This window comes from Niallia sp. M35 (assembly GCF_050971705.1).
Taxonomy (GTDB): domain Bacteria; phylum Bacillota; class Bacilli; order Bacillales; family Cytobacillaceae; genus Niallia; species Niallia circulans_A.
This window is the reverse complement of record NZ_JBPCEP010000019.1, coordinates 1-87,222: the sequence shown is the minus strand read 5'-3', so window position 1 is coordinate 87,222 and position 87,222 is coordinate 1. Positions and strand designations below refer to the sequence as shown.

At 34.9% G+C, this 87,222-nt stretch carries 77 protein-coding genes and 2 riboswitches; of the genes, 66 read left to right on the top strand and 11 right to left on the bottom strand.

The window, feature by feature from the left end:
* Nucleotides 1-194: 194 nt before the first annotated feature.
* The 4 genes from NiCM35_RS22855 (at nucleotide 195) to pdxA (ending at nucleotide 5,340) form a co-directional block, all read left to right on the top strand.
* The gene (locus NiCM35_RS22855; protein WP_123257359.1) at nucleotides 195-1,892 is read left to right on the top strand and encodes a sigma-54-dependent transcriptional regulator; all 1,698 of its coding nucleotides are present in this window, start codon (nucleotides 195-197) and stop codon (nucleotides 1,890-1,892) included.
* Nucleotides 1,893-2,038: 146 nt separating this feature from the next.
* Nucleotides 2,039-3,022 (top strand): 2-keto-3-deoxygluconate permease, encoded by a 984-nt coding sequence (locus tag NiCM35_RS22850; RefSeq protein ID WP_095333199.1) that lies wholly within the window; start codon nucleotides 2,039-2,041, stop codon nucleotides 3,020-3,022.
* Between the two features lie 18 nt (nucleotides 3,023-3,040).
* Nucleotides 3,041-4,342, top strand: coding sequence for a four-carbon acid sugar kinase family protein (locus tag NiCM35_RS22845; RefSeq protein WP_095333197.1), 1,302 nt, complete (start codon nucleotides 3,041-3,043; stop codon nucleotides 4,340-4,342).
* Nucleotides 4,339-5,340: a 4-hydroxythreonine-4-phosphate dehydrogenase PdxA gene (pdxA, locus tag NiCM35_RS22840; protein WP_095333195.1), complete on the top strand. Its 1,002-nt coding sequence runs from the start codon at nucleotides 4,339-4,341 to the stop codon at nucleotides 5,338-5,340. Before NiCM35_RS22845 ends, pdxA begins: the two co-directional genes overlap by 4 nt.
* 217 nt (nucleotides 5,341-5,557) lie before the next feature.
* On the opposite strand, the gene NiCM35_RS22835 is transcribed toward pdxA, so the two are convergent.
* Nucleotides 5,558-5,716: a helix-turn-helix domain-containing protein gene (locus tag NiCM35_RS22835; RefSeq protein ID WP_433780797.1), complete on the bottom strand. Its 159-nt coding sequence runs from the start codon at nucleotides 5,714-5,716 to the stop codon at nucleotides 5,558-5,560.
* Between the two features lie 254 nt (nucleotides 5,717-5,970).
* Here NiCM35_RS22835 and NiCM35_RS22830 point away from each other — a divergent pair, with 254 nt between their 5' ends.
* Both NiCM35_RS22830 and NiCM35_RS22825 read left to right on the top strand, forming a co-directional pair.
* The gene (locus NiCM35_RS22830) at nucleotides 5,971-6,153 is read left to right on the top strand and encodes a hypothetical protein (RefSeq protein ID WP_176474249.1); all 183 of its coding nucleotides are present in this window, start codon (nucleotides 5,971-5,973) and stop codon (nucleotides 6,151-6,153) included.
* 109 nt (nucleotides 6,154-6,262) lie between these two features.
* Nucleotides 6,263-7,780, top strand: a complete 1,518-nt coding sequence (locus tag NiCM35_RS22825; RefSeq protein WP_123257361.1) for a glycine betaine uptake BCCT transporter — start codon at nucleotides 6,263-6,265, stop codon at nucleotides 7,778-7,780.
* Nucleotides 7,781-7,799: 19 nt separating this feature from the next.
* Here the strand turns inward: NiCM35_RS22825 and NiCM35_RS22820 are convergent, their stop codons facing one another.
* Nucleotides 7,800-8,186, bottom strand: coding sequence for an SET domain-containing protein (locus tag NiCM35_RS22820; RefSeq protein WP_095333189.1), 387 nt, complete (start codon nucleotides 8,184-8,186; stop codon nucleotides 7,800-7,802).
* 303 nt (nucleotides 8,187-8,489) lie between these two features.
* Between NiCM35_RS22820 and truA the strand changes: the two genes are divergently transcribed.
* The 4 genes from truA (at nucleotide 8,490) to NiCM35_RS22800 (ending at nucleotide 13,113) form a co-directional block, all read left to right on the top strand.
* Nucleotides 8,490-9,227, top strand: a complete 738-nt coding sequence (gene truA / locus NiCM35_RS22815) for a tRNA pseudouridine(38-40) synthase TruA (protein ID WP_095333187.1) — start codon at nucleotides 8,490-8,492, stop codon at nucleotides 9,225-9,227.
* A 315-nt stretch (nucleotides 9,228-9,542) separates the two neighbouring features.
* Nucleotides 9,543-10,994 carry a nicotinate phosphoribosyltransferase gene (locus NiCM35_RS22810; RefSeq protein WP_095333185.1) on the top strand — a complete coding sequence of 484 codons (1,452 nt, stop codon included), beginning with the start codon at nucleotides 9,543-9,545 and terminating at the stop codon, nucleotides 10,992-10,994.
* Between the two features lie 18 nt (nucleotides 10,995-11,012).
* Nucleotides 11,013-11,630, top strand: a complete 618-nt coding sequence (gene nadD / locus NiCM35_RS22805) for a nicotinate-nucleotide adenylyltransferase (RefSeq protein ID WP_217279794.1) — start codon at nucleotides 11,013-11,015, stop codon at nucleotides 11,628-11,630.
* 93 nt (nucleotides 11,631-11,723) lie between these two features.
* A riboswitch (ZMP/ZTP riboswitch) is annotated at nucleotides 11,724-11,803 on the top strand.
* A gap of 110 nt (nucleotides 11,804-11,913) precedes the next feature.
* The gene (locus tag NiCM35_RS22800; protein ID WP_095333183.1) at nucleotides 11,914-13,113 is read left to right on the top strand and encodes a phosphoglycerate dehydrogenase; all 1,200 of its coding nucleotides are present in this window, start codon (nucleotides 11,914-11,916) and stop codon (nucleotides 13,111-13,113) included.
* A gap of 479 nt (nucleotides 13,114-13,592) precedes the next feature.
* On the opposite strand, the gene NiCM35_RS22795 is transcribed toward NiCM35_RS22800, so the two are convergent.
* Nucleotides 13,593-14,549 (bottom strand): ribose-phosphate diphosphokinase, encoded by a 957-nt coding sequence (locus NiCM35_RS22795; protein WP_095333181.1) that lies wholly within the window; start codon nucleotides 14,547-14,549, stop codon nucleotides 13,593-13,595.
* A gap of 354 nt (nucleotides 14,550-14,903) precedes the next feature.
* Between NiCM35_RS22795 and NiCM35_RS22790 the strand changes: the two genes are divergently transcribed.
* The 6 genes from NiCM35_RS22790 (at nucleotide 14,904) to NiCM35_RS22765 (ending at nucleotide 20,082) form a co-directional block, all read left to right on the top strand.
* Nucleotides 14,904-16,256, top strand: a complete 1,353-nt coding sequence (locus NiCM35_RS22790; RefSeq protein ID WP_163186641.1) for an amino acid permease — start codon at nucleotides 14,904-14,906, stop codon at nucleotides 16,254-16,256.
* Between the two features lie 159 nt (nucleotides 16,257-16,415).
* Entirely contained in the window at nucleotides 16,416-17,393 is a 978-nt protein-coding gene (locus NiCM35_RS22785) for an ABC transporter ATP-binding protein (protein ID WP_171509489.1), read from the top strand.
* The gene (locus tag NiCM35_RS22780) at nucleotides 17,390-18,202 is read left to right on the top strand and encodes an ABC transporter permease (protein ID WP_217279807.1); all 813 of its coding nucleotides are present in this window, start codon (nucleotides 17,390-17,392) and stop codon (nucleotides 18,200-18,202) included. The genes NiCM35_RS22785 and NiCM35_RS22780 overlap by 4 nt, the downstream gene beginning before the upstream one ends.
* 5 nt (nucleotides 18,203-18,207) lie before the next feature.
* The gene (locus NiCM35_RS22775) at nucleotides 18,208-18,990 is read left to right on the top strand and encodes an ABC transporter permease (RefSeq protein ID WP_433780795.1); all 783 of its coding nucleotides are present in this window, start codon (nucleotides 18,208-18,210) and stop codon (nucleotides 18,988-18,990) included.
* An 85-nt stretch (nucleotides 18,991-19,075) separates the two neighbouring features.
* Entirely contained in the window at nucleotides 19,076-19,234 is a 159-nt protein-coding gene (locus NiCM35_RS22770; RefSeq protein WP_095333175.1) for a YozQ family protein, read from the top strand.
* 137 nt (nucleotides 19,235-19,371) lie between these two features.
* Nucleotides 19,372-20,082 carry a polysaccharide deacetylase family protein gene (locus tag NiCM35_RS22765; protein ID WP_123257363.1) on the top strand — a complete coding sequence of 237 codons (711 nt, stop codon included), beginning with the start codon at nucleotides 19,372-19,374 and terminating at the stop codon, nucleotides 20,080-20,082.
* Nucleotides 20,083-20,151: 69 nt separating this feature from the next.
* On the opposite strand, the gene NiCM35_RS22760 is transcribed toward NiCM35_RS22765, so the two are convergent.
* Complete coding sequence (locus tag NiCM35_RS22760) at nucleotides 20,152-21,180, bottom strand: DUF3231 family protein (RefSeq protein WP_171509491.1); 1,029 nt, start codon at nucleotides 21,178-21,180, stop codon at nucleotides 20,152-20,154.
* A gap of 183 nt (nucleotides 21,181-21,363) precedes the next feature.
* Here NiCM35_RS22760 and NiCM35_RS22755 point away from each other — a divergent pair, with 183 nt between their 5' ends.
* From NiCM35_RS22755 to NiCM35_RS22610, 30 genes are all read left to right on the top strand, one after another.
* Nucleotides 21,364-22,047 (top strand): response regulator transcription factor, encoded by a 684-nt coding sequence (locus NiCM35_RS22755; RefSeq protein WP_171509492.1) that lies wholly within the window; start codon nucleotides 21,364-21,366, stop codon nucleotides 22,045-22,047.
* A gap of 2 nt (nucleotides 22,048-22,049) precedes the next feature.
* Nucleotides 22,050-23,054 (top strand): sensor histidine kinase, encoded by a 1,005-nt coding sequence (locus NiCM35_RS22750; RefSeq protein WP_123257364.1) that lies wholly within the window; start codon nucleotides 22,050-22,052, stop codon nucleotides 23,052-23,054.
* An 85-nt stretch (nucleotides 23,055-23,139) separates the two neighbouring features.
* Nucleotides 23,140-23,289: a hypothetical protein gene (locus NiCM35_RS22745; protein ID WP_433780794.1), complete on the top strand. Its 150-nt coding sequence runs from the start codon at nucleotides 23,140-23,142 to the stop codon at nucleotides 23,287-23,289.
* A gap of 333 nt (nucleotides 23,290-23,622) precedes the next feature.
* Nucleotides 23,623-24,306, top strand: a complete 684-nt coding sequence (locus tag NiCM35_RS22740) for an ABC transporter ATP-binding protein (RefSeq protein ID WP_047941584.1) — start codon at nucleotides 23,623-23,625, stop codon at nucleotides 24,304-24,306.
* Nucleotides 24,303-26,894 (top strand): ABC transporter permease, encoded by a 2,592-nt coding sequence (locus tag NiCM35_RS22735; protein WP_172859834.1) that lies wholly within the window; start codon nucleotides 24,303-24,305, stop codon nucleotides 26,892-26,894. Before NiCM35_RS22740 ends, NiCM35_RS22735 begins: the two co-directional genes overlap by 4 nt.
* Before the next feature lie 104 nt (nucleotides 26,895-26,998).
* Entirely contained in the window at nucleotides 26,999-27,769 is a 771-nt protein-coding gene (locus tag NiCM35_RS22730) for a class I SAM-dependent methyltransferase (protein WP_286167743.1), read from the top strand.
* A 15-nt stretch (nucleotides 27,770-27,784) separates the two neighbouring features.
* Nucleotides 27,785-27,922, top strand: a complete 138-nt coding sequence (locus tag NiCM35_RS22725; protein ID WP_163186631.1) for a hypothetical protein — start codon at nucleotides 27,785-27,787, stop codon at nucleotides 27,920-27,922.
* 168 nt (nucleotides 27,923-28,090) lie between these two features.
* Entirely contained in the window at nucleotides 28,091-29,584 is a 1,494-nt protein-coding gene (locus tag NiCM35_RS22720; RefSeq protein WP_172859836.1) for an aldehyde dehydrogenase family protein, read from the top strand.
* Nucleotides 29,585-29,742: 158 nt separating this feature from the next.
* Nucleotides 29,743-30,261, top strand: a complete 519-nt coding sequence (locus NiCM35_RS22715) for a sigma-70 family RNA polymerase sigma factor (protein ID WP_172859837.1) — start codon at nucleotides 29,743-29,745, stop codon at nucleotides 30,259-30,261.
* Nucleotides 30,254-31,567: a DUF4179 domain-containing protein gene (locus NiCM35_RS22710; protein ID WP_171509494.1), complete on the top strand. Its 1,314-nt coding sequence runs from the start codon at nucleotides 30,254-30,256 to the stop codon at nucleotides 31,565-31,567. The genes NiCM35_RS22715 and NiCM35_RS22710 overlap by 8 nt, the downstream gene beginning before the upstream one ends.
* Nucleotides 31,568-31,656: 89 nt before the next feature.
* Complete coding sequence (locus NiCM35_RS22705; protein ID WP_095333155.1) at nucleotides 31,657-31,929, top strand: hypothetical protein; 273 nt, start codon at nucleotides 31,657-31,659, stop codon at nucleotides 31,927-31,929.
* A 336-nt stretch (nucleotides 31,930-32,265) separates the two neighbouring features.
* Nucleotides 32,266-33,273: a LacI family DNA-binding transcriptional regulator gene (locus tag NiCM35_RS22700; protein ID WP_433780793.1), complete on the top strand. Its 1,008-nt coding sequence runs from the start codon at nucleotides 32,266-32,268 to the stop codon at nucleotides 33,271-33,273.
* Nucleotides 33,274-33,337: 64 nt separating this feature from the next.
* On the top strand, nucleotides 33,338-34,966 hold the full coding sequence (locus tag NiCM35_RS22695) for a glycoside hydrolase family 13 protein (protein ID WP_095333151.1): 1,629 nt from the start codon (nucleotides 33,338-33,340) through the stop codon (nucleotides 34,964-34,966).
* 283 nt (nucleotides 34,967-35,249) lie between these two features.
* Nucleotides 35,250-36,302 carry an aldose epimerase family protein gene (locus NiCM35_RS22690; protein WP_123259661.1) on the top strand — a complete coding sequence of 351 codons (1,053 nt, stop codon included), beginning with the start codon at nucleotides 35,250-35,252 and terminating at the stop codon, nucleotides 36,300-36,302.
* Nucleotides 36,303-36,558: 256 nt separating this feature from the next.
* Nucleotides 36,559-37,503, top strand: a complete 945-nt coding sequence (locus tag NiCM35_RS22685) for a carbohydrate ABC transporter permease (protein WP_095333147.1) — start codon at nucleotides 36,559-36,561, stop codon at nucleotides 37,501-37,503.
* A 13-nt stretch (nucleotides 37,504-37,516) separates the two neighbouring features.
* Nucleotides 37,517-38,350 carry a carbohydrate ABC transporter permease gene (locus NiCM35_RS22680; protein ID WP_095333145.1) on the top strand — a complete coding sequence of 278 codons (834 nt, stop codon included), beginning with the start codon at nucleotides 37,517-37,519 and terminating at the stop codon, nucleotides 38,348-38,350.
* 15 nt (nucleotides 38,351-38,365) lie between these two features.
* Complete coding sequence (locus NiCM35_RS22675) at nucleotides 38,366-40,207, top strand: heparinase II/III domain-containing protein (RefSeq protein ID WP_095333143.1); 1,842 nt, start codon at nucleotides 38,366-38,368, stop codon at nucleotides 40,205-40,207.
* 11 nt (nucleotides 40,208-40,218) lie between these two features.
* Nucleotides 40,219-40,533 (top strand): L-rhamnose mutarotase, encoded by a 315-nt coding sequence (gene rhaM / locus NiCM35_RS22670; RefSeq protein WP_047941597.1) that lies wholly within the window; start codon nucleotides 40,219-40,221, stop codon nucleotides 40,531-40,533.
* A 30-nt stretch (nucleotides 40,534-40,563) separates the two neighbouring features.
* On the top strand, nucleotides 40,564-41,220 hold the full coding sequence (locus NiCM35_RS22665) for a YesL family protein (protein ID WP_095333141.1): 657 nt from the start codon (nucleotides 40,564-40,566) through the stop codon (nucleotides 41,218-41,220).
* A 160-nt stretch (nucleotides 41,221-41,380) separates the two neighbouring features.
* Nucleotides 41,381-42,724 carry an ABC transporter substrate-binding protein gene (locus NiCM35_RS22660; protein ID WP_095333139.1) on the top strand — a complete coding sequence of 448 codons (1,344 nt, stop codon included), beginning with the start codon at nucleotides 41,381-41,383 and terminating at the stop codon, nucleotides 42,722-42,724.
* Nucleotides 42,725-42,751: 27 nt separating this feature from the next.
* Nucleotides 42,752-44,569 carry a cache domain-containing sensor histidine kinase gene (locus tag NiCM35_RS22655; protein WP_163188241.1) on the top strand — a complete coding sequence of 606 codons (1,818 nt, stop codon included), beginning with the start codon at nucleotides 42,752-42,754 and terminating at the stop codon, nucleotides 44,567-44,569.
* On the top strand, nucleotides 44,562-46,163 hold the full coding sequence (locus NiCM35_RS22650; RefSeq protein ID WP_123259657.1) for a response regulator: 1,602 nt from the start codon (nucleotides 44,562-44,564) through the stop codon (nucleotides 46,161-46,163). Before NiCM35_RS22655 ends, NiCM35_RS22650 begins: the two co-directional genes overlap by 8 nt.
* Nucleotides 46,164-46,370: 207 nt before the next feature.
* Nucleotides 46,371-47,510: a glycoside hydrolase family 88 protein gene (locus NiCM35_RS22645; protein WP_095333133.1), complete on the top strand. Its 1,140-nt coding sequence runs from the start codon at nucleotides 46,371-46,373 to the stop codon at nucleotides 47,508-47,510.
* A 41-nt stretch (nucleotides 47,511-47,551) separates the two neighbouring features.
* A complete protein-coding gene (locus NiCM35_RS22640; protein WP_433780792.1) occupies nucleotides 47,552-49,384 on the top strand; it encodes a DUF2264 domain-containing protein in 1,833 nt (610 codons plus the stop codon).
* 226 nt (nucleotides 49,385-49,610) lie between these two features.
* Nucleotides 49,611-49,693, top strand: a riboswitch (cyclic di-GMP riboswitch).
* A 224-nt stretch (nucleotides 49,694-49,917) separates the two neighbouring features.
* Nucleotides 49,918-50,343, top strand: coding sequence for an ATP-binding protein (locus NiCM35_RS22635; protein WP_095333130.1), 426 nt, complete (start codon nucleotides 49,918-49,920; stop codon nucleotides 50,341-50,343).
* A gap of 154 nt (nucleotides 50,344-50,497) precedes the next feature.
* Nucleotides 50,498-51,268 (top strand): GNAT family N-acetyltransferase, encoded by a 771-nt coding sequence (locus tag NiCM35_RS22630; protein ID WP_235850345.1) that lies wholly within the window; start codon nucleotides 50,498-50,500, stop codon nucleotides 51,266-51,268.
* 65 nt (nucleotides 51,269-51,333) lie between these two features.
* Nucleotides 51,334-52,353, top strand: a complete 1,020-nt coding sequence (locus tag NiCM35_RS22625; RefSeq protein ID WP_433780796.1) for an asparaginase — start codon at nucleotides 51,334-51,336, stop codon at nucleotides 52,351-52,353.
* A gap of 21 nt (nucleotides 52,354-52,374) precedes the next feature.
* A complete protein-coding gene (locus NiCM35_RS22620; protein WP_123259655.1) occupies nucleotides 52,375-53,274 on the top strand; it encodes a CPBP family intramembrane glutamic endopeptidase in 900 nt (299 codons plus the stop codon).
* Between the two features lie 359 nt (nucleotides 53,275-53,633).
* The gene (locus NiCM35_RS22615; protein ID WP_123257372.1) at nucleotides 53,634-54,599 is read left to right on the top strand and encodes a S8 family peptidase; all 966 of its coding nucleotides are present in this window, start codon (nucleotides 53,634-53,636) and stop codon (nucleotides 54,597-54,599) included.
* A 238-nt stretch (nucleotides 54,600-54,837) separates the two neighbouring features.
* Nucleotides 54,838-58,020, top strand: a complete 3,183-nt coding sequence (locus NiCM35_RS22610; RefSeq protein WP_433780791.1) for a DEAD/DEAH box helicase — start codon at nucleotides 54,838-54,840, stop codon at nucleotides 58,018-58,020.
* Between the two features lie 48 nt (nucleotides 58,021-58,068).
* Here NiCM35_RS22610 and NiCM35_RS22605 read toward each other — a convergent pair whose 3' ends face one another.
* From NiCM35_RS22605 to NiCM35_RS22590, 4 genes are all read right to left on the bottom strand, one after another.
* Complete coding sequence (locus NiCM35_RS22605) at nucleotides 58,069-58,233, bottom strand: type II toxin-antitoxin system antitoxin (protein ID WP_047942897.1); 165 nt, start codon at nucleotides 58,231-58,233, stop codon at nucleotides 58,069-58,071.
* 12 nt (nucleotides 58,234-58,245) lie between these two features.
* Entirely contained in the window at nucleotides 58,246-59,088 is an 843-nt protein-coding gene (locus NiCM35_RS22600; RefSeq protein WP_123257374.1) for an SPFH domain-containing protein, read from the bottom strand.
* A gap of 130 nt (nucleotides 59,089-59,218) precedes the next feature.
* On the bottom strand, nucleotides 59,219-60,094 hold the full coding sequence (dpsA, locus tag NiCM35_RS22595) for a dipicolinate synthase subunit DpsA (protein ID WP_433780790.1): 876 nt from the start codon (nucleotides 60,092-60,094) through the stop codon (nucleotides 59,219-59,221).
* A 149-nt stretch (nucleotides 60,095-60,243) separates the two neighbouring features.
* Nucleotides 60,244-61,161 carry a helix-turn-helix domain-containing protein gene (locus NiCM35_RS22590; protein WP_123257376.1) on the bottom strand — a complete coding sequence of 306 codons (918 nt, stop codon included), beginning with the start codon at nucleotides 61,159-61,161 and terminating at the stop codon, nucleotides 60,244-60,246.
* 180 nt (nucleotides 61,162-61,341) lie between these two features.
* On the opposite strand from NiCM35_RS22590, the gene NiCM35_RS22585 reads away from it, so the two are divergent.
* The 11 genes from NiCM35_RS22585 to NiCM35_RS22535 all read left to right on the top strand — a co-directional run bounded on the left by NiCM35_RS22585 (nucleotide 61,342) and on the right by NiCM35_RS22535 (nucleotide 72,098).
* Nucleotides 61,342-62,058 (top strand): ThuA domain-containing protein, encoded by a 717-nt coding sequence (locus tag NiCM35_RS22585; RefSeq protein WP_095333114.1) that lies wholly within the window; start codon nucleotides 61,342-61,344, stop codon nucleotides 62,056-62,058.
* Nucleotides 62,059-62,077: 19 nt separating this feature from the next.
* Nucleotides 62,078-63,103 carry a Gfo/Idh/MocA family protein gene (locus tag NiCM35_RS22580; RefSeq protein ID WP_123259652.1) on the top strand — a complete coding sequence of 342 codons (1,026 nt, stop codon included), beginning with the start codon at nucleotides 62,078-62,080 and terminating at the stop codon, nucleotides 63,101-63,103.
* Between the two features lie 50 nt (nucleotides 63,104-63,153).
* Nucleotides 63,154-64,122: a sugar phosphate isomerase/epimerase family protein gene (locus NiCM35_RS22575; protein WP_163188227.1), complete on the top strand. Its 969-nt coding sequence runs from the start codon at nucleotides 63,154-63,156 to the stop codon at nucleotides 64,120-64,122.
* 73 nt (nucleotides 64,123-64,195) lie between these two features.
* On the top strand, nucleotides 64,196-65,248 hold the full coding sequence (locus NiCM35_RS22570) for a Gfo/Idh/MocA family protein (RefSeq protein ID WP_371472840.1): 1,053 nt from the start codon (nucleotides 64,196-64,198) through the stop codon (nucleotides 65,246-65,248).
* Between the two features lie 601 nt (nucleotides 65,249-65,849).
* Nucleotides 65,850-66,830: a metal ABC transporter substrate-binding protein gene (locus NiCM35_RS22565; protein WP_123257378.1), complete on the top strand. Its 981-nt coding sequence runs from the start codon at nucleotides 65,850-65,852 to the stop codon at nucleotides 66,828-66,830.
* 140 nt (nucleotides 66,831-66,970) lie between these two features.
* A complete protein-coding gene (locus NiCM35_RS22560) occupies nucleotides 66,971-67,615 on the top strand; it encodes an SGNH/GDSL hydrolase family protein (protein ID WP_171509500.1) in 645 nt (214 codons plus the stop codon).
* 177 nt (nucleotides 67,616-67,792) lie between these two features.
* Nucleotides 67,793-69,073 (top strand): MDR family MFS transporter, encoded by a 1,281-nt coding sequence (locus NiCM35_RS22555; RefSeq protein WP_095333205.1) that lies wholly within the window; start codon nucleotides 67,793-67,795, stop codon nucleotides 69,071-69,073.
* A gap of 218 nt (nucleotides 69,074-69,291) precedes the next feature.
* Nucleotides 69,292-69,843 (top strand): sigma-70 family RNA polymerase sigma factor, encoded by a 552-nt coding sequence (locus NiCM35_RS22550; RefSeq protein WP_095333104.1) that lies wholly within the window; start codon nucleotides 69,292-69,294, stop codon nucleotides 69,841-69,843.
* Nucleotides 69,828-70,244: a PadR family transcriptional regulator gene (locus NiCM35_RS22545; protein ID WP_095333102.1), complete on the top strand. Its 417-nt coding sequence runs from the start codon at nucleotides 69,828-69,830 to the stop codon at nucleotides 70,242-70,244. The genes NiCM35_RS22550 and NiCM35_RS22545 overlap by 16 nt, the downstream gene beginning before the upstream one ends.
* Nucleotides 70,237-71,472 carry an FtsW/RodA/SpoVE family cell cycle protein gene (locus tag NiCM35_RS22540; RefSeq protein ID WP_095333100.1) on the top strand — a complete coding sequence of 412 codons (1,236 nt, stop codon included), beginning with the start codon at nucleotides 70,237-70,239 and terminating at the stop codon, nucleotides 71,470-71,472. Before NiCM35_RS22545 ends, NiCM35_RS22540 begins: the two co-directional genes overlap by 8 nt.
* Nucleotides 71,473-71,489: 17 nt before the next feature.
* The gene (locus tag NiCM35_RS22535; RefSeq protein WP_163188221.1) at nucleotides 71,490-72,098 is read left to right on the top strand and encodes a VanZ family protein; all 609 of its coding nucleotides are present in this window, start codon (nucleotides 71,490-71,492) and stop codon (nucleotides 72,096-72,098) included.
* 22 nt (nucleotides 72,099-72,120) lie between these two features.
* On the opposite strand, the gene NiCM35_RS22530 is transcribed toward NiCM35_RS22535, so the two are convergent.
* Entirely contained in the window at nucleotides 72,121-73,008 is an 888-nt protein-coding gene (locus NiCM35_RS22530) for a LysR family transcriptional regulator (RefSeq protein ID WP_095333096.1), read from the bottom strand.
* 204 nt (nucleotides 73,009-73,212) lie between these two features.
* Here NiCM35_RS22530 and NiCM35_RS22525 point away from each other — a divergent pair, with 204 nt between their 5' ends.
* Nucleotides 73,213-74,253 (top strand): 2,3-butanediol dehydrogenase, encoded by a 1,041-nt coding sequence (locus tag NiCM35_RS22525; protein WP_095333203.1) that lies wholly within the window; start codon nucleotides 73,213-73,215, stop codon nucleotides 74,251-74,253.
* Nucleotides 74,254-74,344: 91 nt separating this feature from the next.
* On the opposite strand, the gene NiCM35_RS22520 is transcribed toward NiCM35_RS22525, so the two are convergent.
* A complete protein-coding gene (locus NiCM35_RS22520; RefSeq protein WP_095333094.1) occupies nucleotides 74,345-75,877 on the bottom strand; it encodes a DHA2 family efflux MFS transporter permease subunit in 1,533 nt (510 codons plus the stop codon).
* Nucleotides 75,878-76,152: 275 nt separating this feature from the next.
* Here NiCM35_RS22520 and NiCM35_RS22515 point away from each other — a divergent pair, with 275 nt between their 5' ends.
* Nucleotides 76,153-77,061, top strand: a complete 909-nt coding sequence (locus NiCM35_RS22515) for a TetR/AcrR family transcriptional regulator (protein ID WP_163188219.1) — start codon at nucleotides 76,153-76,155, stop codon at nucleotides 77,059-77,061.
* A 76-nt stretch (nucleotides 77,062-77,137) separates the two neighbouring features.
* On the opposite strand, the gene NiCM35_RS22510 is transcribed toward NiCM35_RS22515, so the two are convergent.
* The gene (locus NiCM35_RS22510) at nucleotides 77,138-78,484 is read right to left on the bottom strand and encodes an amino acid permease (RefSeq protein WP_095333090.1); all 1,347 of its coding nucleotides are present in this window, start codon (nucleotides 78,482-78,484) and stop codon (nucleotides 77,138-77,140) included.
* 223 nt (nucleotides 78,485-78,707) lie between these two features.
* On the opposite strand from NiCM35_RS22510, the gene NiCM35_RS22505 reads away from it, so the two are divergent.
* The 7 genes from NiCM35_RS22505 to NiCM35_RS22475 form a co-directional block, all read left to right on the top strand.
* Nucleotides 78,708-79,952, top strand: coding sequence for an ATP-binding protein (locus tag NiCM35_RS22505; RefSeq protein ID WP_433780789.1), 1,245 nt, complete (start codon nucleotides 78,708-78,710; stop codon nucleotides 79,950-79,952).
* A 577-nt stretch (nucleotides 79,953-80,529) separates the two neighbouring features.
* Nucleotides 80,530-80,955, top strand: coding sequence for a DUF1641 domain-containing protein (locus NiCM35_RS22500; RefSeq protein WP_095333086.1), 426 nt, complete (start codon nucleotides 80,530-80,532; stop codon nucleotides 80,953-80,955).
* 117 nt (nucleotides 80,956-81,072) lie between these two features.
* Complete coding sequence (locus tag NiCM35_RS22495) at nucleotides 81,073-82,257, top strand: NAD(P)/FAD-dependent oxidoreductase (protein WP_095333084.1); 1,185 nt, start codon at nucleotides 81,073-81,075, stop codon at nucleotides 82,255-82,257.
* Nucleotides 82,258-82,546: 289 nt separating this feature from the next.
* On the top strand, nucleotides 82,547-83,731 hold the full coding sequence (locus tag NiCM35_RS22490) for a Ger(x)C family spore germination protein (protein ID WP_095333082.1): 1,185 nt from the start codon (nucleotides 82,547-82,549) through the stop codon (nucleotides 83,729-83,731).
* Nucleotides 83,732-83,929: 198 nt separating this feature from the next.
* On the top strand, nucleotides 83,930-84,415 hold the full coding sequence (locus NiCM35_RS22485; protein WP_163188213.1) for a nitroreductase family protein: 486 nt from the start codon (nucleotides 83,930-83,932) through the stop codon (nucleotides 84,413-84,415).
* Between the two features lie 267 nt (nucleotides 84,416-84,682).
* On the top strand, nucleotides 84,683-85,696 hold the full coding sequence (locus NiCM35_RS22480; RefSeq protein WP_095333076.1) for an asparaginase: 1,014 nt from the start codon (nucleotides 84,683-84,685) through the stop codon (nucleotides 85,694-85,696).
* A 400-nt stretch (nucleotides 85,697-86,096) separates the two neighbouring features.
* Nucleotides 86,097-87,222, top strand: a 1,126-nt coding sequence (locus NiCM35_RS22475; protein ID WP_433780788.1) for an SH3 domain-containing protein, incomplete at its 3' end; no start/stop codon positions are given.

Here is an 87,222-nt window from a genome sequence, read left to right as displayed (position 1 = left end):
TTTCAGTAAAAGACCAGATCATCCATCCATCAGTTTAAAGGCAAGAGCGTCTACTGCAACATGGAAACTTGTCTTTTACTCGATTTCTTTAGTTTCTGTTTGCTTGTCAGTATCTAGTAAATTATTAACGAAACTTGACATCTAGACACAATTCTTTCAATGTATAAAGTAATAAATAATAATAGGTGAAAAAAATGGGAATTAAAACATTGTTAATTGCTCCTTATCCTGCATTGGAGCATGTGATGGAAGAATGCATAAAACTAGAGCCTGACCTTAATATGAAAATTGAATTGGCCAATCTTCAAGAAGCAATTCCAATTGCAAAAGAGGCTGAAAAACATGGTGTTGAGGTTATTATAAGTCGTGGGGGAACCGCGCAATTAATAGAACAGGAAGTGAATATTCCAGTTGTTGACATACATGTTTCTGGTTATGATATGCTCCGTGTTTTGACCCTGGCAAATGATTATCCAGGCAAAAAAGCGATTGTCGGTTTTTCTAACATTACAATTGGAGCGAAGGCGATAACGGACTTGTTAGAAATACCTATTGAGGTATTTACAATCGAAGATGCTATTGAAGTTGATCCATTAGTCAATCAATTGAAAATGGATGGATATCAATTAATTATTGGAGATGTTATAACTCGTGATGCCGCCGCTAAATATAATCTAGAAGGAATACTAATACAGTCAGGCAGAGAGGCAATATTTGAAGCAATTAAAGAAGTGAAGAGCATCTACCGAATGCTGAGAAAGCAGCGTTTTCAAATGAGTATTATGCAAATGATTATAGAAAGACAGTTTTCGGATGTCATTGTAATGACTCGTGATGGAAATATTGTCTATGAAAATTGGAAACGATTTAGGGAGTCCCCGCTATCGGTCAAAAAAATGATAAATATAATTCAACAAAAAAATGATAATAAAGAAGAATTAGATATCATTGAAACGGATCAGCATAAACGAGTAAAACAGATGGTGATTCCTATAAAGGTAGAGGGGGAACTTCATTATTTATTTGCTTTTTCTTTTATGAAAGATTTAGTACCGGATAACTCCTTACATATTATAGATATACAAACTCCGCCCGTTATCCTTTCGAAAAGTGATAGTATGAAAAGGTGCATAGAAAAGATTCAAAATAATCTTAGTAGTTATGGTTGGATACTTATTGGGAAATCGGGTACAGGAAAAAAGTTAATCTCCAAATGGATTCATTTTCAAAAAAATAGAGGGAATGGTTTTTTGGCTGTTATGTCTGCCAATGCATTTATCAATATGAACCAACAGTTGGATCCTGATATAAAAACAATTTATTTGAATGAAATAGAGATGTTAAGCCATGAAGAGTTAAGGATATTTGTTGGAAAAGTTAAGCGTAATTACAATAATGGCATCACAGTTATAATAGCGATAGAGACGTCAGACGTAAATAGGTATACTGCTCTTCCTTATCTTGAATTTATACGAGTTGATTTACCAATTTTGGTTGAACGTAAAGAGGACATCAGACCATTAGCGACCCACTTTTTAACTGCATTTCATGCTGAATTTGGCACTTCAGCGATCAAGATAAAGGAAGATGCATGGAAAGTATTGGAATCCTATTCATGGCCAGGAAATGTCGAAGAATTATATATACTTATTCATGATGCTGTTAAGGAAGAAAAAGGATTTGTAATAGGAAAAGGGCTTATACAACAGCTACTTGGGGATCGGTTGAGTAAAATGGAAATGTTTGATAATGAATATTTACAAGGTACATTAGAAGAAATAGAAAAAAGAATTATTGATGCCGTCATGAAAGAAGAAAATTACAATCAAACAAAAGTTGCTGAAAGACTCGGGATTAATCGAACAACTTTGTGGAGAAAGCTGAAACAATAAAAGTTTCAGCTTTTTTATTTTTTGTTTCATTTTGCAACGTTTTATACTAATTATATTGTGGTAATAGGTGAAAGCAGTTACAATTTTAATTGTAAACGATTACTTGTTGTTTAAAATTGAAACATATAAAAAGGAGTGTTAAAATTATGAAGATTAAAGAAACGTTGGATCGGATTCCTGGAGGGATGATGGTAGTTCCGTTGTTAATTGCAGCATTATTAAATACATTTGCTCCAAATCTTCTGAGAATCGGGAATTTTACAGAGGCTTTATTTGTTAATGGATCATCTACTTTAATTGCATTATTTCTATTGTGTACTGGAGCTCAAATAAATGTAAAATCATTTGGGGTATCTGTTGGGAAAGGGGCAACATTATTAATCACAAAATGGGTTGTTGGTGCAGCCTTTGGATTACTAGCATATCTGTTTGCTGGAGATAATGGTCTTTGGTTAGGTTTAGCTCCTATTGCAGTAATTGCCGCGATGACAAATAGTAATGGAGGCTTATTTGTTGCTTTAGTTGGGCAATACGGAAGTAAGGAAGACAGAGCTGCTTATTCCTTATTAGCTCTTAATGATGGACCATTTTTAACAATGGTTGCTCTATCCATTTTTGGTGCAATGGGATTTGTGGACGGTTTATTTTCTTTTACTTCTTTTATCTCTGTACTTCTTCCAATCATAGTTGGTATGGTATTAGGTAATTTAGATGATAAAATGAGAGATTTTTTAGATAGTGGAAGTTCTATGTTAATTCCATTCTTTGCTTTTTCTCTCGGGATGGGCATCAATTTTTCTGCCATTCTAGAAGGTGGATTGGCTGGTATTATTCTAGGATTATTAACCGTTTTTGTAACCGGAACTGCTGGTTACTATGTGTTTAAGCTTTTAAAATGGAATCCGATTGTTGGGGCTGCTGAGGGCTCCACAGCTGGGAATGCAGTTGCAACACCTGCAGTAATTGCCGCTGCAAATGCTAGTTTTGCATCGGTGGTTGATATTGCAACAGTACAGGTGGCCGCATCAGTGGTGACCACGGCAATACTGCTTCCAATCTATGTAGGTTTCTTAGTGAAAAGATTAGAAAAAAAGGGATATAAGTTTGAGGAACAAGGTATCAAAATGTAAGATAAGGATGTGTTCGACGTGAAAAACAAAATGGGGATTATTGCTGATGATTTAACAGGCGCAAACGATTCTGGTGTGCAGCTGGCGATAAAAAAGTTATCTACTAGTGTTGTATTTGATTATACAAATTCATCTAAAGAGATGGCTTCAGATGTTCTAATAGTAGATACGGACAGTAGAGCGAGAGCAAAAGAGGATGCATATAAGGCAGTAGTAGAGGCAGCAACCTTTCTCAAAAGGAATGGGTATAAACATATTTATAAGAAGGTAGATTCCACATTAAGAGGCAATTTAGAGGCAGAACTTGCAGCGCTAGAATCTGTTTATAATCCAGATATGGTTGTTATTGCGCCGGCCTATCCTAAAATGAGGCGTCAAACCATCAATGGGCACCATTTTGTAGACGGTAAAATCATTACAGAAACCGAATTTTCCAATGATCCGAAGACACCTGTGCAGGAATCATTTTTGCCTAAACTTTTAAATTCGAAGAATAACAGGAAAATTACGTTGTTGAATAAGGAAGTTTGGCATAAGTCTAAAGAGGAGATAAACAACCTTATACAATCAGCCTTAGTGGAAGGGAATAAATGGTTTGTTTGTGATGCTGCAGCTGAAGAAGATCTTATAAATATTGCTAAACTATTTTCTGAGCAAAATAAGTCGATTATTTGGGCAGGGTCTGCTGGCTTGATAGAATACCTGCCGGAAATGCTGCATTTGATACCTTCATCAGTAAACGAACAGGAAGATATGGAAATCCAAACTACTTTGATTGTATCTGGAAGCTTATCTCACGTAACGAAAAAACAATTATTCAAGGTTGATAGATTGCAAGATTCCTATTTTATGCAGGTTGACCCTGTAGATTTAATAAATGGTAGCTATAGGCTGGATGAGTTTATGGAAATAGTCCAGCAGAATAAAGAACATCATCATTTTGTTCTTTATGTGGAAGCGGATGATGACAACAGAAAGCGTGCCATTGAAGCAGGTAAGATGCTTGGATTAAGTAAACATGATGTTAGTGCAGCAATATCAAATGGTTTGGGTACCATTTCAACCCATATAGTAAAAAATGTTCCTTTTATTAAAGGGTTAGTTTTAACAGGAGGAGATACTGCAAAGGCAGTATGTCGTGCGCTGGGAGTAACAGAAATGGATTTATATATGGAAATTGAGCCAGGACTTCCTTTTGGAAAAATTAGAACAGAAACGAATAGCTATTGGGCTGTAACGAAAGCAGGAGGCTTTGGCCAAGAAGATTCCTTAATAAAAGCATTAGAGTTTTTAATTAACAATAGAAGGGTGATAGTATGAGTAATGTAAAACCAATTGTAGGGATAACAATGGGAGATGCAGCAGGGGTAGGTCCAGAGATTATTTTAAAAAGCCTTGGTAAAGAGGAAATGTATACGATTAGCAGACCATTGGTGATTGGCGATAGTAAGATTTTGAATAGAGCCAAACAATTCGTTAATAGTGATTTAGCTATCCAAAATATTTCCGTCGAGGAAATTAACGAAATAACCTATGATTATGGCACTGTTTATTGTTTAGATTTAAATTTATTGGATGAAACACTTCCGGTAGGGAAAGTGGCTCCAGAAGCTGGAAATGCGGCATTTCAATATCTTGCTAAAGCCATTGAGCTTGCAAAAGAAGATAAAATCCATGCAATATGTACAGCGCCACTAAATAAAGAGGCGTTGCATAAAGGGGGGCATAAATATCCAGGCCATACAGAAATTCTAGCTGACCTTACTGGTACTCAAGATTTTTCTATGATGCTGTCTGCTCCGAATTTAAAAGTTATTCATGTTACAACACATGTTGGAATTCTTGATGCGGTTAAGATGATTAATCCCGAACGTGTCTATCATGTTATTAAACTTGCTCATGATACTTTACAAAAGGCAGGTATTTCTAATCCGAAAATTGCTGTTTGCGGCATTAATCCACATGCTGGTGAAAATGGATTATTTGGTTATGGAGAAGAAGAAGAAAAAGTAATTCCTGCTGTAGAAAGAGCACAAAAAGAAGGGATAGAAGCAGTTGGTCCACTTCCGGCAGATACATTATTTTTCCGTACGGTACGTGGGGATTTTGATATTGTAGTAGCAATGTATCATGATCAAGGACACGGTCCAGTGAAAGTATTAGGATTAGATGCCGGAGTAAATATTACCGTTGGTTTGCCGATTATTCGAACAAGTGTAGATCATGGAACGGCATTTGATATCGCAGGAAAAGGAATCGCGGATGAAAAAAGCTTGATGGAAGCAATGCGACAAGCTGTAGAACTAGCTCCTAAATGACATCGAATTTATTCACCCAAGAAGATCCATTTATTAACTTGTTAGTGTATTTGATAGATAAATAAAGCGAAGCTTTATCTTAACTTCATCATTCAGTAATTCTCCGCATCTCAAGCTGCTGAATTTGAGGAAGCTGGATATGGGAGCTCGATATAAAAATGCGAAATTGCAACTAACCATCAGTGGGATAAGCAAAAATACTGATGGTTAGTTTTATTTATAAAGCGGAGGATTTTTCTTTTCGTCTATATTCAAAAGGAGTGTAATTTGTTTCTTTTTTAAAAAGTTTGGTAAAGTAGGAGTAATTTCCATATCCGACTTTATCTGAGATGATATGTACTGGTAATGTAGTTTGAATGAGTAGCTCCTTAGCGATGTCTACTCTTTTTTTTGATGATATAGTTTACAAGAGAGAGTCCTTTTTCTTTCTTAAAAATTCTTGTTATATAATCTGGGCTTAAGTATACAATCTTTGCAATATTATCTCTTGTAATATTCTCATGATAATGTTCATCAATATAGTCACAAATTGTATTTACAACGTTTTTCTGAGAATGAATAAAATCTATGTATTGTAGCGAAATATCAACTAAGTAGGTAATATAAATTATCATATCATTGGGTGAACTTGTGGAGAAAAAAATACATGTTCCAAAATCGGTCTATTTGACAGAATGGGAAGATTTCGCCAAAATGCTATATGGGGAGGTAAGATTAGGTTTCCCTGATTTTATGATGGGAGTAATGAATCAACAAGTATTAGATGCAATTAGGGAGTCCAGTAGAGAACCAGGAAAAAGGATAGCTCCTTAAGAAGCTGAAAGGGCTAGTATTTGTTTAATTCTCCTAATAAAGGATATAATAACCTAGACAGCAATTCTACATAGATTAGTATTCGATTATTAGAAGGAGAATTTATTATATGAAGTTTAAAAATTATCTTGTCTTTAATGTTTCTGTAATTATTTTATTAGTGATTGTGTTAGTAGGAGTATTTGCACCAGAAACGCTTGAACAAACTTCAGCTAGTGCACAATCTTTTATTACAGATTCTTTTGGTTGGTATTATTTAATTGTCGTCACGTTTTTCGTGATAATATGTTTGTACTTATTATTAAGTCCGGTAGGGAGAATTAAATTAGGTAAACCTGAGGATAAGCCTGAATTTTCCCGAATAGTATGGTTAGCGATGCTTTTTAGCGCGGGAATGGGAATCGGACTTGTGTTTTACGGGACTGCGGAACCACTTAGTCATTATGCTATTAGTTCACCTACAAATGAGGTTGGCACAGAACAAGGCATGAAAGATGCAATGAGATTTACTTATTTTCATTGGGGAATTCATGCATGGGCAGTGTATGGAATTGTGGCATTAAGTCTTGCTTATACTACCTTTCGCAAGGGAGGAAAGACGTTAATTAGTTCGACCTTAAAACCATTGCTAGGTAATTCTATGGATGGACGATTAGGAAGAATCATTGATATTATCGCTGTTTTTGCGACAGTTACTGGAATAGCGACAACACTAGGATTCGGTGCTGTGCAAATAAATGGAGGGCTTTCCTTTCTTTATGGGATTCCTTCAAGTTTTTTAACTCAATTCATTATTATCGTAATAGTTACCATCTTATTTTTACTTTCAGCTGTCTCAGGATTAGGGAAAGGAATTAAGATCCTTAGTAATATGAATATGATATTAGCGTTTATCTTGCTTTTATTTGTATTTATTTTGGGAAATACAGTCTTTATCCTCAATTTATTTACAGATACATTGGGGACGTATTTACAGAATTTAGTGCGCATGAGCTTTCGCATTTCTCCTTTAAATGGTGAGAATCGTCAATGGATAAATACTTGGACCATTTTTTACTGGGCTTGGTGGATTGCATGGTCACCGTTTGTCGGAATTTTTATTGCTAGAATTTCCAAAGGAAGAACCATTCGTGAGTTTGTTACCTTTGTCTTATTTATTCCCTCAATAATTGGGTTTTTATGGTTTACAGTATTTGGCGGTAATGCGATGTTTATCGAGCATAAAGGATTAGGTACTATTTCCACTTTTGCAACGGAAGAAACATTATTTGCTCTTTTAGAACATTTTCCTCTTAGTGCGGTACTATCTATTTTAGCTATTGTATTAATTGGTGTGTTCTTTATTACCTCAGCAGATTCAGGTACATTTGTTTTAGGTATGCTTTCTGCCAATGGAATTCAGAATCCGAGCAATAGAATTAAAGTAATTTGGGGACTCTTACTTACCTCTATTTCGCTGGTCTTACTTTATTCAGGGGGATTAGATGGTTTACAAAATATGATGATTATTGCCGCTCTCCCTTTTTCCGTTATTATGATCTTAATGACGGTAAGTTTATTGAAGGAAGTGCATCGGGAGAAAGCAGAATATGAATCGAAGTGGAAAAAGAAAAAAGGCTCGATGTGATATCGAGCCTTTTTTCTTCTTAATCTTCTTTATCTTTATTAAACCATAACGGCTCATAATCATCGACTTCGCCATTATAATTGATTAATATTTCTTCGCCAGCTTTTATATCCTTATAAGCATAATAGTCAAATGTATGCTTATCAAAATTAATTTCATATGTTGCATTTGGTTCATAGGAATGGTTAAAAAGCATGCCGTATCCTAGAACAACAGCACTGTGGTTAATCCCATATTCATAAACATAATCTTCTAGTACTGTTCTTTCGATATATTTGTGCTGCTCATTTGGATATGGAACAACGGGAGCTTCATGGAATAAAGTACCTTTTTTGATATCACATGTAGCAAACACGCCTCTATTGAATTCTCCATCACTTAAGGGAGATGTTTTAATTTCAATCATAATTGATCACCTACAACTCTTTCTAAAGTATACTGCTATATCATACTCTAACATTGTTTCTATTATTTAGGAAATAAATAAAAAAATTTTTTATAAAAAAGAAATATTTCTTGTAATAAATTGACTTTTTAGCTAATAAAGGTTTGAGGATTAATAGTGTATAATGAGATAATATCCATTATGGAGTATTTTCCTTAAATGATTTCAACATAGTAAGGTGATGGCGTGTTAATAAACCTGAAACAAGGATGCTCGTAGTTTCTTATAATAAATAACATAAAAGGGTAAAGAACAGGAGAAAAAATGAAAAATTATAAAATGCTTATTCAATATGATGGCGGCCGTTACAAAGGATGGCAGCGTCTGGGAAATGGAGACCAATCCATTCAAGGAAAAATTGAAAATGTCTTAACAGAAATGGTAGGAGAAAAGATTGAAATTATAGGTTGCAGCAGAACAGATGCAGGGGTGCATGCTTTATCTCAAGTTGCCAATTTTAAAATGAAGAAAGAGATGACGGAAAAAGAAGTAATGAATTATTTAAACCACTACTTGCCGAATGATATTAGTATCTCAAAAGTACAGATCGTTCCTGATCGCTTTCATGCCAGATATAATGCAAAGGATAAAACGTATTTATATAAAATATGGAATAAATCGTATACCCATCCATTTATGCGTAAATATAGCATGCATGTAGAGAAAAGATTAAATCTAAAGAAAATGGAACAAGCAGCTGTCTATTTTGTGGGGAAACATGATTTTACAGCTTTCTCCAATGCTAAATCAAAGAAAAAGTCAATGGTGAAAGAAGTATACTATGTTGATATAAAAGAAGTAGACGGATTTATAGAAATTCGCGTGAGCGGCGATGGCTTCCTTTATAATATGGTCAGAAAAATAGTTGGTACATTGATTGAAGTTGGCCTAGGAAAAGTCGAAGCGGATACTATTCCAGCAATTTTGGAAACAAAAGATCGTAGTCTAACAGGCATGATGGCAGAAGCGAATGGATTATTTTTGGAAAAAGTAAAGTTTTAATAGAAGTGAAGACGAGCAAGTAGTTATTTCTGAACTACTTGCTTTTTTTGTATCGTTTTAATAGTTAGGGAACACTAGTGAGGGACAGAGTGATCGAATTAGTTCAGACTTTAGCGGCAAGAGATATACAAAGAAATTCACTATATGACTTTTAAAAATAAATTTTATACTATATATGTGAAAAGGTTTGCTTAAAAAAGAATGATTTGACGAATAAAAGGATAATTATATAAGATACAGAGATTTGTCACATCCTAAGGAAATAAAATAATTTTTGCATGTTGATATGAATTTATTTGGAGGAGGAAATTTTAGATGAATTATGCTGATGACAGTCTTATGCTTCATACCGATCTCTACCAAATTAACATGATGGAGACCTATTGGAGAGATAGGGTACATGAGCGAAAAGCTGTATTTGAACTTTATTTTCGCAAGCTGCCATTTGGTAATGGCTTTGCTGTTTTTGCTGGTTTAGAACGGATTTTATCTTATATAAAAAATTGCCGATTTACAGATAGTGATATTGATTATTTAAGAAATGAAGTTGGCTATAAGGAGGATTTTTTAGATTACCTAAAAAATGTTACTTTTTCAGGAGACATTTATTGCATGCAAGAAGGAGAGCTAGTATTTGCTAATGAACCTATTCTCCGTGTAGAAGCTTCACTTGCAGAAGCGCAATTAGTGGAGACTGCATTGTTAAATATTGTTAATTATCAAACGCTTATTGCCACGAAAGCTGCGAGAATGAAGCAGGTTATTGGCAGTCAAACGGCGATGGAGTTTGGGACAAGAAGAGCGCAGGAAATGGATGCGGCGATTTGGGGAACAAGGGCTGCCTTTATCGGAGGATTTTCTGCAACTAGTAATGTAAGGGCTGGTAAGATTTTTGGCATTCCTGTATCTGGTACACATGCCCATGCATTAGTTCAAGCGTATCAAGATGAATATGAAGCTTTTAAGAAATATGCGGAGGCGCATACAGACTGCGTTTTTTTAGTGGATACATATGATACACTTCGTTCCGGTATACCAAATGCCATAAAGATTGCAAAGGAATTTGGTGATAAAATTCATTTTAAAGGAATTCGCTTAGACAGTGGAGATTTAGCCTATCTTTCTAAGAAAGCAAGAGCAATGCTCGATGAAGCCGGGTTCTACGATGCGAAAATTATCGCATCGAATGATTTAGATGAGTATACAATTATGAATTTACAGGCAGAAGGAGCAAAGATTGATATTTGGGGAATTGGAACCAAGCTGATAACAGCGTTTGATCAGGCGGCATTAGGAGCTGTGTATAAATTAGTAAGCATTGAAAATGAATCAGGTGAAATGAGGGATACGATAAAATTATCTGGAAATCCGGAAAAGATATCTACACCAGGGCAGAAAAGAGTATATCGAATTATTAACAAGGAAAATGGTCATGCGGAAGGGGATTATATTACCCTCGCATCTGAAGCCATCACACAAGAGCCTTTAAAAATGTTTCATCCTGTTCATCCTTATTTAAATAAGGTGGTAACAAATTACCAGGCAATTGAATTACATCATCCAGTTATAAAGAATGGGCATATTCAAATAACGCCGCCACTATTAACCGATATTCAAAAAAAGGTCGAGGATAACCTAGAGTTGTTATGGAATGAATATAAAAGAACGCTCAATCCGGAAGAGTATCCAGTTGATTTAAGTAAAGCTTGCTGGGAGAACAAGCGCAATTATATAGAGAAAATGAAGGAAAAGACGAACCCAATTTAAAACAGAAGGGAAGAAAATATGGTGAGAAAAATAGGGGTTTATGGATCATCCTTTGATCCCATTACAAATGTTCATCTTTGGACGGCCAGTACAGTTGCTCATCGATGCAAGTTAGATAAAGTCATTTTTCTTCCTTCTTCGAGCAAAAGAAGAGATAAAACAATGGAAACAGCTGATGAACATCGTATAGAGATGGTTAATATGGCAATAGCTGACAATGATAAATTTGCATTCGATGACTATGAAATGAAGCAAGATGGCTGGGAAATCTATACGTATCACACGATGAATTATTTTAAAAAGTTACTTCCAGAAGACGAGGTATATTTCATTATGGGAGCCGATTTACTTGTTGATATTGGTCAAGGTAAATGGACCAAAGGGGAAGAATTAGTAGCGGAAAATCGATTTATCGTTATGGCTCGAAATGGGATTGATATGCTTTCCACGATCAGCCGCTCACCACTTCTTCGCAATCATGATGATGGGAAGACCTTTCACTTGTTAGATAAGGGACTGTCCATGGAAATAAGCTCTACTTATATACGAGAAGAGTTTTCAATGGGGGGAGAACCAAGGTATCTTTTGCCAGAAAAGTGTTATCAATATATAAAGAAAAATAAGTTATATCAATAAACCATTCTAAAAAAAGCATAAAAAAGAACAAAATTAATAAGAAATTAGTAATTGATGAATACTGAATAGTCTGATAGAATGAAGGCAAATCTAAAGGCTATGTGTAACTGGCGAAATACGGATAACCGTAGGGGAGCACATAGTGTCGTATGCCGTTCGCCTGGGCAGAGGTAAGGGAATGAACTCCTTGCCTTTTTCTTTTTTTACTATTGCGGTTGAAAAAGGGATGCAGGATGTTCCAAGCTTACAAAGAATATAATTGATGAAAAAGGGAGCAATGGAGATGAGCACTACGACTGTTAAAGAAGTAAAAACAATTAAAACGTTAAATAATATTGCAGCAAGTGGACTAAACGTATTTAAAAAAGGGAATTTTACAATGGATGATACGTGTGCCAATCCTGATGCGATACTTTTACGCAGCTTTAATATGCATGGGTTGGAATTGGGAGATAATTTAAAGGCAATAGCACGTGCAGGTGCAGGAGTAAATAATATACCAGTTGAACAATGTACTGCAAAAGGAATTGTTGTATTTAATACACCTGGTGCGAATGCAAATGCCGTAAAAGAGATGGTGCTCATGTCATTAATGGCTTCTTCCCGAAATTTATTTGAAGGAGTGTCATGGGCCAAAACCCTTGTTACGGAAGGGGATCAAGTTCCAAAACTTGTGGAAGCAGGTAAAAAACAATTTGTTGGTCATGAAATTAAAGGAAAAACACTAGGTGTAATTGGCTTAGGTGCAATTGGTGCTCTCGTAGCAAACGATGCTCTTGCTCTTGATATGGATGTTATTGGGTATGATCCATTTCTTTCTGTTGATACTGCCTGGAATTTGTCACGTAATGTCAAGCGAGCAATGACATTAGATCAATTATTTGCAGAGTCTGACTACATTACGGTTCATGTTCCATTAACAGAAGACACGAAGGGCATGTTTAATAAAAAGGCATTTTCCTTAATGAAACCAGGGACACAAATTCTAAATTTTTCTCGTGGAGAGCTAGTGAATGAAATAGACATGGCTGTTGCATTGGAAGATGGAAAGATCGGACGCTATATAACAGACTTCCCAAATGAAAATGTTCTCCAAATGAAAAATACGATTGCAATTCCACATCTTGGAGCATCTACAGGAGAATCAGAAGAAAATTGTGCAGTAATGGCAGCGCGTCAAGTAAAGGATTTCTTAGAAACCGGAAATGTTAAAAATGCAGTAAACTTTCCGAATGCATCTATCCCCTATGCGGGGAAACGTCGGGTGACGGCCTTCCATTTAAATGTTCCTAATATGGTTGGTCAAATGACACAAGTCATTTCTACTTATCAGTTAAATATTGCTGATATGATAAATAGAAGTCGAGGCGAGTATGCATACACGATGATAGATATTGATAACCAAGTAGCGGATGAGATTGTTCCTCTTTTATCTAAGCAATTAAAGGAAATCGACGGAATTGTAATGCTGAGAGTTATCTAAATACGTAATATAGGAAATAGACATGATAGGCTCTAAGGTGAAATGAATTTTTTGCCGGAGTCTATTTGTATATAATTGGATCTTGCTAGATTTGAAGTAGAGTGCTAAATGGTTCTCCCTATAGGATGGAAACACGTTTATTAAATTAGAATTTTTATAGTAAAAAGGGCTGTCCTATAAGACAACCCTTCAGTTTGTCGACAAAAGATTTTGGAGAAGTGGAATTGCATTTTCATGCGTTGCTTGGAGTGGAGGGGGTGAGACTCCTGTGGGATTAGCGAGACAGCCTGAGACCCTACAGGCTGAAGGCCGAAGCGGCTCAGCGCGAGCCTCACGGAAAGCGAACCCCCCGGAGCGGAAAGCAATACCTTGATTCAAAGAATAAAGTTTCTTTACTCAAACTTCCATTTCCAAAATACCGGAGTTTGTTTACAGTCAGAAGGGCTGTCCAACAGGACAACCCTTTTGCTTAATACGGTTTATTTAAATAACACACTTACTGACTTATGTTCATAAACGCGGCTGATGGCATCACTTAGTAATTCAGCAATAGATAACTGTGTAATCTTGTCGATTCTTTTTTCTTCCGTAAGTGGAATGCTGTTTGTTACAATCAATTCCTTAATTTGTGATTCTTGAATCATATCAATAGCTGGTTCAGATAAAACAGGATGAATACAGCATGCGTATATGTCTTCAGCGCCATTATCAAGTAAGGCTTTCGCGGCAGTAGTAATTCGATAAGAGGTATCCACTATATCGTCTATAATAATTGCCGTTTTTCCTTCAATATTACCAACAACGTTTACTTCGCGTGGACCGAAATCTTTTGGGCCTCGTTTATCGATAATAGCGATAGGTGCTTTTAAGCGGTCTGCGAGCTCACGTGCACGAGTTACGCTGCCGTGGTCTGGGGCAACTACAACAACATCATGTGAAAATTCTTTCGTATTTAAATAATCGGCAAGGAGCGGGATACCTACTAATTGATCAACTGGGATATTAAAGAAGCCTTGTGTTTGTGGTGCATGTAAATCTAAAGTTATCACACGGTCTGCACCAGATTTTTGAATTAAATTGGCAACTAGCTTAGCGGTAATGGGCTCTCTTGGCTGAGCTTTTCTATCTTGACGTGCATATCCATAATACGGAATAACAACGTTAATAGTGTTAACAGAAGCTCGTTTTAACGCATCTATCATGATAAGCAATTCCATAATACTTTGATTTACTGGATCACATGTAGATTGAATAACAAATACTTCGCAGCCGCGGACACTTTCTTCAATATTGATTTGAATTTCACCATCACTGAATTTTTTGACTGTACATTTTCCTAATTCGGTACCAAGATGATCCACGATTTCTTGAGCTAGTTCTAGCGACGAATTGAGTGCGAAAACTTTTAATTTGGTTCCTTGATATGTATTGGGCATGAATGCTTCCTCCTATAATTTGAACATTCTTAGTGATGATTCATTTTCCTAAAGATACTTCTATCAAATATTGTAGGTTACTGATATTTGCATTGCAACCTAATAATAGTTTTTTTTCTTAATGAAACATCTTTCTCTTGCAAGTGGGAGCAATAGAATAGTATTAATACTTTATAGTCCAATAATCTGCTTTTCCAAACCTAAAATGAAAGATTGTTTTTTAAAAGAAACTTTTGCAATTCGATAAATACAGAGATTCGTGTATCTTGTCTTAGAATGTGCTAAACTATATTTCGTTAACTCTTGTTACATAAAAAAATTTAAATAGTATAACTGAAAAGAGAGTGATTAAACATGCAGCAAGAAACATTGTCTAGAGGATTGAAAAACAGACATGTTCAATTAATTGCAATTGGAGGAGCAATAGGAACAGGGCTTTTTCTAGGGGCTGGTAAATCAATCCACTTAGCGGGCCCATCTATTCTATTTGCCTACATCATAACTGGTATCATTTGTTTTTTGATTATGCGAGCACTAGGAGAGCTGCTTTTATCTAATCTGGAATATCATTCCTTCGTAGATTTTGTAAATGACTATTTTGGCAAAAAAGCTGCCTTTGTAACAGGATGGACGTACTGGTTTTGTTGGATTTCGATTGCAATGGCAGATTTAACTGCTATCGGCTTGTATACAAAGCTTTGGTTTCCTCATGTACCTCAATGGTTACCAGGTTTTATTGCTTTAATTGTCTTACTTATTATGAACTTAGCTACAGTAAAGCTTTTTGGAGAGATGGAATTTTGGTTCGCTTTAGTTAAAGTTATTGCCATTATTGCATTAATTATTATTGGCTTCATTATGATAGTAAAAGGCTTTTCAACAGATGCGGGTCCTTCAAGCTTTACCAATCTGTGGAATCATGGCGGCATGTTTCCTAATGGAATGAATGGGTTTATTCTTTCTTTTCAAATGGTTGTTTTTGCTTTTGTAGGAATTGAATTAGTAGGGCTTACAGCTGGGGAAACTGAGAATCCTGAAAAGGTTATTCCAAAGGCAATTAATAATATTCCGATAAGAATTTTAATTTTTTATGTGGGGGCATTGCTTATTATTATGAGTATTTACCCTTGGAATGCCATTAATCCCGCTGAAAGTCCTTTTGTTCAAGTATTCCTGGCTGTTGGGATAACAGCAGCGGCAGGAATTGTGAACTTTGTCGTGTTAACTTCCGCAGCATCAGCCTGTAACAGTGCGATTTTTAGCACAAGCAGAATGATGTTTGCGTTGGCAAAGGAAAAGAATGCACCAGAATCTCTTGCTAAATTAACAAAAAATCAAGTGCCATCAAATGCGCTATTCTTTTCTGTGATTGTCGTGTTAATTGCTGTTATTTTAAATTACATCATGCCAGAAGGCGTATTTACGTTAATCACAAGCATATCGACCGTTTGCTTTATCTTTATTTGGGCAATTACTGTTCTTTGTCATTTAAAGTATCGTAAATCACGCCCAGTACTAGCGGCAAAAAATAAATTTAAAATGCCACTCTTTCCATTTGCAAATTATCTTATTCTTCTTTTTCTAGCGTTTGTCCTTGTTGTATTAGCGCTTGCTGAAGATACAAGAGTTGCATTATTTGTTACACCAGTCTGGTTTATCTTGTTATTGGTGATTTATCAAATTAAGTGGAAACAATCTGCAAATTAATAGATTTCTTTTAAAAATAGAGCCTGAAATTGATTTACATATCGGTTTCAGGCTTTGTTTTTTTGAGTGGCAAAAGATTTGAAAAAATCAAAAAAATATATTGACAAAATCTTCAATAAAATGCTATTATATTCTTCTTTTGAAAAGGAGGGAGAAGCATTGATTAAGGTTAAGGGAATCAATAAATCCTTTAAGGTTGCGAAGAGGGCAGCAGGTCTTCGAGAAGGACTGAAAGCTCTTGTTTCAAGGGAGCATACGATTGTCCATGCATTAAAGGATGTAAGTTTTACAATAAATCCTGGAGAAATTGTGGGGTATATCGGTCCAAATGGAGCAGGAAAATCAACGACGATTAAAGTAATGAGTGGTATTCTAGTACCAGACAGCGGCGCTTGTGAAATTATGGGCTATACCCCTTGGCAGGATCGTGTAGAATATGTGAAAAATATTGGCGTAGTTTTTGGGCAGCGATCCCAGCTATGGTGGGACGTCCCAGTAATTGATTCATTTGCCCTTTTAAAAGATATTTATCATGTATCAGACAAGGACTATAAGGAAACACTCTCGTTATTAATGGAAACACTCGAGTTAAAAGATATCATACATTCACCAGTAAGACAGCTCAGTTTAGGGCAGCGGATGCGTTGTGAAATTGCTGCTTCTCTTATCCATAATCCACAAATTCTCTTCTTAGATGAACCTACCATTGGTCTTGATGCAGTAAGCAAGATAGCAGTAAGAAATTTTATAAAAAAAATCAATAAACAAAAGAACGTAACGGTTATCCTGACAACACATGATATGTTTGATATCGAAGCACTATGTGACCGCGTTCTTCTAATAGGAAAAGGGAGCCTGTTATATGATGGGAATTTGCAGGAATTAAGAAGCCGTTTTGGCTCCCATCGTACCATTACTGCAGACTATAAATCTAGCAATGCACCAATTGAAATTCCAGGAGCCGATATTCTTTCTTGGACGGAGGAAAGAGCCATTTTAAGTGTAGATACATCGGTAATTTCTGTCTCGGAAGTTATTATGCAATTGTCTCATTCTCTGGATCTTGTCGACGTTTCTGTAACATCACAGCCGATTGAAGATATTATTGTACAGCTTTATAAGGAGTACGAAATATGAGGATAATTAAACCATATGTGGCTGTGTTAAGATTACGATTATTAAATGGGATGCAATACCGGGCAGCCGCTTTAGCGGGAGTGGCTACACAGTTTTTCTGGGGATTTATTTATATTATGATTTTTCAAGCTTTTTATGCACAAACGATGGGAGAACAGCCGATTTCCTTGGAAGAATTAGTTACTTATTTATGGTTGCAGCAATCTTTTTTAGCGTTTATTATGCTATGGTTTCGTGACAATGAATTGTTTGATTTAATAACGACAGGAAATATTGCCTATGAGTTATGCAGACCAATTGGGATTTATGAATACTGGTTTAGTAAGTTATTAGCGCAGCGGTTAGCAAGTGCGCTGCTAAGGTGCTTCCCCATACTATTACTGGCATTTCTCCTTCCGTCTGCTTATCGGCTAATGTTACCGCCAGATTTAAAAACATTTATATTATTTTGTATTTCCCTCTTATTAGGATTGTTCGTATTAGTGTCTATTTCTATGTTTATTTATATTTCCGTTTTTATTACGCTTTCCCCAATGGGATCTCTGTTAGTATTTGGTGTAGTAGGGGAGTTCTTTGCTGGAATGGTAATACCTATTCCGCTTTTGCCAGAGTGGCTTCAGCAAATTGTTTACCTTCTTCCCTTCCGATTAACGGCAGATTTTCCGTTTCGAGTCTATTCTGGTAACATTCCGAACAGCGAAGCAGTTGAAGGAATCATGATTCAATTAATATGGCTGGTAGCACTTGTGTTTCTTGGGAAAATGGCATTACATAAAGCGATGAAAAAAGTCATTGTACAAGGAGGGTAAATATTATGCGCCTTTATTTTCAATACCTTCTGCTATTATTTAAATCACAAATGCAGTATCGAACGTCTTTTTGGCTATTGTCATTAGGGCAGTTTCTTGTTCCCTTTTCTGCCTTTGCTGGATTATATTTCTTGTTTGAAAGGTTTGGGCAAATTAAAGGCTGGGATTTTTATGAGGTTGGTCTTTGTTTTTCTGTCATTCATATGGCTTTTGCATTAAGTGAATGCTTCGCAAGAGGATTTGATAATTTCTCCAGTCTTGTTGCCAGCGGTGATTTTGATAGATTGCTTGTTCGACCAAGGACGACTTTTATACAAGTGTTAGGTTCGAAATTTGAATTTACAAGAGTGGGAAGGTTATTGCAGAGTGTTATGGTTCTAGGGTGGGCTTTATTTAATCTAGCAATTGATTGGAACATAATGAAGTGCATCACCCTATTGTTAATGATTTTAAGTGGTGTTTTTATTTTTACAGGAATATTTATTTTGGCAGCGACTCTTAGCTTTTGGACCATTCAAGGATTGGAGATTGCTAATATTTTTACCGATGGTGGCAGGGAAATGGCTCAGTATCCATTAAATATTTATCAAAAATGGGTGACGCGTTTTTTTACTTTTGTTATTCCTTTTGGCGCTGTCAATTATTTACCTTTGCTTTACCTCCTTGGTAAGGGAGGAGAAGCAGAATGGTTATATATGCTAACACCGCTGGCAGGTATTCTATTTATCCTTCCTTGTATTCTTGTGTGGATAGTTGGTGTGCGTCACTATCGGTCAACCGGTTCGTAATATGGAATGTTTCCTAATCTATTAATGGTGGTATAAATCTAGTAGATAAATATATACATCATGAAATAATGGGAGGCGTTTTAAAATGAATAAAGATTCAAACACAAACCCTGCAGGCAAAACTCATCAGCCTGACGAGAAGAAACAAAAGGATGAAGCTTCAAAAGGATTGAAAGAAACGCATGATCAAGCAAATGATAGTTTAACAGAAGGAACAATTGATAAGAAAAAAAACAAAGAATAACCATTTTAAACTTTAAGAAGATGGAGAAAACGAGGAATCGTTTTCTCCATCTTCTTTATGTCACTAAATAATAGATAAGGGGGCAAGAAGAGGATATAATTATAGCGGCAAAAATAAAGTAAAGAAAGGTTGTTGGAATGAAAAAAAGATGGAAGATATTAATTGGCTTTTTGGTTTTGTTGCTTATCCTATTTGGTGCCTATCAACTAATGAACGCTCGATCTTTTCAATTATTCGGTGGATTAACCGATTATGTAAAGACAAAGGAGAAAGTAGTTGCTTTAACATTTGATGATGGACCTACTAAAAATGTAGATGATATTCTGTCCTTACTAGATGCTTACGATGCAAAAGCAACTTTTTTTCTAATTGGAAATGAAATAGAAAAAAATCCTCTTTTGGCAGAGGAAATTGCGGAAAAAGGACATCAACTTGGAAATCATACATACTCACATGAGCGTATGATATTTAAGTCGCAAGCTTTTATAAGGAATGAAGTAGAAAAAACAAATCAATTAATTGAAAAAGCTGGTTATACAGGTGAAATAGACTTCAGACCGCCTAATGGAAAGAAGCTAGTTGGGCTTCCTTATTTCTTGAAACAAGCAGAAATAGATACGATTCTATGGAACATGGAGCCTGATACGTATTATCAGACAGCAGAAGACAAGATAAACTATGTGAAAGAGTCAGTAAAGCCAGGGTCCATTATTTTGATGCACCCAATGTATGATAAGACAGGGCAAGAACGAAAAGCGCTAAAAGGAATTTTAAAAACACTAACAGAAGCTGGGTATACATTTGTTACGGTTAATGAACTTCAAGAGATGGCAGATAGCAATAATTAATTGTTAAATAGCAAAGAGAAAAAGGTATGTGGATTTTAGCCAGATACCTTTTTTTATGAATGAAATACCTTAGCTTTCACGTTTCACTGCAAAGGGTGGATGCTCCATCCAGCCATTTTTAATCATAATTTTAGCAGCATCTTCTGTAAATAAACCTATCTGTGTTAATGCTCTTGTATACATAAAGGCAATATCATGCCGACCATTTACAGCTATTGAGTTTCCAAAGGATCTGATTTTCAGCGAAAACATATCCATTTTATGAAATAACATTATTTTATCCGAAAAAGGAGAAACGGTTGATGTTGTAATTAAGTGATCAAGAAACGATGGTGTTGGTAAATGATCATTATGTAGTTTTTCCATATACTGTTCAACATGTTTATCGGTAAAGTTCTTTCCTCTTATAAAGAGTTCTCGAATCTCTTCTTGTTGGACAACCTGACTAAATGCCATTATCAATGCTTTACTCGCAACATTGTTCTCGATATTATCGTAAAGATGTGCTATTTCTAAAGCATGTAAAGATCTCACATGTCCAAAATACCCATTTAAAAAATCCTTCTGAACAAACATTTGACTTTCAGGAATGGGAATAATAGGCGGTTTACGGGTGAAGCCCTTTTTCATTAATATTTCCTTAATTTGCTCTATTAAACGTACGGTAGAACTCATACAATATTGGAAAAATTCTTTTACATCCTTTCGAAAAACAAGGGGAATAGCTACGTTATAAATGCTTATTCCAGCCTTAGCGGCATACTTAAGATAATGAACATAGTATTCATCTTCAAACAAACGAGGAGCATGAAGGTTTACATCTTCTTCTAGGGAAAAACCCTTTGGCAATGGAAAATTCTCCTTTGAAAGTATTTCTGCTGATATAGATAAAAATTCTGTGCTCAACTTTAAGGCATTTTTCAATAGCTTTTTAATATCAGAATCCTCGACATGCTGAAGGAAATAATGGAGAAAACATTTTGACATGCTGTTGCCCATATAAGTTGCCCAAAGTTTACCTAATTCCGCTGATGTTAGCTTTTCACTTAGGTCAGTTTGTTTTAAATCTATATTCAATGGTTTTGGTCTCGCGTCCATCTCAAAAAACTCCTTTAGTTGGTTTTGTTTTAGTATTCACAGACATATTTAATCGTATGCTAAATTTACCTATTAATATTGAATCAATTTTTTAGCTTTTTCCTTTTTATAAGGGAAGACCTTTCACTCTATGTACCAATCGTTTAGAATAATTACAGAAAAGAAAACTTATGGGAGTAGAAAATGAAAATACTAATAGTTGAAGATGATAAAACAATTGCTTCTGGTTTAGATTACAGTTTACAAAGTGAAAATTATGAAACAATTATTTGTCATGATGCCAAAGGTGCGAGAAAAACGATAGAGGCAGAGCTTAACCATATCGATCTATGTTTATTTGACTTGTCTCTGCCAGATGGTTCTGGTTATGAATTATGTGAGCTTGTGAAAAGTAAATCAGATAAGCCCGTTATCTTTTTAACGGCATTAGATGATGAAGTTAATGTAGTAATGGGACTTGATATGGGGGCAGATGACTATATTACTAAACCGTTTCGCCTGAGAGAGCTTCTTTCAAGAATAAAATCTGTATTGCGCCGCTACAATGTACAGCCCCAAAATACTACTTTCATCGAAATCGACGATATACGTATTAATACTTTGGAAGGAAAGATCTATAAAAAGGATGAAGAAGTAGTAGTCACGGCCCTGGAATACCGGTTATTTTTGATATTCGCCAATAATTTAGGCCAAGTTTTAACAAGGACACAGCTATTGGAGCGAATCTGGGATGTTGCAGGGGATTTTGTTAATGACAATACCTTAACAGTTTACATTAAAAGGCTCCGCGAGAAATTAGAAGATAATCCCCAAAAGCCAACCATTATAAAAACTGTCCGTGGTCTTGGTTATAAGGTAGGTGACTAGTAATGCTTCGTAATCGGGAATGGAAAGTACTGATACTTATTTTAGCAATCATAAGCATAGTAGCGATTATATATGCGCTTACCGTCTTTTCTTTCGCTGTGGCCGCATATTTGCTTAGCGTTATCAGCATTATTTTTATTAGCTTTTTTTTATTTACAAGATTCCGTTATAAGGAAATAGAAAACCTTTCGAGCTACTTACAGCGAATAAGTAATGGAGATGAAAGTCTGGACATCCGCGACAATGTCGAAGGTGAATTAAGTATTTTAAAAAATAATATCTATAAAGTTACCTTAATGCTTTCTGAACATAGCTCACTTCTTCGTCAGGAAAAATTGAAACTGACAGATGCAATTTCTGATATCTCTCATCAATTGAAAACACCGCTGACTTCCATGGTGGTAATGACTGACTTGTTAAGCAATCCCCATCTAGAGGAATCAAAACGGCGTGAGTTTACGAATAATATCTCGATACAGCTGGAAAGAATGGAGTGGTTAGTTTCTTCTTTGCTGAAATTATCGAAAATGGATGCTGGGACGATTCCTTTTAAAAAGGAAAAAGTAGTTGTGAAAGCACTAATTCATAAGGCGGTTGAACCAGTATTAATTCCGATCGATATAAAAGAACAGACTTTGCAGATTACTGGAGATGATAGTGTTACATACATAGGTGATTTTAACTGGACAGTAGAAGCAATAATAAATATTTTAAAAAATTGTGTAGAACACACCGGAGAAGGTGGACAAATACACATTAGTTTCGCAGAAAATGTTTTGTTTACAGAAATAGTTATTCACGATAACGGCAAAGGCATCGCTAAAAAAGATTTACCTTATATTTTTAAACGATTTTATAAAGGGGAAAATGCTAGTGAAGACAGCATCGGCATAGGCTTAGCAATGGCCTATAGTATTATAAAAAGCCAGCATGGGGATATTGAAGTAAGAAGTAAGATAGGAAAAGGAACTACTTTTCATATTAAATTCTATAAACAAGTGATTTAGTGAAATTGAATTATGGATGATAGCGGAAATTAGAATAGATGAAAAAGAGAATTCGTTTTACTGTGGGGAGGCGTTCATTAAAGGAATGAACGCCATAATTTGTTCGGATGGAAGGGGAAATGGTGTTCATAAAGAGGATGAAAGCCAAAATTGGTTGGGCAGGAAGGAAAATGGTGTTCATAGAGGGAATGAAAGCCAAAATTGGTTCGACCGGAAGGAAAAGTGGTGTTCATAGAGGGAATGAAAGCCAAAATTGGTTCGGCAGGAAGGGAAAATGGTGTTCATAAAGAGGATGAAAGCCAAAATTGGTTTGACCGGAAGGAAAAGTGGTGTTCATAGAGGGAATGAAAGCCAAAACTGGTTGGGCAGCAAGGAAAAATGGTGTTCATAGAGTTAATGAAAGCGGGAATTCGAAAAAGTAGTGTTCAACCAAAGAACCCCCAATATCAATAAATTAACACAAAAGAGCTATAAACCATTTAAAGTGACTAAATTGTCACTTTAAAGTCACTCAATAGTCACTTTAGACAGGTAGACTAAGAGCATCAAGTAATTGGAGGGCGAATAAATGGAAATTTTAAAAATAGAAAATCTGTCTAAAGTATATGGAAAAGGGGAAACAGCTGTTAAAGCATTGGATAACGTATCCTTTTCTGTTAATAAGGGTGAGTTTGTAGCGATAATTGGACCATCTGGGTCAGGGAAATCGACTTTGCTTCATATGCTAGGTGGGGTAGATAGACCAACAAGTGGAAAAGTTTTTGTAGATAATACAGATATTTATCAATTAAATGAAACACAATTAGCTATTTTTAGAAGAAGACAAATTGGTCTTATCTATCAATTTTATAACTTAATCCCCATTTTGTCGGTAGAAGAAAATATTACGCTGCCTCTTCTATTAGATAATCACAAGGTAGATAAAGAACAATTTAATCGCATTGTTTCGATATTAGGTCTGCAGCAAAGATTAGATCACCTGCCTAATCAATTATCTGGGGGACAGCAGCAGCGTGTATCCATTGGACGAGCACTTATCAGTAATCCCGCAATTATGCTGGCAGATGAGCCTACAGGGAATTTAGACAGTAAAAATAGTGAAGAGATTATGGAACTATTAAAAATGTTTAATAAAACCTATAATCAAACACTTATTGTAATTACTCATGATGAACGGATTGCCTTACAAGCGGATCGTGTCATTTCGGTTGAAGATGGAAAAATCGCCAAAAATGAGGTGATTCGTCCATGAATATAATGAATAAACTTACTTTGAGAAATTTAAAGGAGAACAAGCGAAGAACACTAGTGACGATTATTGGCGTCATTATTTCTGTCAGTATGCTGACAGCTGTTGCCACCCTTGGTGTTTCTTTTATTGATTTATTAAAAAGAGATACGATAGCAAGGGGCGGAGAATGGCATGCGCAGTTTATAGGCGTGAATAGCGAGCAAGCTAAAGAGCTAAAAAAAGACAGCAAAATCGAAAAGGTTATCTTATCAAATGATTTGGGTTATGCGGAATGGAAGGATTCAAAAAACGATAATAAACCGTACTTATTTTTTAAACAATATGATGAGCAAGGATTTGAGCAATTTCCAATTCGTTTAAAAGAAGGAACATATCCAAAATCTTCGAATGAAATTATCATATCTGATGAAATGAGGAAGAAAGGGAATAGTTCTTATGCCATCGGTAAGGAAATAAAAGTTAGTATTGGGGAAAGACATGTAAAATCAGATGGAGAAGATACGATATTAACACAAACAGATCCTTTGCAAAGGAATGAAGAAGGAGAAAAAACGGAGGAAATCCAGCAAGCAAAAGCAGCTACATTCAAAATTGTGGGGATTATGGAAACCCCATCATGGGAATCTTCATGGGCACCAGGCTATACAGTTATTAGCTATTTGGACCAAAAGGAGTTAACGACTAACAGCAGCGTCAATGCAAGTGTAGTAATGAAAAAGGTAAAGCAATCTTTATTTGAGGACATGGAATCCTCAGCAAAGAAATTATCTATCGCCAAAGTGAATTTTAATGATGAGCTCCTGCGTTATGAGGGGGTATCTTCACATGATAATGTGCTTGTTACGATGTATTCTCTATTAGGAATTATCATACTTGTAATTGTAATTGGTTCTGTGGCATTGATTTATAATGCTTTTGCCATCAGTGTGTCAGAACGGGCAAGACATTTAGGCATGCTTTCCAGTGTCGGCGCAACGAAGAAACAAAAAAGAAATTCAGTGTTTTTTGAAGGCACAGTTATAGGAGGCATCAGCATCCCGATAGGAATCATTGCGGGACTAGCAGGAATTGGCGCGACATTCTATTTTATAAACAAATATTTTAAAGAAGCTTTAAACACTACAGAAGGTTTAAATGTAGTAGTAACGCCTTATTCTATCTTATTTTCCATTCTGATTTCCATTGTAACAATTTTTATTTCTACCTATCTGCCAGCAAGGAAGGCATCAAAGATTTCAGCAATAGATGCAATTAGACAAACACAAGATATTAAATTATCTGGAAAAAAAGTAAAAACTTCTAAACTTGTGCGCAAGGTATTTGGCTTAGAAGCGGAAATTGGCTTGAAAAATTTAAAACGTAATAAACGAAGATATCAAACCACTGTTTTTTCATTAGTTATAAGTATTTTGCTTTTCTTAACCGTAGCATATTTCACAGATAATATGAAAAAATCAGTTGGGTTATCACAGAAAAATATTGATTATGATATTGCAGTGTCTGGGGATTCTCATACTACAGAGGAAGAGATGCAGATTTTAGCCAATGCACCTAGTGTTACAAAAAGTAATATAATTAAAAGCACCTATGTGAACACTTACCTTCCTGAAGATGTGTTAAGTAAAAATAATAGAGAAAAAGTGAAGAAAGATAAAACTATTCTGGAGAATGGTAAACTATCATTTAATGTGAACTTCTTTGTGCTATCTGATACAGCTATGCAGAAATATGCTAAAACTGCAGGCTTTAATTCCCAAGAATATACAAATCCTAATGTTCCAAAAGGTATTGTAATAGAGAATGTTTCCTATTTGGATCCAAATGAAAAGAAATTTGTGGAAGAAAAGGTGATAAACGCAAAACCTGGTGATTATATGGATCTCTACCGCTACAATATGGACGAGGAAAAGGATGAAAAGTTTAATAAGATTCAAATTGGCGCATTTACTAATGAAACGATAATGGGGATTGATGCTAATAGTTATGGAACGATTACCATGATTATATCCGATGAGGTTGCAAAGGAATTATTTAAAAATGAAAATTTGGTTATGAATTACACACTCTATTTAAACAGCGAAAATCCAGAGAAGGCCCAAGAGGAATTAGAAGATCTGAAAACAAGCTCGGTCTATATTTACAATGTCGAAAAGGATCGTAAGCAATCAGAGCAGATGATTATGATGATGTCTGTCTTTATGTATGGGTTTATTACCCTCATTTCATTAATTAGTATTGCTAATATCTTTAATACCATTTCTACAAGCATTTCTTTGCGGAAAAGAGAGTTTGCTATGCTGCGTTCGGTTGGAATGACGCCAACTGGCTTTAATAAAATGATCTATTTTGAGAGCATTTTTTATGGAATAAAAGCATTGATGTATGGTCTTCCAATTAGTATTGGAGTAATAGCTATCATATACTGGTCGATAAGCAATACATTTGAATATGGTTTTGCGCTTCCATGGATGAGTATTCTCTATGTAGTTATTGCCATATTTATCATTGTCGCTTCAGCTATGCTATATTCAGTCAGCAAAATTAAGAAAGAAAATATTATCGATGGCTTAAAGCAAGAGAATATTTAATAGAAATAAATAAGAATGAGAAAAACTCGTCCATTTTGGCGGGTTTTTTTCATAGGAAAAAGCAAGCAGGTAAGTGCAAGAAGAATGTAGAATCAGTAAGTACGATAGAGGAGGGTAATATGAAGAGAGATATTTTGCAACAAAATAAAGAAAGCTGGGATAAAGTAGCCTATCATTTTAACGGGATTGATGCACTACCAAGTTATGGACCTTTTAGTCAAACAGAAGAGGAATTAAGGCTATTTGAAGAAATAGAAAATAAAAAAGTCCTTGATATCGGCTGTGGCAGCGGACATTCTTTGCTTTATATGGCAGACAAAGGGGCTAGTGAATTATGGGGGATAGACTTATCAGAACAGCAAATTGAAACAGCAAAAGAAACACTTAAAGACTTAACTTCCCATCTATATTGTGCTGCGATGGAAGAAGAAATCGATCTCCCTAAGGTATATTACGACATCGTTTACTCCATCTATGCAATTGGATGGACAACGGATTTAGCTTCTACATTTAAACTTATTTTTTCGTATTTAAAGCCAGGAGGAGTATTTATATTTAGCTGGGACCATCCACTATATGCGTATATGCAAAGTCAAAACGGACAAATCTCTCTTACTGGTTCTTATCAGGAAGAAGGTTTAACATTATACCAAAGATTTAAAGGGGAAGAAGCACCAGTAGTGATACCCAAAAGAAAAATGAGTACATTTATAAATGAATTGATTAAAGCAGGATTTACAATTGAATCTGTTATAGAAAGTGAGGTTTCCAAAAGCTTGGAAACGGTCGAGGCTGAAATCTCTGATCGCTATTATTCCTTATACAAAGCAAGGAAATTTCCAACTACTATGATTATTAAAGCGAGAAGAACATGACATGTGGGAAGCCGCATGTCATGTTTAGTACTTCAAGTCTTTAAAAAAAGAGAGCAAAAACCATTCTTGGCAATTGGGATTGTAACAAAAAGAAGTACAACGTTATTATTAGACATTCCTAATATTGGATTTTATAATTTAACTATCTGCTAGTTTGTTAAAGTAATCACATTGGAGTCAATCTTAAAAAAACTGTATTTGTAAACGTATTCTTAACAGGGTGTTTTGATAATTAGGATAAAAATAAGGTGAGAGCTTTCCATTTGATTTTCTATGTAATCAATACCTTATTTTTAAATATAAGAAAAAGGGGATTTGAAAATGGCAACTTCTTTAAATGCAGCAACTGTATTGGACTCAGAGTATGGCCTTTATATTGATGGACAGTGGCAAAAGGGATCGGAAGGGAAGCTGATGGCAAGCTTCAATCCAAGTAACGGCGAAAAGCTTGCTGACTTTGTTGATGCAACCTATACAGATGTTGATCAAGCAGTGGATGCTGCAACAGAAGCTTTAAAAACCTGGAAAAAAGTAAGCTTATTAGATAGAAGTAATTTACTATTAAAAATTGCCGATTTAATCGATGAAAATGCGGAAAAATTAGCGTTAGTAGAAACATTGGATAATGGAAAACCGTTAAGAGAAACAAGAAATATAGATGTGCCATTAAGTTCAGACCATTTCCGCTATTTTGCAGGGGTCATTCGCTCCGAAGAAGGAACTGCTCAAGCCTTTGATGAAGATACTCTATCTATTTCGATTAAAGAGCCGATCGGAGTTGTTGGACAAATTATCCCTTGGAATTTTCCACTTTTAATGGCCGCGTGGAAAATCGCTCCAGCAATTGCTGCAGGTAATACGGTCGTTATTCATCCATCCTCCTCTACTTCTTTAAGTGTGCTGGAGCTGGCCAAAATTTTAGATCAAGTTTTACCAAAAGGGGTAGTCAATGTAATTACTGGTCGCGGCTCTCATTCCGGGGATTATATGTTAAAGCATGAGGGATTTGCGAAGATTGCCTTTACAGGATCTACAGAAATTGGCCAAGAAGTTGCTGTGGCCGCAGCCAAAAGGCTTATTCCCTCTACACTTGAGCTAGGCGGTAAGTCAGCAAATATCATTTTCAATGATGCACCAATGGAGCGAGCTTTAGAAGGGGTTCAATTAGGCATCCTCTTTAACCAAGGACAAGTATGCTGTGCTGGTTCCCGAATTTTTATCCAAGAAGGAATTTATGATGAGTTTCTTGCGAAAATGAAGCTGGCTTTTGAGGATGTAAAAGTTGGCTTGCCTTGGGAAGAAGATGTCGTGATGGGTTCACAAATAAATGAACGGCAACTAAAGCAAATCTTAGAATATGTAAAAATAGGAGAAGAAGAGGGTGCTAGAGTTGTAACAGGTGGGTGCAGACTCATAAATAACGGATTAGAAAATGGGGCATTTATGGCTCCGACGATTTTAGCTGATGCCACTAATGATATGCGTATTGCCAAAGAAGAGATTTTTGGCCCAGTTGCAACAGTCATTAAATTTAAGACCGAAGAAGAGGTTATTGGGCTTGCTAACCAATCAGAGTTTGGCCTTGGAGGAGCGGTGTTCTCAAGAGATATTAATACAGCATTGCGTGTAGCAAGAAGTGTGGAAACAGGACGAATGTGGGTGAATACGTATAATCAACTGCCAGCGGGAGCGCCATTTGGCGGTTACAAGAAATCAGGCATCGGCAGGGAAACATATAAGAGCATCTTAGATGGCTATACCCAGACAAAAAATATTTATATCGTAACGAAAGAAGAAACAGAGGGATTATATTAAAGAAAGGGAAGCTGTTAGGACATTGTCTTAGCGGCTTTTTTTATACTTTGAATTTCATGTATAATTTGCTCTTAGATAAAAAAATATAATTTTGTTCTTTCGTGAACTTTTTCCAAAGTAGAAAGTCTAATGTATAGGAGCAAAGAGGAGGTGATTAATTGGAAGAGTTAGAGACTAGCAGGAAAGCTATTAAAGGAGGTGATGATGCCTTTTTGGAAGTCATGCAATTACATAAAGAATCACTGCTAAGAGCTGCTTTAGCATTTCTCAAAGACGAGGATGCGGCAATAGAAGCCTTGCAGGAAGTAACCTATCGGGCATATAAAAAGATCCATACCGTTAAGGAACCAGCCTATTTAAAAACATGGCTGACAAGGATTATGATCAATTACTGTCAAGATCAAGTAAAGAGAAAGAATCGGATTATTTCTGATAAACAACTATATGACGTATCTGTCCACCAAAACCAATCATTAATCGAACTAAAGGAAGCCCTTGGAATGTTATCACATGAAGACCAGCAATTAATCTATTTAAAATACTTTCAAAATACGAAAATCAAAGAAATCGCCGCAATAGAGAATATTCCAGAAGGAACGGTAAAGTCTCGATTACATAAAGTACTAAAAACGCTTCGGCTGTATTTTAAAGAGAAAGGAGCGAGTGATCATGTATGAAGAAGAGGAACAAAGATTGTCTAGGTTAAAGGCTGACTTAGAAAAAACAACATTACCGCTCGAAAAAGCTGAAGAAGCCATATTAAGCGGAATCTTGAAAGCTAAACAGGAAAAAAATCGGGCGAAGAAAAAACAAAAGAGATTAATCGGGCTTGCAATTGCATCAATAATCATCATTTCCTTTGTAACATCTATTCGGATTTCTCCAACCTTCGCAAATGCCCTCTCGTCCATCCCTGGAATGGAATGGTTGATTGGTTATATTGAACAAGACAAAGGGTATTCTGCCATTATCGAAAATGATTATTATCAAAAGGTAGATGTTTCTGAGACAAAAGGTGATTTAACGTTAACGATTGATGGAGTGATTATGGATGAATCAGGAATAAATATTTTTTATACATTACAGTCTACTAAGTCTCTAACTGGTGGAAAGATAAAGGATGTTAATCTTTTTAATAAAGAAGAATTTCCTGAGCATGCACAAAGCAATAATGTCTTTTTTCCTGATGATATCGAAAATGAATTTCAAAGTATGGTGGAATACCAATTTGTTAAACCTTTTTCCTTTAAGGACTTAAAGTTTAACTTTGAATTCATTACAGTAATAGACAACAAAGAAATAAAGTTTCTGATTCCTTTTGAGCTAAAGGAAAATATAAAGAAGCAGATTACTTATCCAATAAACCAAGTGGTGGAAGTAGAGAATCAAAAAATGACGATTGAAGAAATGATTGTCTATCCTTTAAGAATTGGTGTAAAGGTAGCGTTCGATCCAGCAAATACAAAGGAAATTTTGGGATTTGAAGATATGCGCTTGGAAAATGAGAACGGCGAAGTATGGTCGGCTATTGCAAATGGTATTGTGAATACAACTTTGAGTAAGTATGAAAAAATGTATTATCTCCAATCAAATTATTTTGAAAAACCAAAGGATCTTTATTTGCGGATCAATAAACTAATGGCGATTGATAAAGAAGAAGCGATGGTTATCGTGAATACAGAAACAAATACATTAATAAACAGCCCGAAAGACGATAGGCTTAAACTAGGGAAAACATCAAAATCACAAGTGGAATTTTCTATGGATTCGAATAGCGAGGAAGATCCAAAAGATCTCTTTAGTACTGCAATTGCTGCAGATGGAAAAGAATTATCCATTTCTAAGATAGAAAGTAGAAGCTCGCACAAAGAAATAAGTTGGATTTTATCTTTTGATAACACAATGTATAAAAATCCTTTAAAGCTCGAATTGGCTGCTTATCCAAACTATATTAAAGGAGATATAAAAGTAAAATTAAAATAAAAGGATAAGCTTCATTTAGTAAGGTAAAAGGAATTCAAAAAAAATGAGAAACAATTTTTATTATATAAATTAGGTATGGAGGTAGAAAAATGAAAAATAGTTCATCCATAATTTTTGGGTTAGCCACTATAATAGGCTTTACCATATTAGGTTTGTTCATATTGTCTGCATTTGGTAAAGAGTCCACAACAGTAGAAAATGATAATGATGATTATAGATATGAATTAGTTCCTGCAAATGAGAATAATATTATCATTTTCGATAAGAAGACTGGTGAATATTGGAGCAAATTTATCCCAAGTGATGAAGGTCCTACTAATTGGGAGAAAGGCGATTTTCCAGCAAATAATAGCAGTAAATAATAGACGAAGTGCATTGACCACCTTTCCTTTTGAGGTGGTTTTTTATAGTGCTTTTCTGTATCTTTATTGTGTTGTTGTTGATTTTATGTAGTTTTGCTCAGTTTATTTCACCTATTTTTCACGAGATATATCGGAGAATAAATTATTAGTCAAGGTTGTATATAGATAGCGTTGTCTTGCATGGAATTTACCGGGTTCTGTTCAAATGACTACATAATAGAAAAGAATAATCCATGCTATCAAACTAATTATTTCTTAATCATTGGGGTGTTGTAAGCAGTATATTTTTATGTTATAGTGAAGGCAACGTAAACGTTTACGTAAAGGGTGGCAAAAATGACGATAACGATAAAAGATATAGCAAATGCTGCAAAGGTGTCTACTGCAACTGTTTCGCGAGTTTTAAATGGCGCAGGTGGCTATAACGAAGAGACAAAGAAGAAAATCCTCCATATCGCAGAAGAACTAGGTTACCGAAGAAATGAAATGGCGAGAAGCTTAGTAAAAAAATCTAGTAATTTAATTGGTATTATTATGCCGAGTGTATCAACCATTTTTTATGCAGATATTGTTAATGGAATAGAGAAGCTGGCACAAAAACATGGTTTTAGTGTTATTTTATCTCATGCAGGAGTTAAAGGTAATCGTTTAATTCATTGCTTGAAGATGCTGGAAGAAAGAAAAGTGGATGGGCTTGTTATTGTATCCATTCCATTAATGGAAGACCAAATTCAAGCTATTGAATCATTGAGTATTCCATATGTGTTATTGTCAACAGATACACCAAATAAACAAATACCATTTATAAAAGTAGATGATTATGAAGCCTCTTATGCTGCTACAGAGTATCTAATAAAACATGGTCATCGGAAAATTGGCTTGGCAGGTGTTGATTTCTCTGATCGAGTAGCTGGGATTCCAAGAATTGAAGGATATAAAAAAGCGTTAAAAGATCATGGATTAAGCTTTTCTGCTAACGACATAAAAGCAGGAGACTATAGTTTTACGGCAGGAAAAGAAGCCCTTTATGCTTTTCATACTGAAAAGGATGGGATAACAGCAATATTTTGTGTAAGTGATGAGGTAGCGCTTGGCATTATTTCAGCTGCTTATGAATTAGGGATAAAAATACCAGAGGACCTTTCCGTCGTAGGCTACGATAATACGAGAGTTGCGGAAATGGCTGTACCACCCTTAACGACGATTGAGCAGCCATTTCGGTTAATGGGAGAAAAGGGCTGTTTCAAAATAATCGAGGCAATTCAGCAAAAGAAAGCAGTAAAAACAGAAATGCTCCCATTCGATATAGTGGAAAGAGCATCAGTAAAACATTGGGAACATTAAATTTTTTTAAATTATACGTAAACGTTTACGCTTAGACGAATAAGAATAGAAAGTGGGTAACGAAATGGAAAAGAAATGGTGGCAAACATCGGTTGTATATCAAATATATCCAAGAAGCTTTCAAGATAGTAATGGGGATGGAATTGGCGATATTAGAGGGATCATTAATCGATTAGATTATTTGCAAAAGCTAGGCATTGATGTAATTTGGCTAAGCCCTGTATATAAATCACCAAATGATGATAATGGCTATGACATTAGTGATTATCAAGATATTATGGATGAGTTTGGTACAATGGCAGACATGGATGAATTAATTGCTGCGGCGAATGAAAAAGGAATTAAAATTGTCATGGATTTAGTAGTCAATCATACATCCGATGAACATAAGTGGTTTATAGAAGCAAAAAAAGGAAAAGACAATCCATACCGTGATTATTATATTTGGCGTGACCCAGTAAATGGCGAAGCTCCAAATGATTTAAAATCCACTTTTAGTGGTTCTGCTTGGGAATATGATGAAGAAAGCGGCCAATATTTCTTACATTTATTTAGTAAAAGACAACCAGATTTAAACTGGGAAAATAAAAAAGTCCGAGAAGAAGTTTGGAAAATGATGAACTATTGGTTAGACAAAGGAATCGGCGGCTTCCGAATGGATGTGATTGATTTAGTAGGAAAACAACCTGATCTTGGTATTACTGGAAATGGTCCAAAGCTTCATGAGTATATCCGAGAAATGAATGAAAAATCGTTTGGCAATTATGATGTTTTAACAGTAGGAGAAACATGGGGAGCAACACCGGAAATTGCTAAATTATATTCCGATCCAGCTAGAAAAGAGCTTTCGATGGTCTTTCAGTTTGAGCATATTGGTTTAGATAAGCAAGAAGGCAAACAAAAATGGGATCTGAAGCCATTAGAAATCAATCAATTAAAAACCATTCTTGCTAAATGGCAGACATCACTTGGAAATGAAGGCTGGAACAGCTTATTCTGGAATAATCATGATTTACCAAGAATCGTTTCACGTTGGGGAAATGATAAAGAATATCGGGTAGAAAGTGCAAAAATGTTTGCCATTCTCTTGCATTTAATGAAAGGAACACCTTACATCTATCAAGGTGAAGAAATCGGTATGACCAATTGCCCGATCACAGATATTAGTCAAGTAAATGATATTGAAAGCATTAATATGTATCATGAGCGATTAGCAAAAGGATATACGAAAGAGGAGATTCTTCATTCTATTAATGTAAAAGGCAGAGACAATGCAAGAACACCTCTTCAATGGGATGATACGGAAAATGGCGGTTTTACCACAGGAACACCTTGGCTTCATGTAAATCCCAACTATACGGAGATAAATGTGAAAAATAATTTAGAAGATCCTAATTCTGTCTTTTATTGCTATCAATCTTTGATTCAATTAAGAAAGGATAACCCAATCATTGTATGGGGAGATTTCGAATTAATCAAAGATACAGAAGAAGAAATTTTTGCCTATACTCGTAAGTTTGAAGGAGAGACATGGATTGTGATTGCAAACTTTAGCGCGCAAGAAAGAAGCCTAATTATGCCTGTGTTTGGCGAGAGTGAGGATATCATCATTAGCAACTATCACCGCCAACATGCTGACTTTTCGAATTTACAGTTAAAGCCATATGAAACATTCGCCGTAAGAGTTCATTAATAGTAGGAGGAAGCTGTTAACAACCTGATAGGAGTGTTGACAGCTTTTTTTATGAAATTCTGTCTTTCTAATAAAAAGATATTACCAAGTTTAATCAAATAAAGTAAAATAGATAAGTAGAATAGTTAATATGTTAAACAAACTATATTAGTTACTACAAATGGCATGGAATTTTTTTTGAAAAGTGAAATGAAGGCGATTTCAAATTTGGGTTTTAGGGTAAAGGTATTCATTTAAGTACTAGGAAAGATGTAGAGAATATTTTTAAAGAGGAGAGGTTCATATGAATTACAGTCAAAGATCAATGGGAGAAATAAACGGAGCAGATGTAACGGAATTTACTTTTACAAACAATAGCGGAATGAGTTTTTCTAGCATGAATTACGGCTGCATTATTACGAAGATAATCGTACCTGATAAAGAAGGAAACAAGGAAAATGTAGTGCTTGGTTTTGAAACATTAGAAGAGTATCGAGAAAATAAAGGACCATATTTAGGTGCCATTGTAGGAAGAGTTGCTGGAAGAATTAAAGAAGGAAAATTTGAACTTAATGGAAAAGAGTACCGCTTGAATACCAATACCCCACCTAATCATTTGCATGGCGGAAATATAGGATGGAGTGAAGTGGTCTTTGCATCTTCAATAGTAGAAAAGGATGATGCAATAGGCATCCGTTATACATACCATAGTCCAGACGGAGAAGAAGGATATCCAGGTAATTTTGACTTAACTGTAGATTATCTATTGACAAATGATAATGAAATAATCTTATCTTATAGCGGGAAAACGGATAAAGAAACACCTGTTACTGTAACTAATCATTCTTATTTTAATTTAAGCGGTAATAACAAAAGAGATATTTTAGAGCATGAGCTGATTGCAGATGTCGACCGCTTTCTAGAGCTTAGGGAAGATTTTATTCCGACCGGAAAAATGATTCCAACAAATAACACTCCATTTGATTTTGCAAAAGGCAAGTTATTGAAAGAAGGAATGGACAATGATTTTGAACAAAATAGAATAGTAGGAAATGGATACGATCATCCGCTTGTGTTTGCAGAAGATGGTTCTCATTCTGCTATTTTGCGAGATCGAGAAAGTGGACGGGAAATGTCTTTAATTACAAACCAGCCTGCAGTCGTTCTTTATACAGGGAATATGTTAGAAGATCAATATCGTTTCAATGGGGTAATTGCTAAAAAATATTTAGGGGTATGTTTGGAGACGCAAGGGCTTCCCGATGCAATCAATCACTCTGCATTCCCATCCGTTGTTTTAAAGCCAGGAGAAATATATCAAGCTGAAACAAAACTGAAATTCCGTGTCATGGAATAGAAAAAGACAAGAAGAGGAAGAAATCAAATGAATGGTTTTTTTCTCTTTTTTGCTGCAAAGGACGAAGACTATTATAATATTGTGACTAACAAATCTTTTCTTTATCACTTCTATCATCCTCATAGATAGTACCTTCCATTGTTACAAGCCAAATGAAAGAAGTAAATTTTGTCTCTGTATTGAGCAAAATAACGTTAATGTAAGTGCTGTCATTTTTACTATAATGAAAGAAAATAAGATGATAGAGGTGAGTAACATGAGTGCTAGTACAGAGGTTAAGACTGCGGATATAGTAAAGCCAACTAAGAAAAAGCGGCAAAGTAAACATGTGAAAAATGAAAATTGGGCAGGGATTGCGTTTGTTTCACCAATGTTAATTGGTGTTTCCATCCTTGTCTTACTGCCAATTGTTGCAACCTTCATTTTAAGTCTTTCTGATTGGAGTTTTATTACTAATATTTCGCAATTGAAATGGGTAGGACTACAAAATTTTATAGATTTATTTCAAGATAAGATATTTATACGCTCTTTAATGAACAATGCTATTTTTATGTTAACGGTACCAATTTGTATGGTTATTTCTTTGTTTCTAGCAATTGCAATCGATCGAAATGTTTATTTTAAGAGTTATTTTAAAGTAGCATTTTTTATGCCGTATATCTCAAGTGTGGTGGCAATTGCAGTAGTATGGCAAGTATTGTTTCACCCATCTTTAGGTCCGATTAATCAATTTCTTATGTCACTCGGCATTGATAATCCTCCCAAATGGATTGCAGATCCAAGCTTTGCATTAGTTTCCATTATGTTTATACAAATTTGGATTTCGATTGGTTTTAATATGATCATTTATTTAGCTGCACTGCAGTCCATCCCACGAGATCTATATGAAGCCGCTGATATTGATGGGGCAAGCGCATGGGTGAAATTTAAAAACATTACGTTACCGATGGTTTCACCGACTACTTTCTTCTTGTTGATTACTGGTATTATTTCAACCTTTAAAGTATTTGATTTAATCTCTGTTTTAACAAAAGGAGGACCAATGCACGCAACAAGCATGATTGTATGGAACCTATACGATACTGCTTTTGTTAATTTAGATATAGGTCACGCTTCTGCAATGGCCGTTATTTTATTCTTTATTGTTTTTGCTATTACGCTTATTCAATGGTTAGGACAGAAAAAATGGGTGAATTATTAAGGAGGGTTTGCGGATGCTTAAATCACTATCCATAAATAAAGCGATAATGACAATCGTCATGTTAATGATAAGTATTATGTTTCTTCTTCCGTTTGTATGGATGCTTTCGACATCCTTTAAGATAGAAGCAGACGTTTTTAAATTTCCTATACAGTGGATTCCAGAAAGATGGAATGGTTTCAACAATTATAAAGAAGTCTGGTTTGGGGAAAATCCATTCTACATTTATTATTGGAATACCATTAAGGTGACAGTATTTACTACTGCTATTTCGGTAACTGTTTCTGCGCTGGCAGCCTATGGATTTTCAAAAGTGAATTTTCGGTTAGGTAATTTCTTGTTTTTAATCGTTTTAGCTACTTATATGGTACCTGCACAGGCAATTTTAGTACCACAATTTATTATTTACCGCAAAATTGGGCTGTTTGATAGTCATTTAGGGTTAATCTTATTAGGAAGCTTTAGTGTGCTAGGTACTTTTATGCTTAGACAATTTTTTATGGGAGTTTCGAATGAGCTTGTTGAAGCTGCAAAAATCGATGGAGCCGGACACTGGAAGATTTTCTGGCGAGTTGTACTTCCAATTGTAAAGCCAGCCATAGCGACCTATGCCATCCTTCGATTTATTTGGACATGGAATGATTATCAAAACCCATTAATCTTCCTTCGTTCTGATCATTTATTGACGATACAGCTTGCAATGCAGAAGTTTACGACAATCAATGGCGAATTTTACTCTCTAATTATGGCTGCGGCAGTCTCAGCTATTTTACCGCTCGTAATCGTATTTATTATTGGGCAAAAACAAGTAATTGAAGGGATAGCATTAGGTGGAGTAAAAGGCTAAAAGGAGGCGTGAATATTGACTTTCGAAGAGTTGCTGGAGAAGCTAGATGGGAAATATTCTCTGTTTTTTCCAAATGCTGAAGCAAAAAAAGCATGGTGGAAATCCATTCAACATAATCCTGATTATGCTGATATCCTAAAACAAGTAAGTGAGACACTAGAGCAGCTTCAACAACAAAAAATAAATAATGACGAACTGCCGTATTCGTTGTTTCAGTTATTTGAAACAACAGGTACTCGAATAGAATATGAAACAGCATATTTTCAGAAAAGAAGAAAATTGAATACCTATGCAATCATGGTACTTCTTGAACCAGAAAAGGAGGAATTTCGTAAAGTACTGCAAGATATTATTTGGTCTATCTGTAATGAATTCTCATGGTGTTTACCTGCCCATCTAATAAATAGTCCCGAAACTGACTGTGGTCAATTATATTCACTTACAGAAAAACAAGATACTACTTATACAATCGACTTATTTTCTGCTGAAACAGCTTTTGCCTTAAGTGAAATATATACGCTCACAAAAGAATACTTAGATCCATTGATAGGGAAAAGAATTTATGAAGAGGTGTATAATCGGACGTTTATTCCCTTTCTCGAAGGAAATTTCAAATGGGAAACAGAAACCCATAATTGGGCCGCTGTTTGTGGGGGTTCTATCGGTTCAGCTGCCATCCATTTAATCCAAGATTCCACAGAACTTGCGCTTATTTTAGAAAAAGTTCTCCCTGTAATGGAAAGTTATTTAAGTGGTTTTGCAGAAGACGGAATATGTATGGAAGGATATTTATATTGGCAATATGGATTTGGTTTTTATTCCTATTTTGCCGACCTATTGAATCAGAGATCGGATGGAACGATTAATTTATTTATGCAGAAAAAAGTTCACCAAGTTGCCCTTTTTCAACAACGATCATTTTTAGAGGGAGATTTAGTGGTGAATTTTTCTGATGCACCCCCTAAAGCAAAAGTACTTATAGGGATGAGTCATTTCTTAGTAAATCAGTATGAGGACGTTATCGTTCCAGAACTTCCATTATATGCGCGATATCAAGATGATCATTGTAGCAGATGGGCACCAGCCATCCGCGCGTTATTATGGTTTGATTCGTCGTTATCACCAAGCAAATGGGAAGAAGGAACGTTTATTTCTGAGGACTCCCAGTGGTTAATCTCTAGAGTTCAATCAAATGCAGGGTCTTTTGCTTTTGCAGCTAAAGGGGGAAGCAATAATGAGCCACATAATCATAATGATATCGGACATTTTATCCTTCAAGCCAATAAGACAACTTTGCTGCAGGATTTGGGAAGTGGCTTATATACGAAGGACTATTTCAATGAGAATAGATACACTTATTTATGTAATAGTTCGAAAGGCCATTCCGTCCCTATTATCAATCATTCTTACCAAGAAGCAGGAAAAGCCAGTTATGCTCGGTTAGTCACTGCCAATTCTGATAGAAAGAGAGATTTGTTTGAATTGGAAATGACAAAAGCTTATAGAGATCCATCTCTATTAAATGTCTCGCGGAAATTCACTTGGATTAAAACAGAGTTTCCAAAATTAATCGTGGAAGACATTTTTAAGTTTTCTGAAGAGCCAAAATCCATCATTGAACGCTTTATATTGCCCAATGTTTCGGTTGAAAGATGTGATGGTGGAATAAGTATCAAAGGAGAATCTTGCATCCATATTTATTTTGATTCCAATTACTATGAGGTAAGTATACAAAGAGATTCGTTTGTTAACCATTTTAATAAAGGAGAAGAAGTGCTATTACTTGATCTCTCTCTTAAGAAATTAAGCAGGAATTTTCGTGTATATCTAGAATTTGAATTTAGTTCTGAAAAATAGGAGGAGATACAATGAAAAGATTAGCATCGATTATGTTTATTAAACCTGGATATGAAAACGAATATAAAAAGAGGCATGACGAGCTTTGGCCAGAAATGGAAGAGGCGCTGAAGCAACATGGCGCTTCCAATTATTCCATTTATCTTCATCATGAATCCCAAGTGTTATTTGCTTATTTAGAAGTAGAGGACGAGGCGGCATATGATGCGATATCCCAAACGGCAATATGCAGAAAATGGTGGAAGTATATGGCGCCAATTATGGAGACGAATGAAGATTATAGTCCTGTGTCACATAAGTTGGAGGAAGTGTTTCATTTAGATTAAGTTATATAGGATGAGATGGGGGATTGATTTATGAAAGCAGAAATTGGGGGATGGTCTGGAAAGGTTTATGATGTCTGTCAATGGATTACGAGATTAGCTTATATTAATTTACTTTGGCTTATTTTCAGTGCAATGGGCCTCTTTATTGGGGGCCTTTTCCCTTCTACTGTAGCAATGGTGACTATTATTCGTAAATGGCTTCAAAAGGAAACAGATATTCCAGTATTGCGTACATATTGGCAGACATTTAAGCAAGAATTCCGTAAAGCAAATAAAGTAGGAGCAGTTGTGTTTGCTTTTATCGCGTTCCTTTATATCGATTGGAGAATTATTGCGTCGATACAAGGATCAATAAATGTTGGGTTAATAGGAATGTTAGTTGGGGGAGTGTTTCTTTTCTTATTGACGTTACTCTATCTGTTTCCTGTATATGTTCATTATGAATTGAAGCTTTTTCAATATTTTAAAGTAGCCTTTCTGCTTGCATGTACTCATCCACTCCATACGTTGTCCATGATCATCGGTGTCTTTACGATGCTGTTTTTAGGCGTAGTATTTTCAGGTGCTGGTTTGCTTTTTATAGGTAGTGGACTTGCTACTATTCTATTATATTTCTCTAATCCGATTTTTATGAAGATGGCTGAAATAAGAATAACTAAATTACAGGAAGGGAAGTTTCAAAGTTAAAAGAGAGAAGCAGACAATTATATTCCTCCTAATACTGTTAAAATTAAAAGTAAAAATTGTTGCAGGATAAGTAAAATTATTTTTATTAGTAAGATGGGAACTTCTGTTAATCTATTCCTGTAAGGGTTTACATGATATAATACGTAGGGGGAATAAACAGATGCAAAGAAAATCTTGGAAGCTATCAATTTTTGTTTTAATTCTTACTTTAGTCATGACGGCATGTAGTAGTGGAGCATCAGAAAAAGCTTCTGGCAATGAAGATGGAAAAGTAACAATTAAATTCCACACTCACGGTAATGAAGCATCTTATAACTGGAAAAAGACAATTGCAGCTTTTGAAGAGGCAAATCCAGATATAAATGTGGATTTAGTCATCTTAAGTGAAAAGGGAGATACACAAGAGGCAATTAAAAAGCTAGATTTAGCTGCTGCTTCTGGTGAACAGCTAGATGTACTAATGTTTAGTGATACAGCAAGCTATGCACAGCGTGTGAGTATGGGAATGGTGGCTCCCATTGATGAATTTATTGAAAAAGAGGGCTACACCGTCACGGATGAATATAAAGTAGATACCAAAATTGGTGATAAATATTATGCTTTACCAGGTAAATTTAATCCATGGTATGTTTTATTAAATAAAGATCATTTAGATAAAGCAGGCTTAGAAGTTCCGACAGATTGGACATGGGATGAATTTCAAACATATGCGAAAGAATTAACAACAGATGATCATTATGGAACATTTTTCTTTGGTCCGCAAAATGGTGGATGGTTAGAGTTTATGAAACTAGCATTAGCTAGTGAAGCAGAAAATACAGAATTTATTAAAGAAGATGGAAGCTCCAATATTGAAAATCCGCTCTTTAAGAAGACGCTGGAAATACGCTATCAAATGGAAAAAGTCGACAAATCCGCTGTCCCTTATACCGATATCATGTCTCAAAAACTTCATTATCGAAATCAATTTTTTAACCAGGATGCTAGTACAGTACTAATTGGCAGCTGGATGAATACAGAATTGGGGGGAACGGACCAATTCCCATTGGAGTTTAACGTCGCAGTTGCTCCTTATCCAAAGAACACGAGTGACGCAGAAGGCGGGTATACTCCGGTAACTACTGACTTTATGGCAGTCGCAAATAACTCAGAACATAAAGAAGAAGCCTATAAATTTATTCGTTGGTATACAACGGAAGGACAAATTTTACAAGGAAAAAATATTCCATCTTGGAATAATGTAAGTAATGATCAATTTGGAGAAATAATTGATAATATATTAACTGGTACGCTAAACCCAGAAAAGGTGGACAAAGAATCTTTAACGAATGTTCTTTCAAATGCGAAATCTTCTAAACTAGTATCACCAGTATCTTATCAGGCTGAAATTTACAAAGTAGTGAATGAAGAATATGAAAAATTAATTTTTGATGAACAAGATGTCGATGAAACGATAAAGGTAACAAATGAAAGGGTACAAGAATTAATCGATAGCAATAAATAAAAAAACAAGATGAGGGGAGGAAACATATTGCTTATTTGGTTAAAAAATATGTGGACTCCCCGTTCTTTTCGTTATAAGGTCATTTTAATTTCTATCATCAGCTTGATTATTCCAGCAGTTATCTCGCTTTTAATTTATAATTATATGACAAAAAATACAGTGAAGGAACAGGCGCTTTCTAATGCGAATAGAGAGCTGAATATTGCAAGTGAATATATAGAAAAGCTATTTAGCGATATGCTTTATGTTGCTAATTTCGTGCAGCTTGATCCGAAAATGAATACGGTTTTAAAAGGACTAGCGAAAAGTGATGCAGACAAGGATGGGTATGATCAATATCTATTGGAAAATGAAATAAACCGCACCATTGAGAATATCACACTAGTTGGAGAGAAATCCTATGTCACCATATTATTAAAAAATGGAAAATACTTCACAAATTATAATGTTGCTGAATTTGATCCAAGAGATTTATTTAAAGAAAAGTGGTATGAAGACATCGAAGAAGCTGTTGGATATGAATCTACTTGGATTGAATCTCAGCCAACGATTTTTGAATTGGAAAAAAAGAATAATCCTTATCAAATTTCAATTGTCCGCACCTTAAGGGATGAGGGCATCCAAATTTACGGATATGTGGTTGTTACCATAATGGAAAATAAACTAAGCGAAGTATTTACTAAAATGGATGGATATAATGATGTCATGATGCTTAATCCATCTGGTAAAATCCTGTCACATAGTGATGACGAGAAAATAGGAACCGTTTTCACCTATCGGTCTAATTTATTCAATCGAGATGGATCAGAAGTTTTGAAAATGAAAGATAAGGAGTACATCGTCACCGAACATACCCTGTCTTTTTCGAATTGGAAATTAGTGTCATTTGTTCCTTATGAACAATCGATAAATAAATTAAATGGGATATTTCAGAAAGTATTTCTTATTCAAGTACTATCATTTATGCTTTTCTTGCTTTTACTTACCTATTCAATGAAAACAATTACGAAACCGCTCGAATATTTAGCAAAACTAGCTGATAAAGTTCAGGCAGGGAATTTGATTGTCCGTTCAAAAATTAAAGGGAAAGATGAAATAGGAAGGCTAAGTAAATCAATTAATCTGATGCTAGATCATATTAATACAAAAATTGAAGAAATAACGGAAACAGAGGCTAGGAAAAGAAAAGCAGAATTTGCCATGCTACAAGCGCAAATAAATCCTCACTTTTTGTTTAATGTATTAAATTCCATTCGCATGAAGGTAATGATAAGAGGAGACAAAGAAAGTGCCAATATGATCACATCTCTTACAAAATTACTGCGCATAACTATTGATAAAAATAAAGAAATAATCACATTTTTAGAGGAGATAGAAATTCTTTTCGATTTTGTTCACATTATGAATATGAGACAAAATCGAAAAGTTTCCTTAGAGATGGATATCGATCCAGATGCTTATCCATTTGAAATTCCAAGGTTTATTCTCCAGCCTATTATTGAAAACTCGATTATTCATGGATTTAATCAGTCTGATGGATTAATCTTAATCCATGCAGTGATAGTAAATGAGATGTTAATCATTACGATTGAAGATAACGGTTTAGGAATGAACAAAGAGGATTTAGAACAATTAAAGAAAAAAACTTTTCAGGCCGCATCACTGGAGAATCCGAAAAGAAAGCAGCAAGTGAAAGGATTCTCGTCGTTAGGCTTAGCCAATGTCTATGAAAGATTATCGATTACCTTTGGACCAGCTTTTAATATGGATATTATAAGCGAACTTGGAAATGGCACAAAAGTCATTTTGAATCTCCCAATGAAAGGTGGAAAAAAGAATGTATAAAGTGATGCTTGTAGATGATGACTATCCTGTATTAGAGCTATTGACGAAAACAATTGACTGGAAAAGCCTCGGCTTTGAAGTGATGAGTACCCATGAAAATGGAGTAAGTGCCTTAAAAAAAGCAGAAGAAACAATGCCTGATGTGCTAATTTCTGATATTGGCATGCCTAAGATGAATGGAATTGAATTAACAAGAAAAATGAAGTCGATCAATGAAAGCTTGCAAGTGGCGTTGTTATCCTGTCATACAGAATTTAATTATGCCCGAGAAGCACTTAAGTTACAGGTCAGCGATTATTTAGTAAAGGATACATTTGAACTAGAAGAGCTATATGAATTACTTGAGAAATTTAAAATACAACTTGACACTATGCTAAATAATAAACAAAAAGAACAAAAATTACAGCATATTCTTCATAAAAACATCGAAAAAGAAAAGACGGCATTCATAAAAAGATTAATAAATAATGGCTATTATAAAAAGGAAGCTGAATGGGAAAGTGACCGAAAAAAATTTGGCTTATTAGCGGACAAAGGATATATTGTAACACTGTTATCAATCCATCATCATCCTTTAGATTTATTTCCAGAAGAAACCTTATATTTTGCAGTTTCTAATATTGTGGGAGAATTATTAGGAAGACTAAATCCTTTAGCCGTTCATTTTCTTAATCATTCCAATAAGGTTTTTATCTTTTTTCCAAGAGACTTAGGATATCAGAGGAACGCTTTATCGAATGCAAAAGAAACGTTGAAAATGATTCAGCTCTCGATTGACAAAGGCTTAAATATGCACAGTTCATCCATTATTGGTGAAACATCTGAAAGCTTATTAGACTATCAAAACACAGTCAACAGATTGTTAAATAATCATCAGCAGCTGTTTTATATGCTCCCAAGAACAGTGTCATCTATAAAGGAGTGTGTAAAGAATACGGAGGAACTATTCGCTAAGTATGATGAAGCAGCGACAGAAATGAGAATGATTGTTCTGAATAAAAAGGTGGAGCGAATAAGTAATTTCATCCATAAATGGACGATATATATAATGGAAAACCAATTTCCACCAGAGATAGTAAAGGATTGGTTTTGGAAATTATTATTGGATTTAAATGTGAAATTACAAGCGCTGCAATACTTTTCAGGCGAATACTCCTTTGAATCCAAACATAAAGAGATTTTTTTGATGGAGTATATGTATCAATTAAAGGACTGGCTTAAGCACTATTTTGAGAAAATCATTCATTATCATGAAACGATTGATCAGACGAAAAGAAGAGAGATTATTGAAGCCTTTAAATTTGTTGCGATGAATCTAGAACGAAAAATCACATTAGATGAAATCTCTAGTTATTTATTCTTAAATCCTAGTTACTTTAGTAGATTGTTTAAAAAGGAAGTAGGAGAAACATTTGTGGAATATGTAACACGGATGAAAATTAATCGTGCAAAGGAGCTGTTAGAACAAACAGATGAATCGGTTGGGAAAATTTGCGAACGATTGGGCTATGATAATCAAAGCTATTTTATAAAATTATTTAAAACATACGCTGGTATAACTCCGATGGAATATAGAAGCGGAAAAGTTGGTTAAGAAGGCATAGCCATATTTCCAAAAAGGCAATACGAGTAAAATTATTTGGAAAAGTAGTAAAAATAATGCCTTGTTGAGGGAATATAGACTCCATATAATGAGAGTATCGTTACTTTTTAGAAAGAAAGGCTGGACATTTTCTAAAAAAATGAAAGCCTTTTCTTTTTTATGCGTGTCAGAAATCAAATAGAAGGGTAGGATGATTATATGAGTAAAAAGGAGCAATGGGTGGCTGAAGCGTGGGAGTTTGTCGTAGAGAAAACGGCACGGAATAATGAAACGATTGGTGCTAATTTTCCCCATGCCAGTATAGATAAGAAGTATGTATTAGAAAGTCCGGAATGGTGGACAGCTGGTTTTTGGCCAGGGGTTTTATGGCAAGTATATCAAGATAATAAAATGGAAGCTCTTAGAAAAACAGCAGAACAGTGTGAAGAAAAACTGGATTATTTATTGTCAGATTCAGAGAAATTAGATCATGACATGGGATTTATGTGGACGTTGACAAGTCTAGCAAACTATAAACTTACGGGCAATAAAGAATCAAGAAGAAGAGGATTATTAGCAGCCAATTTATTATTAGGAAGATTTAATGCCCAAGGTAATTATATTCGTGCTTGGAATGCATGGTCGAAGAAGGATGATAATCGCGGTGTCGCAATCATTGACTGTATGATGAACCTTCCGCTGCTATACTGGGCTTCAGCAGAAACGGGAGATCCACGGTTTAAAATAGCTGCAGAAAAGCATGCAGAAACAGTCTTAAGACATTTTATTAGACCAGATGGTTCCGTACATCATATTGTTGTTTTTAATCCAGAAACTGGAGAAGTAGTAGATAAGCTTGGTGGTCAAGGCTATGCACCAGATAGCGCATGGTCAAGGGGAACTGCTTGGGCTTTGTATGGTCTGACATTATCCTACTTACATACTAATAATAGCGCATTTTTACATGCCGCAAAATCAGTTTCCCACTTTTTTCTATCTAATCTTCGTTCTAATGAATGTCCTGTTTGGGATTTTCGCATACCTGAAGATGGCGAAACCAAATACCATTATCCTGATTCATCAGCAGGTTCCATTGCAGCCTGTGGCTTACTCCTGCTTGGAACACTTGTAGCCGACTTTGAAAAGCCTGTTTATCAGGAAGCAGGCGCAACTTTATTAAAAACCTTATATATAACTTGTGCTACTGATGCAGATAAAGAAGAGGAAGGCTTATTAGGACACGGAACAAGTCATTTTCCAGAGCAAAAAAATGTTGATGTCCCACTAATTTATGGAGATTATTATTTTGTTGAGGGATTAAATATATTGCGACAAAAGGGAGTATTATTCTGGCAGTAAGATGGAAAGGGCAAGAAAATTTCCTTTAGGAGATGGATCGGTTGAATCAATATAATGTGAAAGTAAAAAAGAACCCATTAAGAACAAGAGAGGATTTAGAACGTGCTTTATATGACTTATACGAACCCTTATTTATGTTGGGGAATGAACAGAAGGCAGGTTTATTGAATCTAGGTACAAATGGCTCAGTATATGGGCAAAAAACAAGAGAATTAGAAGCGTTTTTACGTCCATTTTGGGGCTGGGGGCCATTATTTTCTGTAACACCTAATAAATATCCAGCAATAAAACGACAATTAGTAAAAGGAATTATAGAGGGAACAACGCCAACAAGTGATTCTTACTGGGGGATTACCGGAGAGTATGATCAACGGTTTGTTGAAATGGCAGCACTTTCTTGTACGCTTATTCACTGTAAGGCTGATTTCTGGGATATTCTATCAACAGTGCAAAAGGAAAATTTAGCTAATTGGCTATATCAAATCAATGAAAATACAATCCCGAATAATAACTGGTTATTTTTCCGCGTATTAGTAAACGTAGCATTAAAAAAATGCGGTAGAAGTTATAGTTTAGAAAAATTAGAAGCGGATCTTCAACAATTAGATCAGTATTATTTAAAAAATGGTTGGTATTTTGATGGATATAAGAATCAAATTGATTATTATATTCCTTTTGCCATGCATTATTACGGATTAATTTATGCAAAAGTAATGGAGGATGAAGATCCAGAAAGGGCAGCGATTTATAAGGAGAGGGCTATTCAGTTTGCTCAAGATTTTAAAGAATGGTTTTCTTCAGATGGATCTTCTATTCCATTTGGCAGAAGTTTAACCTATCGATTTGCACAATCCTCCTTTTGGGCTGCATTGGCATTTGCAGATGTTGAAGCATTGCCTTGGGGACAAATTAAAAGATTAGTATTAAATAATTTACGGTATTGGTTTAAGCAGTCGATTTTTTCTCCAGAAGGACTTTTAACGATTGGCTATGGTTACCAAAACTTAAATATGGCAGAAGGCTATAATGCTCCAGGTTCTCCTTATTGGTCCTTAAAGACATTCCTGCTGTTAGCTCTTCCAGAGAGTCATCCTTTTTGGCAGGCAGAGGAAGAACCAGTTAAGTTCCTAGAGAAAAGTGTGCAAAAAAGTCCGAGGATGATCATTTGCCATGATTCTGAAGGAAAAGAAGTGCAAGCATTTACTTCTGGACAGCATTCTCATGAACACGCCCATGCAGACGCAAAATATGAAAAATTTGTGTATTCCACCACCTTTGGTTTTAGTGTGCCTAAAGGTAATGTTTTATTAAAGCAAGGAGCATTTGATAATTGCCTGGCACTGTCTGAATGTGATAATCGCTATAGAAGTCGTAGTGGCTGTGAGTCATATGAAATCCATGATGATTATATCGTATCTACATGGAAGCCTTGGCAGGATGTAACAATTGATACGTATCTAATTCCCTTAACCCCTTGGCATGTTCGCATTCATCGCATTCATACAAATAGAGAGATAGAGACAGCGGAAGGTGGATTTTCTGCACCTGCGACTGAAGGGGCTGCCTATGTAATCAAAGATGAAAATAGTCTTTTTTACCCATCAGAGGTAGGAACAACAGGGATTATGGACATCTTTGGAAAACGGAAAACAGAATTAAAAATACCTGAGCCTAATACCAATTTACTCTATTCCAAAACCGTATTGCCGACGTTAACGTCGCGTTTAGCACCTGGAAGGCATTTATTGGTTTCAAGTATTCTCGGAACAGACCGAGGAGTAGAGGAGATTTCTTTTCAGCCTATTGTTAGTCTAGAACAAGAGTCTGTCACCATTCAGTATAGAAATAGAAAATATAAGATAGAGATAAAATAAGAGGTTATGAGCATTCTATTTAAAGTTAAACTCGAACAATTACGCGAAAGGAAATTTTCGTATGGCTGTTCGGGTTTTTTCTTTGCGAGATATTTCTATGAAAATAGAGGAATTTCAAAAGAATTATCGAAAATAAATATGATTTCTAAAAGAATAGGTTTATGCTCTAAAGATATGGGTATATAATACTATATAATTTAAAAATTCTATAAGATAATAAGAATAATGAAAGGTAGAAAGCTATGATTAATCAACTTATTTGGGCGCTTTGTTGATTATGAGCTACTAGCGCAACCGGCTAACCAAACTAACCTTGTTTTGTTAGCTTTTTTTTGTTCAATATAAATGTTTAAATAAATTTTAAAAAATGTATAGCTCCGACAGCGAGCAACCGGCAAATATAAGATTACCGCTTCTGTATAAGTTTAATATATCCATTCTATTCCATTGGTGTTTTATTTATTTCAGTGAAGCGATTTTAGTCTTTTGTCGATTTAATAAGGAGTTTGCTTTTTTAAATTGGGGGGCAACTTATGAGTGGGCTTATTACTTATCAAACAATAGTAATACATGATCATACGGAAAAAGAATGGAAAGAAAAGCTAAATAAAGAATTTAGAGATTTATTGGATAAAGATTTTTTGCTGAGCGTTGGAATAGGAGAAGCGGTTAATAATGCAATAGAACATGGAAATTATCCCGTTATATTAGAGTTACAGTATAATCAGAATATCTTGGATATGCGAATCAAGGATCACGGAAATGGGTTTGATGTGAAGAAGAAATTTCGTGATATCGAAAGGTATGGTACGGAAAAGCTTATGAGTGATATTGTGTTGGAGGAAAGAGGAAGAGGTATCTTAATGATGATGCAAATTTTCCAAAAAGTACAATATAATGAAATGGGAAATGAAGTATTTTTATGGAGAGAAACAAGGGAAGATGCGAAAGCCATTTAAATATGTTCTGTCGGAGATGTAGGACTGTTCTAAATATGGGCAGTCCTATTTTGTTTAGAATTGCTCAATGTCATTTTTTTCTATTAATCTACTGATTTATAGGATTGAATCGTTTATTATAGATATAATATGATAAGAAGTTTTTGGAAAGGGTATGATTAACATCATGGAAAAAGTAACCTATAAGAACATTCATAAAGAAGGAAAACGAGTAAAAGAGACTAGCGATTGGTTCCATGTTCATAATGAGGAAATGCTGCTTCAATATGACAGTAACTATATCCAATTTAAAAAGATGCCCACTATTCAGGAGTTCGAGTTAGTGGAAGATTATTTAAAAACATTTCATCAAAAAACTGGTCAGAAACATCTTAAATTTGTATTTCCAGAAAATGAGAAATTCACGAAGGATTTATTGGAGTACATTGTGCAAAATCTTCATTATGAAGTAGGGATGACAGAGCTTTATGCCATTGCTCCTTGCAATTTTCCGGTTTTATATCCTAGTGAGGACATTCTAATTCAGAAAGTAACAGAAGAGAATTTTGAGGATTATTTGCAATTAGAATATAATCAAGACTTAGAATATGGAGTAGATTATGCAAAAGGGAAAACAGAAATCTATCAGAAAAATTTCAAAAATCCGCTGTTTTTGCAAGTCATTGCTTATTATAAAGGGAAAGCAGCTGGTGCTTTAGAAGTAATTATTGCCGATAAAACGGTTGAAATTGACGGAATTTTTGTAATTGAAGAGTATCAGCGCAAAGGGATTGCTGCTCGCATGCAAAGAAAGATTATGGATTTATTTCCTAATAAGACAATTATTTTGCTGGCAGATGGAGAAGATACTCCGAGAGAGATGTATCAAAGACAGAACTATCAGCAACAAGGATTTCAGTATGAAGCGTTGAAAGAAAATTTCTAGACACGAAGCTCTACTAGTTAAGGGCATCATTAAAGGTAGAACTGGAAAAGGAGTAGATGAAAGTGATGAAGCCTATACAGGTCTACCGTGGACAATATCTTGAAAGCAGCCATTCTATTCATGTAGCTGTTGTAGACAAAGATGGTAGATTACTATATTTCTATGGGGATCCGGAGAGGATGACCTTTCCTAGATCCTCCTTGAAGCCCTTTCAAGCCATTCCACTTATAGAGACAGGAGCGGCAGATTCCTTTTCTTATGACAATGCGGAAATTGCAATTGCGTGTGCTTCTCATGCTGGGGAGTTATTTCATCAGGAGACAATCCTGCGCATATTAGAAAGATTGGGAATACAAGAGGATAACTTGCAATGTGGTACACATACCCCATGGAATTTAGAAAGCTATAAGGAACTGCTGCGAAAGGGCAAAGATGTCACCCCCGTGTTCAGTAATTGTTCTGGTAAGCATGCAGGTATGCTCGCTGCGGCGATTCATATGAAGGAGGATATTGCCACATATCGGGAGGTAGAGCATCCTCATCAACAGCGTATATTGGAAGCAATTGCAACAATATGTGATTTTCCGAAAGAAAAAATAAAGTTGAGTGTAGATGGCTGCGGGGTGCCAGTACATCAATTGCCTCTATATAATGCTGCACTTGGCTATGCTAGATTAGCAAACCCTGATTCTATTAAGTCGGTAAACCGAATAGATATAGTAAAACGAATTAGGGATAGTATGGTGGAGTTTCCAGAAATGGTTGGAGGAACAAATAGGTTTGATACAGACCTAATGAAAGCTTATAAAGGGCGAATTGTATCGAAAGCAGGTGCAGAGGCGGTCCAATGTATGGGACTTATCCAAGAAGGAATCGGAATTGCCATTAAGGTGGAAGATGGAGGAACACGTGCTGTAAATGTCGCTGCAATGGAAGTGTTAAATCAACTAGGATATAAAGAAGTGAACTTATTTACAAATTTAGATAGATATATACATGCACCAGTTCTGAATGCTAGAAAAGAAAAAATCGGTGAAATAAGAGCCAACTTCCATTTGGAAGAGGCACTTTCAACGGAAAAATAATTTATAAAAGGAGAAAATCGCTTGAAACATTATTTAAATGTAAAAGAAGGAAAAAATAACTGGCCGCGTTATTTAGCGTCTATTTTATTAGCTGTTGGTTTTATGATTGCTGGTTCTATCGTCTATTTTATTGTAGAACTCATACGAATAGAGCTGGATGGGAACGATGCTACTTATATTGATTTGGATACCGGCATGGTGATGGGCGGAAACGGCACAGTTAGTTTATTAATGACACATATTGTTTATATTTTTGCTTTAGTAGGCATATGGATTGGAGTAAGATTTATTCACAAACGAAAATTTCGATCATTAATTACGGGCGATGACAGAGTAAATTGGAAGAAAATAATCTGGGGATTTTTAATATTTGCAGGACTTTTCCTACTTACATCAGGCCTTGATTTCCTATTTAATGCTGATGATTATGCTTGGAATAACGTATCTTTCTCCCAATTTTTCTTTTTATTCCTAGTGGTTCTTCTGTTTGTACCCATTCAAACAACAGTAGAAGAACTTTTATTTAGAGGATTATTATTACAATGGGTTGGTAAAAAAATAAAAAATCCCATTTTATTAGCACTGATAGTTGGAGTAATTTTTGGATCATTGCACTTTTCCAATCCTGAAATGAATGATTCGGCCATTTTAGTAGGTTTAGATTATTTACTTGCTGGTTTTGCCTTGACATTTATTGCGGTGAAAACAGGAAGCTTAGAATTATCGATTGGTGCACATGCTGCAAATAATATGATGATTTTCTTGTTTTTTACATATGATGACTCTGTGGCAGGAAATATTCCAAGTCTATTTCAAATCCTTGAAACAAGTCCACAATACTCAATAATTTGGTCATTGCTAATATTCACGGCCTTTTATTTATTAAGTATTAAAAAATATGGTAGGAAGTCTATAAGCTAGTCTATCTAGTAGTTTAGGAATGAGGAAAATTCTACAATAGAAGAAGGATATAAAAGACTAGTGTATAAAGGATTTCAGTTGCTATGAAACCGAACAGTAATACGACGATGCCGATAAAATCGTATAATTGTTTGGTTTTTTGAATTGCATTAGAAAAAGATGGGATAAAGCACAGGCAATCCCTCTTATAGAAAAATTAGAAATTATCCACCACATTTAAAAAAATATAAATAATTTAATAGAACTAGTTAAATAGAACATATGTTTCTAAATTGAGTCTTAAGCCTCTTACTTTAATAATTCAGAATTGTTAAAATTGTTTTAGAGATATCCATTCTATTATATTAGGAGGCTGTTTAATGAAAAAAGAATGCAGAGTAATTCCTTATCAAGTGAAAGAAGTAATGGACGTTTCTGCAGAAATTCCAAAAGGAATTGAGCTAATTCAGGCACCTGAGTTATGGAAAAAAACAAAGGGAAAAGGGATTACAGTTGCCATATTAGATACTGGCTGTGATATCAATCATCCAGATTTACAAGAGCGAATCATTGGTGGAAAAAACTTTACCGATGATGATAACGGCGATCCAGCTATATATATGGATTATAACGGTCATGGAACACATGTAGCTGGAACAATTGGAGCTTCAGGGAAAGAAGATGGATTAACAGGAGTAGCACCGGAAATTTCACTTTTAATTGTAAAAGTATTAAATGGGCAAGGTTCAGGGCAGTATGAATGGATTATAAATGGAATTTATTATGCAATTGAACAGGGAGCAGATATTATCTCTATGAGTCTTGGCGGGCCAGAAGATGTGGAAGAATTGCATGAGGCTGTGAAAAAGGCAGTTGAAGCGCAAATTTTAGTCGTTTGTGCAGCTGGAAATGAAGGGGATGGCTTAGATTCGACAGAAGAATTAGGTTATCCAGCCGCTTATAATGAAGTAATAAGCGTAGGTGCAGTCGATTTACAGAGAAATAGCTCTCGTTTTTCTAATTCTAATCGAGAAGTTGATTTAGTAGCACCTGGTGAGGAAATTTTGTCTACTTTTTTAGATGGAAAATATGCTAAATTAACTGGAACTTCTATGGCAGCCCCTCATGTAAGTGGAGCTTTAGCATTAATTAAAATAATTAGTAATGAAGCTTTTGAAAGAAATTTAACAGAGCCAGAATTGTATGCACAATTAATTAAGAGAACGATTCCATTAGGAAATAAACCGAGTTTAGAAGGGAATGGGATTCTCTATTTAACAGCTCCGGAAGCTTTGATGGAAAAACTTCAATCCACGGTTCAATTACTTGTGGCTAATAGTTTATAAGAAGAATATCCTTATTAATAAAAAAGTGGACAAACTCCTAAAAGGGTGGTTTGTCCACTTTTCTTATAAAAGAGAAGATGTGAGAGGGCTTATGATATAGGGAATAATCAAATTCCATTACTGAGAGGGTGCTACATAATTTTACCGTAACAAGACAATAGAAATGTTTTAAAAAAAGTAGTAAAGTGAAAGAGGATATTTGTGCGTAACTGGATTTTGATAGAAGGAGAATAAATTGTTGAATACTGTCATTACACGAAAAATGATTTTAGAAATGTGTGGTCCTGTATCTTTAAAAAGAGGGGAAGCATTCTCAAAAAATCATAAGGTGATTTTTAAAGAATATAGAGATAATTATTGTGAAGCTTTCGTTCAAGCATCTGAAGATTTTGCGGTAATGGTTGCAATCGACGGGGAAGAAATAAAAGCAACATGTTCTTGTCCGAAACTAGCTTCTTTTCAAAAAGAATGTCAGCATATTGCAGCTGTATTAGTGGAAATAAAGAAATTTCAAATGAACGGAAAAGCTCCTTCCACTACCGATGAAAAAAACATGGATGTATCGGGAGATTTTTTTGCATTATTTAATCAGAGTGAATCTCTATCAACAAAAAAGCAGCGCCATTTTGAAAAGCGAGAAGTGATTCCAGTTGAATTTATGCTAAAAGTCATTCCAATTGACTCGGAAACCAATCTGTTTGGAATAGAAATTCAGCTATTATCCCATCCAATAAAAGATATTCGCTTGTTTTTAAAAAGAATAAAGAGTGGAAAAGCTTATTCATTTAGTTCGGAATTAGAATTTAATCCAAAGCTTCATTGTGTAAAGGAAGAAAGTGAAGCAATCCTACAAGAGTTAGGAAAAGTAATAGAAGATGAAAGGATATTTTTGAATCATCACCAGGGAGTGAGTAATATATGGGGAGACAGTATTTTGTTAATTCCCCCTTCCTCTTGGATTCCTCTTCGTTCTCATTGGAAGGAATTAGGGTATTATGATCCGAATAAAGGGACAATGGTGCCCTTAAATGTTTCAAATGAAGTCCTGCCTTTAAGATTTCATTTATACCAGCGTGAAATTGGAAGCTATCAATTAAATGTACATGGAATGGAATCCATACAGTTCCTGCATCAATATTATGCTGTCCTGATAGAGGGAAATGTGCGGCAATTGGAAGCAGAAGACTTTAAAAGACTTATTGAGATAAAGAAAATGATGGAAAAAGTTGGCGAGAGTTTTATCCCGATTGCACTCAATCAATTGGATTTCTTTTTAGAAAAGGTTGCCCCAAGCTTAAAAAAACTTGGGGAGGTTCAATTAGAGAGAGAGCTTTCCAAAAAAATCGGGAAGACTCCACTCCAAGCTGAACTCTATTTAGATAGAGTAAACAATCGATTGCTGGCAAGCTTAGAATTTCGTTATGATCATATTGTCATCAATCCAGTTCAAGAACGGGACAAAGAAGTAGAAGCAGTGCTACTTCGAGACTGGAAGAAAGAAGAACAAATTAAAGAGTTAATGGATAGCAGTTCATTTGCAAAAACAGATAGTGGTTATATGCTTTATAATGAGGAATTGGAGTTTGACTTTTTATATTATGTGTTACCGAAGCTGCAGAAGCTTGTTAAAGTTTATGCAACAACAGCTATTAGAAATCGAATTTTCAAGAAAAAAACATGGCCAAGATTTTCGGTGAAATTAAAAAAGGACCGCATTAACTGGCTTGAATTTAAATTTGAGATGGAAGGTTTTCCAGAGCGTGAAATCAAAGGCTTGTTAGCTGCTTTGGAAGAAAAGCGGAAATATTATCGTTTGCAAGATGGTTCTCTATTTGCTTTGCAAACAAGGGAGATGGAGGAAGTACAAAGGTATCTTCAATCTCCACAAATAAAAGACAAGGACTTTATAAGTGGGTTTGAGCTGACACTTTTAGAAAGCTTATCTTTTATAGAAGAAGATCGAAAAATCTTTGCTTTAGATGAATCGTATCAGCAGCTGATTGATTCCTTCTTGCATCCAGAAAAGCTAAATATTAAAGTCCCTGCGGATTTAAACAATGTCTTGAAAACGTATCAAAAAGATGGCTATAAATGGCTGAAAACATTAGCGCAATATCAATTTGGCGGGATTTTAGCGGATGATATGGGTTTAGGAAAAACACTGCAAAGTATTGCCTTTATTCAATCTGAATTGCCTGTGATAAGAAAAGCGAAACAACCGGTGTTAGTTGTATGTCCTTCCTCTTTATTATACAACTGGCAAAGAGAAATCATGAAATTTGCTCCGGCAATACAGTGCCTTATACTTGATGGAGTTAAAAAGGAAAGAGCTGCTCTGCAAAAAGATTTAGAAAACATCGATGTAATCATAACGTCATATCCATTAGTTAGACAGGATATTTCATGGTATGAACAGCAAGTTTTCCATACAGTGCTTTTTGATGAGGCCCAATATTTTAAAAACCCATTATCACAAACGGCAAAAGCAGTGAAGAAACTAAAAGCGGTTAATCGCTTTGCTTTAACTGGCACTCCGCTTGAGAATTCGATTGAAGAACTTTGGTCAATTTTCCATATTGTCTTCCCAGAATTATTCAAAGGTTTGAAGGAATTTGCAAATTTAACCAATAAACAAATTGCGAAAAAAATAAGACCATTTATGCTGCGCCGCTTAAAAGAGGATGTATTAGCCGAACTTCCTGAGAAAAGGGAATGGAGCGAAATAGTGGAATTATTACCAGAACAGAAAAGATTGTATGCAGCCTATCTCGCGAAATTAAGACATGATGCCTTAAAGCATTTAAATAAAGAAACCCTTCGAAAAAATAAGATTAGAATTCTTGCTGGATTAACGAGACTGCGGCAAATATGCTGTCATCCAGCCCTATTTGTTGACAATTATCATGGAAAGTCTGCTAAACTAGATCATCTAATGGAACTAATCGAGGAAGCACAGCGATCTAATCGCAGGGTGCTGATTTTTTCTCAATTTACAAGTATGCTTGAAATAATTGGTCAAGAATTAGCAAAAAAGGGATTGGCCTATTTTTATTTAGATGGGAGCACTCCTTCAGATGAGAGAGTGGAATTATGTCATCGCTACAATTTAGGAGAGCGAGATTATTTTTTAATAAGCTTAAAAGCAGGGGGAACAGGTCTTAATTTAATGACTGCAGATACTGTTATTTTGTATGATACGTGGTGGAATCCAGCGGTCGAAGAACAGGCGGCGGATCGTGCTCACCGCATAGGACAGGAGAATGTAGTGGATGTAATTAAGCTCTTCTCTAAAGGCACAATTGAAGAGAAGATATATGAATTGCAAGAAAAGAAAAAGAATTTAGTAGACGAAATTATCGATTCAGATGATAAAGTAATTTCTTCTCTAACAGAAGAGGACTTAAGAGAATTGTTAAGTTAATCCATTAAAAAAGGAGGCCATTATTTGGGCCTCTTTTTTTAATGTAAATCAATTTTCTTTTTGTTTTGGATACCGCTTGGCTTTTTTGGCAGCTTCACGAAGTAAATACTCAATATGACTATTTATACTGCGGAAATCATCCGCAGCCCATTTTTGCAGGACTTCGTATAGCTCTGGATCAATGCGTAATGGAAAGCTTTTTTTCTTCGTCATTTATACCACTCATTAATATAAAGTACCTGTATTAATTACAGGAGTCGTAGGATTTTCAGAAACAATCGCTACTAGTAAATTATTTACTAATTGTACCTTTCTTTCATCATCTAATTCAATGATTTTATCCTGTTCCAGTTGATTAATGGCCATTTGTGCCATTCCAACTGCTCCTTCGACAATTTTCTGACGAGCAGAAATGATAGCGGAGGCTTGCTGACGCTGTAACATCGCTTGGGCAATTTCAGTAGAATAAGCTAAATGAGTTAATCTGGCTTCAATTACTTCGACTCCTGCGAGATCTAGACGAGCTTGTAATTCGGCCGTTAGTTCATTGGAGACTTCCTCTGCATTTCCCCTTAAGGTTAGTTCTACATTTTCAAATGTATCATATGGATATTTTGTTGCAACATGGCGGATAGCTGTTTCACTTTGTATTTCAACAAATTCTTCGTAATTATCTACATCAAAAATGGCTTTTGCAGAATCAATGACTTTAAAAACAATAACGGCAGCAATTTCAATTGGATTTCCATCAACATCATTTACTTTCAAACGTTTACTATTGAAATTACGCACGCGTAAGGAAATAGTTTTTCGTAAAGTAAGAGGGGTGGTTAAAAATAATCCGCTGCTGCGAATCGTACCAAGGTATTTTCCGAAAAAGGTTACAACAACAGCCTGATTAGGTTGAATAATTGTTATCCCGCTGCCTAGAAGAACAGCTATAAGGAAGAAGGGAATGGCAGCTCCTGGAATTTCCTGTACAAGAAAATAAACTCCAAGAAAAAGGGATATGGCAATAAGTAAAACCCCAATAAACCCATTAAAATGAAATGCATTTTTTTCTTTCAACTGAATCACTCCTATAATTTCAATTTGATATAATTATGATATCACTTCTGTATAAAATTGTAAATCGATTAATGCCAAGATCTTCATAAAAAAAGGAGATAGCTATTAACTATCCCCTGAAAGTTGTACTTTAACTTATTTCTAACAATTCCATTAGTGTTTTGCCAATTATTGTACCAGCCGTTTTTGGTGCAACCTTTGCCGGTAAACCAAGTGCCCAAAGTGTTTCCATATTGTGTTCCTTGGCAGCTGCAAAATCGATCCCCCCAGGTTTGCTGGCTAAATCAATAATTAAAGCAGTGCTCGATAATTTCTTTATGAGACTAGAAGTTAGAAGCAGTGCTGGAACAGTATTAATAATAATCTGCTGAAGAGGGATTTCTGATTCTAGTGAAGGTTCAAAAATTGCAACTAACCCCATTTCTATCACTCTTGCTTCATCCTCTTTTTTTCGAACTAGAACAGTTACTTTTGCACCGACAGCAGAAAATAGACGAGCGACAGTTTTACCGACTCTGCCAAAACCGAGTACGAGCACTTGAGAATTATGTATTGTAATATCCGTATGCTTGATGGCGAGCATTAGTGCTCCCTCTGCAGTTGGGATGGAATTATGGATGGCCACATCATTTCTTGCAAAAAGAGCAACCAAGTTTCGATGTGTTTCTGTAGCCAATTGTTTTAAATAAGGAGTGATAATGCCGGAATACATAGTACAATTAGTTTTTGTTTTATTAATCATCTCTTTTGTTAAAAAAATCGCCTCTTTAGAAAATAGTGATTCAGCGATACCATCTTCTTGAATGCCCGGAATGGGCAGTAGAATACTATCCACTTCATGAAGCGGAGCTGTTTGCCAATTTACTTTCCTTACATTTTTATAAGAAACAGAGGCATCTTTAAAACCAATTAAATAAATTTTGTTTAGCTTTGGTGCAAGAAGGCGGATTACTTCGAGCTGTCTAGAGTCACCACCGATGATTAATAATACATGATTTTCGTTCAATTTTTTGCACCCTTTCCTTTGTAAATAGTACACCTCCATATAGTAAATATATGGAGGTGTATAATGGTTCAGAATAATTTTTATTGATAGCTAATAGAAAAAAGTGGTGTACTAGGTGGTATGTTTTATTCATTACTCCTAATGTTATGTTATAAGACGCTTGCATTTAACATCCTATTTTTAAATGCTTTAGGCGAGCATTGATTTTCTCTTTTAAAGAGTTTGTAGAATTGCGCCATATTTGTTATGCCGACTTCATAGCTTATTTCTAATATACTTTTGTCGGTTGTTAAAAGTAATAATTCAGCTTTTTTTATTCGCTTTATATTTATATAATCGACAAACGACAATCCCATTACTTTTTTAAAGTACTTGATAAAATAATGATAGCTAAAATTCAGTAGCTTACTGACATCTTCGACAAGTATTCTTTCTTCTAAATGGCTGTCAATATAATCTAAAACGGGTTTAAGTTTGGCAAGGTCTTGTTCTTCTGAATATTGGAGCATATTTTTAGTATCGTTTCTTACACATAAAAGAAGAAGTCGTTTGATGGAATAATTGATAGCAATCTCATAGCCCTTTTCTTTCGTTTGACTTTCTCTATGAATCTCATTTATTAAGGAATGTACTTCTTGTTTTATTTCCTTATTATCTTCAAATATGTAATTTATCTTATCTAATGGATGTGTTAATTCTGAAAAACAATAGAAATAAGGAAGGATACTTTGATCAAAGTGTTTATGTAGATCGATTTGTAAGACAATATAACGCAATTTGCCTTTCTTCACTTTACTTGTTCTGTGTGGTTGTGACGCTCCCATAATAAGAACATCTCCTGAAGTAATCGATAGATACCTCTCTTTTGTTTGTACCGCCAAATCTCCATCAATCATGGCAAGTAATTCTACTTCTTTATGGTAGTGCCAAGGGTAATCATCAACTGGAGTCATTACATGTTCCCTCTCATCATTTATCTCCCACACTTTTAAAGACAATAGAGGGTTTTGATAAATTACTTTTTCATTTACTGGCTGCTTAAAGGTGTGCTTTGTCTCCATTTCCATTTTATGTTCCCCTCCTATTCGACGAGACTATATGGTAAGGTGCTCTTTTCTATTTTAGCAAAAAGCAAGCAAGCAAATGACATAATTGCATAAAAAAATGACAAGATTAAGCATTTTTTTATACGCTTACATTTCATATAATGGAGCCATCATACTGTAAGGGAGAAGGAGTGTTACATAATGATCACAATTTGGAATGAAAATCGACATGAAAAGAAAAATCCGACCGTAGCAGAAATATATCCAAATGGCATTCATGGTGCGATTGCAGCGTTTTTGGAGAAAGAAGGTTATGAAACACATACTGCAACATTAGATGAACCAGACCATGGATTAACGGAGGAAGTTTTGAATAATACAGACGTATTAGTATGGTGGGGGCATTTAGCACATCACGAGGTAGAAGATGAAATTGTGTTAAAAGTAAAACAGCGTGTTTTAGATGGTATGGGATTAATTGTTTTACATTCTGGTCATTTTTCCAAAATATTTAAAACATTAATGGGTACAACCTGTAATTTAAAATGGCGAGAAGCAGATGATCGCGAACGTTTATGGGTAGTAGCACCTAATCATCCGATTGTGGAAGGAATTAATGAATATATTGAATTAGAAAAGGAAGAAATGTATGGCGAACATTTCGATATACCTGCACCAGATGAATTGATCTTCACAAGCTGGTTTGAAGGTGGAGAAGTATTCCGGAGTGGCTGCACATATGCAAGAGGAAATGGGAAGGTGTTTTATTTTAGACCAGGGCATGAGACATACCCAACCTATCATCATCAAGAAATTCAGCAAGTTATTATTAATGCAGTCAAATGGGCTGCACCAGTGAAAAGAGAAAAGCCTGTTTATGGCAACGCTCAGCCTTTAGAGACAATTTCAGATAAATAATATAGAGGGGGAAAATATAATGGCTTCATTAAAAGTAGGCGTAATTGGATGTGGAAGTATCGCACAACATCGTCATATTCCTGAATATCTATTGAATAAACAAGTGGAATTGGTTGCTGTCTGTGACATCAATGAGGAAAGAGCAACTGAAATTGCGGAAAAATATCAAGCGCAAGCATTTACCGATTATAAAGAATTATTAAAAATGGATGGGATAGATGCGGTTAGTGTGTGTACGCCAAACTATCTTCATGCCCCTATTTCTATTGATGCTTTGAATGCTGGCAAACATGTTCTTTGTGAAAAACCAATGGCAACATCAAAAGAAGAGGCTGAGCAAATGATAAAAGCTGCTAAAAAGAGTGGGAAAAAATTGATGATTGGACATAACCAACGTTTTGTTGCATCCCATCAAAAAGCCCATCAATTAATTAAAAGCGGAGAAATTGGTAAGGTGTACAGTTTCCGCACAACATTTGGTCATGGTGGTCCAGAAGGCTGGAGTGTTGATGGTAAAGAGAGCTGGTTCTTTAAAAAAGAAGAAGCATTTATTGGTGCTATGGGAGATTTAGGTGTTCATAAAGCAGATTTATTAAGATTTGTATTAGGAGAGGAATTTACAGAGGTAGGAGCATTTGTAGAAACGAATGCAAAAGACTTCTCTACTGTAGATGATAATGCTGTTTGTATATTAAAAACAGATAGCGGCATAATTGGAACGTTGACTGCAAGCTGGGCTTATCGTGGAAAAGAAGATAATTCAACTGTTATTTATGCAGAAAAAGCCGTCATTCGTTTAGAAGATGATCCAAACTATTCGTTAATTATCCAATATACCAATGGGGAAAAAGTAAATTATGAATTAGGCAGAATTCAATCAAATAGTGATGGTGGACAAAATAAGACTGGTGTTATAGATCATTTTGTGGAAAGTGTTTTAGAAGATAAAGAGCCACTTATTAGTGGAGAAGAAGGAAAAAAATCTTTGGCGATCATTCTCGCAGCCTTGGAATCACAAGCAACGAAGACTATTACCAAAATATAGTGCATATAGAAAGAATACAGGAAAATTGGAAGGAATGGGGAGGAGTTCACATGAAATTAGGCGTGTTTACCGTATTATTTGCAGACAAATCATTTGAAGAAATGCTTGATGCAGTAAAAGAAGCTGGCATTCAAGCAGTTGAAATAGGTACTGGCGGTTATCCTGGAAACAAACATTGTAATGTAGATGAATTATTAGAATCAGAAGAAAAGAGAAAAGAATATCTAGAAAAGGTGACAGAACGTGATTTAATCATAAGTGCATTCAGTTGTCACGGAAATCCAATCTCACCTGAAGAAGCATTTGCAAAGGAATCGCATGAAACACTGCTTAAAACAATCAAACTAGCATCTTTGATGAATGTTCCGGTTGTAAACTGCTTTTCAGGAACGGCTGGGGATCATGATGGTGCGAAATATCCTAACTGGCCAGTTACGCCATGGCCAAATGAATATTCTGATGTGAAAAAATGGCAATGGCAAGAAAAGTTAATCCCTTATTGGAAAGAAGTAGGGCATATTGCAAAAGAAAGTGGTGTGAAGATTGGTTTAGAGCTCCATGGTGGATTCCTAGTGCATACTCCATACACCTTATTAAAATTACGAGAGGAAACTTGTGATGCGATTGGTGCAAACTTGGATCCAAGTCACTTATGGTGGCAAGGTATTAATCCAGTTGCGGCGATTAAAATTTTGGCAAAGGAAAAAGCTATTCATCACTTTCATGCAAAAGATACGTATATTGACCAGGATAATGTTAACATGTATGGCTTAACAGATATGCAGCCATACGGTGAAGTTCAGACAAGGGCTTGGACATTTCGTTCCGTTGGATGTGGACATAGTGTTAGTGAATGGTCAGATATGATGAGTGCTTTAAGAACATATGGGTACGATTATGTTGTCAGCATTGAACATGAAGATCCAATTATGTCGATTAGGGAAGGATTAACAAGAGCGGTTACTAATTTGAAATCTGTTTTAATTGAAGATGCTCCTTCTCAAATGTGGTGGGTTTAGATTTATTAAGTATATTTAGAAAATACTTGAACAAATAGACATTCGTTAAATAGTGGAAACGGGGGAGAGAAACATGTCCAAATTAAAGGTAGCGATTATTGGTTGTGGTAATATTTTTCCTATGCATGCTCAATCAATTGTCTCAAGAGAGGATGCAGAGTTAGTAGCAGTTTGTGATGTAAAGCCTGAACGAGCAGAAGAAAAAGCCAAAATTTATGGCTGTGCCGCTTATACAGACTATAAGGAAATGTTTGAACAGGAAAGCTTAGATGTGTTGCATATTTGTCTGCCACATCATTTGCATGCACCAGTGACAATTGAAGCTGCGAAAAAACAGATTCATATATTAACAGAAAAACCAATGTCTATTCATTATGATGATGCTGTTGAAATGGTGGAAACAGCGAAGGAGAATAAGGTTACCCTTGGTGTCATTTTTCAAAATCGTTATAATCCTGGCTCCCAGCTCATAAAGAAAATGTTGGATAATGGAGAACTTGGCAAGATCAAATCAGGAAAACTATCTGTTACATGGGACCGTTCTGATGAGTATTATCAAAAAAGTGATTGGAAAGGGACATGGGAGAAAGAAGGCGGCGGAGTTATAATTGATCAAGCAATTCATACAATGGATTTGATGAGATGGTTTGTGAATGCCGACATTAACTATGTAGATGCATCAATAAGCAATCGTGCACATGAAATTATTGAGGTGGAAGATGCAGCTGAAGGAGTTATAGCATATAAGAATGGCATTGTTACTGCTTTTCATGCTATAAATTATTATACGTACGACGCGCCAGTTGAAATTGAGCTGCATTGTGAAAAGGGAATTGCCAAAATGGTTGCTGATCGGGCAACTGTACGATTAATGGATGGAAGAGAATTTATCGCAGATAATAATCCTCAAGAAACTTTTCATTATGAAAATGGAGTCAAAGGGTATTGGGGAGTTAGTCATGTAAAGCAAATCAATAATTTTTACGATTCGTTGGCAACAGGAATTCCTTTAGATGTCACGGGGGAAGAAGCATTAAAAACACAAAAAATGATTTGTGCCGTATATCAATCAGGAAAGAAAAAAGAACGTGTTTACTTTAAATCGACGGTAGAATCCATACAATAGCAGCATTTTGAAAAAGGCTATATGGCTTCCAGCTTTCTGGGGAGGATATAGCCTTTTGCTTTTAAAGTCAATTTACATGCTTTTAAACATTTGTTATAAAAAACACTTTACAAATCGTAATGGTTACGGTTAATATAATAAAGTCGATAGAACAATCTTTTATATGCTCCATCTAATTTTATAAATCGTAACAGTTTCGATCTGATTGTTTTAAAGTTTATATGGTTAAATAAAATTACATTTGCACGAACAGATGATAGGAGTTAAATTGAGGATAAAAAACTGTCGAGAGATTAAGTGACTTTCTAGTTCTTCCGGAGGATAGTGTAAGGCAAACTGAGAATAGAAGTTTTTGAACAATTGCTATATCCATTGTTTTCATACATAATTTTAACTTTGATCTTACAGCACTTCTTATATCTTGGGTATGAATAAATAAAGGTTTGGTCATTATGTGAGTAAAAAAACACTGGTTTGTACAGAAACAGAGATCGCAATTAAAATTAAGGAGAACAGAATAATCCAAATCGAATGGAGTTTATATTGTTTAATATTATAGAGAAATGCATAAAGAAAGTAAATAAAAGGCAGGGGGATAAAAATGGGAAAAAAATTTAAATTAGTAACGATTATGTTACTTGCAATATTGGTGATAGCTGCATGTGGCAAAGGAGAAAATAATGATTCGAACGGGGCAAATAAAGAGAAACTAAAGATCATGACTACCTTTTATCCTATGTATGAGTTTACAAAAAATATAGCTGGTGACAAGGCAGATGTAACATTACTTATTCCTTCGAATCAAGAACCACATGGATGGGAGCCAACACCAAAAGATATCGCCAATGTGCAAACTTCAGATTTATTTGTTTTTAATAGTATATATATGGAAAATTTTGTAGATACAATTAAATCTGCTGTTGATAATAAAGAAACAGTATTTGTTGAAGCAAGCAAAGGTATTACCTTAAAAGAGGGATTAACAGATGAGCATGATCATGAAGGGGAAGAAGCTGACCATGACCATGAAAGTGAAGAGGCGGAAGATGGGCATAGTCATGAGAAAGATCCTCATGTTTGGTTAAGTCCAGCGTTAGCGATTAAAGAAGTAGAAACAATTACGGAGAGCATAATCAAAGTAGATCCTGATAATAAAGAAACATATCAAAAAAATAGTGAAAAATATATTGCAAAATTAACTGCACTTGATCAAAGATATAGTGATGATCTTAGCAAAGTAGCGAAAAAAGAAATGATTACACAACATGCTGCATTTGGATATTTAGCAAGTGAATATGGATTAACTCAAGTACCAATCTCTGGGATATCACCAGACCAAGAACCGAATGCACAAAGATTAGCGGAATTAAAAGATTTTGCAAAAGAACATGATATTAGCGTTATTTATTTTGAAGAAACGGCTTCGCAAAAAGTTGCAGATACGCTTGCCACTGAAATTGGGGCAAGAACAGAAGTACTAAGCACTTTAGAAGCACTAAGCAAGAAAGATGAAGAAAGTGGAATGGATTATATTAAGGTAATGGAACGTAACTTAGAAAAAATTGTCCAGGCACAACAATAATTGACTCTTCTCTTATAGCCTCTCTTGGAGTTTTTTAAATTCCAATTGAGGCTTTTTGTATGGGAGAAATCGATGGTTGCCTTGCGAAAGAACCACATGCTATTGTATAAATGAAAACGTTCTATGGAGGGATGATTGGGATGGAAGCAAATAAACGATTCTTGTTTATAGGAGATAGTATTACACAGGCGGGAAGAATGGAAGATAGGGAAGGCATTGGTTATGGCTATGTTCGTTATATTAAAGACTACTTTACTATTAATCAACCAGAAGTCTTGCCGAATATTGTTAATAAAGGGATAGATGGAAATAGAATCACTGACTTAGAACAACGCTGGGAAGCAGATGTTCTCACCTTACGTCCAGATCTAGTTTCTATATCAATTGGAATTAATGATGTATGGAGACAATTAGACCAACCTCAACTAGAACAGGTTACTCCAGCTAAATTTAGCGCTATTTACGAACGTTTATTAGAAAAAGTAAAAAAACATACAAATGCCAGTATTTTTTTGATGGAGCCAACCATTATTGAGGAAGCGATTGAAGCAAAAGGCAATATTCTTTTAAAAGATTATGTAACAGTCATTCATCATATAGCAGCCAAATATGATGCAGTGGTTGTGCCTACACATCAAGTATTCATGGAGTATTTACAAAAACAAAATAATCAAGTATTAACGACAGATGGAGTACATATGAATTCTGCTGGTAATATGCTAATGGCGCAAACATGGTTACAGGTATACAAAAAGTTTAAGGAAGATAAAAGTAGTTTTAGATAATCGATAAAAAGAGGAAAGGATTGAAAACATGTCTCTTATCCATAGACTAACTAATTTAAAATCTATTTAAAAGGATATAGAGACATCATCATAATAGAAAAGAAAGTCTTTCCTAAACCGAAATATCAAGGTATGATAGGGGAAATAAATAGAAAGAGAGTGACAACTATCATGACGATGCGACTTAGAGATTGGGATCGGAATTTAAAGATTCGTCTTGCTGGTGAATCAACTGTTAATGTAACGTTTTGGATGTTTTTCCCATTTTTAGCGATATACTTTACAGAATCCTTTGGGAAATCAATTGCAGGATTCTTATTAATACTTTCTCAAGCCTTTTCTGTTGTTGCCAATTTGCTTGGCGGCTATTATGCTGATAAATTCGGTAGAAAGAAAATGATGGTAATATCAAGTCTTGCCCAAGGAATTGCCTATTTAATCTTTGCTTTTGCTAGCTCTCCGTGGCTTGATTCCCCAGCTATTAGTTTTATCTGTTTCACTGTTATCAGCTTGTTTACTAGTATTTATTGGCCAGCAAGCCAAGCGATGGTTGCCGATGTAGTAAAAGAAAAAGACAGAAGTAGTGTTTTTGCTATTTTTTATACTTCTACCAATATTGCAGTAGTAATTGGTCCGATTCTTGGCGGTTTCTTTTATAAAGATTACCGTTTTTTCCTCCTTTTAGCAGCTGGACTATTAAATATTATATTGAGTATGGTATTAAAAATTTGGATTGCTGAAACGGCTCCGCCATATAAAGAACTAGATAATAAGAAAAAGAATTGGGCTATGGCGCTTGGGGCACAGTTAAAAGATTATCAGGTGATAGTAAGAGACCGAACTTTCTTACTGTTTATTTTAGCGGGAGTATTAATAGGGCAAACCTTTATGCAACTAGATTTATTATTACCAGTCTATGTAGATGAAATGGTTGCTACACAAAACTTATTTTCTCTTGGCAATTGGTCTCTAGAAATTCAAAGTACACAAGCTTTTGGATTAATACTTGCAGAAAATGGCTTGGTCGTAGCCTTATTTACCATAATTGTTACAAGATGGATGTCTAAATTTAAAGAGAAGAATGTTTTTATTATTTCCTCCTTTATTTATGCGATTGCAGTTATCATGTTTAGCCAAACTAATTTAATTTGGGGGTTAATGTTCGCCATGCTCTTATTTAGTTTTGCAGAGTTGATGACAGCAGGAATTCAACAAAGTTTTATTTCTGAGATTGCTCCCGAGGATCAACGTGGTAAATATTTTGCGGCAGCAAGTCTGCGGTTCACTTTTTCAAAAATGATTGCTCCATTATCCATTCCGATGAGTGCCTGGTTCGGATTTAAATGGACATTCTTCATTATTGCTATATTAGCGATAATAAGTGCGTTCATTTATCAAGTGATGTTCAAACAATTTGAAACAAAAAAAAGAAAGTTAAATATAGTGAAACCACTATGAGGAGTATAAAGGATGGAAATTTCCAGCTTGGACGTGGGCTTTATAATCTGATCATTTTCTAATATAACACTTTCCTAATGGCTATTTTTATAACTAATTAGGAAGGTGTTTTTTCTTTTAAAGGCTTTAATTCTAATAAGGGGATTGATTTACATGATTTTATCCAAACCTTTTTCTCCTGTATGTCGTCTAATTATTAGGTAAGGAGGTTTATTGTTTTGGAAGAATTGTCAGCATGCTGGAAAGAAATAGACAATAAAGAAGAAGTATTTGATGAAATTATGACTACATATGGACAAGAGCTATTACATTTAGTCTTTTCTTATGTCAAAAATGAAGCGATCGCAGAAGAATTAACACAAGATATTTTTGTGAAAGTATATTATTCCATCCATAAATATAAAGGGAAATCTAGTTTTCGAACATGGATTTGGAGAATTGCTATTAACCACTGTAAAGATTATTTGAAAAGCTGGTATACAAAAAATGTTATAAAAGTGGATGACGAATATATTTATGGAGAAGACAGTAAAGAAAATATTGAACAAACCATTGTTCAAAAAGAGGAAGAACAATGGCTTGTGCAGGCTGTGATGAGTTTACCTATTCTGTATCGAGAAATTATCTTCCTCTTTTATTTCGAAGAATTAACGATAAAGGAGATTGCCAGGATAATAGGGGTTAATGAAAATACGATCAAAACCCGATTAAGAAGAGCGAAGCAATTATTAAAAAAGATTGGAGATGAAGAAAAATGGAAAAACGACTAAAAAACCTTCAAGCTGGTTTGAAAAAGACTTATTTTAATCATCTTTCATTTACTGCTGAGCATCGCAAAGAAATTATGAAAAAAATTCAAATAAAGAATAAGGAAGAGGAGATTCTTTTAGCAGCTTTGCAATTACTTCATACTAGAAAAACTGGTTTTGAATTAACAGAGTTGTTACGTGCTCGCGGCTTTCAAAAGTTTGAGAATCAAGAAGGATTTATCTATACTTTTCTGCATCGATTGGAACAGAGAAATATAATTGCATCAGAGTGGGACAATAACAAGGTAAAATATTACCATATAGACCGTAAAGGAAAAAAGCTCGAAAAAAAGTTGGCAGCAGAAGGGGGACGCAGCAAAAATATTAGAGAACTGATAGATTGGGTGTACGTAAATGAATAATAAACATTTATTTTTAGATAAAGTGACGGAGCAAGTGAAATCGAAAGAAGCAAAGGAATCGATTAAATTAGAAATGGAGTATCATATCCAACTTGCAAAAAAGGGATGGATGAAAAAAGGGTGGACAGAAAACGAAGCAGAAGAAAAAGCAATTAATGAAATGGGAAGTCCTTCCCAATTGGGACGAGAGTTAAGTGAAATCTATCGTCCAACGATTGATTGGGCTATCGTTATTTTAACAGTGAGTCTGTTAATGATAGGAATATTGCCAGCATTATCTTCTTCTTTTCATTTTATCACGCTAAAGTTATTAATGACTTTCTTAGGGATTGCAATAGTCATTGGTTTTATGTATGTGGACTATCGTAAATTTGCTGATTTTGGATATTTATTTTATTCAATAGGATCGTTGTTATTGATATCTATTATTTTCTTTGGCAATCTTATGATTAATGGAATGAATTATATAAAAATTGGACCAATTATACTCCAAGGCATAATGGCCATCCCCTTTTTTTTATTAGCCTGGGCTTCCTTTTTTAGTAAGAAAGAATTTACATATGTTTCTTTCTTGTGCTTATTTTTCTTTTCATGTGTTTTATTTCTCTTCGGATTTGATAGTATTTCTACTGTTTTTATTTATATTTTTACAGTCGCAATCATGCTATCTTGGAGCCGCTTTTCTAAAAGGAAAGTCCTTATTACATATGGAATAGGAACAATCCTTCTTTTAGGGCTTCTTTTTCTTACAAGAGGAAGTTATCAATTAAATAGACTAATGGCATTTCTATTTCCTGAAAGATATGCCGAAGAAGCTGGTTATTTTTATTTATATCGCCAAAAAATGTGGGCTGATTTAAAATGGGTTGGTTCACCAGATATGGAAGTATTAACTTTTATTAATAATACAGACACAGTTTTTCTGCAAATCACCTATCAATTTGGATACATGATGGCTGTAATTCTTGTATTGTTATTCGGAGCACTTATTCTAAAGATGATCGCCAATGTCAAAAAAATAAAGCATCCATATGCGAAATTTCTATTAATAGGATCTATTACACTGTATAGTGTTCAAGTTGTTTATAATCTAGGAATGTGTGTAGGACTTCTACCGGTTATTTCATTATCCTTGCCATTCATAAGCTATGGTCTTGTTCCAACCGTTATTAATGCTTTATTAATTGGTCTTATCTTAAGTATTATTCGTAGAAAAAACTTTCAATAATGTGTGGGGGGCACGATATGATTAGAATGTATCTTGAGTCAATGATTATTTACATATTGATTGGATCACCAATTTATCTGTTAAGTCGATATTTATACGTTAAATATAAAACACAACAAATAGTATGGATGAAAGAAACCCTCCTCTTCCTGTTTGTGATGTTCTGCACAGGGGTAGCATCCCAGACCATTATTCCCCATTGGTATTTGATAGTGGAGGATGGTAAGCAGCAGCTTTCTATTCAATGGTCTGAGGGATTAAGAAGTATTAATCTTATCCCTTTTGCCACGATCATTTCCTATTTTGCCCTAGAAAATGATCAAGTAAGTAATTGGAATGAAGTGTCACGGATCAATCTATTAGGGAATATTGTTATTTTTGTCCCTTTTGGTATTTTTCTCCCATTATTATGGAAAGCATTCAGAAAGTTTTCCTCCTTATTTTGGATAGCTATTGGTATTCCTCTTTTAATAGAAATCCTTCAATTATTCATAGGGAGAAGTACGGATATTGATGATGTAATATTAAATGCCTTAGGGATTATGTTTGGGTTTAGTCTTTATAAAATCTTCCAGAATTTTTTTCATAAAGGGAAAGATTCTGGCGTGAGAAAGAATAGTAAATAATGCAGCAGGCAATAGGCTAACTTTATGTCAGCCTATTTAAGAACTCTTTAGCTACCTTAGAAATACCTTTGTCTATTGGATAAATATATCCAAAGTAATAGGTATTTATTATGGTATCAACGAAAGGCAGAGTTACATAGCTATCATTGTTTGCTAACCCAGTTATTGTTTTAAATGCATAATCATAGCCAATGTTAATGGCTGTATTTCTTTCTAAGGCATACCGAATAGTTTCCACATTGTTGGTTGTAAATAGAATTTCCATGTCATTTTCGACAATAGCTAAATTTTGCACGAATTCTAAAATAGAATGATCATTATACAAAATAATTGGCTGGTTTATTAACATTTTCTCTGTAATATATTCATTGTTTGCTAAAGGTGAGTTTTTATTTACTGCTACAACCATGCATCCATCATATAGTTTATGGAAACGCAAGCTACTGTTTTTCTTGATATCCTCCGCTGTATAAATAATGAAACCGATATCTACTTCTTCTTTTTTTACTTTTTCAATAATATGCTGTGAGTTATCTTCCTCAATAGATGCCTTTATGTAAGGGAATTCTTTTTTGTATAAAGTAATCTGATCAGCTAATAAATCCAGAGGTCCAGGGAAAGTTGCAATTTTTAACTCACCTTTGAGGATATGGACAAAGCTTTCAGCTTCATCTAAAAACTCTTGTAATTTCTCTAGTACGCCGTTAGCTTTTTGGATGAGTATTTTTCCTTCCTCAGTTGGATAGGTTCCCTTTCTAGAGCGATGGAAAATTTCAATGTTCAACTCTTTCTCTAGCTTTGTTACGGACTGACTAAGCGCAGGTAAAGAAATATTCAACTTAGTTGCAGCTGTCTTTAAAGAGCTGGAATGAGAGATTTCAACAATATATTTTAATTGTTCTATATTCATATGTAGCTCCTTTCTTAAAAACTAGAATATAGTTAAGTAATCGTTAACTATAGTTAATTATAATATAATTTTAAATTAATCATATAAGTACTATAATTAAATTGTTTCTGAAACTTAAGTTTTTTAAGGCCTTAAATAACAAGTTGCTCAAAATAAAAGATACGGCTATAAACCTATTAAGGTCAAAGGGGATGGATGGTAAAAATGAAAGCATTAAGATGGCATAACCAAAAAGATATTCGCTTAGAGAACATAGAAGAACCGCAAGTAGCGCCAGGAAAGGTAAAACTTAAAGTAAAGTGGTGTGGAATTTGCGGCAGTGATTTACATGAATATTTAGGAGGTCCTATCTTTATACCAGTGGATCAACCACATCCTTTAACAAATGAAGTGGCTCCTGTAACATTAGGACATGAATTTTCTGGAGAAATAGTAGAAATTGGAGAAGGCGTAACTGACTATCAAGTGGGAGATCGTGTGGTGGTCGAACCTATTTTTGCTACACATGGTCATCAAGGTGCTTATAACTTAGATGAGAATATGGGATTTCTTGGTTTAGCAGGTGGCGGAGGAGGTTTCTCTGAATATGTTTCTGTCGATACAGAATTACTGCATAAATTGCCAGATGAATTATCCTACGAACAAGGCGCATTAGTAGAACCTTCTGCTGTTGCTTTATACGCTGTAAGATCAAGTAAAATACAGGCAGGGGATACGGCAGCAGTTTTTGGCTGTGGACCAATTGGACTGTTAGTAATAGAAGCTTTAAAGGCAGCGGGAGCAACAGATATATATGCAGTTGAGCTTTCTCCTGAACGCCAGGCAAAAGCAGAAGAACTTGGTGCAATTGTTGTAAATCCAGCTGATTATGAAGATGTAGTTGCAGAACTTGTTCGCCGTACAAATGGTGGAGTAGATGTCTCTTTTGAAGTAACTGGTGTTCCAGTAGTTTTAAGACAAGCCATTCAATCTACTACAATTTCTGGAGAAACTGTTATAGTAAGTATTTGGGAAAAAGGGGCTGAAATTCTCCCTAATGATATTGTTATTAAAGAACGTACTATTAAGGGGATTATTGGTTATCGAGATGTATTTCCAAGTGTGTTAAATTTAATGAGAAAAGGCTATTTTTCAGCAGATAAATTGGTAACTAAAAAGATTAAATTAGATGAAGTGGTTGAAGAGGGTTTCCAATCGCTGATATCTGAAAAAAATCAAGTGAAGATATTAGTAAGTGCAGAATAAACAAAGTAATGATAGCAAACAAGGATGTCCATTAAAGGAACATCCTTGTTTTTTATACAAAAACAGTCAGCGGTTGACGCTGACTGTTTGTTTATTCTACTGCTTCTTTCATTTTCGCTGGACTAGTTTGCTGCTCTGCATCTTTTGGCGGAACAGCACGCTTTACAAATGCTGCGAGAACAAGTGCAACGATGACAATTCCAACAGAAATAAGGAAAGCATCATTAATTCCTTCAAGCATTGCTTGCATTCCCAGCTGCTCCTTCATAGTAGCAATTGCTTCGGGGGTTGGCTGAGTGGTTGTATTACTCATTTCTTGCATTGCTTTAGCAGCCAGTTCCTCACCATGCGTTTTTGTACGTTGTGACATGAATGTAATCATAACTGCAGAACCAATCGCCCCAGAAACTTGAGACAATGTATTATTTAAAGCAGTCCCATGTGGATTCATTCGAGACGGTAATTCATTTAAACCATTTGTCATAATCGGCATCATAACCATAGACATTCCAAACATACGCAAGGAATAGATAAGAACAAGTGTAGTTATCGTAGTGGTCATGGATAATTGACTAAACATATATGTTGTAATGGCAGTCAATGTTAAACCAACTAAGGCAAGCGTCCTTGCTCCATATTTATCAAAAAGTCTTCCTGTAATAGGAGACATAATCCCCATAATAATCGCACCAGGCAATAATAAGAGACCAGAGTGGAATGGTGAAATGCCTCTTACGGTCTGAATATACATTGGCATTAACAACATGGCAGAGAATAGTGCAATGTTTACCACAACAGTAATTACTGCTGATAAGGAGAATAACGGATACTTAAAGATTCGGAACTCTAGCATTGGAGTAGTCATTTTTAATTGACGCAGAACAAAGAAAATAAGGGCTATCACACCAATAATTAAAGTTCCATAAACATGAATATTACTCCAGCCTTTTGTGCCGGCTGAACTGAATCCGTATAGTAATCCGCCGAAACCTAAGCTAGACAATATGACAGATAAAAGATCGATATGAATATCTACTTTTTCCTTTTTGTCTTTAATTTTAAAAATTGCTGATATTAACACAATGATAGCAATTGGTGAAACAACATAGAACAACATTCTCCATTCATAATGCTCTACAATATACCCTGATAATGTTGGGCCGATTGCTGGAGCAAAAGTCATGATAAGACCAAAAACACCCATAGCACTTCCACGTTTTTCAACTGGAAAGCTGGTAAGTAAGAAGTTCATTAAAACAGGCATCATAATGGATGAACCAGAAGCCTGTATCATTCTTGAAAGCAATAGTACTGGGAAAGAATGAGCCATGCCAGCCATTAATGTACCAATTGTAAAAAGGGACATTGCTATTATAAACAATCTTCTCGTTGAATATTTTTGAATTAAAAAGGCAGATGTTGGAATCATAATTCCATTTACAAGCATATATCCAGTTACCAGCCATTGGCCAACAGAAGGATCAATTTTGAAATCCGCACTAATAGATGGTAAAGCGATATTTAAAAGCGTTGAATTTAAAAATGCGACAAAGGCACCTGCCATTAAAATAACGATAATGCCATATGGCGGTTTTTTTTCATTCGATGTTGCATTTGTGTTCATTAAAACAATTCCTCCCTATGAACTTTACGTTCTTTTTATCCATTGGATCTAAGCTTAAATAATAATATACCTGTAGTATAAATAATGCAATAAAAATGTTTAGAATCCCTAAGTAAAAAATAATTTCTTATTAATTCCACTTTTTTTCTTTAGTAGAAACCTTGCTATCACAATAATCCAACGATTCTTTTTTATTGGGATGATTGTAAATCTGTTCTAAATGACCTACTATATAAATTGAACCGGTAGTCTAATTTTATATTCAAGGTGGTTAAATGAATAAACGTAAAAAGCAAGTAATGGATAAAGCACATGAATTATTTATTGAAAAGGGATTTCAGCAGACATCGATCCAAGACATATTAACTGCAAGTAAAATTTCAAAAGGTACATTTTATAATTACTTTTCCAGTAAAAATGAATTGTTAATTTCAATTTTTAAAAATATTTATACGGAATTGGAATGGCAAAGAAAACAATTACTAATGGGGCAAGACGAAACAGATAGCACCCTGTTTATCAAACAAATTGAAATGTTGATTCGAACAAATAACCAATATAAAATCATTTCTTTATTTGAAGAAATTCTTTTTACAAAGGATGAAGAATTAAAAAATTATATTAAAAATAGAAGAATACATGAGCTCAGCTGGATTTATAATCGGTTAGTTGATGTATGTGGTGCACAAAATAAAACGTATTTATTAGATTGTTCTATTATGTTAATGGGAATGATTCATTCTAGTATTTTTGTGCATTCATTAATCTATCAAGATCACGCAAATATACATCAAATTGTGCAATACTGTGTAAATCGGGTGCTTGATATGGTTAACCATCTATCTAAATCTAATGAAGTCCTTATAAAACCAGATACGCTTTATAATTGGATTGCCCTTCAATCCATGAGTGATGAGGATGTGGGAAAGAAGGAAATTCTTTGTATGATTTATGCGTTTAAAGCAGATTTAAAAAAAGATAAAGAATTGCTTTCTAGTCAAGAGAAAATAGAACAATTGTTAACATTTATCGAAGAAGAGATAGAGATCAAATACCCGAGGTATTTTTTAATGGAAAGTGCATTAATGTCTCTGATGCAAGAGGTAAAAGAGACACCATATGCTAAAAAGGTCCAAAAACTTAGAGATAGTATAAAAAAGGTATATTCCAAACGGAATCAATGACAGGGTAGAAGGAAAAGTCACAGCTTAAACGTTGACTTTTCCTTGGTTTATTCTGTTTTATAAATTGAAATTTTGTTTATTTTGCACAACCCGCCTTGTTTTTCCCCAATTTATGTCGCATGAAAAAAGTTGCTGATGCGATAATTAGGACAAATGCTAAGCTTACAAAAAAACCGATACGGACTTCTTTTTCAATAATGGTACCTGCGATAGCTGTGATAATAAGTAAAATCCCAAAGGAAGACTTTAGTTTATCCCATAGTTTTCCTTTAAGTATTTTAAAGGAAGAAAGAAGGATAAAAGTCCAGTTATATAGTAAAAGAATTCCAGCAGCTGTTGTAATATATTCGAATATTTTCCCGGGTAATAAAAGGGCAGCAACAACAGATGCAAAGAGCCCTATTCCTCCAAGAATAAAAGAAGGGAGAGGCAGCTCGTTAAACTTTTTAAGTTTTTTTTGGAAAATTCTCGGAGCGTCTCCATCCTTTGCTAAAGTTACTAATAAACTGGTTACACCGAATAAAGAAGCTGTCATGGTAGAGAATCCTGCAATAATGATAGCACCATTAAAAACATGTGGGAAAAAGGTTAAGTGATACTCCGATAACGCTGTTACGAAGGGACTTTCTTTTTCGGAAAATTGATCGAGCGGTGCTAATATTGTTGCTAATCCTAATGAAAGAACATAGATTATGACGAGAATGATGAGCATATTTGTACCTGCTTTTGGTGCATCCTTCTTATCTTTCAATTGCATTGCCATTAACCCAATAACCTCAATTCCTCCATATGCATAAAATGCAAATAGTAAAGAAATCCAAAAGCCTTTGTAGCCTTTAGGAAAAAGGTCGTCTATAGATTTAGGGACAGAAACAGCACCATTGCCTCCATGAATCCAACCGAAAACAGCAGCAGCAGCTAAACCAATAAACATTATAATGGCTGCTGTCTTAATAATAGCCAAATAATTTTCTACACGATCGAATCCTTTTGTTCCTAGAAAAACAACAAACAAAGAAAGAACAGCGTAAATACAAGCGAATACCCATAATGGGACTTTAGGAAACCAAAATTGAGATAACAGGGAGAGAGCGGTTAGTTGGCTTCCCATGATTAGAATGTTAGAAAACCAATAATTCCAGCCACAACTAAAGCCTGCCCATGGGCCAAATGCTTTATTTGCATAATAACAAAACGACCCTTCCTGTGGATCCTCCGCCGTCATTTTTGCCAATTGATTAAAAACAATATACGTACCAATCGCTGCTAAAATGAAGGTGAAAACAATGGATGGGCCTGTTTCCATTATTCCAAGGCTGGAACCAAGAAAATACCCTGTTCCAATCGTACAGCCCACACCAATTAATGATAACTGCCACCATTTAAGATTTTCTGATTTTGAATCTGCTTTTTTATTTGTCATTGTGTTCTCCTCTTTAAGTAATAATGAAGGAATTACAAAATAGATAGTGTAGCCTTTATTAGTATGTCAGCTTTTTCGGCAATTATTTGTATAACTAATAAACATTAAAAAATAGATTAAACTATAGCAACTTTGTAATAAAAAAGAATAATATTTACTGATGAAATAATAGTGGAATGATGGTAACTTAGATACAGGGAGATATTATTTTAGAGGAGAAAAAATGATTAGATTTGACAATTATTTATTTGTTTTATTATTGAATGTCGTACCAATTTTTATTTATTTCTATTATTTTCATAAAATGAAAATTAAGAATACTCGTCTGTTTACAGCTTTTTATTGTTCAACGATATTAATTTTAGCCATGGCATTGTCATTAGAAATTGCTCCAGGACATATTTATGATTTAAGGACGATTCCATGGTTGGTCGCCTTTTTTTATGGGGGCTTACCGGCTGGGTTATTAACTACTATGGTTATGGCGATTTACCGATATATGATTGGATGTAATGAAGGGCTAATGATTACTATTATCATTGTTCTATTAACAGTGCCAGTCTTGTGCTATACGATAAAAATGTACAAGCAGGCTAAAACATATGGAAAAAAAATAATGATTGCTTGTTCCACATCATTTATCCCAATAAGTATTGATGTAATTACTACTTCATTTTTTACAAATAAACTAACTATTATGTTTGTGATTTACTTGTATTTATCACATCTTGTTACCCTTAGTATCGCAATTTATTTAATAGAATCACTTTCTTATCAAGAACGAAAGCAAGAGCAAATGCAACAAACTGAACGTATACGACTGATTGGCGAAATGGCTGCATCTGTAGCTCATGAAATACGTAATCCGTTAACAGTAGTAAAAGGGTATACACATTTATTAAAAGAAGATTCTAATATTACTGGGAAACAACAAGAAATGCTTTTACTTATATCTTCAGAATTGGTGAGAGCTGAAAAAATAATAAATGATTATTTATCACTTGCTCGACCAAATCAAGGGAAAAAAGAACAGATCGAGCTAGCGAAGATTATCAAAAAAGTAGAAGAACTGATGTATCCATATGCTCTTTTAAATAATGTGAAAATTTATAATCAAGTTCAAACAACTTGTATAATTGAAGCTGGGCATGATGAAATCTTGCAATTATTTATTAATATGATAAAGAATGCGATTGAAGCAATCGAAGACAAAGGGGAAGTGATTATTTCTGCAAAACTGTCAGAAAATCATTTAAGGATAAATATTAAGGATAATGGCAAAGGAATGTCGGAAGACGAACTTCAGAGACTCGGAACGCCTTTTTACTCAACAAAAACACAAGGAACGGGAGTTGGAATGATGGTATGTTTTAATATTATTCATCATTTGAATGGCAAAATTAAAATCAACAGTAAAATAAATAAGGGAACGACTTGCTCTGTAATTTTTCCACTTAACCATAAATAAGGAAAAAGGAAGGGGCAGAGATTAAGAACTGCCCCTTCCTTTTTTGTGAAAATAGTGGTAAACGATTACAGGTATTTGTAAGTAGTTTATAGAAGTTTAAAGGAGTAATGGGTACAGTTTGTCGACAGGAAGAGTTTTAATATCCTATTTAAACTTTCGATTATCAAGAGGGGGGTCTACAGATTAAATGAATAGTAACTTGTTTTTTTAGCATAATAGTTTATAGAGTAAAAAATAAGACAATTTTGATTAATAATTTATTTTGTTGGTTTTATGACTTTATTCTCTCTTTTCGTGATAAACATCACTTTTCTTGAAAAAAACTCTGTTTTTTTGTCAAACTTACATTTATTTTTGTTCAAAAAGTGGTATTATATTAGAGGAGTTTAATAATGGAGAGGTTGTACATCTTCTTTTAGTTTGTAGAAAAAGAGACTCAAAAAGTTTTGTACATACCTTCATTTATTCTAACTAGAGTTAGTTAAAAATTATCTTTTTGCAAAGTTTTGTGCATAGAATCACAAAACATTTGTTAATAACATTTAAGCTAAGTGCTTATAGTAAAGGAGAATCAGTTATGTCAGAAACTACTGCGCAAACCAATGCTGAAAAACAACTGACTGCAACAAATCAAGACCTATTGGATCAGTTGCTAAAGCCTGAGGTACAAGAATCATTGACAACATTAATGGAGCAACTACCAAAGTTAACTGAAATGGTTAATGGTTTATCTAAAACTTATGATGTTGTTCAATCATTATCCCAAGATGAAGTATTTAAAAGTGATATCGTTGGGGCAACAACGGAAATGTTCGAACCAGTTATTCATTCTGTTAAAGGAATGGCATCCGCTGCTATCGAAGCAAAAGATCGTGCAGATGCAAGCAATGAAACAATTGGTGTATTCGGTTTAATGAAAATGTTAAAAGACCCACAAGCACAAAAGATGTTCCGTTTTTTACAGAGCTATCTTCAAATCATGTCAGAACGCAATAATAAATAATCTTTCAAGTAGTCTTCCTTTAGTCAGTAATGGCGTTAATAAAAGAATTTATTTATGTGAAAACTGACAGGGGAGCCTGCCAATACTTTTAAATGTAATAAGGACGGGGGATTTACTATGTCAAAACATATTGTTATTTTAGGTGCTGGATACGGTGGCCTGTTAGCAGCTTTAAATGTTCGTAAATTTTACAGTAAAGCGGAAGCTACAGTAACCGTTATTAATAAATATCCAACACATCAAATCATTACTGAATTGCATCGCTTAGCAGCAGGTAATGTTTCTGAAAAAGCTGTTGCTATGCCACTAGAAAAATTATTTAAAGGCAAAGACATCGACTTAAAAATTGCTGCTGTTGATTCTTTCAATGTAGATACAAAAGAAGTTGCTTTAGGCGATGGAACTAAATTATCTTATGATGCATTAGTAGTAGCGCTAGGAAGTGTAACAGCATACTTCGGTATCCCTGGTCTTGAAGAGAACAGTATGGTTCTTAAATCAGCAGATGATGCAAACAAAATCTACAATCATGTAGAAGAGCGTATTCGTGAATATGCTAAATCAAGAAAACAAGAAGATGCAACAATATTAATTGGTGGTGGCGGACTAACAGGTGTAGAACTTGTTGGTGAACTTGCTGATATCTTACCAGGATTAACAAGAAAATATGGCGTTGATTTCCGCGATATTAAATTACTATTAGTAGAAGCTGGTCCGAAAATTCTTCCTGTTTTACCAGAAGACTTAATCGAACGTGCTACTAAGAGTTTGGAAAACCGTGGTGTTACTTTCTTAACAGGCTTACCAGTAACAAATGTGTCTGGCAATGTAATTGATTTAAAAGATGGTCAACAAATTGTTGCTAATACATTTGTATGGACTGGCGGCGTACAAGGAAATCCACTTGTTGGAGTTTCTGGATTAGAAGTAAATCGTGGTCGTGCAACTGTAAATGATTTCCTACAATCTACTTCACACCCTGATGTATTTGTAGCTGGTGATAGTGCTGTTTACTTCCCTGCTGATGGGGATGGTCGTCCAGCACCACCAACTGCTCAAATTGCTTGGCAAATGGGAGAATTAATTGGATATAATCTATATGCTTACCTTGAAAATAAAGCATTAGATACATTTAACCCAATTAATTCTGGTACACTTGCAAGTCTTGGTAGAAAAGATGGTGTAGCAATCGTTGGAGGCAGCTCGACTCCATTAAAAGGATTACCTGCTTCCTTAATGAAAGAAGCAAGTAATATTCGTTACTTATCACATATTAAAGGGCTATTCAGCTTAGCTTACTAATAATAAAGAAGAAAAAGATGAGAGACAGTGTATTAGCCCTGTCCTCATCTTTTTTTATTTGTATCCACTTGAGAATGGACTATTCCTCTTATTGTCACAACTATCTCTGTTATTTATGTCATTTTCTTAATAGAATTGTAAGGATATAAAGGATAATTTTCGTTCTTTTTCACAAACTATTATTATCTTTGAAAAAGGTGTAATTGTCTGTTTTTCTTGATTCTCTATCATACTAATTAGTGATAGAGGAAGGAAGATATTGACGATACAAAGGGAGTAGTCTAAAAATATGAAGCGCTGTTTATTATGTATATCTATTGTATCCATCTTGTTTTTAGCTGGTTGTTGGGATCATTCGGAATTAAATCAAAATTCGATTGTAACGGGGATAGCAATAGATAAGGGGAAAGAACATAAATACAAACTTTCGATAGAGAGTACTTCTGCTGCTGAATTAAATCCAAGAACTGCTCAAGGTTTAGCCCCTGCGATTGTCTACTCGATAGAAGGAGATACGGTAGGGGAGATTACCCATAAGTTTAATACAGCAATATCAACCCATTTAGTTTTTTCACATACGAGATTGCTTATTATCGGGGAGGATATTGCCAGAGAGGGTATTCTAAGTTTTATGGATTATTTTGATAGGGACAGAGAGATAAGAGATGACTTTAATATAGTTGTAGCAAGGGATACAGAGGCAGTAGATTTTTTGCGAATAACGAATGATTATCAAAAAGTTTCCTCATTAAAAATATTTCCCCAACTAGACAATATGTTAAAGGAATGGGGAGGAACTCCAGGCATTAAATTAAATGATTTTATCCGTACCTATTCATCACCTGGACAAGTTCCTGTTTTGTCCGCTATGAAAATTGACGGGGAAAAAGAAAAAGGGTGGAACCTTGATAACATTAAAACAACAGTACCAGGGGCGATAGCAAAAATTGATTCATTGGCAATTTTTAAAAATGGAAAGCTGCAAGGATATTTGGATTTAAATGATACAAGGATGTTAGTGTGGATTCAAAGTAAGTTGGAACAGACCTCCTTGAGCATCCCCTATGAGAAGAACAAATTTTTCGGCTTGCGTGTTATGCATTCTAAGACAAAGATTAAAGCTAGACAAGTGAATGGCCGACCTCAATTTGATATATTTATTAAAGCTGAATCCATTCTAGATGGCTCTGAGAAAGGGATAAAAGCTGCAAAAGCAAATGCGTTTGAAGATTTTGAAGACAAAACAAACCGTTATCTTGAAAAAGAATTTAGTAAGTTGATTGAAAAAATGCAAAAAGAATATGTCGCAGATATATTTGGATTGGGAGAAATATTTAGAGATCAAGATTACAAGCATTTTAAACAATATGAAGATAATTGGGATACAGGTTTTAAAGATGCGAAGATTAATGTGCATGTAAATGTAGAAATAAAAAGGAGTGGATTCCGAAACAATAGCAATAATATAAAATAAGCAAATGGCTTATTGATAGAAAAAGTTGTTCAGGGAGTCGACTTAAGAAACGTTTTAGTCACAATTAGGATATTTGTCAACGTTCTGAAGGTGATTTTTTTGTATTTTTAGAAAGAGGAATTATTTAAAAAAGTAGAAAATAGGATTATTATAATAAAGAGAAATAAGCAATACTTCACAAAAAGGGGAGAGTTAAAAGTGAATATATCTGAATTAATTACAGGGAGAAGAACAGTAAAAAAATTCAAAACGAAAGATGTAGAGAATTCTATTATTTTGGAATGGCTTCAACAGGCAAAATTTGCACCGAATCATAAAATGACAGAACCATGGAGAATTCTTTTTGTTGGAGAGAAAACCCGAGCAGAACTAAAACATAAAACAAATTTTGGCGGAGCTTCTAAGGTTATTGCTGTTTTATCGCATAAAGGAAGAAACCAAATCGAAAGGGATGAAAATTTAGCAGCAGTTTCCTGTTTTATCCAAAATTTTATGCTGCAAGCATGGGATGCGGGAGTAGGTACGTTTTGGAGTTCTGTCGGATCTTCGGCTTTAGGAAGAAAATCGTTAGGAGTAAGCGAGGACTATGAAGTGGTCGGAGTACTCGCTATTGGCTACCCGGAAGAAATTATGGAACCAAAAGCACGCACGTCTATCGAGGAGAAAATTACCTATTTAGATTAAAACGTGATCTATTAATTTTCGATAAGCGAATAAAAGGCCAAACAATCATACGAATCTGTTTGGCCTTATTTTTGGTCGGACATCTCTGTTCCAGCCATTTTTTTATGTTGCTTTCAGCTAGGAAAATAGAAATAGAGAGAAATAATTTTTTCTGATAAAATGGATAGAATCCTCTTATTGCGGAAATTTCTTTAAGTATATATAATAACGTGGTATATATCGAAAAAGGATATATTTTAAGGCGTATGGCATTTAGGAGGACTGTAAATGAAAAAATTGCTTTTACTTGCGACCGGCGGGACAATTGCCTCAATAGAAGGAAATGAAGGACTTGTTCCTGGTTTGTCTGCAGAAGATCTCCTTCAATATTTTAAGAATGATATTTTAGAAGTTGATGTAACTTGTGAAATCATTATGAATAGAGATAGTACTAATATGCAGCCGGAACATTGGGTTATGATGGCTGAGACCATTGCTGAGCGGTATCATGAATTTGATGGTTTTATTATTACACATGGTACAGATACATTAGCGTATACATCAGCAGCACTTTCTTATATGCTTCAAGGTCTCGAAAAACCTGTTGTAATCACTGGATCACAAGTCCCGATTAGTTTTAAACAAACAGACGCTAAGAAAAATGTTATAGATAGCATTCGCTTTGCGAAAGAAGAGATAGGCGGAGTTTTTGTCGTTTTTGATGGACGTGTTATTATCGGTACAAGAGCAATGAAAATGCGAACAAAGAGCTATGATGCATTTGCTAGTATCAATCATCCATATGTAGCGACGATCGAAAAAGATCAAATTCACTTTTTATGGAAGCCTGACAAGACGACAACTGATTTGCTGTTGAATACAAGCATATGTCCTGATGTTTTTTTATTAAAATTGCACCCAGGTACAAAGCCGGAGATATTTAATTTTATTAAACAGCATTATAAAGGGGTCATTATTGAAAGCTTTGGTAATGGGGGCTTACCTTTTGAGGAAAGAAATCTATTACCAAAGATTGAAGAAATGGTAGAGGAAGGAATTGCTGTTGTTATCACAACTCAATGCTTGGAAGAAGGACAAGACCTCCTACTATATGAAGTAGGAAGAAAAGTGGCGCAATACAATATTATATTATCCGCAGATATGAATACAGAAGCAATTGTGGCAAAATTAATGTGGGTATTAGGAAATGAAGCATCATTAAATGAAATAAAAAATCGCATGGAGAGCCAAATAGCTTATGATTTATCAGTTGATTGGGAAGGGGAAAGATCCAACTACTGAGTGATGAAGCTTCCAATCTATCTTTTTAGTGATAGATTGGAAGCTTTTTTCATTCAGTTTTTGGAGAAATACGGTCTCAATTTCAAGTAGTCCATGATGCCTATTTTTATTTTTTGTGGTCTTATCTAAATCTTCATGACTATTTATTTCTAGTTAATAATGTTACTATTAGATTAGGTGTGCTAGGTGTATTTGGTATTGAAATGAAACTTTAGACCTAATAAATAAGGGTGTAATAAAAAAACGTGACTATAGGATTATATACTAGTAGAATAATAGATAATATCATAGGTACTAAAGAATATATAATAGGGGTAATAGAGTTTAGTAGTAACAAGATGATAGATTCAAGAATAACCAAATAATGAACTAAGCAAATAGATCTAGGAGGTATGTAGTGGTGAAAAAAGTAGTTGTACCTGGAATATTTCTAGCAGCATTATCTTCCCCACTTTTTATGGATGAGGCTCACGCAGCTTCCGTTACGAAGTATGTAGAAGTGAATAAAGGATCGGTATTGAATGTAAGAGTCGGTCCATCAATCAGTACAAGTGTGGTAACCACTTTAAAGGCAGGAGAAAAAGTTAGTGTCCTTTCGGAAACGAATGGCTGGTCAAAAGTGGATGTGGATGGAAAGATTGGATATGTATCATCAAGTTATTTGACAACAAAGCAAGAGAGTTTCGTAAAATATGTTTCTATTGATCCGTCTTCTACTTTAAATGTAAGAGAGTCAGCTTCGACAAAAGCAAATGTAGTAACAAAGCTTAAAAACAATACAAAAGTCGAAGTTATTTCAGAGTCCAATGGCTGGGCAAAAATTAAAGTAAATGGAATAAATGGATATGTATCATCTCAATACATAAAAGCTGTACAATCAGAGGAAAAGAAAACAACGAATAGTTCAAACAAACAACAAAAAGTGACTAAATACGTTAATGTTGATACTGGTTCCAGTTTAAATTTAAGAAACAGTCCGTCCAATTCAGCTTCCATTATTGTAAAATTGGCTAAAGATGTACCTGTAACGGTTTATTCAGAATCCAATGGCTGGTCGAAAGTAGAAGCGTATGGAAAACAAGGATATGTAGCAACACAATATCTAGCAGAGAAAAAGGGAAATTCAAGTACAGAGAAGAAAGATGAAACTAAAACAAGCGCTAGTAAAGAGGCAACGGCAAAAACAACGGCGAAATATGTCAATGTTGAAAAAAAATCTTCCCTTAATGTTAGAAAGGAAGCGAGTACGAATAGTTCCATCTTAACAAAACTTTCTAGAGGAACAGAGGTAAAAGTTCTGTCGAGTGCAAATGGATGGGATAAAGTAACTGTATCTGGAAAAACAGGCTATGTAAGTAGTAGTTATCTATCGGAGAAAAAAATTACAGAAGCAACAACTAATAATAATAAAGCAACTGAAAAGAACAGCGGTAATACACCAACATTAGTAAGTAAGAAAGTCAATGTTCAGGCGGGTTCTAATTTAAATGTAAGATCTACTGCATCAACAAGCGGATCAATCAAAG

Bases quoted from the DNA above. Each gene is read 5' to 3' on its own strand.
- NiCM35_RS22695 (WP_095333151.1), top strand. From the start codon at position 33,338: ATGGAAAAGAAATGGTGGCAAACATCGGTTGTATATCAAATATATCCA.
- NiCM35_RS22770 (WP_095333175.1), top strand. From the start codon at position 19,076: ATGAATAAAGATTCAAACACAAACCCTGCAGGCAAAACTCATCAGCCT.
- NiCM35_RS22590 (WP_123257376.1), bottom strand. From the start codon at position 61,161: ATGGAAATGGAGACAAAGCACACCTTTAAGCAGCCAGTAAATGAAAAA.
- NiCM35_RS22780 (WP_217279807.1), top strand. From the start codon at position 17,390: ATGAGGATAATTAAACCATATGTGGCTGTGTTAAGATTACGATTATTA.
- NiCM35_RS22480 (WP_095333076.1), top strand. From the start codon at position 84,683: ATGAAAAAATTGCTTTTACTTGCGACCGGCGGGACAATTGCCTCAATA.
- NiCM35_RS22565 (WP_123257378.1), top strand. From the start codon at position 65,850: ATGGGAAAAAAATTTAAATTAGTAACGATTATGTTACTTGCAATATTG.
- NiCM35_RS22625 (WP_433780796.1), top strand. From the start codon at position 51,334: ATGAAGCCTATACAGGTCTACCGTGGACAATATCTTGAAAGCAGCCAT.
- NiCM35_RS22635 (WP_095333130.1), top strand. From the start codon at position 49,918: ATGAGTGGGCTTATTACTTATCAAACAATAGTAATACATGATCATACG.
- NiCM35_RS22665 (WP_095333141.1), top strand. From the start codon at position 40,564: ATGAAAGCAGAAATTGGGGGATGGTCTGGAAAGGTTTATGATGTCTGT.
- NiCM35_RS22520 (WP_095333094.1), bottom strand. From the start codon at position 75,877: ATGAACACAAATGCAACATCGAATGAAAAAAAACCGCCATATGGCATT.
- NiCM35_RS22515 (WP_163188219.1), top strand. From the start codon at position 76,153: ATGAATAAACGTAAAAAGCAAGTAATGGATAAAGCACATGAATTATTT.
- NiCM35_RS22630 (WP_235850345.1), top strand. From the start codon at position 50,498: ATGATTAACATCATGGAAAAAGTAACCTATAAGAACATTCATAAAGAA.
- NiCM35_RS22570 (WP_371472840.1), top strand. From the start codon at position 64,196: ATGTCCAAATTAAAGGTAGCGATTATTGGTTGTGGTAATATTTTTCCT.
- NiCM35_RS22685 (WP_095333147.1), top strand. From the start codon at position 36,559: ATGAGTGCTAGTACAGAGGTTAAGACTGCGGATATAGTAAAGCCAACT.
- NiCM35_RS22605 (WP_047942897.1), bottom strand. From the start codon at position 58,233: ATGACGAAGAAAAAAAGCTTTCCATTACGCATTGATCCAGAGCTATAC.
- pdxA (WP_095333195.1), top strand. From the start codon at position 4,339: ATGAGTAATGTAAAACCAATTGTAGGGATAACAATGGGAGATGCAGCA.
- NiCM35_RS22765 (WP_123257363.1), top strand. From the start codon at position 19,372: ATGAAAAAAAGATGGAAGATATTAATTGGCTTTTTGGTTTTGTTGCTT.
- NiCM35_RS22510 (WP_095333090.1), bottom strand. From the start codon at position 78,484: ATGACAAATAAAAAAGCAGATTCAAAATCAGAAAATCTTAAATGGTGG.
- NiCM35_RS22500 (WP_095333086.1), top strand. From the start codon at position 80,530: ATGTCAGAAACTACTGCGCAAACCAATGCTGAAAAACAACTGACTGCA.
- NiCM35_RS22580 (WP_123259652.1), top strand. From the start codon at position 62,078: ATGGCTTCATTAAAAGTAGGCGTAATTGGATGTGGAAGTATCGCACAA.
- NiCM35_RS22495 (WP_095333084.1), top strand. From the start codon at position 81,073: ATGTCAAAACATATTGTTATTTTAGGTGCTGGATACGGTGGCCTGTTA.
- NiCM35_RS22760 (WP_171509491.1), bottom strand. From the start codon at position 21,180: ATGGACGCGAGACCAAAACCATTGAATATAGATTTAAAACAAACTGAC.
- NiCM35_RS22795 (WP_095333181.1), bottom strand. From the start codon at position 14,549: ATGCCCAATACATATCAAGGAACCAAATTAAAAGTTTTCGCACTCAAT.
- NiCM35_RS22810 (WP_095333185.1), top strand. From the start codon at position 9,543: ATGAATTATGCTGATGACAGTCTTATGCTTCATACCGATCTCTACCAA.
- NiCM35_RS22505 (WP_433780789.1), top strand. From the start codon at position 78,708: ATGATTAGATTTGACAATTATTTATTTGTTTTATTATTGAATGTCGTA.
- NiCM35_RS22705 (WP_095333155.1), top strand. From the start codon at position 31,657: ATGAAAAATAGTTCATCCATAATTTTTGGGTTAGCCACTATAATAGGC.
- NiCM35_RS22555 (WP_095333205.1), top strand. From the start codon at position 67,793: ATGCGACTTAGAGATTGGGATCGGAATTTAAAGATTCGTCTTGCTGGT.
- NiCM35_RS22585 (WP_095333114.1), top strand. From the start codon at position 61,342: ATGATCACAATTTGGAATGAAAATCGACATGAAAAGAAAAATCCGACC.
- NiCM35_RS22700 (WP_433780793.1), top strand. From the start codon at position 32,266: ATGACGATAACGATAAAAGATATAGCAAATGCTGCAAAGGTGTCTACT.
- NiCM35_RS22540 (WP_095333100.1), top strand. From the start codon at position 70,237: ATGAATAATAAACATTTATTTTTAGATAAAGTGACGGAGCAAGTGAAA.
- NiCM35_RS22490 (WP_095333082.1), top strand. From the start codon at position 82,547: ATGAAGCGCTGTTTATTATGTATATCTATTGTATCCATCTTGTTTTTA.
- NiCM35_RS22615 (WP_123257372.1), top strand. From the start codon at position 53,634: ATGAAAAAAGAATGCAGAGTAATTCCTTATCAAGTGAAAGAAGTAATG.
- NiCM35_RS22775 (WP_433780795.1), top strand. From the start codon at position 18,208: ATGCGCCTTTATTTTCAATACCTTCTGCTATTATTTAAATCACAAATG.
- NiCM35_RS22800 (WP_095333183.1), top strand. From the start codon at position 11,914: ATGAGCACTACGACTGTTAAAGAAGTAAAAACAATTAAAACGTTAAAT.
- NiCM35_RS22560 (WP_171509500.1), top strand. From the start codon at position 66,971: ATGGAAGCAAATAAACGATTCTTGTTTATAGGAGATAGTATTACACAG.
- NiCM35_RS22745 (WP_433780794.1), top strand. From the start codon at position 23,140: ATGAACGCCATAATTTGTTCGGATGGAAGGGGAAATGGTGTTCATAAA.
- NiCM35_RS22660 (WP_095333139.1), top strand. From the start codon at position 41,381: ATGCAAAGAAAATCTTGGAAGCTATCAATTTTTGTTTTAATTCTTACT.
- NiCM35_RS22740 (WP_047941584.1), top strand. From the start codon at position 23,623: ATGGAAATTTTAAAAATAGAAAATCTGTCTAAAGTATATGGAAAAGGG.
- NiCM35_RS22820 (WP_095333189.1), bottom strand. From the start codon at position 8,186: ATGATTGAAATTAAAACATCTCCCTTAAGTGATGGAGAATTCAATAGA.
- NiCM35_RS22735 (WP_172859834.1), top strand. From the start codon at position 24,303: ATGAATATAATGAATAAACTTACTTTGAGAAATTTAAAGGAGAACAAG.
- NiCM35_RS22725 (WP_163186631.1), top strand. From the start codon at position 27,785: ATGTCATGTTTAGTACTTCAAGTCTTTAAAAAAAGAGAGCAAAAACCA.
- NiCM35_RS22690 (WP_123259661.1), top strand. From the start codon at position 35,250: ATGAATTACAGTCAAAGATCAATGGGAGAAATAAACGGAGCAGATGTA.
- NiCM35_RS22645 (WP_095333133.1), top strand. From the start codon at position 46,371: ATGAGTAAAAAGGAGCAATGGGTGGCTGAAGCGTGGGAGTTTGTCGTA.
- NiCM35_RS22545 (WP_095333102.1), top strand. From the start codon at position 69,828: ATGGAAAAACGACTAAAAAACCTTCAAGCTGGTTTGAAAAAGACTTAT.
- rhaM (WP_047941597.1), top strand. From the start codon at position 40,219: ATGAAAAGATTAGCATCGATTATGTTTATTAAACCTGGATATGAAAAC.
- NiCM35_RS22680 (WP_095333145.1), top strand. From the start codon at position 37,517: ATGCTTAAATCACTATCCATAAATAAAGCGATAATGACAATCGTCATG.
- NiCM35_RS22850 (WP_095333199.1), top strand. From the start codon at position 2,039: ATGAAGATTAAAGAAACGTTGGATCGGATTCCTGGAGGGATGATGGTA.
- NiCM35_RS22750 (WP_123257364.1), top strand. From the start codon at position 22,050: ATGCTTCGTAATCGGGAATGGAAAGTACTGATACTTATTTTAGCAATC.
- nadD (WP_217279794.1), top strand. From the start codon at position 11,013: ATGGTGAGAAAAATAGGGGTTTATGGATCATCCTTTGATCCCATTACA.
- NiCM35_RS22710 (WP_171509494.1), top strand. From the start codon at position 30,254: ATGTATGAAGAAGAGGAACAAAGATTGTCTAGGTTAAAGGCTGACTTA.
- NiCM35_RS22650 (WP_123259657.1), top strand. From the start codon at position 44,562: ATGTATAAAGTGATGCTTGTAGATGATGACTATCCTGTATTAGAGCTA.
- NiCM35_RS22525 (WP_095333203.1), top strand. From the start codon at position 73,213: ATGAAAGCATTAAGATGGCATAACCAAAAAGATATTCGCTTAGAGAAC.
- NiCM35_RS22575 (WP_163188227.1), top strand. From the start codon at position 63,154: ATGAAATTAGGCGTGTTTACCGTATTATTTGCAGACAAATCATTTGAA.
- NiCM35_RS22535 (WP_163188221.1), top strand. From the start codon at position 71,490: ATGATTAGAATGTATCTTGAGTCAATGATTATTTACATATTGATTGGA.
- NiCM35_RS22755 (WP_171509492.1), top strand. From the start codon at position 21,364: ATGAAAATACTAATAGTTGAAGATGATAAAACAATTGCTTCTGGTTTA.
- NiCM35_RS22855 (WP_123257359.1), top strand. From the start codon at position 195: ATGGGAATTAAAACATTGTTAATTGCTCCTTATCCTGCATTGGAGCAT.
- NiCM35_RS22530 (WP_095333096.1), bottom strand. From the start codon at position 73,008: ATGAATATAGAACAATTAAAATATATTGTTGAAATCTCTCATTCCAGC.
- NiCM35_RS22825 (WP_123257361.1), top strand. From the start codon at position 6,263: ATGAAGTTTAAAAATTATCTTGTCTTTAATGTTTCTGTAATTATTTTA.
- NiCM35_RS22790 (WP_163186641.1), top strand. From the start codon at position 14,904: ATGCAGCAAGAAACATTGTCTAGAGGATTGAAAAACAGACATGTTCAA.
- NiCM35_RS22720 (WP_172859836.1), top strand. From the start codon at position 28,091: ATGGCAACTTCTTTAAATGCAGCAACTGTATTGGACTCAGAGTATGGC.
- truA (WP_095333187.1), top strand. From the start codon at position 8,490: ATGAAAAATTATAAAATGCTTATTCAATATGATGGCGGCCGTTACAAA.